General features: G+C 62.3%; 100 protein-coding genes, 1 tRNA gene and 2 pseudogenes (2 of these 103 cut by a window edge). 57 read left to right on the forward strand and 46 right to left on the reverse strand.

Features of this window, described 5'->3' with window-relative positions; translation table 11 throughout:
• The 4 genes in view from urtB to urtE are tightly spaced (at most 10 nt apart) and all read left to right on the forward strand, a layout consistent with a single transcriptional unit that may run on beyond the window.
• On the forward strand, nucleotides 1-213 hold the final stretch of the coding sequence (gene urtB / locus C0058_RS11920; RefSeq protein WP_003218261.1) for an urea ABC transporter permease subunit UrtB. It extends 705 nt beyond the left edge of the window; 213 of the gene's 918 nt are visible here — the last part of the coding sequence; the start codon falls outside the window, past its left edge; the stop codon is at nucleotides 211-213.
• Between the two features lie 10 nt (nucleotides 214-223).
• A complete protein-coding gene (gene urtC / locus C0058_RS11925) occupies nucleotides 224-1,384 on the forward strand; it encodes an urea ABC transporter permease subunit UrtC (protein WP_003218260.1) in 1,161 nt (386 codons plus the stop codon).
• Entirely contained in the window at nucleotides 1,381-2,139 is a 759-nt protein-coding gene (urtD, locus tag C0058_RS11930; protein ID WP_003218258.1) for an urea ABC transporter ATP-binding protein UrtD, read from the forward strand. The genes urtC and urtD overlap by 4 nt, the downstream gene beginning before the upstream one ends.
• A 10-nt stretch (nucleotides 2,140-2,149) precedes the next feature.
• Complete coding sequence (gene urtE, locus C0058_RS11935) at nucleotides 2,150-2,839, forward strand: urea ABC transporter ATP-binding subunit UrtE (RefSeq protein ID WP_102368654.1); 690 nt, start codon at nucleotides 2,150-2,152, stop codon at nucleotides 2,837-2,839.
• A 46-nt stretch (nucleotides 2,840-2,885) separates the two neighbouring features.
• Here urtE and C0058_RS32625 read toward each other — a convergent pair whose 3' ends face one another.
• The 3 genes from C0058_RS32625 to C0058_RS11950 all read right to left on the reverse strand — a co-directional run bounded on the left by C0058_RS32625 (nucleotide 2,886) and on the right by C0058_RS11950 (nucleotide 5,511).
• Nucleotides 2,886-3,053 carry a hypothetical protein gene (locus tag C0058_RS32625; protein ID WP_158660284.1) on the reverse strand — a complete coding sequence of 56 codons (168 nt, stop codon included), beginning with the start codon at nucleotides 3,051-3,053 and terminating at the stop codon, nucleotides 2,886-2,888.
• Nucleotides 3,054-3,469: 416 nt separating this feature from the next.
• Nucleotides 3,470-4,774 (reverse strand): ATP-binding protein, encoded by a 1,305-nt coding sequence (locus tag C0058_RS11945; RefSeq protein WP_102368655.1) that lies wholly within the window; start codon nucleotides 4,772-4,774, stop codon nucleotides 3,470-3,472.
• Nucleotides 4,771-5,511: a response regulator gene (locus C0058_RS11950; protein ID WP_003212510.1), complete on the reverse strand. Its 741-nt coding sequence runs from the start codon at nucleotides 5,509-5,511 to the stop codon at nucleotides 4,771-4,773. Before C0058_RS11950 ends, C0058_RS11945 begins: the two co-directional genes overlap by 4 nt.
• A gap of 216 nt (nucleotides 5,512-5,727) precedes the next feature.
• On the opposite strand from C0058_RS11950, the gene C0058_RS11955 reads away from it, so the two are divergent.
• From C0058_RS11955 to C0058_RS11990, 8 genes and pseudogenes are all read left to right on the forward strand, one after another.
• Entirely contained in the window at nucleotides 5,728-5,970 is a 243-nt protein-coding gene (locus tag C0058_RS11955) for a DUF2790 domain-containing protein (protein ID WP_003212513.1), read from the forward strand.
• Nucleotides 5,971-5,981: 11 nt separating this feature from the next.
• On the forward strand, nucleotides 5,982-6,161 hold the full coding sequence (locus C0058_RS11960) for a hypothetical protein (RefSeq protein WP_087695230.1): 180 nt from the start codon (nucleotides 5,982-5,984) through the stop codon (nucleotides 6,159-6,161).
• 77 nt (nucleotides 6,162-6,238) lie between these two features.
• Nucleotides 6,239-6,757 (forward strand): annotated as a pseudogene (locus C0058_RS11965) (thioredoxin family protein); the annotation flags it as partial.
• 86 nt (nucleotides 6,758-6,843) lie between these two features.
• Entirely contained in the window at nucleotides 6,844-7,881 is a 1,038-nt protein-coding gene (locus tag C0058_RS11970; protein ID WP_008430201.1) for an isopenicillin N synthase family oxygenase, read from the forward strand.
• Nucleotides 7,882-7,895: 14 nt separating this feature from the next.
• Nucleotides 7,896-8,690 carry a MetQ/NlpA family ABC transporter substrate-binding protein gene (locus C0058_RS11975; protein WP_102368656.1) on the forward strand — a complete coding sequence of 265 codons (795 nt, stop codon included), beginning with the start codon at nucleotides 7,896-7,898 and terminating at the stop codon, nucleotides 8,688-8,690.
• Entirely contained in the window at nucleotides 8,687-9,433 is a 747-nt protein-coding gene (locus tag C0058_RS11980; RefSeq protein WP_003212524.1) for a methionine ABC transporter ATP-binding protein, read from the forward strand. The genes C0058_RS11975 and C0058_RS11980 overlap by 4 nt, the downstream gene beginning before the upstream one ends.
• Nucleotides 9,430-10,095 (forward strand): methionine ABC transporter permease, encoded by a 666-nt coding sequence (locus C0058_RS11985; protein WP_003212526.1) that lies wholly within the window; start codon nucleotides 9,430-9,432, stop codon nucleotides 10,093-10,095. The genes C0058_RS11980 and C0058_RS11985 overlap by 4 nt, the downstream gene beginning before the upstream one ends.
• A 99-nt stretch (nucleotides 10,096-10,194) precedes the next feature.
• Nucleotides 10,195-11,274, forward strand: a complete 1,080-nt coding sequence (locus C0058_RS11990) for a sigma-54-dependent Fis family transcriptional regulator (protein ID WP_003212528.1) — start codon at nucleotides 10,195-10,197, stop codon at nucleotides 11,272-11,274.
• Between the two features lie 811 nt (nucleotides 11,275-12,085).
• Here the strand turns inward: C0058_RS11990 and C0058_RS11995 are convergent.
• From C0058_RS11995 to C0058_RS12025, 7 genes are all read right to left on the reverse strand, one after another.
• Entirely contained in the window at nucleotides 12,086-13,228 is a 1,143-nt protein-coding gene (locus C0058_RS11995; RefSeq protein WP_087695233.1) for an LLM class flavin-dependent oxidoreductase, read from the reverse strand.
• On the reverse strand, nucleotides 13,218-14,210 hold the full coding sequence (locus C0058_RS12000) for an LLM class flavin-dependent oxidoreductase (RefSeq protein ID WP_102368657.1): 993 nt from the start codon (nucleotides 14,208-14,210) through the stop codon (nucleotides 13,218-13,220). The genes C0058_RS11995 and C0058_RS12000 overlap by 11 nt, the downstream gene beginning before the upstream one ends.
• Before the next feature lie 159 nt (nucleotides 14,211-14,369).
• The gene (locus C0058_RS12005) at nucleotides 14,370-15,356 is read right to left on the reverse strand and encodes an LLM class flavin-dependent oxidoreductase (protein ID WP_102368658.1); all 987 of its coding nucleotides are present in this window, start codon (nucleotides 15,354-15,356) and stop codon (nucleotides 14,370-14,372) included.
• Complete coding sequence (locus C0058_RS12010; RefSeq protein ID WP_102368659.1) at nucleotides 15,353-16,342, reverse strand: LLM class flavin-dependent oxidoreductase; 990 nt, start codon at nucleotides 16,340-16,342, stop codon at nucleotides 15,353-15,355. Before C0058_RS12010 ends, C0058_RS12005 begins: the two co-directional genes overlap by 4 nt.
• Nucleotides 16,339-17,256 (reverse strand): 5'/3'-nucleotidase SurE, encoded by a 918-nt coding sequence (locus C0058_RS12015; RefSeq protein WP_102368660.1) that lies wholly within the window; start codon nucleotides 17,254-17,256, stop codon nucleotides 16,339-16,341. The genes C0058_RS12010 and C0058_RS12015 overlap by 4 nt, the downstream gene beginning before the upstream one ends.
• The gene (locus tag C0058_RS12020) at nucleotides 17,253-18,590 is read right to left on the reverse strand and encodes an LLM class flavin-dependent oxidoreductase (RefSeq protein WP_102368661.1); all 1,338 of its coding nucleotides are present in this window, start codon (nucleotides 18,588-18,590) and stop codon (nucleotides 17,253-17,255) included. Before C0058_RS12020 ends, C0058_RS12015 begins: the two co-directional genes overlap by 4 nt.
• Nucleotides 18,591-18,648: 58 nt before the next feature.
• Nucleotides 18,649-21,087, reverse strand: coding sequence for a TonB-dependent siderophore receptor (locus tag C0058_RS12025; protein ID WP_003218616.1), 2,439 nt, complete (start codon nucleotides 21,085-21,087; stop codon nucleotides 18,649-18,651).
• A gap of 306 nt (nucleotides 21,088-21,393) precedes the next feature.
• Between C0058_RS12025 and C0058_RS12030 the strand changes: the two genes are divergently transcribed.
• Nucleotides 21,394-22,386, forward strand: a complete 993-nt coding sequence (locus C0058_RS12030) for a P1 family peptidase (protein WP_003218615.1) — start codon at nucleotides 21,394-21,396, stop codon at nucleotides 22,384-22,386.
• 497 nt (nucleotides 22,387-22,883) lie between these two features.
• Here C0058_RS12030 and C0058_RS12040 read toward each other — a convergent pair whose 3' ends face one another.
• The gene (locus tag C0058_RS12040) at nucleotides 22,884-24,236 is read right to left on the reverse strand and encodes a tetratricopeptide repeat protein (protein ID WP_102368662.1); all 1,353 of its coding nucleotides are present in this window, start codon (nucleotides 24,234-24,236) and stop codon (nucleotides 22,884-22,886) included.
• 339 nt (nucleotides 24,237-24,575) lie between these two features.
• On the opposite strand from C0058_RS12040, the gene C0058_RS12045 reads away from it, so the two are divergent.
• The 5 genes from C0058_RS12045 (at nucleotide 24,576) to C0058_RS12065 (ending at nucleotide 30,703) form a co-directional block, all read left to right on the forward strand.
• On the forward strand, nucleotides 24,576-26,159 hold the full coding sequence (locus C0058_RS12045; RefSeq protein ID WP_102368663.1) for an ABC transporter substrate-binding protein: 1,584 nt from the start codon (nucleotides 24,576-24,578) through the stop codon (nucleotides 26,157-26,159).
• Nucleotides 26,156-27,133, forward strand: a complete 978-nt coding sequence (locus tag C0058_RS12050) for an ABC transporter permease (protein ID WP_087693384.1) — start codon at nucleotides 26,156-26,158, stop codon at nucleotides 27,131-27,133. The genes C0058_RS12045 and C0058_RS12050 overlap by 4 nt, the downstream gene beginning before the upstream one ends.
• Nucleotides 27,133-27,960 (forward strand): ABC transporter permease, encoded by an 828-nt coding sequence (locus tag C0058_RS12055; RefSeq protein WP_102368664.1) that lies wholly within the window; start codon nucleotides 27,133-27,135, stop codon nucleotides 27,958-27,960. Before C0058_RS12050 ends, C0058_RS12055 begins: the two co-directional genes overlap by 1 nt.
• The gene (locus tag C0058_RS12060; protein WP_102368665.1) at nucleotides 27,957-29,537 is read left to right on the forward strand and encodes an ABC transporter ATP-binding protein; all 1,581 of its coding nucleotides are present in this window, start codon (nucleotides 27,957-27,959) and stop codon (nucleotides 29,535-29,537) included. The genes C0058_RS12055 and C0058_RS12060 overlap by 4 nt, the downstream gene beginning before the upstream one ends.
• Nucleotides 29,538-29,842: 305 nt before the next feature.
• Nucleotides 29,843-30,703, forward strand: a complete 861-nt coding sequence (locus tag C0058_RS12065) for an alpha/beta fold hydrolase (RefSeq protein WP_102368666.1) — start codon at nucleotides 29,843-29,845, stop codon at nucleotides 30,701-30,703.
• On the opposite strand, the gene C0058_RS12070 is transcribed toward C0058_RS12065, so the two are convergent.
• From C0058_RS12070 to C0058_RS12090, 5 genes are all read right to left on the reverse strand, one after another.
• The gene (locus tag C0058_RS12070; RefSeq protein ID WP_003210282.1) at nucleotides 30,670-31,392 is read right to left on the reverse strand and encodes a L,D-transpeptidase; all 723 of its coding nucleotides are present in this window, start codon (nucleotides 31,390-31,392) and stop codon (nucleotides 30,670-30,672) included. The genes C0058_RS12065 and C0058_RS12070 overlap by 34 nt on opposite strands.
• An 83-nt stretch (nucleotides 31,393-31,475) precedes the next feature.
• Nucleotides 31,476-32,237 carry a M15 family metallopeptidase gene (locus tag C0058_RS12075; RefSeq protein ID WP_168197504.1) on the reverse strand — a complete coding sequence of 254 codons (762 nt, stop codon included), beginning with the start codon at nucleotides 32,235-32,237 and terminating at the stop codon, nucleotides 31,476-31,478.
• Nucleotides 32,238-32,304: 67 nt separating this feature from the next.
• Nucleotides 32,305-33,825 (reverse strand): glycosyltransferase family 39 protein, encoded by a 1,521-nt coding sequence (locus C0058_RS12080; protein WP_102368667.1) that lies wholly within the window; start codon nucleotides 33,823-33,825, stop codon nucleotides 32,305-32,307.
• Between the two features lie 60 nt (nucleotides 33,826-33,885).
• Nucleotides 33,886-35,541: a lipid IV(A) 4-amino-4-deoxy-L-arabinosyltransferase gene (gene arnT, locus C0058_RS12085; protein ID WP_102368668.1), complete on the reverse strand. Its 1,656-nt coding sequence runs from the start codon at nucleotides 35,539-35,541 to the stop codon at nucleotides 33,886-33,888.
• Nucleotides 35,542-35,889: 348 nt separating this feature from the next.
• The gene (locus C0058_RS12090) at nucleotides 35,890-36,573 is read right to left on the reverse strand and encodes a histidine phosphatase family protein (RefSeq protein WP_003210274.1); all 684 of its coding nucleotides are present in this window, start codon (nucleotides 36,571-36,573) and stop codon (nucleotides 35,890-35,892) included.
• Between the two features lie 346 nt (nucleotides 36,574-36,919).
• On the opposite strand from C0058_RS12090, the gene C0058_RS12095 reads away from it, so the two are divergent.
• The 5 genes from C0058_RS12095 to C0058_RS12115 all read left to right on the forward strand — a co-directional run bounded on the left by C0058_RS12095 (nucleotide 36,920) and on the right by C0058_RS12115 (nucleotide 42,610).
• Nucleotides 36,920-37,588 (forward strand): ABC transporter ATP-binding protein, encoded by a 669-nt coding sequence (locus tag C0058_RS12095; protein ID WP_008431380.1) that lies wholly within the window; start codon nucleotides 36,920-36,922, stop codon nucleotides 37,586-37,588.
• A gap of 1 nt (nucleotide 37,589) precedes the next feature.
• A complete protein-coding gene (locus C0058_RS12100) occupies nucleotides 37,590-40,064 on the forward strand; it encodes an FtsX-like permease family protein (protein WP_102368669.1) in 2,475 nt (824 codons plus the stop codon).
• Nucleotides 40,054-41,118 carry a lipocalin-like domain-containing protein gene (locus C0058_RS12105; RefSeq protein WP_102368670.1) on the forward strand — a complete coding sequence of 355 codons (1,065 nt, stop codon included), beginning with the start codon at nucleotides 40,054-40,056 and terminating at the stop codon, nucleotides 41,116-41,118. The genes C0058_RS12100 and C0058_RS12105 overlap by 11 nt, the downstream gene beginning before the upstream one ends.
• A 143-nt stretch (nucleotides 41,119-41,261) precedes the next feature.
• Nucleotides 41,262-42,245 carry a hypothetical protein gene (locus tag C0058_RS12110; protein ID WP_102368671.1) on the forward strand — a complete coding sequence of 328 codons (984 nt, stop codon included), beginning with the start codon at nucleotides 41,262-41,264 and terminating at the stop codon, nucleotides 42,243-42,245.
• A gap of 2 nt (nucleotides 42,246-42,247) precedes the next feature.
• A complete protein-coding gene (locus C0058_RS12115) occupies nucleotides 42,248-42,610 on the forward strand; it encodes a hypothetical protein (RefSeq protein WP_003210265.1) in 363 nt (120 codons plus the stop codon).
• 18 nt (nucleotides 42,611-42,628) lie between these two features.
• Here C0058_RS12115 and C0058_RS12120 read toward each other — a convergent pair whose 3' ends face one another.
• Nucleotides 42,629-43,726, reverse strand: a complete 1,098-nt coding sequence (locus C0058_RS12120) for an SMP-30/gluconolactonase/LRE family protein (RefSeq protein WP_087693371.1) — start codon at nucleotides 43,724-43,726, stop codon at nucleotides 42,629-42,631.
• Complete coding sequence (locus C0058_RS12125) at nucleotides 43,723-44,400, reverse strand: sterol desaturase family protein (RefSeq protein WP_102368672.1); 678 nt, start codon at nucleotides 44,398-44,400, stop codon at nucleotides 43,723-43,725. The genes C0058_RS12120 and C0058_RS12125 overlap by 4 nt, the downstream gene beginning before the upstream one ends.
• A gap of 174 nt (nucleotides 44,401-44,574) precedes the next feature.
• Here C0058_RS12125 and C0058_RS12130 point away from each other — a divergent pair, with 174 nt between their 5' ends.
• Nucleotides 44,575-46,041 (forward strand): hypothetical protein, encoded by a 1,467-nt coding sequence (locus tag C0058_RS12130; RefSeq protein WP_003210259.1) that lies wholly within the window; start codon nucleotides 44,575-44,577, stop codon nucleotides 46,039-46,041.
• On the opposite strand, the gene C0058_RS12135 is transcribed toward C0058_RS12130, so the two are convergent.
• On the reverse strand, nucleotides 46,042-47,484 hold the full coding sequence (locus tag C0058_RS12135) for a PLP-dependent aminotransferase family protein (RefSeq protein WP_008431368.1): 1,443 nt from the start codon (nucleotides 47,482-47,484) through the stop codon (nucleotides 46,042-46,044).
• A 130-nt stretch (nucleotides 47,485-47,614) separates the two neighbouring features.
• Between C0058_RS12135 and C0058_RS12140 the strand changes: the two genes are divergently transcribed.
• The 3 genes from C0058_RS12140 (at nucleotide 47,615) to C0058_RS12150 (ending at nucleotide 50,685) form a co-directional block, all read left to right on the forward strand.
• Nucleotides 47,615-48,250, forward strand: a complete 636-nt coding sequence (locus C0058_RS12140) for a LysE family translocator (RefSeq protein ID WP_102368673.1) — start codon at nucleotides 47,615-47,617, stop codon at nucleotides 48,248-48,250.
• Between the two features lie 78 nt (nucleotides 48,251-48,328).
• A complete protein-coding gene (locus C0058_RS12145) occupies nucleotides 48,329-49,387 on the forward strand; it encodes a diguanylate cyclase (RefSeq protein WP_102368674.1) in 1,059 nt (352 codons plus the stop codon).
• A 68-nt stretch (nucleotides 49,388-49,455) separates the two neighbouring features.
• Nucleotides 49,456-50,685, forward strand: coding sequence for a M20/M25/M40 family metallo-hydrolase (locus tag C0058_RS12150; RefSeq protein WP_003210251.1), 1,230 nt, complete (start codon nucleotides 49,456-49,458; stop codon nucleotides 50,683-50,685).
• Between the two features lie 150 nt (nucleotides 50,686-50,835).
• On the opposite strand, the gene C0058_RS12155 is transcribed toward C0058_RS12150, so the two are convergent.
• Together C0058_RS12155 and C0058_RS12160 are read right to left on the reverse strand one after the other, a co-directional pair.
• On the reverse strand, nucleotides 50,836-53,907 hold the full coding sequence (locus tag C0058_RS12155; protein ID WP_102368675.1) for an efflux RND transporter permease subunit: 3,072 nt from the start codon (nucleotides 53,905-53,907) through the stop codon (nucleotides 50,836-50,838).
• Between the two features lie 2 nt (nucleotides 53,908-53,909).
• Nucleotides 53,910-55,016: an efflux RND transporter periplasmic adaptor subunit gene (locus tag C0058_RS12160; protein ID WP_003210248.1), complete on the reverse strand. Its 1,107-nt coding sequence runs from the start codon at nucleotides 55,014-55,016 to the stop codon at nucleotides 53,910-53,912.
• Between the two features lie 186 nt (nucleotides 55,017-55,202).
• Between C0058_RS12160 and C0058_RS12165 the strand changes: the two genes are divergently transcribed.
• The 8 genes from C0058_RS12165 to C0058_RS12200 all read left to right on the forward strand — a co-directional run bounded on the left by C0058_RS12165 (nucleotide 55,203) and on the right by C0058_RS12200 (nucleotide 65,542).
• A complete protein-coding gene (locus tag C0058_RS12165; protein WP_102368676.1) occupies nucleotides 55,203-56,069 on the forward strand; it encodes a pirin family protein in 867 nt (288 codons plus the stop codon).
• A 63-nt stretch (nucleotides 56,070-56,132) separates the two neighbouring features.
• Nucleotides 56,133-57,575, forward strand: a complete 1,443-nt coding sequence (locus tag C0058_RS12170; RefSeq protein ID WP_102368677.1) for a mechanosensitive ion channel domain-containing protein — start codon at nucleotides 56,133-56,135, stop codon at nucleotides 57,573-57,575.
• A 963-nt stretch (nucleotides 57,576-58,538) separates the two neighbouring features.
• A complete protein-coding gene (locus tag C0058_RS12175) occupies nucleotides 58,539-59,465 on the forward strand; it encodes a substrate-binding domain-containing protein (RefSeq protein WP_102368678.1) in 927 nt (308 codons plus the stop codon).
• Between the two features lie 63 nt (nucleotides 59,466-59,528).
• Entirely contained in the window at nucleotides 59,529-61,037 is a 1,509-nt protein-coding gene (locus C0058_RS12180; RefSeq protein ID WP_008430598.1) for a sugar ABC transporter ATP-binding protein, read from the forward strand.
• Entirely contained in the window at nucleotides 61,003-61,995 is a 993-nt protein-coding gene (locus C0058_RS12185) for an ABC transporter permease (RefSeq protein WP_003215773.1), read from the forward strand. Before C0058_RS12180 ends, C0058_RS12185 begins: the two co-directional genes overlap by 35 nt.
• Nucleotides 61,996-62,064: 69 nt before the next feature.
• Nucleotides 62,065-63,144: an alcohol dehydrogenase catalytic domain-containing protein gene (locus tag C0058_RS12190; RefSeq protein WP_102370245.1), complete on the forward strand. Its 1,080-nt coding sequence runs from the start codon at nucleotides 62,065-62,067 to the stop codon at nucleotides 63,142-63,144.
• 1 nt (nucleotide 63,145) lies between these two features.
• Complete coding sequence (locus C0058_RS12195) at nucleotides 63,146-64,678, forward strand: FGGY-family carbohydrate kinase (RefSeq protein WP_102368679.1); 1,533 nt, start codon at nucleotides 63,146-63,148, stop codon at nucleotides 64,676-64,678.
• A gap of 138 nt (nucleotides 64,679-64,816) precedes the next feature.
• Nucleotides 64,817-65,542 (forward strand): SDR family oxidoreductase, encoded by a 726-nt coding sequence (locus tag C0058_RS12200; protein WP_102368680.1) that lies wholly within the window; start codon nucleotides 64,817-64,819, stop codon nucleotides 65,540-65,542.
• Here the strand turns inward: C0058_RS12200 and C0058_RS12205 are convergent.
• The 10 genes from C0058_RS12205 to C0058_RS12250 form a co-directional block, all read right to left on the reverse strand.
• Nucleotides 65,539-66,543, reverse strand: coding sequence for a LacI family DNA-binding transcriptional regulator (locus C0058_RS12205; protein ID WP_003215765.1), 1,005 nt, complete (start codon nucleotides 66,541-66,543; stop codon nucleotides 65,539-65,541). The genes C0058_RS12200 and C0058_RS12205 overlap by 4 nt on opposite strands.
• A 51-nt stretch (nucleotides 66,544-66,594) precedes the next feature.
• Entirely contained in the window at nucleotides 66,595-67,458 is an 864-nt protein-coding gene (locus C0058_RS12210; protein WP_003215763.1) for a LysR family transcriptional regulator, read from the reverse strand.
• Nucleotides 67,459-67,621: 163 nt separating this feature from the next.
• The gene (locus C0058_RS12215) at nucleotides 67,622-69,025 is read right to left on the reverse strand and encodes an amidase (protein ID WP_102368681.1); all 1,404 of its coding nucleotides are present in this window, start codon (nucleotides 69,023-69,025) and stop codon (nucleotides 67,622-67,624) included.
• On the reverse strand, nucleotides 69,022-70,293 hold the full coding sequence (locus C0058_RS12220; protein ID WP_102368682.1) for a Zn-dependent hydrolase: 1,272 nt from the start codon (nucleotides 70,291-70,293) through the stop codon (nucleotides 69,022-69,024). Before C0058_RS12220 ends, C0058_RS12215 begins: the two co-directional genes overlap by 4 nt.
• A gap of 13 nt (nucleotides 70,294-70,306) precedes the next feature.
• Nucleotides 70,307-71,002 (reverse strand): ABC transporter ATP-binding protein, encoded by a 696-nt coding sequence (locus C0058_RS12225; protein ID WP_003215757.1) that lies wholly within the window; start codon nucleotides 71,000-71,002, stop codon nucleotides 70,307-70,309.
• Complete coding sequence (locus C0058_RS12230) at nucleotides 71,002-71,751, reverse strand: ABC transporter ATP-binding protein (RefSeq protein WP_102368683.1); 750 nt, start codon at nucleotides 71,749-71,751, stop codon at nucleotides 71,002-71,004. The genes C0058_RS12225 and C0058_RS12230 overlap by 1 nt, the downstream gene beginning before the upstream one ends.
• Nucleotides 71,748-72,758, reverse strand: a complete 1,011-nt coding sequence (locus C0058_RS12235) for a branched-chain amino acid ABC transporter permease (RefSeq protein ID WP_102368684.1) — start codon at nucleotides 72,756-72,758, stop codon at nucleotides 71,748-71,750. The genes C0058_RS12230 and C0058_RS12235 overlap by 4 nt, the downstream gene beginning before the upstream one ends.
• Before the next feature lies 1 nt (nucleotide 72,759).
• Nucleotides 72,760-73,620, reverse strand: coding sequence for a branched-chain amino acid ABC transporter permease (locus tag C0058_RS12240; RefSeq protein WP_003215751.1), 861 nt, complete (start codon nucleotides 73,618-73,620; stop codon nucleotides 72,760-72,762).
• Between the two features lie 67 nt (nucleotides 73,621-73,687).
• On the reverse strand, nucleotides 73,688-74,890 hold the full coding sequence (locus tag C0058_RS12245; protein WP_102368685.1) for an ABC transporter substrate-binding protein: 1,203 nt from the start codon (nucleotides 74,888-74,890) through the stop codon (nucleotides 73,688-73,690).
• Nucleotides 74,891-74,986: 96 nt separating this feature from the next.
• Entirely contained in the window at nucleotides 74,987-75,757 is a 771-nt protein-coding gene (locus C0058_RS12250; protein WP_102368686.1) for a FadR/GntR family transcriptional regulator, read from the reverse strand.
• A 713-nt stretch (nucleotides 75,758-76,470) separates the two neighbouring features.
• Between C0058_RS12250 and C0058_RS12265 the strand changes: the two genes are divergently transcribed.
• Nucleotides 76,471-77,373 carry a LysR family transcriptional regulator gene (locus C0058_RS12265; protein ID WP_003208975.1) on the forward strand — a complete coding sequence of 301 codons (903 nt, stop codon included), beginning with the start codon at nucleotides 76,471-76,473 and terminating at the stop codon, nucleotides 77,371-77,373.
• Between the two features lie 9 nt (nucleotides 77,374-77,382).
• Here C0058_RS12265 and C0058_RS12270 read toward each other — a convergent pair whose 3' ends face one another.
• The 7 genes from C0058_RS12270 to C0058_RS12300 form a co-directional block, all read right to left on the reverse strand.
• A complete protein-coding gene (locus C0058_RS12270; RefSeq protein ID WP_102368688.1) occupies nucleotides 77,383-78,729 on the reverse strand; it encodes an OprD family outer membrane porin in 1,347 nt (448 codons plus the stop codon).
• Nucleotides 78,730-78,830: 101 nt separating this feature from the next.
• Entirely contained in the window at nucleotides 78,831-80,183 is a 1,353-nt protein-coding gene (locus tag C0058_RS12275; RefSeq protein ID WP_008436037.1) for a citrate-proton symporter, read from the reverse strand.
• Between the two features lie 95 nt (nucleotides 80,184-80,278).
• Complete coding sequence (locus tag C0058_RS12280; protein ID WP_102368689.1) at nucleotides 80,279-81,667, reverse strand: amidase; 1,389 nt, start codon at nucleotides 81,665-81,667, stop codon at nucleotides 80,279-80,281.
• A gap of 181 nt (nucleotides 81,668-81,848) precedes the next feature.
• The gene (locus C0058_RS12285) at nucleotides 81,849-82,676 is read right to left on the reverse strand and encodes a hypothetical protein (RefSeq protein ID WP_087694888.1); all 828 of its coding nucleotides are present in this window, start codon (nucleotides 82,674-82,676) and stop codon (nucleotides 81,849-81,851) included.
• A 3-nt stretch (nucleotides 82,677-82,679) separates the two neighbouring features.
• A complete protein-coding gene (locus tag C0058_RS12290; protein ID WP_003208968.1) occupies nucleotides 82,680-82,868 on the reverse strand; it encodes a hypothetical protein in 189 nt (62 codons plus the stop codon).
• Nucleotides 82,869-82,990: 122 nt separating this feature from the next.
• The gene (locus C0058_RS12295; RefSeq protein ID WP_023658720.1) at nucleotides 82,991-83,569 is read right to left on the reverse strand and encodes a helix-turn-helix domain-containing protein; all 579 of its coding nucleotides are present in this window, start codon (nucleotides 83,567-83,569) and stop codon (nucleotides 82,991-82,993) included.
• Entirely contained in the window at nucleotides 83,557-85,512 is a 1,956-nt protein-coding gene (locus C0058_RS12300) for an FAD-dependent oxidoreductase (protein WP_102368690.1), read from the reverse strand. The genes C0058_RS12295 and C0058_RS12300 overlap by 13 nt, the downstream gene beginning before the upstream one ends.
• Before the next feature lie 131 nt (nucleotides 85,513-85,643).
• Here C0058_RS12300 and C0058_RS12305 point away from each other — a divergent pair, with 131 nt between their 5' ends.
• From C0058_RS12305 to C0058_RS12355, 11 genes are all read left to right on the forward strand, one after another.
• A complete protein-coding gene (locus C0058_RS12305; protein ID WP_087694886.1) occupies nucleotides 85,644-86,402 on the forward strand; it encodes a class II aldolase/adducin family protein in 759 nt (252 codons plus the stop codon).
• Between the two features lie 41 nt (nucleotides 86,403-86,443).
• Entirely contained in the window at nucleotides 86,444-87,082 is a 639-nt protein-coding gene (locus C0058_RS12310) for a TetR family transcriptional regulator C-terminal domain-containing protein (protein ID WP_003208961.1), read from the forward strand.
• A 154-nt stretch (nucleotides 87,083-87,236) separates the two neighbouring features.
• Nucleotides 87,237-88,028: an enoyl-CoA hydratase/isomerase family protein gene (locus C0058_RS12315; protein WP_023658721.1), complete on the forward strand. Its 792-nt coding sequence runs from the start codon at nucleotides 87,237-87,239 to the stop codon at nucleotides 88,026-88,028.
• Between the two features lie 41 nt (nucleotides 88,029-88,069).
• Entirely contained in the window at nucleotides 88,070-89,230 is a 1,161-nt protein-coding gene (locus C0058_RS12320; RefSeq protein ID WP_008436052.1) for an acyl-CoA dehydrogenase family protein, read from the forward strand.
• 18 nt (nucleotides 89,231-89,248) lie between these two features.
• Nucleotides 89,249-91,348 (forward strand): acetate--CoA ligase family protein, encoded by a 2,100-nt coding sequence (locus C0058_RS12325; RefSeq protein WP_102368691.1) that lies wholly within the window; start codon nucleotides 89,249-89,251, stop codon nucleotides 91,346-91,348.
• Between the two features lie 11 nt (nucleotides 91,349-91,359).
• Nucleotides 91,360-92,970, forward strand: coding sequence for a 5-guanidino-2-oxopentanoate decarboxylase (locus C0058_RS12330; RefSeq protein ID WP_102368692.1), 1,611 nt, complete (start codon nucleotides 91,360-91,362; stop codon nucleotides 92,968-92,970).
• A gap of 12 nt (nucleotides 92,971-92,982) precedes the next feature.
• A complete protein-coding gene (locus tag C0058_RS12335; protein WP_087694882.1) occupies nucleotides 92,983-94,569 on the forward strand; it encodes an ABC transporter substrate-binding protein in 1,587 nt (528 codons plus the stop codon).
• A 165-nt stretch (nucleotides 94,570-94,734) separates the two neighbouring features.
• The gene (locus tag C0058_RS12340) at nucleotides 94,735-95,694 is read left to right on the forward strand and encodes an ABC transporter permease (protein ID WP_003208950.1); all 960 of its coding nucleotides are present in this window, start codon (nucleotides 94,735-94,737) and stop codon (nucleotides 95,692-95,694) included.
• 3 nt (nucleotides 95,695-95,697) lie between these two features.
• Nucleotides 95,698-96,525 (forward strand): ABC transporter permease, encoded by an 828-nt coding sequence (locus tag C0058_RS12345; RefSeq protein WP_102368693.1) that lies wholly within the window; start codon nucleotides 95,698-95,700, stop codon nucleotides 96,523-96,525.
• 2 nt (nucleotides 96,526-96,527) lie between these two features.
• Complete coding sequence (locus C0058_RS12350; RefSeq protein WP_102368694.1) at nucleotides 96,528-98,147, forward strand: ABC transporter ATP-binding protein; 1,620 nt, start codon at nucleotides 96,528-96,530, stop codon at nucleotides 98,145-98,147.
• 9 nt (nucleotides 98,148-98,156) lie between these two features.
• Entirely contained in the window at nucleotides 98,157-98,855 is a 699-nt protein-coding gene (locus C0058_RS12355) for an NAD(P)H-dependent oxidoreductase (protein WP_003208945.1), read from the forward strand.
• 124 nt (nucleotides 98,856-98,979) lie between these two features.
• Here C0058_RS12355 and C0058_RS12360 read toward each other — a convergent pair whose 3' ends face one another.
• Both C0058_RS12360 and C0058_RS33020 read right to left on the reverse strand, forming a co-directional pair.
• The gene (locus tag C0058_RS12360) at nucleotides 98,980-100,056 is read right to left on the reverse strand and encodes a 3-deoxy-7-phosphoheptulonate synthase (RefSeq protein ID WP_102368695.1); all 1,077 of its coding nucleotides are present in this window, start codon (nucleotides 100,054-100,056) and stop codon (nucleotides 98,980-98,982) included.
• Nucleotides 100,057-100,394: 338 nt separating this feature from the next.
• Nucleotides 100,395-100,529, reverse strand: coding sequence for a hypothetical protein (locus tag C0058_RS33020; protein ID WP_256344006.1), 135 nt, complete (start codon nucleotides 100,527-100,529; stop codon nucleotides 100,395-100,397).
• Nucleotides 100,530-100,674: 145 nt separating this feature from the next.
• On the opposite strand from C0058_RS33020, the gene C0058_RS12365 reads away from it, so the two are divergent.
• Complete coding sequence (locus tag C0058_RS12365) at nucleotides 100,675-101,427, forward strand: carbon-nitrogen hydrolase family protein (protein ID WP_102370246.1); 753 nt, start codon at nucleotides 100,675-100,677, stop codon at nucleotides 101,425-101,427.
• 13 nt (nucleotides 101,428-101,440) lie between these two features.
• Nucleotides 101,441-101,875 carry a GNAT family N-acetyltransferase gene (locus C0058_RS12370; protein WP_102368696.1) on the forward strand — a complete coding sequence of 145 codons (435 nt, stop codon included), beginning with the start codon at nucleotides 101,441-101,443 and terminating at the stop codon, nucleotides 101,873-101,875.
• Between the two features lie 64 nt (nucleotides 101,876-101,939).
• Here C0058_RS12370 and C0058_RS12375 read toward each other — a convergent pair whose 3' ends face one another.
• On the reverse strand, nucleotides 101,940-102,179 hold the full coding sequence (locus tag C0058_RS12375; RefSeq protein ID WP_003208935.1) for a DNA-binding protein: 240 nt from the start codon (nucleotides 102,177-102,179) through the stop codon (nucleotides 101,940-101,942).
• Between the two features lie 81 nt (nucleotides 102,180-102,260).
• Here C0058_RS12375 and C0058_RS12380 point away from each other — a divergent pair, with 81 nt between their 5' ends.
• The 5 genes from C0058_RS12380 to C0058_RS12400 all read left to right on the forward strand — a co-directional run bounded on the left by C0058_RS12380 (nucleotide 102,261) and on the right by C0058_RS12400 (nucleotide 105,991).
• On the forward strand, nucleotides 102,261-102,626 hold the full coding sequence (locus C0058_RS12380) for a helix-turn-helix domain-containing protein (protein WP_023658724.1): 366 nt from the start codon (nucleotides 102,261-102,263) through the stop codon (nucleotides 102,624-102,626).
• A gap of 151 nt (nucleotides 102,627-102,777) precedes the next feature.
• Nucleotides 102,778-103,419 carry a UvrY/SirA/GacA family response regulator transcription factor gene (gene uvrY, locus C0058_RS12385; protein WP_008436066.1) on the forward strand — a complete coding sequence of 214 codons (642 nt, stop codon included), beginning with the start codon at nucleotides 102,778-102,780 and terminating at the stop codon, nucleotides 103,417-103,419.
• A gap of 1 nt (nucleotide 103,420) precedes the next feature.
• Nucleotides 103,421-105,259: an excinuclease ABC subunit UvrC gene (uvrC, locus tag C0058_RS12390; RefSeq protein WP_218173688.1), complete on the forward strand. Its 1,839-nt coding sequence runs from the start codon at nucleotides 103,421-103,423 to the stop codon at nucleotides 105,257-105,259.
• A gap of 32 nt (nucleotides 105,260-105,291) precedes the next feature.
• A complete protein-coding gene (gene pgsA, locus C0058_RS12395) occupies nucleotides 105,292-105,852 on the forward strand; it encodes a CDP-diacylglycerol--glycerol-3-phosphate 3-phosphatidyltransferase (protein WP_003208929.1) in 561 nt (186 codons plus the stop codon).
• Between the two features lie 63 nt (nucleotides 105,853-105,915).
• A tRNA-Gly gene (locus tag C0058_RS12400) sits at nucleotides 105,916-105,991 on the forward strand.
• Nucleotides 105,992-106,288: 297 nt separating this feature from the next.
• Here C0058_RS12400 and C0058_RS12405 read toward each other — a convergent pair.
• Nucleotides 106,289-107,332 (reverse strand): LLM class flavin-dependent oxidoreductase, encoded by a 1,044-nt coding sequence (locus tag C0058_RS12405; protein WP_102368697.1) that lies wholly within the window; start codon nucleotides 107,330-107,332, stop codon nucleotides 106,289-106,291.
• A gap of 344 nt (nucleotides 107,333-107,676) precedes the next feature.
• Here C0058_RS12405 and C0058_RS33225 point away from each other — a divergent pair.
• Together C0058_RS33225 and C0058_RS33230 are read left to right on the forward strand one after the other, a co-directional pair.
• Nucleotides 107,677-108,609: pseudogene (locus C0058_RS33225) on the forward strand (cache domain-containing protein); the annotation flags it as partial.
• Between the two features lie 129 nt (nucleotides 108,610-108,738).
• Entirely contained in the window at nucleotides 108,739-109,467 is a 729-nt protein-coding gene (locus tag C0058_RS33230; RefSeq protein ID WP_371132431.1) for a methyl-accepting chemotaxis protein, read from the forward strand.
• Nucleotides 109,468-109,509: 42 nt separating this feature from the next.
• Here the strand turns inward: C0058_RS33230 and C0058_RS12415 are convergent, their stop codons facing one another.
• Nucleotides 109,510-109,995, reverse strand: coding sequence for a flavin reductase family protein (locus tag C0058_RS12415; protein ID WP_087694309.1), 486 nt, complete (start codon nucleotides 109,993-109,995; stop codon nucleotides 109,510-109,512).
• Nucleotides 109,996-110,316: 321 nt separating this feature from the next.
• Between C0058_RS12415 and C0058_RS12420 the strand changes: the two genes are divergently transcribed.
• A complete protein-coding gene (locus tag C0058_RS12420; protein ID WP_087694308.1) occupies nucleotides 110,317-111,723 on the forward strand; it encodes a cytosine permease in 1,407 nt (468 codons plus the stop codon).
• Between the two features lie 183 nt (nucleotides 111,724-111,906).
• On the opposite strand, the gene C0058_RS12425 is transcribed toward C0058_RS12420, so the two are convergent.
• The 3 genes in view from C0058_RS12425 to C0058_RS12435 are tightly spaced (at most 17 nt apart) and all read right to left on the reverse strand, a layout consistent with a single transcriptional unit that may run on beyond the window.
• Nucleotides 111,907-113,061, reverse strand: coding sequence for an ABC transporter ATP-binding protein (locus tag C0058_RS12425; protein ID WP_102368698.1), 1,155 nt, complete (start codon nucleotides 113,059-113,061; stop codon nucleotides 111,907-111,909).
• A gap of 17 nt (nucleotides 113,062-113,078) precedes the next feature.
• A complete protein-coding gene (locus C0058_RS12430) occupies nucleotides 113,079-113,888 on the reverse strand; it encodes an ABC transporter permease (RefSeq protein WP_087694306.1) in 810 nt (269 codons plus the stop codon).
• 6 nt (nucleotides 113,889-113,894) lie between these two features.
• Nucleotides 113,895-114,393: the 3' portion of an ABC transporter permease gene (locus C0058_RS12435; RefSeq protein WP_168197505.1), read on the reverse strand. 419 nt of this gene lie beyond the right edge of the window; 499 of the gene's 918 nt are visible here — the last part of the coding sequence; its start codon lies off the right edge, out of view; its stop codon occupies nucleotides 113,895-113,897.

Here is a 114,393-nt window from a genome sequence, read left to right on the forward strand (position 1 = left end):
CAGTACATCGTCGACACCTTCCTGGTCGTCGTATTCGGCGGCGCGCAAAGCCTGTTCGGCACCATTGCCTCGGCGTTCGTGATTGCCCAGACCCAATCGCTGTCGGAGTTTTTCCTCAGTGGCTCGATGGCCAAGGTGCTGACGCTGTCGTCGGTGATCCTGATCCTGATGCTGCGCCCGCAAGGGTTGTTCTCCATCAAAGTGCGCAAGTAGAGGCGAACCGATGAAGGCTCTAGACAAACTGCTGGGCGGCCAGCAAAACCTGATCGGCATCGTGCTGTTGGCGCTGTTGATCCTCGTGGTGTTCCCGCTGACCCTGGACGCCTTCCGGCTGAACATGGTCGGCAAGTACCTGACCTACGCGTTCGTCGCGGTGGGCCTGGTGCTGTGCTGGGGCTATGGCGGGATTCTCAGCTTGGGGCAAGGCGTGTTTTTCGGGGTCGGCGGCTACTGCATGGCGATGTTCCTGAAGCTTGAGGCCTCGGACCCGATCAGCACCAAGATCCAGTCCACCCCGGGCATCCCGGACTTCATGGACTGGAACCAGATCACCGAATTGCCGTGGCTCTGGCAGCCGTTCCACAGCTTCACGTTTACCTTGTTCGCGGTGATTGCGGTGCCGGTGCTGCTGGCGTTCATCATTGGCATGGCGCTGTTCAAGCGGCGGGTGGGCGATGTGTATTTCTCCATCGTCACCCAGGCGATTGCGCTGATCCTCACGGTGCTGATCGTCGGCCAGCAAGGCCTTACCGGTGGTGTCAATGGCATTACTGACCTCAAGACCCTGCTGGGCTGGGACCTGCGCGGTGACGGCGCGAAGATGATCCTGTATTTCATCAACGCCGGGCTGTTGTTCGGCTGCATCTTCATTGGCCGTTTCATCCTCGCCTCGAAGCTGGGCCGGCTGTTGATGGCCATGCGTGACAAGGAAGAGCGGGTACGGTTTTCCGGGTATGACGTGGCCAGTTTCAAGATTTTCGTGTTCTGCGTGGCGGCGGCGTTCTCGGCGATTGGCGGGGCGATGTTTGCCTTGCAGGTGGGCTTTATGTCGCCGTCGTTCGTGGGCATCGTGCCGTCCATCGAGATGGTGATCTTTGCCGCGGTGGGCGGGCGCATGTCGTTGCTGGGCGCGGTGTATGGCGCGTTGCTGGTGAACTATGGCAAGACCTACTTTTCCGAATCCTTCCCTGAGCTGTGGCTGTACCTGATGGGCGGGTTGTTTATCGCCGTGGTCATGTACTTCCCCAACGGCCTGGCGGGGTTGTGGGACAGCCATGGTCGCCAGGCCCTGGCCCGAGTGTTGCGGCGCAAGCCGGTGGTCAAGGCCGAGCCCGCGAAGATCAAGCCCAAGGCTGAAGCCAAGATCCTGGAGACACAGCCATGACCGCCGTCGGTTTTGAAATGAAGAAACCGGTGTTGGCTATCGAAGGCCTCACCGTGTCATTCGATGGCTTCAAGGCTGTCGACAACCTCAACCTGTATATCGACCGCAATGAAGTGCGGGTGGTGATCGGGCCCAACGGCGCCGGCAAAACCACGGTGCTGGATTTGATCTGCGGCAAGACCCGCGCCACCAGTGGCAGCATCCAGTTCGACGGCCAGGAACTGACCAAAATGCGCGAATACAACATCGTGCGCGCCGGGGTAGGGCGCAAGTTCCAGAACCCATCGATCTACGAAAACCTCACGGTGTTTGAAAACCTCGAGATGTCGTATCCGGCCGGGCGCAAGGTGTGGGGCGCGCTGTTTTTCAAGCGTAATGCCCAGGTGATTGCGCGGGTCGAGGAGGTGGCGCGGGAAATCTTCCTCGGCGACTTGTTGCAGCAGCAGGCGGACCTGCTGTCCCACGGGCAAAAGCAGTGGCTGGAGATTGGCATGCTGCTGATGCAAGACCCTGAATTGCTGATGCTCGACGAGCCGGTGGCCGGGATGAGCGTCAACGAGCGGGCGCAAACGGCCGAGTTGCTCAAGCGCATCAGCCAGGGGCGCTCGGTGTTGGTGATCGAGCATGACATGGAGTTCGTCAAGAGCATTGCCCACAAGGTCACGGTGTTGCATCAGGGCAAGGTGCTGGCCGAGGGCAGCATGGAGTCGGTGCAGAGCAATCCGAAAGTCATTGAAGTGTATTTGGGCCACTGAGGAGTCGGGCATGTTCAAGATCGACAAACTGTCGTGTGGGTACGGGCAGAGCCAGATTCTTCACGACCTGGAGTTGGATGTGGCGAAGCGTGAGATCGTCGCGGTGATGGGGCGCAACGGGATGGGCAAGACCACGTTGTTCAAGAGCCTGATGGGTATTTTGCCGCAGTGGCAGGGGCAGGTGAGTGTGGATGGGCATGATGTGTCTGCGCTTGAAACCCATGAGCGGGTGAAGCGGGGGATTGCCTATGTGCCGCAGGGGCGGATGATTTTTCCCAGCATGAGTGTGTTGGAGAATATTCAGACTGGGTTGCCGGCGGCGGCCCGGGGCAGGGTGCCTGAGGATTTGTATGCGCTGTTTCCGGTGCTGTATGACATGCGTTCGCGCAAGGGTGGGAATTTGTCTGGGGGGCAGCAACAGCAGTTGGCGATTGCCCGGGCGTTGGCGACGAATCCCAAGGTGTTGTTGCTCGATGAGCCGACTGAGGGGATTCAGCCTTCGATCATCAAGGACATTGCTCGTACGCTTAAGGAGATTCGCAATTTGCGGGATTTGACGATTGTTGTTTCTGAGCAGGTGTTGTCGTTTACTTTGGAAATTGCTGATCGGTTTTTGGTGATTGAGAAGGGGCGGTTTGTGATTGAGGAAACTCGGGATCGGGTGGATGAGGCGACTATCAGTCGGTATTTGTCGGTTTGATCTGGCTGCGCAATACCTGCGTTCGGCCTCGGGCTTATTAGGGCAGTCAGATCAAAATCAAAATCAAAAGCAAGAGCACGGCGGCCTTAGAGCCGACCTGAGTGTTAAAAGCCAGATCAAAAGCCAGAGCGAAAACAGATCTGCTTTTCTGTGGGAGCGGGCTTGCTCGCGAAAAACCTGAGAGCGCCGCGTTCATCCAGAATGCCAGCGTCATCGTTAACGACCTTCGCGAGCAAGCCCGCTCCCACATTTGGACCGTGCCCGCTTTAGCTTTTGATTTGGCTTTTAAACACTCAAGCCGGCCGGGAGGCCGCTGTGCTCTTGATCTGTTTTTGATCTTGATCTTAGGCGCCCCGTTAAACCACGCTTGCCGAACGCAGGCTTTGGAGCGTGGGTAACCCGGCAGGACGCCGGGTTAGCCGTCCTGGGCCAGGGATGGCCCATGACGGCGGCCCACGGTCCAAAGCCGGAGTTAGGGCACTCCTCGCCTAGGCGAGGAGCCGAGTGGTGGGGCAAGAGCGTTTTGCTTACTTTTGACTGGGCCGGCATTCCGGCTGTTCAAAAGTGAGCCGCTGTAAGAGCGGAACCGATACAAGCCATCACCCAAATAATGGATATACACACCGCCCGTCACAGCTCCAGCCGAACCTGCGCACACAACCCCCCGCCGTCCCGGTTGCTCAGGGTCAACTCCCCACCAATCGCCACCGCCAGTTGCTGGGCAATCGCCAACCCCAGCCCTGTACCACCAGTGCCACGATTACGCGAACTCTCCACCCGGTAAAACGGCTGCATCACCTGCACCAGTTCATCCTCGGCAATCCCCGGCCCCCGGTCCAGCACCTTGATCGAAAGCTCACCCGCCGCCGTCGACCCCACCTCCAACTGCGCCTCCCCGGCAAATTTCAGCGCGTTGTCCACCAGGTTCACCAGCACCCGACGCAACGCATGGGGCCGCGTATCCAAAACCACCGCGCTTTTACCGGTCAAACTCACTTGCTTGTTCATGTCCTGGTAATCAAACACCAGGCTGTCGAGAAACGCATCCAGGTCGATCCGGCAACTGGCCTCGGTCGACCCATGCACACTGCGAGCGTAAGCCACACCCTCGCGCACCAGATGCTCCATTTCCCCCAGGTCACTCCAGAGCTTTTCCCGGTCCACCGAGTCCTCCATGAACTCGGCACGCAATTTCATGCGGGTGATCGGCGTCTGCAAGTCATGGGAGATCGCCGCCAGAATCTGCATGCGCTCCTTGAGGTACTCGGCAATCCGTTTCTGCATTTCGTTGAACGCCGCCGCCGCATGCGCCACCTCGGTGGGGCCGGTTTCGTCCAGCGGCGTCGGGCGGGCATTCGGGTCGAGGGTTTCCACTGCCCGTGCCAGGCGTGTCAGCGGGCGGATGGCGATGCGCACGGCGATCCAGGTGCACACCAGCAACACCATCAGTTGCAGCACCAGTACCACCGGCAGCCAGAACGCAAACGGGATCGGCTTGGGATAGACATCAATCGTGACCGGGCTGCCATCGGCCAGGGTCAGGTGCGCCTGGAAGTGTTTTTGCAGGCCCGGGATGTCGCGGAACGTCAGCGGGTAGTGCTCGCCCAACGCATCGGAAATCGACGTCGCGGCCATGGGCACGTTGTCGCTGGCCATCGGCTCGCCGGGTTCGCCGGCATTCAGCAGGTAGCGGTAGGCGTTGCGGTCGAGGCGCGGCAGCCAGCTGGCACGCTCGGCGGCGGGCAGGCGGTCGAGGATCGCGATCGACGTCGATACGTCGTTTTCCAGGTTGCCCAGCATTACGCTGCGGGCACTCATGTAGCGCTCATAGAACTGCGCACTGAACGACAGGGCGTTGGCGCACAGCAGGCTGACGATGAAAATTACCGTCAGTTGCGCCGCGAGGGTGCGCGGCCAGCGGAACGTGAGGGTCATGCCGGGTCCCCAAGGATTTCCACGGCCAGGGAGAACACATAGCCTTCGCTGCGCACGGTCTTGATGTAGGCCGGTTCGCGGGCGTCGTCCAAAAGGCGCTGGCGCAGGCGGCTGACCAGCAGGTCGATGGAGCGGTCGAACAGGTCCGCGTCCCGGCCCTGTGTCAGGTTCAGCAACTGGTCACGGTTGAGCACCCGTTGCGGATGGTCGAGGAAGACGCGCAGCAAACGGTATTCGGCACCGCTCAAGGCCACCAGGGTGTTGTCTTCGTCCAGCAGATGGCGGGCGGTGGTGTCCAGGCGCCAGCGGCCAAAGCGGATCAGCCGGCCGCTTTCGGTCACCACCAGGTTTGGCGGCAGCATCCGTGTGCGCCGCAGCACGGCGTTGATGCGGGCCAGCAGTTCACGGGCGGCGAAGGGCTTGACCAGGTAATCGTCGGCGCCCATTTCCAGGCCGATGATGCGGTCGGTTTCATCGTTGCGCGCGGTGAGCATCAGGATCGGCGTGGCCTTGTGCTTGCCCACCCGCAGTTCGCGGCACAGCTGCAAGCCGTCGTCGCCGGGCATCATGATGTCCAGCACGATCAGGTCCACGGGCGTGGTGTCGAGGAAGCTGCGCATCTGCCGGCCGTCAGCCACCACGGTGGTGCGCAGGCCGTTCTTTTTCAGGTAGTTGCCCACCAGTTCGCGGATCTCCCGATCGTCATCGACAATCAGAATGTGATCGACGTGATCCATGCTGCCTTCCTCGTTGATTAGTCATTGATGCGCAGTCTAGCCACTGGCGGCGGGCTTGCCTTGTGCCCTTTGTATTGCAGTGTATCTGGCGGTGACGAGATACACATCGACGCAAAAATCCGGGCCTGGCCGACACAATCCGGATACCTCGCAAGGTTCAAATGAGCCCATCGAGGTAATCCGCCTCGGCCCACTTGAACCCCCGGGGAACCACCCATGACTATCAAAGCTGCCTATGCCAGTTGCCTGTTTGCCTTACTCACTGGCCTGAGTGTTGCCGCCCATGCCGAAACCACCGCCAGCCAGCCGGATATCCACCAGGTGCTGTCGATCTCCGAAGAGTCCGGTGGCGCGCTGTGCGGCATCGTCAACTCGAAACTGACCTACCTCGATTCCGAGGGCCAGCGCCACGTCCTCGACTACCGCAAATTTTCCAGCAATTGCCTTGAAGGCAGCTGAGGAGACCGGCCATGACCCCACTCAACAGCTTTCTCAGCGCCCTGGCGTTTTCCCTGGCGGGTGTGGCGGCGGATGTGAATGCCGCCACCGCGAAAAAACTCACTGGCAGTGAAACCTGCTTCCAGAACACGCCGCTGGCGCAAAACGGCGCGGCTCGCAAACGCGCTGAAACACCCCCGGCCACGAGGTGACACCCATGAACTTCATCCGATACCTGCGCCGCTCAAAAGGCCTGCTGCTGTTGGCACTGGTGGTTGCCTTGGTCGGCGTGCCCAAGGCGGTGAACTACCTGATCAACAACGTCGATGCCGAAAGTTTCAGCCAGTCCGATGAGCGCATGCCGTCCCTCGACGGCGCGGTGGCCTGGCTCAACTCGCCGCCGCTGACGGCCGAGGGCCTGAAGGGCAAGGTGGTGCTGGTGGATTTCTGGACCTACGACTGCGTCAACTGCCAGCGCAGCCTGCCGTACGTCAATCAGTGGGCGAAGAAGTACGCCAGGGACGGGTTGGTGGTGATCGGTGTGCACACGCCGGAAAACGCCTATGAGAAAGTCCTGGATAACGTACGCAGCCAGGTCAAGAAGCTGGACATCCATTACCCGGTGGCCATCGACAACGACTACCGCATCTGGCGCGCCTTCGATAACCAGTACTGGCCGGCCCATTACTTCTTCGATGCCACCGGCAAAGTGCGCTACAGCCATTTCGGCGAGGGCCGCTACGACAATCAGGAGAAAGTCATCCAGGCCCTGCTGGAAGAAGCCAGGGCGGCGAACGCGCCAACCTAAGCTAATGCCAAAAAGGTATTTATTGCGGGGTTTTTAGATCGTTTAGCTTCACCACTCCACGTACCTGTTCATGGAGTGAGCACCCAATGTCGCACCCGCTGGCAATCAACACCTTGCCCCTGCTGGACCTGGCGCTGCTCGACGGCAGCCCGGCCCAGCGTGGGCAGTTTCTCGATGACCTGCGCCACGCTGCGCGGCATATCGGTTTTTTCTACCTCACCGGCCACGGCATCGACGCCGGGTTGCTCACCCAGGTGCAGCAGCAGGCGCGCCAATTTTTCGCCTTGCCGGAGGCCGACAAGCTTGCTGTCGGCATGATCAACTCCCCGCACTTTCGCGGCTACAACCGCGCCGCGTCGGAGATCACCCGGGGGCAGCCGGATCTGCGTGAACAGTTCGACCTCGGCGCCGAGCGCGAGCCGCTGCAGCAAGGCCCGGATTCACCGGCCTGGTCGCGCCTGCAAGGCCCCAACCAGTGGCCTGCCGCGTTGCCTGAACTCAAGCCCTTGTTACTGGCCTGGCAGCAGGCGATGACGCAGATGTCCCTGCGCTTGTTGCGCGCCTTTGCCCAGGCCTTGTCGCTGCCGGAAAATGCTTTCGACCCGCTGTATGGCGCCAAGCCCAACGAACACATCAAGCTGATCCGCTACCCCGGCCGCCACGCCCAGCAGAGTCGCCAGGGTGTCGGTGCCCACAAGGATTCCGGCTTTCTCAGCTTCCTCCTGCAAGACCAGCAGGCCGGCCTGCAAGTGGAAGTGGAGGAGGGCCGCTGGATCGACGCTTCGCCGCGCCCCGACACCCTGGTGGTGAACATCGGCGAGTTGCTGGAACTGGCCACCAACGGCTACCTGCGTGCCACGGTGCACCGGGTCGAATCGCCGCCCCTGGGCAGCGAGCGTTTGTCCCTGGCGTTTTTCCTCGGTGCGCAACTGGACGCGGTGGTGCCGGTGTATCAGTTGCCGCCCGAGTTGCTGCGCGATGCCCACGGCCCCACCAGTGACCCGCGTAACCCGTTGCTGCGGGACGTCGGCTGGAACTACCTCAAGGGCCGCCTGCGTTCCCATCCGGATGTCGCCCAACGGTTTTACGCCGATGCCACGATTCCCCAAGCCCTGTCCGCCTGATAAGGAACATCACCATGCTCAAGAAAACAGCCCTGGCCCTGGCCGTCCTGATTGCCTCCTTCGACGCCCAGGCCGCCGAGGCCCTGCGTGTGGCGGCGGACCCGATTCCCCACGCGCAAATCCTCGAATACGTGCAGAAGCTCGACCCGCAGCTGCAGCTGAAAATCATCGAAATCCCCAACGGCGTGAACTCCAATGAACTGCTGGCCCACGGTGATGTGGACGCCAACTACTTCCAGCACTTGCCGTACCTGCACTCCCAGGAACAGGCTCTCGGCCAGAAATTCACAGTGGCGGCCACCGTGCATATCGAGCCGCTGGGTATCTATTCCCATCGCCACACCAGCTTTGCCCAGGTGCCGGATAAAGGCACCGTGGCCGTGCCCAACAACGTCACCAACCTGAGCCGTGCGCTGTACCTGCTGCAAGCCAACGGCCTGATCACGCTCAAGCCCGGTTTCAACGACCCGGCCAAGGACCAGGCAACGCCCAAGGACATTGCCGAGAACCCCAGGCACCTGAAGATCCTCGAGATCGAATCACCACAGATTCCTCGTGCCCTGGATGATGTCGACCTCGCCGTGATCAATGGCAACTACGCCCTCGAGGCCGGCCTGTCACCGGCCAAGGATGCCCTTGGGCTGGAAAAAGCCCAGGGCAATCCCTACGCGAATATCCTCGTGACCACCCCGAAATTGCAGGACGACCCACGGATCAAACAGCTGGCCAAGGATCTGAATTCGCCGGAGGTGGCCAAGTTCATCACCGAGAAATATGCAGGCTCGGTGATTCCGGTAGCTATCGAATGATCGTCGTCGAGCAGGTCAGCAAAACCTACGCCGATGGCCAGCCGCCGGCGCTGGATAACGTGTCGTTGCAGATTGCCGACGGTTCGATCTTCGGGATCGTGGGGCGGAGCGGGGCGGGCAAGAGTACTTTGCTGCGTTGCCTGAACCTGCTGGAGCGCCCGACCTCCGGGCGTATCCTCATGGACGGCCAGGACCTGACGCTGCTCAGTGACAAGCAACTGCGCCAGCAACGCCAGCGTATCGGCATGATCTTCCAGGGTTTCAACCTGCTGCATTCACGCAACGTCGCCGACAATGTGGCGGTGCCCCTGGAAATCGCCGGCCAGCCCAAGGCCGAGCGCGTTGCCCGGGTCAAGGAGTTGCTGGAACTGGTCGGCCTGAGTGACAAGGCGCTGGCGTTTCCGTCGCAACTGTCCGGCGGCCAGAAGCAGCGCGTCGGCATCGCCCGGGCACTGGCGGCGCGCCCGGATTATTTGCTGTCGGACGAAGCCACCAGCGCCCTCGACCCGGAAACCACCGCGTCGATCCTGGAACTGCTGCGCAGTATCAATCGGCAACTGGGGGTGACCATCGTGTTGATCACCCACGAGCTGGATGTGGTCAAGGCTATCTGCGACAGCGCGGTGTCCCTGGCCAATGGGCGTGTGGTGGAAAGCGGCAGCCTGATTCAATTGCAGGCCGATCCCGCCTCAAGCCTGGGCCGCTCACTGGCCCCCAGCCTGCCAGCGGTGAGGGCAGTATGAAAACGGACTGGAACGACATCCTGCAACTGCTGCTCACGGCCACTGGCGAAACCCTGTACATGGTGCTGCTGGCGGCGGTCTTTACCTTGCTGATCGGCCTGCCCCTGGGGGTGCTGCTGTTTGTCAGTCGCCGCGGCGGGCTGTTCCCCTTGCCACGGGTGAACCGTGTGCTGGGTGCGGTGATCAACCTGGGCCGCTCATTGCCCTTTGTGGTGATGCTGATTGCCTTGATTCCACTGACCCGGCTGATCGTCGGCACCACCCTGGGCAGCACCGCCGCCGTGGTGCCGATCACCATTGGCGCCTTTCCGTTCTTTGCGCGGATTGTCGAGAACGCGCTGGACGAAGTGGACAAGGGGCGTATCGAAGCCATCGTTGCCATGGGCGGGGATATTCGGCACGTGATCTTCAAGGTGCTGCTGCCGGAGGCGCTGCCTGCGTTGCTTGCGGGGTTGACCCTGACCCTGGTGATGCTGATCGGCTTTTCGTCCATGGCCGGGGTGATTGGCGGTGGCGGCCTGGGGGACCTGGCGATTCGTTATGGGTACCAGCGTTTCAATAACCAGATCATGGTGGTGACGGTGATTGTGTTGGTGGTGCTGGTCCAGGGCGTGCAAAGCCTGGGGGATCGTTGCGTGAGGTCGCTGGCGCATCGTCGATAAACGGTTATGTACTAATGAATTTTTAATATTTCTAGTTATATGCGTGACTGAGTAAAGTTCCCTTACGTACCTTCACCTCGTCGCCGGGAAATACTCTTCATGAACCGTCCCCACGGGCATCCCACGCCGATCCTGACTTTGCCCCAGGGCGAAAAAGACCCGTTGTCGATTCGCGCCAAGGCACTGGTTTTTGCCGACCCGCGTTCCCTGCAACTGCTCGAATATTTGCAACGTGTCGGCCCCAGTGAAGCGCCGGTGTTGATCAATGGCGAGACCGGCACCGGCAAGGAGCTGGTGGCGCGCTATATCCACAGCGCCAGCGGCCGCACCGGTGCGTTTGTGCCGGTGAACTGTGGGGCCATCAGCGAGAACCTTGCGGAAAGCGAATTTTTTGGGCATGAGGCCGGCTCGTTTTCCGGGGCCTCGGGGCGGCGGATCGGCTGGTTTGAAGAAGCCGATGGCGGGACCCTGTTCCTCGATGAGATCGGTGACTTGCCGCTGCCGTTGCAGGTGAAGCTGCTGCGGGTATTGCAGGAGCAGGAAGTGGTGCGAGTGGGGTCGCGCAAGCCGATCAAGATCAATATCCGGCTGGTGACGGCCACCAACATCGACCTGGAGCAGGCGGTGGAGGCGGGCAACTTTCGTCTTGACCTGTTCTATCGCATCAACGTGGCGCAGGTGCAGGTGTTGCCGTTGCGTGAGCGGCCGCTGGATATCCTGCCGTTGGTTGAGCATTTTCGGCGGCTCTACAGTGCCAGGCTGAAAATCGCTGAGCCGATGTTGTCGGAGTCGGCGACCCAGGCGTTGCTGGATTATCCGTGGCCGGGGAATATTCGTGAGCTGGAGAATGTGGTGCACCTGGCGCTTTTGGTGGCTGGGGACAGGCCGATCATGCCGTCGCACTTGAAGTTTTCTGCGGGGCTGAGTGCGATGCATGCCAGCGTTAACAGCGGGGCGCCGAGGATTCCGCAGGAGGTGGTGCGGGAGCAGTTGCTGCGGTTGTTCGAGGTGCCGGGGGATTCGTTGTTGCACGATATCGAGGATTTGATCGTGCGGGAGGCGTTTGCGTTTTGTGGGTTTAATCAGTTGCGTACGGCGGAGTTGTTGGGGGTGACGCGCAATGCCATGCGGACGCTTTTGGTGAATCATGGGATGCTCAAGGGGCGGGTTAAACCCTGATTTTTTGGTGTACATATCCGTTATTTGGGTAACGGCTGCTTATGGTTTCGCTCTTACAGCGAGTCACTTTGCAAAAGCGGCAAAGTAACCAAAGCGCTCTGCCCCGCCTGTCGGCGCCTCGCTAGGGCTCGGCGTTCCCTCACTCCGGCATTGCTCCGCGGGCCGCCGCGATGGGCCATCCTTGGCCCAGCGCGGCTAAACCGGCGTCCTGCCGGTTTACCCGCTCCGCAATACCTGCGTTCGGCCTCGGGCTTATTGGGGCAGTCAGATCAAAAGCAAAAGCACAGCGGCCTCCCGGCCGGCTTGAGTGTTAAAAGCATAAGCAAAGACCAGAGCGAAAACAGATCTGCTTTTCTGTGGGAGCGGGCTTGCTCGCGAAAAACCTGAGGTCGCCGCGTTCATCCAGAATGCCCGCGTCATCGTTAAAGACCTTCGCGAGCAAGCCCGCTCCCACATTTTGGACCGTGCCCGCTTTAGATTTTGATCTGGCTTTTAACACTCAAGCCGGCCGGGAGGCCGCTGTGCTCTTGCTTTTGATCTTGATCTTGGGCGCCCCGTTAAACCACGCTGGCCGAACGCAGGCTTTGGAGCGTGGGTAACCCGGCAGGACGCCGGGTTAGCCGTCCTGGGCCAGGGATGGCCCATGACGGCGGCCCACGGTCCAAAGCCTGCGTGAGGGCACTCCGAGCCTAAGCGAGGAGCCGAGTGGTGGGGCAAGAGCGTTTTGCTTACTTTTGCGCTGTTCAAAAGTGAGCCGCTGTAAGAGCGGAACCAATATCAGCCATAACCGAAGAAACGGATATGTACTCAATCAACCCCGACCCACCTCTACATCCCTCCCCGAAGCCCCAATCCTGCGTAACAAAGGCAACACCTCCGCCCCCACATGAATCGACTCTTCCAGATGCGGAAACCCCGAGAGAATAAAGCTGTCCACCCCAAGCTGGTGATACTCCTCGATCCGCTCCGCCACCCGCTCATAACTCCCCACCAGCGCCGTCCCGGCCCCGCCCCGTACCAGGCCCACACCGGCCCAGAGGTTGGCCGAAACCTCCAGCTCCCGCGCCCCACGCCCACGGCCTTTCATCAACTCGGTCTGGCGACTCTGCCCCACCGATTCATACTTGGCCATCTGCCGCTGCGCCTGGTCAATGGCGTCCTTGGGTATCTCCTCCAACAGCCGCTCCACATGCGCCCAGGCCGCCTCGTCAGTGCGATCGGCAAAGATGTGCAAGCGCAACCCAAAGCGCAACGTCCGCCCCTGCATCGCGGCCAACTCACGCATCCGCAGCACCCGCTCGGCAATCATCGCCGGCGGCTCACACCACATCAGGTACGTCTGCCCATGGGCAGCCCCCACCTGCTCGGCAGCCTCGGAGGCACCCCCAAAATAGATCGCCGGCACCTCGGCCCCAGGCGCCACCGGCGTGTTGATCCCACTGCGGTAGTAGCGCCCCGGATGCGCCGCCTGCTTGCCAGCCCACACCGCCTGGAACACCTGCAAAAACTCCGCAGTACGCGCATAACGCTCATCGTGTTCGAGAAAGTCCCCCAACGAACGCTGCTCAAAACGGCTGGACCCTGTCACCACATGCAACGCCAGGCGATTCTCGCTGAGCAATTGCAAGGTCGCCGCGCGGTGGGCGGTATAGGCCGGCAGCTCCATGCCTGGTCGCAACGTCAGGAGGAATTTAAGCCGTCGCACCTCCTGGGCCAGCACCGCGGTAATCAGCCACGGATCCTCGAAACCGCTGGCGGTGGGCACCATGATTCCGTCGAACCCGGCCTGTTCGGTAGCCCGCACGATCTGGCGCAGGTAATCGAGGGTGGGGGCACGTTCGCCTTGCTGGAACAGCCCGACCTTGGGCAGGCCGCTGCTGGTGAGGTGGCGACCGTCGCCATTGGTGGGCAGGAACCAGTCGAGCTGGATCGGGGGGCGAACCTCAGTGTTCATGGTGCAGGTGCTCCTTGCGCAGGCCGTGTTGAAAAAGCAGCGGCAGGATCTGTTCACCAAAGCGCAGCACTTCGCCGACCGCCGGGCCGCCTTGCAGGATGATGTGGCCAAGGCCCAGGCCGTGCAGTTCCTGCAGGCGCGTGGCGATTTGGCGGGGCGTGCCCACCAGGATCAACGGTTGGCCAGGGTGCAGTTGCAGCAGGTTCGGGTGGATCTCCCACTGGCGCAACGGGTGACGGTCGCGGGGCACGGTGGCGATGCGGTGGTTGGGCAGGTCCTGGGTCGGCAGCAGGGCGGCGGCGGTTTCCCAGGCCAGGTCCTCGCTGTCGCCGATGACCAGGCCGAAGGTACAGGCAAAGGCCAGGCCCGGCTGAAGCTGGCGCCAGCGTTGTATTTCCTGGTCCAGCCACTGCGGATGCCCAGGCCGCAACAAGCAGACCTGGGCGTGGCCAGCCACCAGCGCGTGGCTTTGGCTGTCGTCCAGCACCAGTGGCGGCGCGGGCAGTTCGCGGCGGGCGACGCCGGCGTTTTCCAGTTGGAAATAGCGGCCTTGATAATCCAGGCCGCCGTCATTCGGTGCCAGCAGTTGTTGGAGAATCTCCAGGTATTCGCCGATGCGTTCGCTGCGCTGGTCGCGGTTCAGCCATTCGCCAAACGCACTGCGCAGGCTGCCTTGTTCGCCGTCGGGCAAGTGCAGGCGCACCCGGTGGCTGCTGATCGATTGCAGGCTTTGCAGGGTGGTGGCCAGGGCCGCCGGCAGCATGACTTCCGGCGGTACGCTCACCGACAATTGCACCCGTCGGGTGTGGGCGCACAACGCCGCCGCCACCCCGAGGCTGTCGGCACACAGCGCGCCGCCGGGGATCCACAGGCCGTCGATGCCGGCGTATTCCACCGCCTGGGCCAGCTGGATCCACTGCCCCGGCCGCGCCGCCCAGTCGGGGGTACAGAGGGGCATCAACCAACTGAATTCAAGGGGCATACACGGGCTCCATAGTTTGGCATCAGCATCACGCGTCGTCGTAGCAGCTGTCGAGCCCCGGCGAGGCTGCGTTCGCGGTGTATCTGACACACCGCTACGCAGCCTCGTTTCACTCGACAGCTGCTACGGGAGCTGACGCTTTCAGGGCGTTTGATCATCCTACTCTCGTCCTCGCCATCCGAGGGCCGGGGCGATGTCCCGGGCGATGATTTCCAGGCGCTTGAGGATCTGCGCCTGGGTCGAGCTTTCGGCCTGGACCACGGCGATCACGTAGTCAGCATAGGGCAGCAGGGACGGGTCCTGTTGCAGGCTGGCGATCACTTCGTCGGGATGGCCGTGGTGCACGTTCATCAGGCGCAGGTGCTCCTGCAGGTCCACGGCTTGATCGATCAGGCCTTCGCGTTGCAGGCGCGGGATGTGGCGCTCGATATCCACCGCCAGTTCCGCTTGGGCACCGGCGCGATCCGCTGCCGGGAAAATTGCCCGCACCACGCCGATTCTCGGTGGGCGATCGGTGCGGGTCCAGGCATTCAAGTAGGCATCGGCCAGGGGTTTTTGCACCGTCAGCGGATCGTGGGTGGCGGTGCCCAGCAGCAAGCCGTTGCCCTGGCTGGCGGTGTATGCCGCGCCTTCGAGGCTGCCGTGAGAGTGCCACAAGCGGCTGCTCAAGCCGGTTGCTGGCGGTTGCAGGGTCAGCGCGCTGTGGGGCGTCAATGCCTCGCCGTCGAGTAACTGCTGGACCTGCTGCTGGTGTTCGCTGAAATCGACCTGGCGTTGCATGGCATCACGGCCAAACGCGCTGAAATTGTCGAGGTTGGCGCCGCCGCTGCCCAGGCCCAATTGCACCCGGCCGCCGCTCAGGGCATCGAGCACACTGGCGTCTTCCGCCAGGCGGATCGGGTCTTCGAAAGGCAGCACGATCACCCCGGTGCCCAGTTCGATATGCCGGGTTCGCTCGGCCACCGCCGCCAGCAATACCAGCGGCGAGGGCAGCCGGCCAAAGCCGTTGCTCAGGTGGTGCTGGGCAATCCAGCCACCGTCGAAACCGAGGGCCTCGGCGACTTCGAATTGTTCGATCAGGTCGCGGTAGACCTGCTGTGGATCGTCGCCAAAGGCGTGGCTGAGAAAGCCCAGTTTGAAGCTCATGTCAGGGTTCCTTGGGGCAGTGTCGGTTGCCAGCCCAGGGCCGGGGCGATCTGTTCGCGGATGATTTCCAGCGCGCGGATCGCCTCCCGCAGCGGGGTGCTGGCGGTCTGTACTTGCAGCACCAGGTGGTCGTTGGCCGTCAGGCTCGGGCCTTGCTGCAACTGCTCGATGATCTGCTCGACCGGGCCGTGCAGGATGCCGAGGCGCCTGAGGGTGGCGTCGAAATCATCATCCATCGGCGCCTTGTACACGCCGATGCTCTGTTGGCGTTGCACGTAGGCCTGGATATCGTTGCGCGTGGCGGCGTCCGGGTTCGGGATCAGCGCCTGTACCCGTGTGACACGGGGCGGGGTGCCGTTGTCACCGGTCCAGGCGTTGCGATAGCGCTTGACCAGTTCTACCCCGGCTTCGGGCGGCAGGTGCGGGTTGGGCGCCATGATCAGGCCGTGGCCGCGCTCGGCCACCCGTTCCACCCGTGAGGTGGCTTCCCAGATTCGCTGCCCAAGGCCGGCTGCCCGTGGCAACAGGCGCGAGCCGCTGTCGGTCAGGGGGGCGTTGCCCAGGGCATGGATCAACTGTTGCAGGTGCTGCTCATAATCGCGGTGGCGCGCCTCAGGCTCACGACCGAATGCGGTGAACGTGTCGGGATCAAAACCCGCACCCAGGCCCAGCTCCAGCCGGCCATTGCTCAACAGGTCCAGCACCGAGGCGTCTTCCGCCAGGCGCAGCGGCGCTTCCTGGGGCAACACGATAATCCCGGTGCCCAGGCTGATCCGCCGGGTGCGCTGGGCGATGGCGGCAAGCAATACCAGGGGCGAGGGCAGGCGGCCGTTTTCGCTGGCGAAGTGGTGCTGCGCCACCCAGCCACTGTCAAAGCCCAACTCTTCGGCGACCTTGAACAACTCCACGGTGTCGCGGTAGACCTTGGGCTCGAAGCCGGGGCTGTAGACGCGGCTGAGAAACCCCAGGGAAAAACGCGAACTCATGGCTGCACCTCGCGGGCCAGTTGTTTTTGCAGGGCGGGGCCGGCGTTGATCGACTCCGGCAGGCCGCTGAACGGGCTGATGGTCAAGTAACCCTTGTTGAGCCATACCGCCTCATCCTGCTTCTGCTGCTCGGCGGTGGCGGCGGGGCTGTACTGGAAGCCGATGCCGGGTTTGCCCGGCAGTTTGAATTGCTTGAGGTCGTCGGTGTACACCGCTTCAAAACCCACGTAGCTGCCGATGCGGGTGAGTTTCACGCCCTTGATCCGTGGGTCTTTTGGCAGGTTGATATTCAGGCCCAGGCCCTTGGGCAAGAGCGCGCCGTCGGGCTGGCGATGCTGGTCCAGGGCATTGACCAGCTTCGCCACCAGTTGCGCCGCGCGTTGTGGGCCTGCCTCCTTCAAATCGGTGCTGACTGCCAGCGCCGGAATGCCCGCCTGCACCGCGACACTGGCGACGTTGAACGTGCCGGAAGCGCTGTTGATCGCCCCCAGGTTATTCCCGGGGTTGGGGCCGACGATCACCAGGTCGGGGTGGGGCATGACTTTTTTCAGGCCCATCAGCAGGGCCATTACCGGCGTACCGCTGATTTCGATCTGCACGTCTTTGCCGGCGCATTCGGGGCTCTGGCACACGCCGTTTTCAGTGGTGCTGATGTAGTAACTGTCGGGGTAGGCCGGGTCGTCGTCATGGCCAACGGTGACTTCGCGACCAAAGAAAAACGCACCGCCCCGTGCGCTCTGGTCGGCCTGCGGTGCGGCAATCCGCACCGTATGCCCCTGGGCCTTGAGCTCGGTGTACAGGGCGCGAATATTGGGGTGCTGATAACCGTCGTCGTTGCTCAGCAAAATGTTCAGGGCAAAGGCCTTCGAGACGAACAGGCTGCCGACTGCCAGCATCCATGCGCTGCGCTTCATGGTGTGACTCCCTGGGTAAAGCGATTGGCCGGGCGCGGCAGGCCGAGGTTTTCCCGCAGGGTGGTGCCTTCGTATTCGGTGCGGAACAGCCCGCGTTGCTGCAGCAGTGGAATCACCTGCTCGACGAACAGGTCGATGCCGCCCGGGAAGTACGGGAAGAACACGTTAAACCCGTCACAGGCACGGGCTTCGAACCACTGCTCGAAGAAGTCGGCAATGTCTTCGGCGGTGCCGATTATCGGGTTGCCGGCGGTCAGGTGCAGGTACAGCTGGCGGATGCTCAGGTTCTGGCTGCGGGCCAGTTCCAGCAGTTTGTCGCGACGGCTGCCGCGCTGGCCTACCGGGGTTTCCGGCAGCAGGCCGTCGAGGTCGTAGCCCGACAGGTCGATGTCATCGCCCAGGGTGTCGGCCAGGAAACGCAGGCCCAGCACCGGGTCCACCAGGGCCTGGAACTCTTCGAACAGCGCCTGGGCCTGTTCGCGGGTTTCGCCGATAAACGGGGTGACACCGGGCAGGATCTTGATGTGGTCGGGGTCACGGCCAAAGGCGGCGGCGCGTTGCTTGATGTCTTGATAGAAAGCCTGGGCGCCGGCCAGGTCATGGTTGACCGCAAAAATCAGCTCGGCAACGCGGGCGGCGAGGGCCTTGCCGGGTTCCGACGCACCGGCCTGCACCAGCACCGGATGGCCCTGTGGAGGGCGGGCGACGTTGAGTGGGCCACGTACGGAAAAATGTTCGCCGCGATGATTCAGGGTGTGCAGTTTGGCCGGGTCGAAATACTCCCCGCTGGCCTTGTCGCGGGTGAAGGCGTCGTCGTCCCAGCTGTCCCACAGGCCCTTGACCACATCGTGGAATTCTTCGGCGCGCTGGTAGCGGTCGCCATGGTCGATATGGGTTTCGCGGCCGAAGTTCCAGGCCTCATCCGAGACCACCGAGGTCACCAGGTTCCAGGCGGCGCGCCCCTTGGACAGATGATCGAGGGAGGCAAACTTGCGGGCGATATGGTACGGCTCGTTGTAGCTGGTGGTGGCGGTGGCGATCAGGCCGATGTTGCTGGTGACGGCTGCCAAAGCGGCCATCAGGGTCAAGGGTTCGAAGTGTTCGGCGCGGGCAGTGCGGCTGAGGGCGTCATGATGATGGCCCCACAGGGCGACCACGTCGGCGACGAACAAGGCGTCGAATTTGCCGCGTTCGGCGGTTTGCGCGATGTGTTTGAAGTGCTCGAAATCCAGGCTGGCATCCGCCTGGGCCAGGGGATGGCGCCAGGCCGATACATGGTGGCCGCTGTTGGCCAGGAAGGCCCCCAGCTTGAGTTGATCGGTACGTCGGGTCATGGGCAGGCTCCCGCAAAAGGTCAGGCGCAGGGCCGGCGAACCGGCCCCGCGGGCTGGGTCAGAAGGCGTACGTCACGCCGGTGTACCAATAGCCACCGGTGGTGCCGTAAGGCGAAAAGGTACCGTACGGGAAGCCGCCGGAACTGCTTACCAGGTCGGTGCGTTTCGGGTACTTGTTGAACAGGTTGTTGGCCCCCGCATTCAGGGTCACGGCCTTGGTCAGGTGGTAGTCGATGTTCAGGTCGGTGATCCAGGTCGGCGCGAAGTTGCGGTCGTAGATCTCGGCGGTGCCGTACTCGGTGTAGGAGCCGTAGCGGGTCAGGTTGAGGCTGGTTTCAACCTTGTCGTAGGTCCAGGTGGTGCCCAGCAGCAGCTTGGATTGCGGCAAGCCGTACTTGAGGTTGCCCTGGCGCTGGCGGTCATAGCCACCGTCCGGGCCGAGGGCCTGGGCAGCCACGGTCGAGGCGTGGATCGAGTCGATCTGGGTGGTGTTCCAGTTGAAGCCGGCGCTGTATTTCAGGCTGCCATAGGCACCGATGTCCTGGCGGTAGTCGCCCACCAGGTCGACGCCGCGGGTGGTGGTGTCGAGGGCGTTGGTGAAGTAGGTCACCGCCTGGTTCGGGTTGAGCCCGGCGGCGGCGAGGATCGCGCTGATTTGCGGCGTGCCGCCCAGGTAACCGGTCTGGGCGATGCGGTCCTTGATCACGATCTGGTAGGCATCCAGGGTGATGTTGGTGTTGTCAGTGGGTTGCAGGGTCAGCCCGATGCTGTAGTTGGTCGACTTTTCAGGCTTGAGGGTGGTCGCGCCCAGGGCCTTGGCCACATCGGAGTTCACCGCCACGTTGCGGTAGTCGAACAGTTGCCCGTTGACGCTGGTTTGCGAGGTGGAGCTGTAGATCTGCTGGGCCAGGGACGGTGCGCGGAACCCGGTGCTGACGGTGCCGCGCAAGGCCAGGATCGGGGTCAGCTGGTAGCGGGTGGAGAACTTGCCGTTGGTGGTGGTGCCCGAGCCGTCGTTGTAGTGCTCGTAGCGCCCGGCCAGGTCCACGTGCCATTTGTCGGTGAGGTCCTGGCCGATCTCGCCGTAGCCCGCGAGGCTGATGCGGCTTTTTTCGGCGGCGTCGGCCGGGGTGGTACCGGCACCGGAAATGGTCCCGGGTGGAATGATCGCGCCGTTGGCACCGGTGTCGAACGGCCCGCTGGCGTAGGAGGCGAGGTCACCCTTGCCGATCTTGTAGTCTTCGTAGCGCTGTTCCAGGCCCCAGGAAATCTGCGTCGGCTTGTACAGGCCGAGGTCGAAGGCGCGGGTCAGGTCGAGGTTGTTGGTCCATTGGCTGAAGGTTTTTACGCCGGTGTCGACCGAGGTCGGTGAGTTCGGGCCGTAGCTCAGGTTGTAGGTGTCGGTGAGGGTGGCCCGGGCATGGTCCTGGCCGTAGGTGCTCGACAGGTCATAGTCCCAGCCGGCGGCCTGGCCCTTGCCGCCAAACGCCACCTGGAAGTCGTCTTCGATGAAGCGCAGGTTGTCTTCGATACCTTCCGGGTACGGGGTCTGGATGCCGTTGAACGACGGCGGCTGGTGGAATGCCAGGGGCTTTTCCGAGTTGCGGTGGGTGTAGGTTGAGAACGAGTACAGGGTCAGCGCGTCGGCGACCGGCAGCTCGGCGTTGTAGCCGAGGCTGAAGTTCTTCGCCTCGGGCAAGCCGGTGCCGTAGTAGGTGTGGCGTTGGCTGGTGTTGCCGGCACTGTCGGTGTACGGCGCCGCATCGGAACGGTCCGAGACGTCCTGTTTCTTCACGTCCAGGGCGAGGTTGATGAAACCGTCGTTGGGCAGGGCCAGGCCGACATTGCCGGTTTGACGCACGGTTTCGCCGTCGCCGTTTTCATAGTTCTGGCCGTAGGTGGTGGACAAGCTGCCGCCGTGGTCGGTTTGCTTGAGCACGATGTTGATCACGCCGCCGATGGCGTCCGACCCGTATTGCGCCGAGGCGCCGTCACGCAGGACTTCGATGTGATCCACCAGGGCGGTGGGGATCATGTCCAGGTCCACCGGTTGCGAGCCGGAGTTGAGGGAGGTGGCGTTGTTCAGCAGCGCGCTGTTGTGGCGGCGCTTGCCGTTGACCAGCACCAGCACCTGGTCGCCGTTCAAGCCGCGCAGGCTGATGGGGCGCACGATCGAGGTCGAACCGAAGCCCGACGAGGCCGGCTGGTTGAGGGACGGCAGCACCTTGCTCAAGGCACGGGTCAGGTCGCCCTGGCCGGTGGCGAGCAACTGCTTGGAAGAAATCACGTCCACCGGCGCCGGGCTGTCGGCCAGGGTGCGGGCCTGGCCACGGTTGCCGATGACCACGACGGTGTCCAGGGGGTTGTCGCTGGCCGGGGCGTCGGCGGCGAGGGTCAGGCTGCTGTAGCTGACGGCCTCGCACACGGCGAGGAACAACAGGGTATGGGCGAAAGCCTTGCCGGGTTGGCGGCGGCCTGCGGCGCGTGATGGATTCATGATGTGCAACACTCCAGTGTGGTTAGGCAACGGGCCTTGTTCGAGGACGGCTTGTTAAGTTCAAGCTCTGGTGGAGGCAGGAGAGCAAAGGCTGTGCCATCGCTGAAAAGTCTTGGATAACAAGGAGTTGTTGGAGGGTTTGCGGGGCGGGTGGTGTTTTTCTAACAGGCGGGAGGGCAGGGTGTTGGTTTTTGTGCAGGGGATTTTTTCGCGAAGCTGCTAGCGTACGCTGGGCCGGGGGAGCGCCTCCTTGGCACACCCCTTGCTCTCCCCACGCCATACCTAAACCCAAGGAAGCTTTTCTGTATGCCTAGACCTGGCCCGCGCAACGCCCTCACTGATATTCCCGGCCTGGAGGTTGGCCACGCCACAGACCTGTACGCCGACACCGGCGTCACGGTGATCCGCCCGGATGGTTTCTGGACTGCCAGTATCGACATTCGCGGTGGAGGCCCAGGTGGTCGCGAAACCGCGGCGCTGGAGCCGGAGAACATGGTGGGCCAGCTGCACGCGCTGGTGTTTGCCGGTGGCTCGGTGTTTGGCCTGGCGGCGGCGGATGCGGTGGCGGCGAAGTTGTCCCAGGACCAGGTGGGGTTGCATTTGAAGCCGGGTGCGCCGGCGATTCCTATCGTGCCGGCGGCGGTGTTGCATGATTTGGCCAATGGCGGGGACAAGGATTGGGGCCTGGAGCCACCTTACCGGCGGCTGGGGTTCGAGGCGCTGGCCAATGCCGGTCCGGAGTTTGAGCTGGGCTCTGTCGGGGCCGGGCGTGGGGCCATGGCCGGGGTGTTGAAAGGCGGGCTGGGGACGGCGTCCCTGGATTTGGGCGATGGGTTGGTGGTTGCCGCGTTGGTGGTGGCTAACCCGATTGGTTCGGTCTACATGCCGGATGGCGAGACGTTCTGGGCGTGGCCCTGGGAGGTGGCGGGGGAGTTTGGCGGGGCGCGGCCGGTGACGGAGATGGATTGCAGTGATCCGATGCCGGAGTTGTCGCGGCTGGATTCCATGGGGCGTCTGCAAGCGGGGGCCAATACCACGCTGGTGGTGGTGGCGAGTACGGCGCGGTTGACGGTGGCGGAGTGCAAGCGGGTGGCGATCATGGCGCAGGACGGGATTGCCCGGGCGGTGCGGCCGGCGCATTTGCCGTTTGATGGGGATACGGTTTTTGCGTTGGCTTCGGGGGCAGTGGAGGTGGCGGATGGGCCTCGGCGGCAGGTGGAGATTGGGCGGATTGGGTCGGCGGCGGCTGATTGTGTGGCTCGGTCGATTGCTCGGGGGGTGTTTGCTGCGCGGGGTTAGGGTGGGGTGTATATCCGTTACTCCGCGGGCCGCCGCGACGGGCCATCCATGGCCCGGCGCGGCTAAACCGGCGTCCTGCCGGTTTACCCGCTCCGCAATACCTGCGTTCGGCCTCGGGCTTATTGGGGCAGTCAGATCAAGATCAAAAGCAAGAGCACAGCGGCCTACCGGCCGGCTTGAGTGTTAAAAGCCAGATCAAAAGCCAGAGCGAAAACCGATCTGCTTTTCTGTGGGAGCGGGCTTGCTCGCGAAAAACCTGAGAGCGCCGCGTTCATCCAGAATGCCCGCGTCATCGTTAACGACCTTCGCGAGCAAGCCCGCTCCCACATTTGGACCGTGCCCGCTTTAGCTTTTGATTTACAACACTCAAGCCGGCCGGGAGGCCGCTGTGCTGTTGATCTGCTTTTGATCTTGATCTTAGGCGCCCCGTTAAACCACGCTGGCCGAAGCGAGGTGCCGAGTGGTGGGGCAAAAGCGGAACCAATACAAGCCATCACCTAAATAACGGATATCCCCCCAATCCGCGCCCGCGCCCGCAGCGCCTCCCCAGGCAACCCCAAAGCCTCATACACCACCACCAAAGCTCGGTTCGTCGGCACATCCAGCCCGTCATACCGCCGGCGCAATTCCAGCGTCTGCTGCGCCCCAAGCCAATCCCCAACCCGCAACCGTGCGTCCAGCTCCACCTGCGCAAACAAATCCCGCTGCGCATGACTCCCGCCAATCTCATTCAGCCGCGGCAACGCTATCCCCAGCTGTTCCAACGCCCGCCGGGCATCCCCCCGGGCATGCGCCAACAACCCCTCAGCCAACGGCAACGTCACTTCCCCCCAAACCGGCCGCGCTTCCACACTGTGCCTGCGCAAAGCCGCCAACAACTGATCCGCCTCAGGCTTGCCCGCCCGGGCCAACCCATACAAATATTGCACACTCAAAAACGGCTGTACCGCATCCCCAACCCGACGCTGCAGGTAGGGCGCCAACGCCTGCCACCGCTCACCCACATCAATCCCGGCCAGCTCCAGCCGCGCCAGCAATGACACCGCGCCCACCTGATCCTGGGAGTACTCCGGCAAGATCCCCCACACATGCCGGTCATAAATCTCCAGCACCTGCTGATCCTCTCCGCGCCCCAGATAAAACAACGCGAGATGCCACCAGTTATGGGTGTACATGAACGAGTTAAGCCCGTCCCAGTGCTGCTTCACGCCCTCCAGAAACCCGATGCCTTCCTCGATACGCCCCTGGGTCAGCATCACATGGGCCAATGCGTGATGGGCCCATGGCTCGGACGCCTGCAACCGCAACGCTTCAAGCGCACTGGCCTCGGCTTCCTCCAGCAAATGACACTGCTCATACGCAAACGCCAGTAGCCCGTGACTGTGGGCGATATCCGGCGCGCCGGCGGTGGCCTTCAACCCGATCCGCAACAGCGCCGGCCAGTTGCCCCGGTTGAATTCCAGGTACTGGTTGAGCTTGGCCGCAAGCAGGTCCCGCGGATAAAGATCCAGCAGATGCTCGCTGAGGCGCAGCACTTCATCCAGCTCGTCGTTGATCCAGGCTTGCAGTACTTGCAGATACACGAGCGCCCGTGGATGCCGGGAATTCACCGCCGCCGCCCGCTGGCGGTACTTCTCGGCCAGCACAGGGCCCTCGGGCGACTCGATAAACATCAGCAGCAGGCCGGCAAATCCGTTGGCCAATGCTGAGTCGGGGTCGGCATCGGCGACCGCGAGGATGCCCTCGGCACGGGGCTGATAGCCGAGAAAACCGCCGACGAAATCATCCAGGCCCTGACGGGTGGCGGGGTTGCGGGTGTCGATGGGGTTGCCCAGGTAGTCCAGTGACATGCGCTTCAAACTCATGAATTCAGATAGCGGTTAGAAGGGCAAACCTTGTGCCAGTGATGGGTCCCTCAAACTTCAAACCTTACCGTAGCAGCTGCCGAGCCTTGTCGAGGCTGCGTTGGCGGCATACCTGACACACCGCAGACGCAGCCTCGCCAAGGCTCGGCAGCTGCTACGCACAACCATTCCTCAAGAGGGCGGGCTGTTGCTTTTTCCACACTCGTCCCGGCCACTGTGGTTTTTTCATCACTGCCAAGGTCTACGACGCCCGCAAACGCGGCCCGTCGCCCCATGGCACAGCCCTTGCTAAATCCCTGACAAAACCTTAGTCAAGGAGTCTCCATGCGCCCTTTATCTTTTCGCCGTGTCCTTTCATACCTGGGACTTGGCGCCGTGCTGCTGGCCGGCACCGCTCAGGCGCAACCCCATGACGGCGGGGTGCTGAACCTGGTGGCCCAACCCGAACCGCCGTCGCTGATGCACGGCGTGGTCAGCCACGTGTCCACCCAGTACGTCAGCGGCAAGATCCTCCAGGGCCTGCTGACCTTCGACACCGACCTGAAACCCAAACCGGTATTGGCCAAGGCCTGGACCGTTTCTCCCGATGGCCTGACCTACACCTTCGATTTGCAGGACAACGTGCGCTGGCATGACGGCCACGCGTTCACCGCCGATGACGTGGTGTTCAGCTTCCAGACCTTCTACCCCGAAGTGGACAAGCGCCTGGGCGGGGTCTTCACCGAGTACGTCGACAGCATCACCGCCAAGGACCCGCTGCAGGTGGTGTTCCAGCTCAAGAAACCCTTCGCGCCGTTGCTCTCGGCCCTGGGCAGCGGGCTGCGGCCTGTGGTGCCCAAGCACCTCTACGAGAACACTGACTTTCGCAACAACCCCTATAACCTCAAGCCTGTCGGCACCGGCCCGTTTGTGTTTGTGGAGTGGAAACGCGGCGCCTATATCAAGCTGGCAAAGAACCCCGACTACTGGAAAAAGGGCCTGCCACACCTGGATGCGATCATCTTCCACGTGATCCCGGACGGCTCGTCCCGCGCTGCGGCGTTCGAGCGCAACGACGTGCAGGTGCTGCGCAGCGGTGATGCCGACTATTCCGACCTCAAGCGCCTGACCGCCTTGCCGGACGTGCAGTCGTCGGAAAAAGGCTGGGAGCTGTATTCCGGCCTGGCCTTCCTGCAGATCAATACGCGCAAGCCGCCGCTGAACAACCCCAAGGTGCGCCAGGCGATCCTGTATGCGCTGAACCGCCAGTTCATCGTCGACAACATCTTCTTCGGTTCGGGCAAGGTTGCCCCCGGCCAGTTCGTGTCCACCTCGCCGTACCACGACCCGCAATTGCCGCAGTACACCTATGACGTGAAAAAAGCCAAGGCGCTGATTGCCGAGTCCGGCGTGGACGTGGGCGCCGTGCGGATTCGTCTGCTCAACGGCGAGAAGGGCGGTGCCTGGGAGCGCCTGGCCGAATACACCAAGCAAGCCCTGCAGCCGCTGGGCTTCAAGGTACAAGTGGTGACGTCCGACGCCGCCACCTGGTTCCAGCGCGTCAGCGACTGGGACTTCGACCTGACCTACAACTTCATCTTCCAGATCGGCGACCCGTACCTGACCAACGCCTACCTGTACCGCTCCGACTACATCCTCAAGACTTCGCCGTTTGCCAACGTCAGCGGCTACAACAGCCCCGAGGCCGATGCCCTGTGGACTCAGGTCGCCAACACCCCGGAAGGCCCGGAACGCACCAGGCTCTATAGCCAGTTGGAAAACGTGCTGAACACCGACCTGCCGATCGCGCCGATCTTCGAAATGCGCTACCCGACACTGTTCCACAAAGAGGTGAAGAACCTGCTGCAAACCGCCACCAGCCTTAACGAAGACTACGAAAGCGTCTACCTCGACGCGCCTGCACCATGAACGGGTTGCTGTATTTCAGCGGTCGCCTGCTCAAGGCACTGTTGATGATTGTGGCGGTGCTGGTGCTGGGCTTTTTACTGATCCGCCTGGCGCCGGGTGACCCGGCGCTGCTGTTGGCCGGCGAGGCGGGGGTGGACGATGTGCAGTTCATCGAACACCTGCGCCAGACCATGGGCCTGGACAAGCCGTTGCTCACGCAGTTGCTGATCTACCTGGGCAATATCGCCCATCTGGACCTGGGTTATTCCTACCGCAACCAGACCTCGGTGTGGTCGCTGATTGCCGAGCGCTTGCCGGCAACACTGGCCCTGATGGGCTCGGCATTTTTGCTCTCGTCGGTGCTTGGCGTCACCCTGGGGACGTTGGCCGCCCGGGCCCGACAGAAGCGTCACTGGCTGGATGGCGTGATCTCCCACGGCGCATTGCTGCTGTATGCGATGCCGCCATTCTGGCTGGCGATGCTGCTGATCCTGTTGTTCTCCGTCAGCCTCGATTGGTTGCCGGCGTTTGGCATGGAAACGGTGGCACAGGACTTTTCCCTGCTCGACCGGCTCAAGCACCTGCTGCTGCCGTGCGTGTCGTTGAGCGTGCTGTTCCTCGCCTTGTATATCCACCTGACCCGCGCCGCCGTGCTCGACGCCCTTGGCCAGGAATACGTGCGCACCGCCCACGCCAAGGGCCTGCACCCGCGGCGGATTTTGTACGTGCATGTGTTGCGCAATGCGCTGTTGCCGGTGGTGACCTTTGCCGGTTTGCAACTGGGCCAGTTGGCCAGCGGCGCGTTACTGGTGGAGGTGGTGTATTCCTGGCCGGGGATTGGTCGCTTGATGTACGACTCGCTGGCCCAGCGTGACTACGGCGTGTTGATGGGCGGTTTCCTGGTGATCTCGATTCTGGTGGTGGGCTTTAACGTGTTGACCGATGTGATCTGTCGTTTTCTCGACCCGCGTATCGGTGCAGGAGTGCAAGGCTGATGCTGGTTTTCCGACGTTTTGTGCGCCAGCCTGCGGCGTTGATCGGTGCGCTGTTTTTGCTGCTGCTGACGCTGTTGGCGATCGCCGCCCCCTGGCTGACCAGCAGCTCGTCATGGGAGATGAACAGCCCGCCGATGCTCGCGCCATTCCACGACCCGGCCCATTGGCTGGGCAGTGACCTGCTCGGTCGCGACCTCGCCAGTGGCCTGCTGTACGGCGCGCGGGTGTCCCTGGCCGTGGGGGCGCTGGCCAGCCTGGCGACCCTGGTGGTGGGCCTGCTGGTCGGCGCGGTCGCCGGCTATTTCGGTGGCTGGCTCGACGGTGTGCTGATGCGCATTGCCGAGTTCTTCCAGATCATTCCGCAACTGGTACTGGCGGTGATCCTGGTGGCGATCCTTGAGCCGTCCCTGTTCTCCATCGTGCTGGCCATCGCACTCGTAGCGTGGCCGGCGGTGGCGCGGTTGGTGCGCAGTGAGTTCCTGACCCTGCGCCAGCGCGAATTCGTGCAGGCCGCGCGGGTGCTGGGGCAGTCGCCGCTGGGGATCATCGCCCAGCAGATCCTGCCCAACGCCCTGGCGCCGCTGCTGGTGACCATGACCTTTGTCATGGCCACGGCGATCCTCACCGAAGCGGCCCTGGCGTTTCTCGGCTTGAGCGACCCGGAAGCCATGAGCTGGGGCTACATGATCAATGCCTCCCGTGGCTTGCTGCGGGACGCCTGGTGGATGAGCTTTCTGCCGGGGTTGGCGATTGTGCTGTGCGTGCTGGCGGTCAATCGAGTCGGTGAAGGTTTGCGTGTGGCCTTTGAGCCCGGGAGGTCGCTATGACGTTGTTGAGTGTTGAACATTTGCGTATCGCCTTGCCGGCCGGTGCGGACCGCAGCCATGCGCTGTATGACCTGTCGCTGCAACTGAACCGTGGCGAATGCTTGTGTGTGGTGGGTGAATCCGGTTCCGGCAAGTCAATGCTGGCCAAGGCTTTGCTGCGCCAGTTGCCGGCCCCGCTGAAGGTGGAAAGCGGGCGCCTGGTGTTTCGCGACGAAGACCTGGCCGACCGCAGCGAAGAGGCCATGCGCCAACTGCGCGGGCGGGATATCAGCATGGTATTCCAGGAACCCATGAGCGCCCTCAACCCACTGTTGCGGGTGGGCGAACAGATCGATGAAACCCTGCGCGCCCATGGCGTGGCGGCGGCACGGGTGCGGCGTCAGCGGGTGGTGGATTTGCTCGGTTATGTCGGCTTGCCCGACCCTGAGCGCTTGCGACTGGCGTATCCGTTTGAACTGTCTGGCGGGCAGCGTCAGCGGGTGGTGATCGCCATGGCCCTGGCGTTTGATCCGGCGCTGTTGATTGCCGATGAGCCGACCTCGGCGCTGGACGTGACCACCCAGGCGCAGATTCTCGACCTGCTGCGCAAGATCCAGCAGGACAAGGGCATGGCACTGTTGTTTATCACCCACGACTTTGCCGTGGTCGAGGCGATTGCCGACCGGGTGCTGGTGCTGGAAAAGGGCCGGGTGGTGGAGCAGGGCACGGCCCCGGCGGTGTTGCGTGTGCCCCGGGAAGATTACACCCGGCAGTTGTTGGCGGCGGTGTCGGCGCAACCGCTGGTGCCGCGTACGCAGGTGGCTGGCCCTGTGGTGCTGAAGGCCGAAGCGCTGGGCAAGGTGTTCCGCAGCCGCAGCGGTTGGTGGGGGCGGCGTACGACTCAGGCGTTGGATGCGGTTCAGCTGCAATTACGTGAAGGCGAGACGTTGGGGATTGTGGGAGAGTCGGGGTCGGGCAAGTCGACCCTGGGTCGGTGCCTGGTGCGTTTGCTGCGTGCTGACAGCGGGCGGATCGAGTGGTTGGGGCGGGAGGTCGCGGGGTTGTCTGAAGGGCGGCTGCGAGCGTTGCGCAGTGATGTGCAGATGATTTTCCAGGATCCGTTTGCCTCGCTCAATCCGCGGCAGACGGTGGGGCAGATTGTTATGACTGGGCCTTTGGTGCAGGGGGTTTCCAAGGCGGATGCCGAGCGGCGGGCCCGTGAGTTGCTGGGGTTGGTGGGGTTGCCGGCAGCGGCGTTTGAGCGGTTTCCTCATGAGTTTTCCGGGGGGCAACGGCAGCGCATAGGGATCGCCCGGGCGTTGGCGGTGGAGCCTAAGGTGTTGATCGCTGATGAGTGTGTGTCGGCGCTTGATGCGCTGATCCAGGTGCAGATTCTGGAGTTGCTGGAGTCGCTGCAGCGGCGGTTCAGGTTGAGCATTGTGTTTATTACTCATGACTTGCGGGTGGCTGCGCGGTTGTGTGACCGGATTGCGGTGATGCGTCAGGGGAGGGTGGTGGAGCAGGGGGAGACGGCGGCGCTGTTTGCTGATGCGCGGCATCCGTATACGCGGGAGTTGTTGATGGCTGAGGCCATCTGACTTGGGTTGTTGGGGTTGGGGGCATATCCGTTATTCAGGTAACGGCCACCTATGGTTTCGCTCTTACAGCGAGTCACGTTGCAAAAGCGGCAAAGGCGACCTGAGTGTTAGAGCAAAAGCAGAGCCGCTTTATGTGGGAGCGGGCTTGCTCGCGAAGAACCTGAGAGCGCCGCGTTGAATCAGGATGTTCGCGTTATCGTTAACGACCTTCGCGAGCAAGCCCGTTCCCACATTTGGATCGTGTCCACCTTTGATTTTGCTGTTGCTTCACCACACTCAACCCTTTCACTTATTGAGAAACCTCCATGCCGACCTCTTTCACCGAACTGCCAGTGATCCAGGGCCAACCACTGGAAATCCGCCCCAACCGTCACCTGAGCATCACCCATCATGCGGGCACCACCCAACCCGACACGGTAGTGTTCTTCTGCCACGGCGCCGGCGGCAACAAGGACCAGTGGCGCCACCAATGGCAATCCCTGAAAACCCAAGGCTACAGTCTGGTCGCCTGGGACCTGCTCGGCCACGGCGCCAGCGCAAAACCCCGCAACCCCGAGGCCTACACCTGGCCCGAACTGGTCGCCGATTACCTGGAAATCCTCAGGCGCTACGGCGGCTCCCGCAACCTCATCGTCGCCCACTCCTTCGGCACTGGCCTGACCCTGAGCGCCTTGCTGGCCAAACCCGCGATCCCCATCGAAGCCGTATTGCTGCTGGGCACCCGACTCCACAGCATCAGCCGGAGCGGCGGCCTGATGCGTCTACCCGCATGGCTCCTGGAATGGCTGCGCCCACTGCTGGCCAAAGGTTTCCGCCAGGCGGCATGGAACGCCAAGGCCGACCCCGCACTGGTCGCCTACGAAGAAAAACTCACCGAGCGCAACCCGCTGTACATGTTCAAGGCCCTGATGAAAAACGTCCAATGGCCAGACGCCAATGCACTGCTCACCCTGACCCTGCCCGTGAGTGTGCTGGCCGGCGACACCGACGGCCTGACCCCGGCCAGCGGCGGCGAAGCACTCGCCCGGCATTTGCCCAATGCCGAGTATCAGTTGCTGCCCGAATGCGGCCACCAACTCATGCTGGAAAAACCCGGCGAGGTATTGGCCGCATTTCAACGCCTGTTGTCAGCTCAGCGGGACGGCAGTTTCCAGCGCTCACGGTAGAGGTCGTACTGCGCGGCGGGCAGTTGCACCAGCAGCGGGTTTTCTCGCGGGTCCAGCCAGGCAAACAACGCCTGGATATTCACCGGGTCCATCGCCGTGCAGCCCAATGTTCCCGAACTGACGCTGCGCCAGATATGCAGGAAAATACACGAGCCGCCGTTGGCCAAAGCCGGTGTGTTGTGCTCGACAAAAATCCCCTGGCGGTACAGCTGGTCCTTGCGCAGCATCCGCTCGGAACTGGTCCAGTCCTTGTTCACCGCCGAGCTGTCCACCAGGGTGTTGTAATGGCTGGACTGGCTGTCATCCACGCATTCGCGGGTGGCGGTACTGGCCGCGTAAGGCAAGCGGGTGTCAGCGGTGGGGGCGTAGCCGAAGGCACCGCCGAGTTTGAAGATGCCGGCCGGGGCCTTGCCATCGCCTTCATGCTTGAGGGGCTGCTGGTCGGGGGTGGGCGTCGTAAGGCCGGTGCCCCACGCCATGCCGTTTTTACCGACCACGATGGCAAAGGGTTCGCCGACTTTCTGAAAGCCTTGCCCGTGCCGCTCATAGCGTTGTGCGGTGCCCTGGAGGGCGTTCCAGCCCGGGGTGGTGACCACGATCAGTTGCCGGCTGGTCTCGGGGATTTGCGCGAGTGCCACGTTTGAAAGCAGCGTCAGCAGCGCCGCGCAGGTTTTGATGAGCGTGTTCAACGGCGTTCAGTCCTTGAAAAGAGGGAAACCTCAAACGCTAGTTTTTGCCCCGGGCTTTATCAAGCTGAAGCTGTGTTGTGATGTTACCGCAGCGGTTCGATAGCGAAGTCCATCGGCTCGGCCCGCACCGGGTTTCGGCTATAGGTGAAGTGCCACCATTCGCCGGCATAACCGGTAAAGCCTTCCTTGGCCATCGCAGCGCTCAACCGTTGGCGATTCTGGCGTGCCGCCTGGCTGATGTGGGAGCTGTTGGTGTGGGCCATTTCGTCGAAGCAATCAAAACCGGTGCCCATGTCCAGGCCGCCATCGGGCAGGCGTCGACCGTAACCGGCGGCGCAATCCACCGCCGCGGTGTCGGCGTTCCAGGCCTGGGCTGGCAGTGCATCGGGGCCGGTCAGGGTCACGTCCACTGCCGCCCCCCGGGAGTGGTTGGAAACCTTGGCCACATAGCCCAGGCGCCAGAAATCCTGCTTGTTCACCCGGGGGTAGAACTCGGCCTTGGCCGGATCCCCCGGCAGGCTGGCGAAGCGGCCCATGTTCGCCACGGCACGGCTGGGACGATAGCAGTCGAAGACCTTCAAGCCGTAACCCTGCCTGGCCAACTCGGCCTGGACCCGTACCAGTGCCTTTGCCGCGTCGGCAGACAGCACGCATTCGGCTGCTTTGTAGCCGTCCAGCGGCGCTCCGGTGAAGTTGTGGGGGCTGGCGTAGCGAATGTCCTGGGCGATGCTCGGGTCGAGGCTGCGCAGGTAAACCATGTTGGCCGGCATCGGCGTGTCTGCCGCTACCGGCGTGGCGAGCACGATCAGGCTCAGGGCGGCAAGGGAAAGGGAAGAGTAGGGCATGGCGGGCCGGGCTCGGACGGTGGCTTAAGCGCGCCACACTAGCAATGCCCGCCCCATGCCGCCAGTGCTACGGCGCGGCGTTGGGCACAAATGCCACGCTGCCACCGTCACGCTTGTGGAACAACCGTTCACCATTGTCCGGCTGGGTCGTGATGACCTGATGATCGTTGCCCAGGTAGGCCAGCGGCGTCGGGTCATCCTTGGTGGACTGCGCGACAATAATTGTGCGCTTGGGATCAAAGGGGCGGCCGCTGGTTTTTTCCAGCCAGGCCATGAACGCCGCACTGTCGCCCTGGCGCGGGAAGTCCTGGGTTTCGGCAACGTAGTAGAACGGCGTCCCGTGATTTTGCAGGTACATCGGTACCTTGTTGTCGACTTCCACCATCACCATCTGCCACTCGTTCCATGGCGCGCTTTTCACTGCTTGCGCTTGAACGTCCTCGGCGAAACGGGTCACGCCGCCATTGCCATTGGTCCACGGATACACCACCCCGAGTACCAACAGCATCACCCCGGCAGCGATGCCGAACCCACGGTACCAACCCCGGCCGACCGTGCCTTTGCGGGCGATACGCTCACTGACCCACCACGCCGCCAGCAACTGCGCGAACGGCACCAGCGGCAGCACGTAGTAACTGCGCCGGCTGCCACTGGCGGTGAAGAACACAAACAGCAGGCCCAGCCCCCACACCAGCCAACGGGTGTTGGGCGGGGTGTCGCGCCAATGCCGCACGGCGAGCCACAGGCCCAGCACCCAGCACGGCGCCCAGGGCAAGGTGTAGGCCGGCAGGTAGATCAGGTAGGTGTAGATCGGACCCATATGGTCGAACGGGTCGAAGAAGCGCACCACGTTTTCCCGGAACACCAGTTCCAGGCCGCTTGCACCGTAGGTCGGTGCGCCGTAGAGGTGGGACAGCACAAACGGGATCGCGTAGAACGCCCCGGCAATGATCACGGCCAGCACCAGCCGCAGGTTGAGGTGGCGTTTGTAGCGCTGTTCGCTGAGCAAGTGCGGCAACAGCACCAGGCCCGGCAGTACAAAGCCGATCAAACCCTTGAACAGTGATGTCGCCGCCAGTAACAGGAAGAACACCGTGTAGCGCCCCAGCCGCGTATCGTCCGGCCCGCGCCAATACCACCAGACGGCGGCGAGCACGCCGCATACGGTCAGCACGTCCGCCGTGGCCACCCGGGCCCAGAAGAGGAAGTAGAAGGTGGTCGCGAGCATCCAGCCGGCAATCAGGCCGGTGCCTTTGCGGAACAGTTGCTCGCCGATCAGGTACACCAGCCAGATGCTCAGCCACGCCGAGATCACCGATGACAAGCGCAACGACCACGGCCCCAGGCCGCCCATCAGGTTGGCAAACCCGGTGATCAGCCAATACGACGGCAAGGGTTTGTCGTAGTACGGGGTGCCCTTGAGGTACGGGTCGAAGTAGTCGCCGCTTTGCAGCATCTGCAGGGTGATGTTCGCCCAGCGGGTTTCCGGGCCCCACAGGTCGCGGGCGCCCAGGCCCAGCAGCAGGATCAGGGCCGACACGCCCAGGAGCAGCAGCAGGGCGCCGCGTTCGGTTTTCCAGAAGTTCATGGAGCGGTTCCGATGTGGGATGAGTGTTGAATGGGGTCACCCCACATTAGGGCGCCTGTGTTACGGCAATTGCGGGTAGATGATGATCTCCAGGTCACCCTTGTAATAACGCTTGCCCCCCAACGGCAGCTGGCCGGCTTCGCGCATTTCGCTGGTGCTCCTGACCCGCATCAGCACGCCCACCGAACCTTGCTGGCGCGCCTGCTTGAGCCAGGCTTGAACGCTGTCGAGATCCACCTTGCGGTGCATCGAGTCGGCGTATTGCAGGCCGTAGCGCAGTTCGCCTTCAGTGTTGTAGAGCGTCACTTCGGGCCGGCGCAGGCGCCATGCCAGGGCCGACGCCGATTCCAGTTCGTTGCTCAGCAGCGCTTGCGTCTTTTGGAGCTCGTCCAGGTGCTGGAGCACGAACTGGTCAGGCATCTGGTTATCTTCGACCACCGCCGGCATGCCGGCGGGCAACAGCGCCACCAGCAGGCCAATGCCCAACGCCGGCATCGCCCACAGCGCCAATGGGCGGAAGGCTTGAAGCAGGTTGGCGAGCATCCAGCCCATCAGCACGATGAACGTCAGGGACAGGTTGAACATCTCGCTGTGGCTGTTGCCGTACAACGGCCGGTCGATTTGCAGGTAGATCAGCGTCACCATCGCCGCGAGGCCGATGCCCAGGTTGAGCAGGCCATTGACGCGCAGCGCGCGGGTGCGGGCGTTGGCCAGCAGGTCGATCAACGCATGGCCCATCAGCAGCGCCAGCGGCAGCAGGCACGGCATGATGTAGGTCGGCAGCTTGCCGTTGCTCAGGCTGAAAAAGCCCAGGGGCAGCAGCAACCACAGCGCCAGGAAGACGATGGCCGGTTGGCGCTTTTCCTTCCAGGCCTTGCACAGTGTCGCCGGCAGCAGCGCCGCCCACGGCAGGCACGACACCACCATCAGCGGCAGGTAGAACCACCAGGGTCGTGCATGCTGGGCATTGTCGGAGGCAAACCGGCGGATGTGCTCGTGCCAGAAGAAGAAACGCCAGTAGTCCGGTTCCTGCAGGTGGATCGTCAGTGCCCAGGGCAGGCACACCACGGCCGCCACCAGAATCGCCAGCGGCCCGTAGCGCAGCAGTTCCCCCAGGCGACGCTGCCAGAGCATGTAAGGCAGGGCGATCAACACCGGCAGCAACCACGCCAGGAAACCCTTGGTCATGAAACCCATGCCGCAGGCCACACCCAACAACGTCCAGCTGGCGAGGCGCGCACGGGGGGTGGAGCTGTCGAGGGCAAACCACAGCGCCGCCAGGCTCAGGTTGACCCAAAAGGTGAATTGCGGATCCAGGTTGGAATAACCGGCTTGCCCGGCCACCAGGCCGAAACTCATGTAGAGCAGCGCGCAGGCGAAGCTCTTGCGCGGGTCGTTCCATAGCCGGCGGGCGATCAGGTAGGCGAGCACGACGCTCAGGCCGGTGGTCAGGGCGGAAGCGATGCGCACGCCGAACAGGTTTTCACCGAACAACGCCTGGCCCAGTGCGATGAGCCAGTAGCCGGCGGCGGGTTTTTCGAAATAGCGCACGCCCATGAAGTGCGGTGCCACCCAGTTGCCGCTGATGAGCATTTCCTGGCTGATCTGGGCGTAGCGGGTTTCGTCAGGGATCCATAGGCCATGCAGGCCCAGTGGCAACAGATAGAACATCACGAATGCCAGTAGCAATACGGGCAATGGTTTAAGGCGGGTCATGGCTATTGCACTCTCAAGCGGTATTGACGGTGAATCAGCGCGAGCGCTGGATCAGCCATGCGCGAGGGGTAGAAGGTAGTCGTGGTCGGGTAGAAATGCGGCACAGAACGTTATTCCTTAAACAGTCTGTTAGTGGGGGGGCGAAACTGAATATCCCTGTGCCCCAGTCAAGCTCGTTAAACGTGTGGCGTCCAATAAGTCATCGAAGGTCATCGTCATGTTGTTAACTTGTGAAAAGTTAGTGAGCTAATAATTTTTCTAAAAAAATCAATTAAAACCATAGACGATGCCACGGTCTGGCTGTCTTTTTGCTGAACGAACTTGAATGATTAAATGTTAAGAAGTGTTCTAAAGTTGTTTAAGCACGGCGGCCCAGTCCTTACTGTTCAAAATACCCAGCGCCTTGAACTTGCCATCGGGCAGCAGCTTTACAAACAATGCACTGCCGTATTCAGCATGGGCAGCGTGTGAGTAGCCCAATGCCTCCTCGAAGTCGCTGATGCAGGCGCTGTGGGTGACCACCAGCAGGTTGCGGTCCGCGTGTTTATGCGGGCGCAGTTCCTCGCCGATAGCAGGGCCGCAGATGGCCAGGGGCCCGGGTGACAATTCGGCCTTGCCGAACATGAAAAGCGAGGTCTGCGCGGTACGGGTAGTGGGGCTGCTCAGTACGTCGGTGTTTTCCATGCCCAGGGTCTGGAAGGCCTTGCCCACGGCACTGGCAGACAACGAGCCGAGCGTGGTCAGGCCGTCTGCCGGGCCCAGGCAAGGGTTGTTGGAGCGGTCACAGCGTTCCTCATGGCGGACCAGCACCACCAGGTCTCCGTTACGCCAGGCTTCCAGGGTTCCGGAGGTGAGCAGGCGGTGGCCCACGCCCAGGTCCAGCGGCGATCTTGGCCACCAGATGAACGCCGTTACTGCCAGGCTGATCATCACGATACCTGCCACGCCAAGCCACAGTTTGTTCAGCTGTTTTACAAATGCCCAGCGCGAGCGAGACTTGCTCAGGGTCAGGTCAACCACACTATTCACCATTGGTAACTTCCAGGCGTTAATCCGGTAACTGGCAGCGGCAAGTTAGGCAGGCGCCAAGTGAGTAGCGCTGATGCAGGAATATGCAAAAGCGTGTCACAGGGGCGCTGTCTTTTTGCTGAACATACCGATATAAAAAATTGTTCACTTGCACTAACGGGCGTTTGAAATAACCAGCCTGTTATCTGCCCATGGACGGCAATTTAAAGTGCAGCAGGTGGCGGCCGGGTGAAATCGATGTGAAAAATTTGCAGGGGTCATGGGGCGCTCCTTTTTCCCATGGTTGTGACATAAAAATGTGACAACCGTTATTCTCCGGCTTAAGTCCAGAAGCTTGTGGGGAGGGGTGATGCTGCAGGTACAAGGGGTATTCAAGAGTTATGGCACGCCGCAGGGGCCGTTGACCGTGCTGGCGGGTGTCGACCTGTACCTGGGAGCGCGCAGCAGCCTGGCGTTGATGGGTGAGTCGGGCAGTGGCAAAAGCACGCTGCTGCATTTGGTGGCCGGGCTCGACCAGGTCGACCGTGGCAGCATCCAGGTCGGCGACCAGCGCCTGGACCAGATGAGTGAGGCGCAACTGGCCCACTGGCGTCGCACCGAGATCGGCCTGGTGTTCCAGCAGTTCAACCTGATCGGCAGCCTGCGGGTCGAAGACAACCTGGCCTTCCAGGCGCGCCTGGCCGGGCGCCTCGATCCGGCGTGGCAAGCGCAGCTTGTGGAGCGACTCGGCCTGGGTGACTTGCTCAGGCGTTACCCCGAACAACTGTCCGGCGGCCAGCAGCAACGGGTAGCGGTAGGACGAGCCCTGGCGTCGCGCCCCGGCTTGCTGCTGGCGGACGAACCCACCGGTAACCTCGACGAAGGCACCAGTGACGAAGTGCTGCAACTGCTGCTGGACCTGCTGCGGGACAGCCCCACCAGCTTGCTGATGGTCACCCACAGCCCGCGCATCGCGGCGCGCCTTGACCAGCAGGTGGTGTTGCATCGCGGCCAGGTACTCGCTGCGGACGCCCGCTGACATGCGCGTCTTCCACTGGACACTGCGCGCGCTGCTCAGCCATTGGCGGCGCCACCCTGTGCAATTCTTCAGTGTGCTCACTGGCCTGTGGCTGGCCACCGCGCTGTTGACCGGCGTGCAAGCCCTCAACAGCCAGGCGCGGGACAGCTACGCGCGGGCCAGCCAGCTGATCGGCGGCGAACCCCAGGCCAGCCTCAGTGCGCCGGACGGTGCCAGCTTCCCCCAGGCGCTGTTTGCCGACCTGCGCCGCGCCGGGTGGCCGGTGTCGCCGGTGGTGCAGGGCCGCGTGCAGCTCAAGGGCCATGAAGACCAGCGCCTGCAAGTGATGGGCATCGACCCGGTGTCGTTGCCCGGCGGTGGCGCGCTGGCCGGGCAGACCCTGGACCGGGCGCAGATGGTCGCGTTCTTCAACCCGCCGGGACGCACCTGGATCGCGCCGCAGACCTTGCAGTCTCTGGGCCTGAAAGAGGGCGACCAGCCGCTGACAGCTGCCGGGCTGGCGCTGCCGCCGCTGCATGTTCAAGCGGACATGGCCCCCGGCGTCTTACTGACCGATATCGGCTTCGCCCAACCGCTGCTGGACATGCCCCAACGCCTGTCGCGGTTGCTGCTGGACAAGGCCTTTGCCGCCGCGCATCCCGCTCTGCCGCCGGAACTGGGCGCGCAACTGCAGCTCAAGCAGGCCGAGGAAAACAACCTCGCGCGCCTCACTGAAAGCTTCCATCTGAACCTCGATGCGCTGGGCTTTCTGTCCTTTGTGGTGGGCCTGTTTATCGTGCATGCCGCCATCGGCCTGGCGCTGGAGCAGCGGCGCGGCCTGCTGCGAACCTTGCGGGCGTGCGGGGTCAGTGCGCGGATGCTGATCCTCAGCCTGGCGGTGGAACTCGGTGGCCTGGCCGTGCTGGGTGGCCTGGCGGGCGTGGCCAGCGGGTACTTGCTGGCCAGCCTGTTGCTGCCGGATGTAGCCGCCAGCTTGCGCGGCCTGTATGGCGCCGAGTTGCCCGGCCAACTGAGCCTCAGCCCGCTGTGGTGGCTCAGTGGCCTGGGCCTGGGTTTGCTCGGCGCGTTGCTCGCCGGGGCCAGCAGCCTGTGGCGGGCGGCGCGTTTGCCGTTGTTGGCGCTGGCCAATGCCCAGGCCTGGCACCAGGCCCATGGGCGCTGGCTGCGACGCCAGGGCTGGGTGGCGGGTTCGGCCTTACTGGTTGCGCTGTTGGCACTGGTATTTGGCGACAGCCTGGCCAGTGGTTTTGTATTGATGGCGGCCTTGTTGCTGGGCGCTGCGCTGGGCTTGCCGGTGGTGCTCAATGGCGTGCTCAAGGCGGTATTGGGGCGCAGCCGTTCGGTGCTGGGGCAATGGTTTCTCGCCGATTGCCGCCAGCAGTTGCCGGCCCTGAGCCTGGCGCTGATGGCCTTGCTGCTGGCGTTGGCCGCCAATATCGGCGCGGGCTCGATGACCTCGGGCTTTCGCCAGACCTTCAACAACTGGCTGGAACAACGCCTGACCGCCGAGTTGTACCTCAACCCGCAAAACCCGGCCCAGGCCGAGGCGCTGCAAACCTGGCTGGTACAGCAGCCCCTGGTGCAGACAGTGCTGCCGACCTGGCAGGTTGCGGTGCAGTTGCAGGGGTGGCCGGCTGACCTGTTCGGCGTGGTCGACGACCCTACTTATCGCCAGCATTGGCCGCTGCTGGAAGCGGCGGCGAACCCATGGAGCCAGTTGTTGCAGGACGACAGCCTGATGCTCAGTGAGCAAATGGCACGCCGGCTCAAGGTGCGGCTGGGCGATGTGGTCAGCATCCCCACGCCCCAAGGTCCATGGTCGCCGAAGGTCGTGGGGATTTATGCCGACTACGGCAACCCCAAGGGCCACTTGCTGGTGAATTCGCGGCACCTGTTGCAGCACTGGCCGGGATTGTCGCCGGCGCGTTTCAACCTGCGGGTTTTGCCGGGCAACGTGCCGCCGCTGGTGCGTGCAGTACAGGAACGGTTTGCCCTCGAAGACAGCCGCATCGTCGACCAGCAGCAGCTCAAGGGCTGGTCGAGCCAGGTATTCGAACGAACTTTTGCCGCCACCGCCGCCCTTAACAGCCTGACCCTGGGCGTCGCCGGCGTGGCGTTGTTCATCAGCCTGCTGACCCAGAGCCAAAGCCGTCTTGGCCAGTTGGCCCCGCTGTGGGCGCTGGGCGTGACACGACGCCAATTGATGCTGCTCAACCTCGGCCAGACCTGGCTGCTGGCGGTGCTGACCCTGGTGCTGGCGTTGCCGCTGGGCTTGCTGCTGGCGTGGTGCCTGGACGTGGTGATCAACGTCCAGGCCTTCGGCTGGCGCCTGCCGTTGCAGGTGTTCCCGGGGCAACTGGCGCAACTGCTGGGCCTGGCGATGCTGGCCACCTTGCTGGCTTCGGCCTGGCCGTTGTGGCAGCTGTACCGCAGTCGCCCGGCGGATTTGCTGAGGACCTTTGCCAATGAAGATTAAGTACCTGTTATGGGCGACGTTCCTGCTGCTGGGCGCCTGCGACAAACCACCTGCACCTGAAGAAAGCTTCGCCGGACTGGGCAGCCAGGCCGCGGACTTTGCCCAGGTGGTGCCCGGCAAGGTCTTCAGCTTTCCCCAGGACCATGGCCCCCATGACGGCTATCGCATCGAATGGTGGTACCTCACCGCCAACCTGAAGGATGCCGAGGGCAATGCCTACGGCGTGCAATGGACGCTGTTTCGCAACGCACTCAAGGCCGGCCCGACACAACCCGGCTGGCACGACTCGACGATCTGGCTCGGCCACGCCGCCGTCACCTCGGCCACCCGCCATTACGCCAGCGAACGCTACGCCCGCGGCGGCGTGGGGCAGGCGGGGGCCCAGGCGGTGCCGTTCAATGCCTGGATCGATGACTGGAATTTCGCCACCCGCCCCGGTGCAGCCAGCCCCCTGGCGGACATGCAACTCAAGGCTGCAGGCGAGCATTTCAACTACGACCTGCACCTGACCTCCAGCCGCCCATTGGTGCTCCAGGGCGACAACGGCTACAGCCGTAAGTCCGACCAGGGCCAGGCGTCGTACTACTACAGCCAGCCGTTTTTCCAGGCAGATGGCCGCGTGACGATCGACGGAAAAAACTACCCGGTGACCGGCACCGCGTGGCTCGACCGCGAGTGGAGCAGCCAGCCCCTGACCGCCAGCCAGACCGGCTGGGACTGGTTCTCCCTGCACCTGGACAGTGGCGAGCAATTGATGCTGTTTCGGGTGCGGCAGAAAGACGGACCGTCCTACCTGACCGGCACCTGGATCGACAAAGAGGGCCACACACAGACCCTGCACAACCAGGATATTCAACTGACGCCGCTGGGCACGACCGCGATCGATGGGCGCAGCATTCCCACCCAGTGGTCATTGAAGATCCCGGGCAAACATCTGGATATCACCACGGAAGCGGTCAACCCAAAAGCCTGGATGAACCTGAGCATTCCTTACTGGGAAGGGCCGGTGAAATTTCAGGGTGGGGTGGGGTATCTGGAGATGACGGGGTATTGAGTCCGACGATTTTTTGTAGGCCTTGATTACCTGCCAGGTAGGTGATTTCCCAAATGTAATTTCAGCTGTTCCAACCTTGTGTCCGGGCCGTGTTCGCCTGCCTATATTCCTGCGCCATATCCATTACATCAGGGATGTAAGTGATGGCGCAGGGATACATCAATGACCGCACCACGGACTACCTCAGTTTGAAATCCCGGTTACTGACCGGGGCCAGTGGGCAACTCTCCGATCAATTCGACGCGTTGAACCTGCATTTGCGTCAGGCAAGCCTGGTGACGCCGGGGCAGATGTTGATCGTTCCCGATGCCTACGCTGTGGCTTGCACTACTGATGATGCATGGTTGATGCGCCATGCCCAGGAGATTCAGCGCAATCTGGAGTTGGATGCCTCGGCTGGGGCGGCGGTGATCAATAACTATGATCTATTCCAGAGTTTATTGGCTTATAGCTCGGTGGGAGTCGGCAGTTCGACGGCGGCCTGGGGGCGACACCTGGACGAGGTTCAGCGCACTCTGGAAGAAATTGAGCGTTTGCATCAACAACTCAAGGATGGAGCCTTGAATAAGAAAGCGTTTATCCAGAAGCGGCAGATGTTGTTCCGGCGCTTGGATACTCAACTTCAAGGTGCGGCGCGATTTGGCACGAGCCTGAAAACCAATAAGTCACTGAAAAAAGTACTGGGTATTTCCACCAAGAGTTATCTGCACAAGAGTGAAATCGTGGGCTACACGCAGCGGATTCGCAGCATTGCCGAGACGTCGAGGTTTTTGGGCAAGGGGACGTATGTGGGGTTGGCGTTGGATGTGGGTGTGGCGGGGTTGGAGATCAAGGAAGCATGTATGGAGGGGCGGGAGGCGATGTGTAGGCGGGCGAAGTATGTGGAGGGTGGGAAGTTGGTGGGCGGGGTGGGCGGGGCCGCTATTGGAGGGACTCTGGGGGCTGCGCTCGGGAGACGTTTATGCGGGATAGTCATGGGGGTTGCGGTGAAAGGGCAGGGTGCGCTGGTCTGCGGGATCATCGGCGGTGCTGCCGGAGGTTATGCCGCCGGGAGTACGTTTGGGCGTGCCGGTGAATGGGGTGGAGAAATGATGGGTGACCTGATGTATGAGCCTGATGGGGCTTGATCATGTCTTATTATGATTTTTTCACTGTTACGTTGCTTTTATGGATGCTTATCAACTTGGGACTATTGCTCTTCGTCGCGTACAGAAAACTCGATGAGTTGGAAAGCTATTTCACCGAAAACGAGGCCGTTCAACGCACCAAGCGTTTTTGGCGCAGGAATCTGCCGATCGACAAAACCATGCGAATGGTTGTGATCGTCGAGCTGCTGTCCATGCCAAAACGCCATTTGAAAAAGGGCGAGGTAACTGAGGCAGAGTTGACGTCCGTCCCCGTGGCCCTGAAGCGATGGGCAGTATGGCCCTATTACGGCGGAATGGTTTTGATGGTCCTGGCAATCATTTGGGAGGTCTGGTCCAAGCCATAGCCGAGGGGCTTTTTTTCGTTATTGCGCCAACGCCACCTTGAGTGGCAAGCGCGCCATACCGGTGTTTTTAAGCGAACCCAGATACAACCAGTCACCGTACTCACGTGCCGTGGTGACGGGCGAGTAGTTACCGCTGCTGCCATCCTGCAGGTTTGCGATGACCTTGCCGTTCACGTCCAGCCCGAGCACAAAGGCCTTACGCTCGATGGGCTTGGGCACCACCATCAGTGCCCGTACCATGATCTTGCGCATCAGCGGGTAGCCGGCAAAACCGTCGAGCAGCGGGTTGCGCGGTGAATACAAGGCAACCCAGAACCGGTCCTTGCCGTTGAAGCTGAGGTTGTCCGGCAGGCCCGGCAGGTTGTCGATAAACAGGTCGTGGACGCCGGCCTTGTCGCCCTTGAGCCAGTAGCGGCTGATGCGATAGGCGCCGGTTTCGTTGACCAGCACATAGTCTTCGTTCGGCCCCAGGGCCACGCCATTGGCGAATTGCAACTGGTCCAGCAATACCTCGGTGTGGCCGGTGCTGAAGTCATACCGTAGCAAACGGCCGTCACCGCCGTGCTCGATCACCGCCTCGCCGTCTTCCCCATAACCCCATCGGCTTGATGCATCGCTGAAGTACGCATAACGCCCGGCGGCGTCGACGGTGATGTCATCGACAAAGCCAAACGGCAGGCCGGCGGCGCTGGTGGCCAGGGTGGTGAGATTGTGCTGGGTGTCGAGGGCGAGCAGGCCCTTGATCCCATCGGCAATGATCAACCGCCCGTCCGGATGCAGGGCCAGGCCCAGGGGGCGACCCTGGGTGTTGGTCAGCTCTTCGAGAACGTGGCTTTCGGGGGCCGTGCGGATGATGCGCCCGTCATGCAGGCCGGTGATGAGGAACCCTTTGCCATCCAGCAACAAGGCTTCGGGCCCGGCGATGTCCTGGGCGCCGGTTCTTTTCACGTCCTTGAGGCGCTGGTTTTCGGCGTAGGGCCCGTCCTTCAGGGATGGCGCCTTGGGCGGCGACCAGTTGACCGGTTGCACTTTGGTGGGCATCAGCAGCAGGAAGGCGACGATGGCGGTCAGGATCAGCAGGACCAGACGACCAACGTTGCTTGGACGGGTACTCATGACGATTCCTGGTGATCAGTGGTGGGCGGTTCCCAATGCAGGGTGCCGAACAGGTAGTCCATCAGCGGCAGGACGATGTTGAAGTTGCGTCCCTGCATCAGTTCGCGCCGGTGATGCAGGGCGTGCAGGTGGTGCATCTGGCGGATCCACGGCAGGCGGGCCACGGGGTGGTCGGGGGGCAGGTGTTCGCAGGCGTGGAAAAACTCGTAGAGCAGGTAGCCGAGGATCATGCAGCCGGCGAACAGGCCGGCGACGTTGGGGTTGAGGTGTTTGAGCAGCCACCAGGCGGGGAGGGTGATGACCAGGCTGTGGACCAGGATGAGCCAGGCGGGGAACAGGATGACACGCCAGTCTCGAGGGCTGTCGTAGGTCATGTGGGCGGGGGTGAAGAAGCTGTGGTGGTCGCCGGTGTGGCGGGCGTAGAACAGGCGGGCGAAGGTGTGTTTGTGATGGCCCAGGTGACGGTGGACGAGATAGATACACAGGTTGAAGAAAATTAGGGTGAGGGGGATGGCCAGCCATTCCAATAGCTTGATTTGCCGGGTGGTGGACCAGAACAGGCTGATGCAGAGCAGGCCGTAGCCGAAAACGAAACCAGCGTGGAGCCACGGGTTGTAGCAGGGGTGGATGCTGGCGCGGTAGGTGGTGCGGAAAGCCTCGGTGGGGTGAGTCATTGGGAGCGCTCGGTGTCGTTTTTGTTGGGGATGAGCGTAGTCGGGATTGGCGCATCTATCCTGCCGCCATAAAAATACTGTACATGCATACAGTTATGTCCTACATTCCATCCCAGGTGACCGGATGTCGCCGATCACCTGAGCTTCAATTTTTTAACTATGGATGGATAAAAAATGAAATCGAAAAAAGCGTTCATGCTCGGAGCCGCCATCGCGGCGTCCTGCTTCGTTTCGGCCTGCGCCCTGGCCGAACAATCTCCTGCACACTTGACGCCGCAACCGTTGCAGCAAGCCGTGCAACAAGCCCTCAAGAGTGGCGGCAACGTCACGGCGCAGAAGGCGTCGGCTGCCTTCCTGGACAAAATCAAAACCTCGCAGCAGCTGAAAAAGCCGGTGCAGGCTGCCAAGGCCTTGAGCGGGGTTGTGGTCGCCGAGCCTGTACAGGCAGATAGCGCCAAGGTGGATGCCCAGGCCGTGGCGGCCCAGGCGTTCACGCCGCTGTGCCAGACCCTCGGTATCAACCAGATGTATAACCTGGACGGTGTGCAAACCGGCAACGACGTCTGCTACCACTTCAACGTGCCCCAAAAGGCACGGGCGACAGTGATGCTGGTAGGGCAGAGTGCTGCCACCAACATGTCCCTGACCCTGTTCCAGGACGACGGCCAGAACAACATCACTTCTCTCGGCACGTCGGATAACCCGGGCAATGCCAACGAGGTGTTGGCTGGCGTACTGCCACCTGGCGACTACTACTGGTTCATGCATGCCAATTCCGCTGACGGTTCGCCGTTCAGTTTCGGCGTGGATATCAACATGACGATTGACGATTTCGAGCCTAACGACAGTTTCGAAACGGCTTATCAACTGCCGGATACCCTGAACTACGTCACGGGTAACTCCGACACGGCGACCGATGAAGACTACTTCTCCTTCAAGGCCCTGCGCGGGCAGAAGGTCAGTGCCTATTTCGACGGTGTGAACGAGAGCGATCGGGGTCAGTGGATTTCCGAGTATTTTGACGGCGTCAAATGGATCCCGATCAGCCCCAAGGCGAAAATCACCTGGCCAACGCCATCGGTTAATGGCGTGGTGAACGTACGGGTGCGGCCTAACCCGGCCGCAACCTGGAAGGCTACGGCGCGCTACAAGCTGTCGCTGGGCTCCACACCCGAGGTGTTGAGCCACAGTGTGCAAGGTGACAACGTGGTGCGGATCCCGGCTTCGGCCAATGACTACGACCCGTTCATGACCACCCAGGCGGCACGTGACTTGAGCTGGGCCGTGACCTGGGCCGACAGCACCGGTAAACGCCTGCAGGGATTGACCCCGTATCTGCAACTCGACAAGCACGTCAACCGTAATACCTACCTGCCGGTGTACATCCCTTACTACGGTTCGGTAACCGGCGTGTCGGGCGCGGCATCCGGTACGGTCAACCTGGGCAACTGCGCGGGTGAGGCGACTGTCAGGTATGTGTCCTACGACTCGGGTTACAAAAATACCTGGGAGACCAACTACAACTTCGCCGTCTGGCGCCTGCGCATCGAGGAGTACCCGGATGTCGGCGTGGGTGGCGACGCTACCCCGGTCAGCATGGCTCATATCTGCAGCCAGCGCGTGATCTCCAGTGAACGGTGATCAACCCTCCGCTTGATCCGTAACCCCGGCGCCAACTCTTCGGGTTGGCGCCCTCAGCAACCCTTCAAACTGCGCCTGAACCCGCCCTTCGTCGCAATGCGCCACATTAAACCGCATGAAATCCCGCAACCCCGGCTCATACCCGAACAACGCCCCCGGCGCCAACACCATCCCGCGTTTCAACCCGGCTTCAGCCAGCCGCTCACCATTTACCCCCGCCGGCAACCGCGCCCAGATAAACATCCCGCCCTCAAATCCCATCGGCAATTCACACCCGCAACGCCGCAGCCACTGCTCAACCCGCCCACCGGCCTCCAGCAGCCGCTGAACCATGCGCTTGCGATGCCGGGCATACCCACCCTCACTCAGCAGCCGATACACAATCTGTTCGAACAGCTCGGACGTTATGCCGCCGCTCATCAACTTCATATTGGTCAGATTCGCGGCCAATTGCGGCGCCGCCACCACATAACTGACCCGCGCATTCGCCGTCAGCACCTTCGAAAACCCCGACAGGTACGTCACCTGCTCCAATCCCGCCAAAGTCGCCAGGCGCGGCGGCGGGTTAGGGTGCAAATCCCCGTAAAGATCATCCTCAACGATATGGCAGCGATACTCCCGGGCCAGTTGCAACAACCGAAACGCCTGGCTCGGACTGAATGAATGCCCGGTGGGGTTATGCAACACGCTGGTGGTCAGGTACAGGCTCGGACGATGCTCCGCCAACAACTGCTCCAGCGCGACAAAATCAAAACCATCAGGCCGCCGGGCGATCGTCACCACCTTGACCCCATGCAACGCCAGGTTCGCGTGGAAGTTGAAATAACACGGTGCATCCAGCAGCACCGTGTCCCCGGGCCGCGCCAGCAGGCGCATGAGCATGTCCAGGCCTTGCACCGTGTTGGGCGTGGTGATGATTTGTTCCACCGGCACCGACAACCCTTCACCGTGCAGTTTCTGTTGCAGCGCCTGGCGCAACGGCAGCAGGCCCGCCGGGGTGCCCAGCCCGGCGATGCGCAGGGTAGGGGCGCGGACTGCGCTGCGCATGGCCTGGCGCAGGGCTTCGGAATCCAGCCAGTCTTCCGGCAGATGGCCGCCGCCGGGGCGCAGGTCGCCCTGGGCCATGGCCAGGGGGCGGCGCAGTACGCTGAGCAAGTCCTGGGGCAGCAAGTCGACCCAGGTGCTGGACGACGGCTGTGCCAGGCTGCTGGCGACAAAGTGCCCGCGGCCCTGGCTGGAGGTCAGGAGGTGACGCCCGCGCAGGCGATCCAGCGCTTCATTCATGGTGAATTTTCCGACGCCCAGCAAGGCTCCCAACTCACGCACCGAAGGCAGTTTGCTGCCAGCGGCCAATTCGCCTTGCTCGATCGCATGGGCCAGGGCATCGACGATCTGCTGCACCTTCGGTGCTCGGTCATGAAAGTGAATCGCAGGAATGGGCATCACACTGTCCTTAAGTTTGCCGCCAACTTCACCGGTAAAGTCTGCGCGTATATCCGTAGAGTTTACCTGCCTGTGGCGGCACGTGCGCCCTAGACTGCAAGCCCTCTTTCCTGCTGTGAAATTCCACGCCATGGCCACCGCGCTGACGCTGTCTTCGTTTTTGTATTTCCTGCTGCTGTGCACCACCCTGGCCTTCAGCCCCGGGCCCATGACCTTGTTGTTGCTCAGCCTCGGCCTGAAGGACGGCCTGCGCCGCTCCCTGCCGGCGCAGTTCGGGGCGAGTGTTTCCTACCTGGTGTCGATCCTGATCTTTGCCGTGGGTTTTTCCGAGCTGATCAAGGATTACCCGCTGATCACCCGGATCATCCAGGTGGTAGGCGTGGCCTACATCCTTTACCTGGCCTACAAGCAATGGACCAGCAGCGGAGTGACCATCAAGACCAACGATGCAACTACGGAAAATGCCCGCAGTCTTTTCGGCAAGGGCCTGCTGACCGGGTTGTCGAATCCCAAGGCGATCATTCTGTTCAGCGCGGTATTCCCGCAGTTCGCCGCCATCGGCCAGGGCAGTGCCGCCGCCGACATCGCGATCCTCGGCCTGACCTTCCTGCTGCTGCAATTTGCCAGCGGCTGCCTGTATTGCTACTTCGGCCAGCGCATCAAGCACGTGCTGGAAAACCCCAAGCGCCGGGTGTTGCTGCAACGGGCCACGGCGGTGTTGCTGCTGGGGGTGGCGCTGATGCTGGCCAGGGGCTTTTCCAGCTGAAGGCCAGCTTATGAGCGGTAGTGGCGATCTGCCGGTGCCCTGATAGACTTCGGGCATTCATCCAGGATCAAGCCAGACATGCCAGCCGCAGGAGGAAACGGACTTTCGCTCGCTTCACGCTTGTACAAGTCGCGCACCCTGGGATTGACCCTCGGGTTTGTCTGTGTGGCCGCCGCCATCTACCCGCTGGATAAATCCGCTTGGGTCTGGGGAGTGATGATCGCCAATGCCTTCATCTGGCCGCATGTGGCCTACCAATGGTCGCGGCACTCGAAAAACTCCCTGCGCTCGGAACACCGCAACCTGCTGTTCGACTCGTTTTGCGGCGGGTTCTGGGTTGGCGCCATGCAGTTCAACCCGCTGCCCAGCGTGACCACCTTGTCGATGATGACCATGAACAACGTCGCCATCGGCGGCCCGCGCTTCATGCTCGCCGGTTGGGTGGCCCAGGCGCTGGGCATCGGCGCCTCGATGCTGGTGTTCACTCCGGCGGTGACCGCCCTCACCAGTGAAGTGCAGCTCTACGCCTGCCTGCCGATCCTGATGCTGTATCCCCTGGCGCTGGGCTGGATCTGTTACCGGCAAGCGATCACCCTGGCCCGGCACAAGCGCGAGTTGCTGGCCCTGAGCCGCACCGACAGCCTGTCGGGCCTGCTCAACCACGGCGCCTGGAAAGACCACCTGGAAATCGAGTTCCAGCGCTGCCGCCGCGACCAGCAGGGCGCCGCCATCGCGCTGATCGACATCGACCACTTCAAGACCATCAACGACACCTACGGCCATGTCACCGGCGATATCGTGCTGCGTCAATTGAGCAAAGTGCTGCGCCAGAACCTGCGGGCCACTGACCTGGCCGGGCGCTACGGTGGCGACGAATTCTGCGTGATCCTGCCGGGCATGCCCCTGAACCGCGCCACCGAGGTGATGGACGCCCTGCGTGATCGCTTCAACTCTCTGGCCTACGCACAGGACCCGACCTTGCGCGCCAGCCTGAGCATCGGCCTGGCGCCATACCGGCCGGCACACGCCGACGCCACCAGTTGGCTGAACGATGCCGACCAGGCCTTGTACGAGGCCAAGAGCAGCGGGCGCAACCGGGTCAGTTCGGTGCAGGGAAGTTGGTTGAGGTCGATCTGAGGATCAACAAATCGGTGTTTGTCAGGTAGGGTGGAGCGCTACCTTCCAACAAAAACAAGGATCGGTTCATGCTCTTCAACTTCCCGCGTACCTTGCTGGCGGCCACCCTGGCGCTGTCTTTCGCCATGCCGGCCTTCAGCGCCGAACCCCACAAACAGATCCAGGCCGATTCCGAGCAGTACAAGGCCGACGCCTTGAAACTGCTGGAGCGCCTGGTGAATATCGATTCGGGCTCCGGCTACGAGCCCGGCCTGACCCAAGTGCGTGACATCGCCGTCGACGAGCTCAAGCAACTGGGTTTCAGCATCCAGCTGGTGCCGGATGCCGCCGCTCATAACAGCCATGTCATCGCCACCCTCAAGGGCACCGGCAAGGCCAGGATCCTGCTGATGGCCCACATGGACACGGTGTTCAAGGAAGGCTCGGCGGCTGCCCGGCCGTTCCACATCAAGGACGGCCGCGCCTATGGCCCGGGCGTAATGGATGACAAGGGCGGCATCGTCGCCGGCATCTACGCCTTGAAAGTCCTGAAAAACCAGGGCTTCAAGGACTACGCACAAATCACCTTCCTGCTGGACGCCAGCGAAGAAACCGGCACCGACGGCGCGTCCGAGCTGATCCGCAACACCGCCAAGGGCCACGACGTGACGCTCAACCTGGAACCAGGTCGCCCGGCCGATGGCCTGGTGGTATGGCGCAAAGGCAGCGCCACCGCCGTGGTCGAGGTCAAGGGCAAGGCCGCCCACGCCGGCGTCGCCCCGGAATTGGGGCGCAACGCGGCGATGGAAGCGGCGCACCAGATTCTGCAACTGGGCAAGCTGGGGGATGCCGAGAAGAAAACCACCATCAACTTCACCGTGATCAACTCCGGCGACCGGGTCAACGTGATCCCCGACCAGGCCACCGCCAAGGCGGATGTACGGGCGGCGTTGCCGGAAGAGTTTGACCGGATCGAGAAAGACCTGGCACGGGTCTCGGCCAACAAGCTGATCCCCGAGACTGAAGTGACCACCAGTTTGCACCGTGGCCTGCCGCCGATGCCGCAGACGCCGGAGTCGGACAAGCTGGTGGCGATTGCCCAGGGGATTTATGGCGAGTTGGGGCGCAAGCTGACCATTGAGGGCAGCGGCGGGGCGGCGGATGCGAGCTTGTCGGCTGGCGTGGGTACGCCGACCCTGGACGGGTTCGGGATTGTCGGGGGCAATATCCATACGCCGGAGGAATATGCCGAGGTGGAGAGCGTGGCGCCGCGGATTTATCTGCTGAGCCGGATGATCATGGAGCTCTCCAAGCGCTGACTTAAAAACGCCACACCTCTAAATGTGGGAGCGGGCTTGTGTGGGAGCGGGCTTGCTCGCGAATGCGGTCTATCAGTCGACATCTGCTTATCTGGTACACCGCTTTCGCGAGCAAGCCCGCTCCCACATTGGTTTGTGGTGTTGGTTGGATCAGGTTGCAGGCACCACTTCCCGGGTCTTCTCCCGCCCCAGCACCAGACTGCACAGCGCCGGCAAGAACAGCAACGTCAACACCGTCCCGACCAGCACCCCGCCAATCAACACATACGCCAGCGACGACCAGAACACCGACAGTGTCAGCGGAATAAACGCCAGCGCCGCCGCCAGCGCGGTCAGGATCACCGGGCGTGCCCGGCGCACCGTGGCCTCGATGATCGCCTCGCGAATCACCATGCCCTGGTCCTGGTTCTGCCGAATCTGGTCGGTAAAGATCAGCGTATTGCGCATCAGAATCCCGCCAATCCCGATCAACCCCAATATCGCGTTGAACCCGAACGGCTGGTTGAACAGCAACAACGTCGGCACCGCTCCGATCAGCCCCAGCGGCGCGGTGGCGAACACCATGAACATCACCCCGAACGAACGCACCTGGAACATGATCACCGTCAACGTCAGCAGGATCATGATCGGGAACAGTGCCGCCAGCGCCACGTTGGCCTTGGCGCTTTCTTCCACCGGGCCGCCGATGACGATCTGATACCCGGCCGGCAGCTTGGCGATCAGGGGTTGCAGGTCCTTGTACACCGCCATTTCCACATCTGGCGGCTGGGTGCCGTCGACGATGTCGGCGCGCACTTCCACGGTCAGTGCGCGGTTGCGGCGCTTGAGGATCGGTTCTTCCATCACCGCCTGGAAATGCCCGACCTGGGCCAATGGCACCGAGACGCCGGCACTGTTGGTCAGGGTCATATTGTCGAGGTTGCCGAGGTCTTCGCGCTGGCTGCCCTGGGAGCGGGCAACCACTGAAACGGTGCGATTGCCTTCGCGCACTTCGGTGATCGGGTTGCCGCTGAGCAACGCGTTGAGCTGGGATTTCACCCCGTCGGGGGTAAAGCCCAGCAGGCGCAGGCGGTCCTGGTCGAGTACCAGGCGGTAACTGCTGGCGCGCTCGCCCCAGTCGAGGAAGCTGTCCCGCGTGAGTGTGTTGGCCGCGACCACTTGGCGCACGTCTTCAGCCAGGCCGCGCAGCACATTCAGGTCGGGGCCGGACACGCGAAACACCACCGGGAAGGGCACCGGCGGGCCGAACACCAACTGGGTGACGCGCACCCGCGCCGATGGAAACTCGCCGGCAGCGATGCGTTCAGCCATGCGTTTTTTCAGGTTGTCCCGGGCATGGGCGTCGGCGGTCTGCACGATCAACTTGGCGAAGGCGGGGTCTGGCAGCTCAGGGTTCAGCGACAGGAAAAACCGCGGTGCACCACCGCCGACATAGGTGTCGACCATGACGGTTTGCGGCTCCTCCATCAACGCCTTTTCCACCTGCGCCGCTACCGCCTCGGTGCTTTTGAAGGCGCTGCCCGGTGGCATGTACACCTCCAGAATCAGCTCGGAACGGTCGGAGTTGGGAAAGAACTGCTTCTTCACCACGCCCATGCCCAGGCCACACAGCACAAAGGCCGCCACCACCAACCCGGTGACCAGCCAGCGTCTGCGCACGCAAGCGTCCACCAGGCGCCGCAGTTTCTGGTAATAGCGCCCGGCGTAAATTGCATCGTGGCCGCCGACAACCGGCTCGATGTGCGGCAACAGCTTGACCCCCAGGTACGGGGTGAACACCACCGCCACCAGCCACGAGGCGATCAGCGCAAAACCGACGATCCAGAAAATATTCCCGGCATACTCACCGGCCCCCGAGCGGGCAAAACCCACCGGCAGGAAGCCGATAATCGTCACCAGCGTGCCCGTGAGCATCGGCGCGGCGGTGGAACTCCAGGCGAAGGTGGCCGCGTGGATCCGGTCAAAACCCTCTTCGAGTTTGACCACCATCATTTCGATCGCAATGATCGCGTCGTCCACCAGCAGGCCCAGGGAAATGATCAACGCGCCCAGGGTCACCCGGTCGAATTCGCGGCCGGTCATCAGCATGATCACAAACACGATCGACAAGGTCAGCGGCACCGCAGCGGCCACCACCAGCCCGACCCGGAACCCCAGGGCCAGCAGGCTGATGACCATTACCACCGCGAGGGCGACGAAGAACTTCAGCATGAACTCGTTGACCGCCAGGCTGATGTTTTTCGCCTGGTCGGAGACCTTGGCGAAGTTGACCCCCAGCGGCAGGTCGGCCTGGATTTTCGCTTCCTGAGCCTTGAGAGCCTTGTCCAGTTCCAGGCCGTTCCAGTGCTTCTCCATGATCACCCCGAGCATCAGCGAGGGGTCGCCCTGATGACGGATACGGTAGCTGGGCGGGTCTTCATAACCCCGGCTGACGGTGGCCACATCGGCGATGCGCAGCAGCTTGCCGTTGGCTTCCAGCGGGACGTTTTCGATCAGCGCCAGGCTGTCGAAGGCCCCGTCGATGCGGATATAGGCGCGTGCCCCGGCGGTCTCGACAAAGCCTGAAGGCGCCACGGCATTCTGGGCGGCGAGGGCGGCGAAGATCTGCTCGGGCTTGATGCCCAAGGTGGCCAGGCGCTCATAGGAAAACTCGACGAAGATCCGCTGCGCCTGTTCGCCGAGGATATTGACCTTCTTCACTCCCGGCAGATTGAGCAGGCCCTGGCGCATGTCCTCGGCCATTTGCACCAGTTGCCGGTGGGGCAGGTGTTCGGCCTCCAGCGCGTACAGGGAAAAGTACACGTCGGAGTATTCATCGTTGAAGAACGGCCCGATCACCCCCTTGGGCAACTTCGCGGCTTCGTCGCTGAGCTTTTTGCGGGTCTGGTAGAACAGGTCCTGGATCTCGCTGGGACGGGTGGACTCCAGGTACGTCATGCGCATCGAGACGAAGCCCGGTTGGGCGATGGTTTCGACGCGGTCGTAATAGTCCAGCTCCTGCAGGCGTTTTTCCAGGCGGTCGGCCACTTGCTCCTGCATCTCTTGCGCGGTGGCGCCGGGCCAGGCGGCGGTGATGGTCATGACCTTGACGGTGAACGAAGGGTCTTCGGCGCGTCCCAGTTTGCCAAAGGCAAAGACCCCGGCGGCGAGGATCGCGATGATCAGGAACAGCGTGACCGCGCGATGCTTGACCGCCAGTTCGGAGAGGTTGATCCCGCGCATTATCAGTGTTCCTGCTGACGGTTGAGGGCCAATACCTGGGCCGGCAACAGGCGTACCGCGTCACCGCTGTGCAGCAGGTGCGCGCCGAGGGCGACGACTACTTGGCCTGGGTCCACGCCACTGTCCAGCAACGCGTCCTCCTGGCCGAGGCTGGCGACGTTGACCGGGGCGAAGCTGACCTTGTCATCGGCGCCAATCACCCACACACCGGTGCCTTTGCCGGCATCCTGCAGCGCCCCGATGGGCACGCGGGTCTGTTGCGCCTGGCCGTTACCTTGCAGGCGCACGGTGATGGTCGAGCCGAGAGCGAAGCGGTCGACGGGGCCATGCAATACATAGCGGGCCCGGTAGGTGCGGGTGGTCGGGTCGGCGCTGGCAGACAGCTCGCGCAACGTGGCGGTCACTGCCTGCTCAGGGGCGCCGAAGGGGAACGCCAGGGCTTTTTGCGAAGCCTGGTCACGCTGGTTTTCCGGCAGGTTGACGATGGCTTCCCGGGCGCCGTCGTGGGCCAGGCGCGCCACCACTTGCCCCTCGGCGACCACTTGGCCGCGGTCCACCCGCACGTCGGTGATGATGCCGTCGCTGTCGGCCCTGAGCACCGAGTAGGTGCGGCGGTTTTCGATCTGGCTGGCGTCGGATTGCGCGGAGGCTAGCTCGGCTTCGGCCACCCGCAGGTTGGTGGCGGACTGGTCGAAAATCTGCCGCGACACGGCGCCGGTATTGGCCAGGCGTTGGTAGCGGGATTCATCGTCCCGGCGTTGGCGCAGTTGCGCCTGGGCCGCATTGACGCGGTTTTTGGCCGAACGCAGGGCCAGTTCGAAGTCGCCGATATCCAGCACCAGCAAGGTGTCGCCACGGTTGACGTGCTGGCCGGGATCAACCTTGCGCTCGATCACCTTGCCGCTGACGCGAAACCCCAGGTCACTTTCCGTGCGCGCGGCCACTACGCCGGTGTAGGCGCTTTGCTGGCTGCCGGCGGCTTCGACCTTGGCGGCCAGCACCGGGCGGGGCAGGGGCGCTTCGGCGACGGGGTCGGCCTTGTTGTTGCAACCACTGAGTACCGCCAGCAGGGCCAGGGGGGTGAGAAGACGCAGGGGGAGAGGGTTCATGTCGGGCTCCGTGGGGCGGGGTGAGCTAAAAATTACGCTTGTAATATTTGTCGCCATATTATGGTCGAAATATAAAATAATCCAGCCCCGAGTCTTTGTTCCACTGGTGGGACGATCAGGGCCGGTTTTGCCGTCTAGCGCGGAATTGGTATCGGATTTAAGGTGTATCCATTACTGGAGACACATATGAAAAAGATCATCGGCATCTACACCAGCCCACGCGGCCATTGGGTCGGCGACGGCTTTCCGGTTCGCACGCTGTTTTCCTACGACACCATGGGCAAGCAGATCAGCCCGTTCCTGTTGCTGGATCACGCCGGTCCTGCGGCATTCACCCCGACCGAGCAACGTCGTGGCGTGGGCCAGCATCCTCATCGCGGTTTTGAAACCGTGACCATCGTCTACAAGGGCGAAGTCGAGCACCGCGATTCCACCGGCGCCGGCGGCACCATCGGCCCGGGCGATGTGCAATGGATGACTGCGGCAAAGGGCATCATCCACGAGGAGTTTCATTCCGAGGCCTTTGCCCGCAGCGGCGGCGCCCTGGAAATGGTCCAGTTGTGGGTCAACCTGCCGGCCAGGGACAAAATGACCGATGCCGGTTACCAGACCATCCTCGATGGCGATATTCCGACGCTGCCCCTGGCCGACCACGCCGGCAGCCTGCGCTTGATCGCGGGCGAGTTCGACGGGGTCAAAGGCCCGGCTCGCACCTTCACACCGATCGACGTGTGGGACATGCGCCTCAAAGCCGGCCGCTCTGTGACGCTGGACCTGCACGCCGGGCGCAACACCGCGCTGGTGGTGTTGCGCGGCACGGTGCGGATCAACGGCACTGAAGTGGCGCGGGAAGGGCAGTTGGCACTGTTCGAGCGCGATGGCACGCAACTGCGCCTCGAGTCCAGCGACGACGCCATGGTGCTGTTGCTCAGCGGCGAGCCGATCGACGAACCCATCGTCGGCCACGGCCCGTTCGTGATGAACACCGAGCAGGAAATCCACCAGGCGTTTGCCGACTATCAGTCCGGGCAATTCGGGCAGATGCAGCGCTAGGGCGCTATACCCTCCAAAGGCATTTCATGCGATCTTCATGGCATTCGCCCTGGAGTCGCCTGAATGCCCTCATTTATCTCCGATCACCCGATGTTCTGTGCCTTGGCGCTGGTGCTGATCGACATTGCCGTATGGCGCCTGATCTCCGCCGATTTCGCCAATTGGAAGCTGGCGGCGCGGCTGGTGATCTTTGCGGTGTTCAGCGCCGTGCTGTTCAACGAAGGCATGAACCCGATGCAGGTCGCGCCGTTCGGCGACAACGTGGCGCTGCATTTGGCGGCAACGGCGTTCCAGATCGGCTGGTGGCTGTTTGCGGCGCGCACCCTCACGGTATTGCTCGGCGCGGTGATGATGCAGCGGGTCGGCCACACCGGGCGGCTGTTGCAGGATCTGGTGGGCGCGGTGATCTTCCTGATCGCGATCATCGCCGCCATGGCCTACGTGCTCGACCTGCCGGTCAAGGGCGTGCTGGCCACTTCCGGCGCGGTGGCAATCATCGTCGGCCTGGCGTTGCAAAGCACCTTGAGCGACGTGTTTTCCGGCATCGTGCTCAATACCACCAAACCCTACCAACTGGATGACTGGATCTCCATCGACGGCACCGAAGGCCGGGTGATCGACATCGACTGGCGCGCCACCCAACTGCAAACCTCCCAGGGCAGCCTGGCGGTGGTGCCCAACTCGTTGGCGGCCAAGGCCAAGATCATCAACTTCTCACGTCCCGCAGATATGTTTGGCTTGGCGGTCAGCCTGCAAGTCAGCCCCCATGCGCGGCCCCAAACCGTGCTGGATGCGCTGGAGCGGGCGATGCAGGGGTGTCGGCCGTTGTTGGCCAAGCCGGCGCCGAGTGTGGCGTTCAAGACGTCGGCCAGTGGTGGCGTGGAGTATGAGATCAGCGGGTTTGTGCCGGCCATGGCGCTTAAGCGTGAGGTGCGCAATCAGCTTTATGATTTGGCGTTTCGGCATTTGCAGGCGGCGGGGGTGAGCTTGTTGTCGGCTGCCGAGAGTAATGCGCCGGTGACGGTTTCCCGGGCTCGGGCGTTGTTGGAGAGCTCGTCTATTTTCTCGACGTTGAGGCAGGAGGAGAAGGAGACATTCAGCCAGAACATGACGCTGCAGACCTTTCGCCCCGGGGAGATGATTTTGCCGGCGGGGGAGGTGAGTGATCACCTGTTTATCATCGAGTCCGGGGTGATTTCGGTGATGTTGACCAAGGCCGGGCACAAGTTTGAAGCGGGGCGGATGGGGCCTGGGGAGGTGATTGGTGAGGCCGGGATTCTTTCGGAGCAGGGTGTGCCTGCGGACTTTTCGGCGAAGACGTTTTGTACGTTGTATAGGATTGAGAAGGAGTATCTGAAGCCTTGTCTGGATGCTCGGCATGACATCAGTGAGGCTATGAAAAGCCTGCTGGATTTCAGGTTGCATGCGGCTCAGAGTTTGACGCAGGAGGCGCCTGTGGTGCCGGTTAAGAAGGGGTTTATGCAGTGGCTGCGGAGTCGGGCCTGAAGGTGTACATATCCGTTGCTGCGGTAACGGCCACTTAGGGTTCCGCTCTTACAGCGGGTCACTTTTGGCAAACGCCCGGAATGCCGGCCCAGCCAAAAGTAACCAAAAGGTCTTTGCCCCACCACTCGGTGCCTCGCCTAGGCTCGGCATGCCCGCACTCCGGCACGCTTGCGCGGGTCGCCGCGACGGGCCATCCATGGCCCGGCGCGGCTAAATCGGCATCCCTGCCGATTTACCCGCTCCACCGTGCCTACTTGCGGCCATCGTGGTTGACGGGGCCCGCAGATCAAAATCAAAAGCAAGAGCACAGCGGCCTACCGGCCGGCTTGAGTGTTAAAAGCAAAAGCAAAGACCAGAGCGAAAACAAATCTGCTTTTCTGTGGGAGCGGGCTTGCTCGCGAAAAACCTGAGACCGCCGCGTTGAATCAGGATACCCACGTCATCGTTAACGACCTTCGCGAGCAAGCCCGCTCCCACATTTTTGACCGTGCCCGCTTTAGATTTTGATTTGGCTTTTGCTCTTCAACACTCAAGCCGGCCGGGAGGCCGCTGTGCTCTTGATCTGCTTTTGATCTTGATCTTAGGCGCCCCGTTAAACCACGCTGGCCGAACGCAGGCAGTACGGAGCGGGTAAACCGGCAGGACGCCGGTTTAGCCGCGACGGGGCAGGGACGCCCCGTCGCGGCGGCCCACGGTCCAAAGCCGGAGTGAGGGCACTCCGAGCCTAAGCGAGGAGCCGAGTGGTGGGGCAAGAGCGTTTTGCTTACTTTTGCGCTTTTCAAAAGTGAGCCGCTGTAAGAGCGGAACCATAAGCGGCCGTTACCGCAGCAACAGATATGTCCACCACACCCGCCACCACCGATCAAACACCCCTTGCGACCCCCCAATTTCTTTGCTAGCTTCTTACAAAATGTTAACGATAACATTTGCTCTAAAAATAAAAACAAAACAGAGATCCCCACCATGAAAATGCTTCCGAAAACCCTGTGTTTGTTGGCTCTGAGCATCAATCTTGGCACCGCTGGCCTGGCACTGGCCGACACCAAACCCGCCCCCATCCGCATCGGCGCGTCCTTCCAGGAAATCAACAACCCTTACTTCGTCACCATGAAAGGCGCCCTGCAGGAAGCCGGGGCGACCATCGGTGCGCAGTTGATCATCACCGACGCCCGCCACGACGTGTCCAAACAGGTCAGCGACGTCGAAGACATGCTGCAAAAAGGCATCGACATCCTGCTGATCAACCCCACCGATTCCGTCGGCGTGCAATCAGCCGTCAAATCCGCCCACGCCGCCGGCGTAGTCGTGGTCGCCGTCGACGCCCAGGCCGAAGGCCCACTGGACTCCTTCGTCGGCTCGAAGAACTTCGACGCCGGCTTCCAGGCCTGCGAATACCTGGCCAAGAACATCGGGGACAAGGGCAATATCGCCATCCTCGACGGCATCGCCGTGGTACCGATCCTGGAGCGCGTGCGCGGTTGCAAGGAGGCCGTGGCCAAGCACCCGGACATCAAGATCGTGAGCATCCAGAACGGCAAGCAGGAACGTGACCAGGCGCTGACCGTCACCGAAAACATGCTGCAGGCCCAGCCCACCCTCAAGGGCATTTTCAGCGTCAACGACAACGGTTCCCTCGGCGCACTCTCGGCCATCGAAGCCAGTGGCCTGGATGTCAAGCTGGTGAGCGTCGACGGCGCGCCGGAAGCGATCAAGGCCATCCAGAAACCCGGCAGCAAATTCATCGCCACCTCCGCGCAATACCCCCGTGACCAGATCCGCCTCGCCCTGGGCATCGCCCTGGCCAAGAAGTGGGGCTCGCAAGTGCCGGCCACGATCCCGGTGGACATCACCCTGATCGACCAGGCCAAGGCCAAGGATTTCAGTTGGTAAAACACCCAGGCCCCACGCCAGGCGTGGGGCACAGGTCATCCATCTGAATGCGAGGTCGGCGGTATGAGCAGTCTTCTGAAGCTGGAAAATATCTGTAAGCGCTACCCGGGGGTGCAAGCCCTCAAGGCGATCAACCTGGAAGTGCAGCGCGGCGAGATTCATGCCTTGCTCGGGGAAAACGGTGCAGGCAAATCGACCTTGATGAAGATCCTTGGCGGGGTCGAGCACCAGGACGAAGGGCAGATCCTGATCGACGGTGAGGCTCGGCAGTTCGCGACGTATCGTGATGCGATTGCCGCCGGCATCGGCATTGTGTTCCAGGAATTCAGCCTGATTCCCTACCTCACGGCGGTGGAAAATATTTTCCTCGGCCATGAGCTGAGCAACCGTTTTGGCCTGTTGCGCAAGCGCGAAATGGTCGAGGCCAGCGAGGCGTTGTTCAAGCGCCTCGGTGTCAGTATTGACCTGCAATGCGCGGTCAGGCACCTGAGCGTGGCCGAGCAGCAATTCGTCGAGATCGCCAAGGCCCTGGCCCTGGACGCTCGGCTGCTGGTGCTCGACGAACCCACCGCCACCCTCACGCCGAGCGAAGCCGAGCTGCTGTTCGAAATCATGCGTGAACTCAAGCGCCAGGGTGTGGCGGTGATTTTTATCTCCCACCACCTGGAGGAGATTTTCCAGGTCTGCGACCGCATCAGCGTGCTGCGCGACGGCGGCAATGTGGGCGTCACCGATGTGGCCGACAGCGATATCGACCGCTTGGTGGAAATGATGGTCGGGCGGCGCCTGGAGTGCAGTTTTCCGCCCAAGCCCACCGCCGCACGCGGGCCGCTGCTGCTGGAGGTCAAGGACATCCAGTTGGTGCGCAACGGCCCCCATAACCACTTTGAATTGCACAAGGGCGAGATTCTCGGCTTTGCCGGCCTGGTGGGTTCCGGGCGTACCGAATTGGCGCTGGGCATGATGGGCGCGCTGCCGTCGGTGAGCAAAGACGTGTGGCTGCGGGGTGAACAAATCACCCTCGACGACCCGGCCCAGGCCTTGGCCCATGGCATCGGCCTGCTGCCGGAAAGCCGCAAGACCGAAGGGCTGATCACCGATTTCAGCATTCGCGAAAACATCTCCCTCAACAACCTGCCCAAATACCAGAACGCCAGCGGCCTGATCGACAAGGACAAGGAATGCGCCAGCGTTGAAGCGCTGATGCGCCAGCTGTCGATCAAGGCCCCCAGCGGCGAGAGCCGGGTGTTCAACCTCAGCGGCGGCAACCAGCAGAAAGTCGTGATTGCCCGCTGGATCAACCATCACTGCGACGTGCTGGTGTTCGACGAACCCACCCGTGGCATCGACGTCGGTGCCAAGGCACAGATCTACGCACTGATGCGCAGCCTCACCGAACAGGGCTACGCAATCATCATGATTTCCTCGGAACTGCCGGAAGTCATCGGCATGTGCGACCGCGTCGCGGTGTTCCACAAGGGCGCCATCGTCAAGGTACTGGAAGCGTCTGCCGTCAATCCTCAAGAGGTCATGCGCCATGCAACAGGGGGCTCAAGTGAATACGTCCATTAATGCCGTGGGGCCTGGCCGGCTGCGCCTGAACCTGGCGCGGCTGATTCGCTCACCGGCGTTCTATCCCTTTGTCGGGCTGCTGGTGGTGACGTTGGTGATGATCTTCGCCAGCGATAACTTCCTGACGGCCAACAACCTGTCGAACATCGCGCGCCAGGTGTCGATCAACGCGATTATCGCGGTGGGCATGACCTGCGTGATTCTCACCGGCGGCATCGATTTGTCGGTGGGGCCGGTGATGGCGTTGTCCGGCACCTTGACCGCCGGCTTGATGGTCGCAGGCTTGCCGCCGGGCCTGGCGATTGGCGCCGGGATGCTGGTCGGCGTGGCGTTCGGCATCGGCAATGGCCTGTTCGTCGCCTACCTGCACATGCCGCCGATCATCGTCACCCTGGCGACCATGGGCATCGCCCGCGGGTTCGGCCTGATGTACACCGACGGCTATCCGATTTCCGGTTTGCCGGAGTGGTTCGGCTTCTTTGGCCGCGAAAGCCTGTTCGGCATTTCGGTGCCGATCCTGATCATGTTGGTGACGTACCTGGCGGCCTATGTGCTGCTGCAACACACCCGCATCGGCCGCTATATCTACGCGATCGGCGGCAACGAGGAAGCGGTGCGCCTGTCCGGCGTGCGGGCGGCGCGCTTCAAATTGCTGGTGTATGGCATCAGCGGTTTGACCGCCGCGATTGCCGGGCTGGTGCTGACCTCACGCTTGATGAGCGGCCAGCCGAATGCCGGGGTGTCGTTTGAACTCGACGCGATTGCCGCGGTGGTCCTGGGCGGCGCCTCGATTGCCGGCGGGCGCGGGGTGATTGTCGGCACCTTGCTCGGCGCCATGCTGCTGGGGGTGTTGAACAACGGCTTGAACATGCTCGGGGTCTCGCCCTATGTCCAGAGCGTGATCAAGGGCGGGATCATTTTGCTGGCGATCTTTATCAGCCGTCAGCGCCACAAGTAAACCGGTTATCTCCACGCGGCCATGGTGGCCGCGATGGGTTCTCTCATGCTCAAGAAAGGTCCGCACATCATGGAAAAGCACAACCAAATGCAAGCCGTCGTCTGCCACGGCCCGAAAGACTACCGCCTGGAACGCATCAGCAAACCCCAGGCGCGGGTCAATGAACTGGTGATTCGCATCGCCGCCTGCGGCATCTGCGCCAGTGACTGCAAATGCCACTCCGGCGCTGCGATGTTCTGGGGCGGCGACAACCCGTGGGTCAAGGCGCCGGTGGTGCCGGGGCATGAGTTCTTTGGCTACGTGGTGGAAGCGGGCGAGGGCGCCGAGGAGCACTTTGAGGTGGAGGTTGGCGACAAGGTGATCGCCGAGCAGATCGTGCCATGTGGCAAGTGCCGCTTCTGCAAGTCCGGCAAGTACTGGATGTGCGAGGTGCACAACATCTTCGGCTTCCAGCGTGAAGTCGCCGAGGGTGGCATGGCCCAGTACATGCGTATTCCCAAGACTGCCATCGTGCACAAGATTCCGGAGTCGGTGTCCCTGGAAGATTCGGCGCTGATCGAGCCGATGTCCTGCGCGATTCACACCGTCAACCGCGGTGAGATCCAGCTGGATGACGTGCTGGTTATTGCTGGTGCCGGCACCCTGGGCCTGTGCATGGTGCAGGTGGCAGCGCTAAAAACGCCGAAGAAACTGGTGGTGATCGACATGGTCGACGAGCGCCTGGAACTGGCGAAGCAGTACGGTGCCGACGTGGTGATCAACCCGTCCCGGGATAACGCCCGGGAGATCATCAATAGCCTGACCGACAACTACGGCTGCGACGTGTACATCGAAACCACCGGCGTACCGGCGGGCGTTACCCAGGGCCTGGATCTGATTCGCAAGCTCGGGCGGTTTGTCGAGTTCAGCGTGTTTGGCGCCGAGACCAGCGCCGACTGGTCGATCATCGGCGACCGCAAGGAGCTGGACGTACGCGGTGCGCACCTGGGGCCGTATTGCTACCCGGTGGCCATCGACTTGTTCGAGCGTGGCCTGGTGACGTCCAAGGGCATCGTGACCCATGACTTCGGGCTGGACAGCTGGGCCGAAGCGTTTGAGCTGGCCAACTCGACCAAGTCGATCAAGGTGCTGCTGAAGCCGGTGCTTTGACATGAACTACGTAATGGGTGTGGACATCGGCACGCAAAGCACCAAGGCGCTGCTGGTGGATGCGGACGGCCTGATCATCGCCCAGCACAGCCAGGGGTATCGCGTGGATACCCCGAAAGTACGCTGGGCCGAGCAGTGGCCGCAGGTCTGGCTGGATGCGGTGGAGGCCTGCGTCGCCCAGTGCATGGCGAAGGCCGGCGTGGCGAAAGAGCAGGTCAAGGCGCTGTGCATCAGCAGCCTGTACGGCGGCTCGGGGATTGCCGTGGACGCGCAGATCACGCCGCTGCACCCATGCCTGATCTGGATGGACCGGCGCGCGGGCGAGCAGGTGGAGTGGGTGCGCGAGCATGTGGACCTGGAGCGGCTGTTCACGATCACCGGCAACTCGGTGGACAGCTACTACGGTTTCACCAAGATGCTCTGGCTCAAGCAGCACCAGCCGCAGGTGTGGGCCAACACCCGCTACCTGCTGCCGCCCAACAGCTACATCAACTGGTGCCTGACCGGGGAGTTGGCGGTGGACCACAGCAGCGCCGGCAATATCGGTGGCGTCTACGATGTGGCCCGGCGCGGCTGGTCGGCCGAGATGCTGGCGGCGCTTGGGATTCCGTTGGCGATGATGCCGGAGCGCTTGCTGTATTCCGGTGAAGTGGTCGGCGGGTTGCTCGAGGAATGGGCACAGCGATTGGGCTTGCAGGCGGGCACGCCGATTTTGGCCGGGGGGGTGGACGCGGCCATGGCCACATTGGCGGCCGGAGTGACGCGGCCGGGCAATCACGTGGCGATGATCGGCACCAGCATGTGCTGGGGTTATCTCAATCAGCAGGTGGATGCGCGCCATGGCCTGGTGAGCATGCCCCACGTCTATAACGGCCATCAGGACCTGTACATCTTCGGTGGTGCGATCACCGCCGGGGCGTCGGTGAGCTGGTTTCGCGAACAGTTCTGCCAGGCAGAGGAGCAGCAGGCGAAAGAGACTGGCCAGGACAGTTTGTGGCTGCTGGAGCAGAGCGCCGCGAAGATCCCGGCGGGCAGCGAAGGGCTGTTGTTCCTGCCGTATCTCATGGGCGAACGCAGCCCGGTGTGGGATGACCGCGCCAGCGGCAGCTTTGTCGGGCTGAACCTGTATCACAGCCGGATCCACCTGTACCGCGCGGTGCTCGAAGGGGTGAGTTTTGCCCTGCGGCACAATATCGAAGCGGGCACCCGTGGGGCGCATTCCCTTGATCCACGGCTGATTGTGGTGGGTGGGGCGAGCCATTCGGATTTGTGGATGCAGATTATTGCGGACATCACCCACTTCCCGGTCTACACCATTGTGCAAGAGGTGGAGGCGGCCTTGGGCGCGGCGTTGTTGGCGGCCCATGCGGTGGGGTTGGTGGATGACCGGCAGATGGAGAAAGGTTGGGTGCAGTTGGAGCTGCGGGCGGAGCCGGAGGCGGGGAATGTCGGGGTGTATGACCGGGCGTTTGCCAGCTATCTGGAGCTGTATCCGGCCTTGAAACCGGTGATGCACAGCTTGCAATTGAATTAAGCGAACACTGATCCAAATGTGGGAGCGGGCTTGCTCGCGAATACGGTGTATCAGTGCCGGATTTATTGCCTGACCCACCGCATTCGCGAGCAAGCCCGCTCCCACATGGGATCTCCATCGTTTTAGAGATCGTGAACCATGAACGCTATTTTTGACTTCACCAAGCAGCGCATTCTCGTCACCGGCGCCAGCAGCGGCATCGGCCGGGAAATTGCCCTCCAACTGATCGCCAGCGGCGCCCAGGTGTTTGCCCTGGGCCGCGACGCTCAGGCCCTGGCCCAGCTCGGTTGCGAAACCCTGTGCCTGGACATCGCCAACAGCGACGCCCTGGACCTGGCCCTGCAAGGCCTGCCGCCGATGCATGGACTGGTCAACTGCGCCGGCATTTCCCGCCTGGAACCCGCCGCGGCCATCAGCGCCGAAGCCTTCGACCAGGTGATGAACGTCAACGCCCGCGCCGCGGCCCAGGTCGCCAGCCGTATCGCTGCGGCGATGATTGAAGCGAAGATCCCCGGCAGCATCGTCAACGTCTCAAGCCAGGCCTCACTCGTAGCGCTGGACGATCACCTCGGCTACTGCGCCTCAAAGGCCGCACTGGACGCCATCACCCGCGTGCAATGCGCCGAATGGGGCCGCTTTGGAATTCGCGTCAACAGCGTCAACCCCACCGTCACCCTCACGCCCATGGCACAGATGGCCTGGTCGGCGCCCGCCAAACGTGATCCGGCATTGGCGGCGATTCCCCTGGGGCGATTTGCCGAAACGGCGGAAGTGGCCCTGCCGGTGTTGTTCCTGCTGAGCGATGCCGCCAGCATGATCAGCGGCGTCAGCCTGCCGATCGACGGCGGCTACACCAGCCGCTAGCCGTTCTCCAGCTTGCCGGCGATCACCACCTTGTCCCGCGGTTTGTGCGGGTCTTCGAGACGATCCAGCAGCAGCCGCACCGCGCTGCTGCCGGCCAGTGACGCGTCGTGGGCCACGCAGGCAATCGGCACGCCGAAGATATCGGCGAAGGGCAGGCGGTCGATGCCGCAGATGGTCAGGCTGTCGTGGGGGATGTTGTGCATGCGCAGCGCACGCAGCGCGCCGAGGGTGATCAACTGGTTGAAGCCCATGATCGCGTCCGGCGCCGAGTGCTCGGCCAGGTAGTCGAGGGTGTGCAGGTAGGAGGGCATCAGCGTGTAGTCACCGGCACACACTTCAACGTGCACCTGAGGGTGCTCGGCAAGGACTTCTTTCAGGCCCTTGAGGCGTTCCATGGTGATGCGCGAATGCTCGGGCCCGGTCAGCACCAGCAGGCGCTTGAGGTTCGGGGTTTGCCGCACCAGGTACTGCGCCGCCTCGATGCCGCTGTGATAGTTGTCCAGCACCACGCGGCTGAAGGGGCTGTCGTGGATCGTGCGATCGAGCAGCACCACCGGCGTCTTGCCGTTACCCAGGCGCTCCAGATAGTCCGGCTGGTAGCTGGGCTCGTCGGAGACCGGCGACAGGATGATCCCCGCCACGCGGTAGCCCAGCAGCGTGTCGACTGCCTTGCTTTCCAGTTCTTCCAGTTCGTCGGTGTCCACCAGCATGATGGTGTAGCCGTGCTTTTTCGCCTCGCGGGAAATCGCCTTGATCATCTCGCTGTAGAAGGGGTTGTCGACCGAAGCGGTGATCACGCCGATGATCAGGCTTTCACTGCGCTTGAGCCCGCGGGCAAAGGCGTTGGGCACATAGTCCAGCTCCCGCGCCACTTCGAGAATCCGCGCCAGGGTGGCGGGCTTGACCAGGTCGGGTTTGCTCAGCGCCCGGGACACCGTGATGGTGGTCATGTTGACCCGTTTGGCGATGTCGCTGATGGTGACGGACTTTTTCTTGTTCATCGGCAGGGGGGAACCAGGAGAAAACAACCTGAGGCTACCATGGGCACGGCTTCAAATCACCGGATCCCAGCGCTGAGACCAATCCTTTTCCGCCTCCACCACCGCCCGCAGCAAGGCCAGTGCCTGCTGCAAAACCGCCGAGTCGCGCTCGCGGGAATACACCAGGTACGTCGGGAAGCTGAACTCCGGCGCCTTGGGCACCCGTTCCATCACACCGCTGTCGAGGTAGCTCTGTACGACCCGCGTGCGGAAATACCCGGCACCGCCGTTTTCCAGGATGTACTGCAACGCCAGTGGCCCCAGATTGAAACTCAGGGCTGCGCGGGCCTTGTCCGGCAGTGCGGCGTCGTGCTGCTGGCGAAAGCCCTGGCCCCAGTCGATATACACGTAGGGCTCGGGCCGGGCGGCCAGTTGCACCAGGATCAGTTTTTCTTCCAGCACCTGCTCCACCTGCAACCCCGGCCAGTATTGCGGCTGGAACACCAGCGCGGCGTCCAGCACCCCCAGTTCCAGCTGGCGCAACAAGTACTCGCCTTCGCGAATCTCGGTGCGCAGGGCATGGCCGGGAATGTGTTCCCGCAAGGCCTGGGCCCAGCCGAGCATCAGCGGGTTGCACAGGCTGACTTCGCCACCGATGTGCAGCACGTTGCGGTAGCCATCGGGTAATGGCAGGTCGCGGCGTGCGGCTTCCCAGGTCTGGACAAGCTGGTTGGCGTAGACCACGAACGCCTCGCCGTCCGGGGTAAGGCGGGCACCGGCGCGGTTGCGCACGAACAGGGTACTGTTGAGCTGGCTTTCGAGGTTTTTGACCCGGGCGGTGATTGCCGTCTGGGTGACGTGCAGTTTCTCGGCCGCCGCGGCGAGGCTGCCGCAGCGGGTGATTTCGAGGAAGGTGCGTGCCAGTTCGATGTCCATGAAACCCCCTTGGATGATAGGAGGCATTGTAGGGGCTGATGATTGGAATACGGACAAAAATGTGGGAGCGGGCTTGCTCGCGAAGGCGGTGTGTCAGTCAAGATATCCGGTGACTGACACACCGCCTTCGCGAGCAAGCCCGCTCCCACAGTTTGATTGCATTTCAAGTTGGGGTTTTGGGGGCTTGCAGGTGCTCAGTTGGAAAAGCCTTGGCATACGCCTGGCAAACTCTCAGCACCTGCTCATCCGCAAACCGCGCCCCCACCACATGCAGCCCCACCGGTAACCCATTGGCCGCCAACCCGCACGGCACCGACGCCGCCGGTTGCTGGGTCAGGTTGAAGGGATAGGTAAACGGCGTCCACTCCATCCATTCCCCTAGTCCCGAACCCGGCGGCACATTGTGCCCGGCCTCGAACGCGGTGATCGGCATCATCGGCGAAACCAGCACATCGTAATGCTCATGGAATGCCGCCATGCGCGCCACGAGCGCTGCCCGTGCTTCCAGAGCGGCGCTGTAATCGCTGAGGCTGATCTGCTCGCCCAGTCGGGCAATGCGCAGCAACCCCGGGTCCATCAATTGCCGCTGCGCATCGCTCAACGGCCCGGCCAGACGTGCTGCACCGGCAAACCATAAAGTATTGAACACTTCCAGCGGATCACTGAACCCCGGATCAATCTGCTCAACATGGGCACCCAGCTGCACCAGGCCTTCTACCGCCTGGGCGACCACCCTGGCGACTTGCGGGTCCACGTCGACATAACCGAAGTTCGGGCTATAGGCGATACGCAGCCCCTTCAAATCAGCCCCGGCGTGCAACCATGGCGTGGTCCGGGGCGCGCCGATCAAACCATCCCGCGCATCCGGCTGGGCGATGGTTTGCAGCATCAGCACCGAGTCTTCCACGGTGCGGGTCATCGGCCCCAGGTGCGACAGAATCGTCATCGAACTAGCCGGCCATTGCGGCACATAACCGAAGGTCGGCTTGATGCCGAAGGTGCCGGTGAAGGCACAGGGGATCCGGATCGAGCCGCCGGCATCGCTGCCCTGGTGCAGCACGCCGAGGTTCAAGGCCGCCGCCGCACCGGCACCACCGGACGAACCGCCCGCCGTCATGCGCGTGTCCCACGGGTTGCGGGTAATGCCATACAGCGGGTTATCGGTGACGCCTTTCCAGCCGAATTCCGGTGTGGTGGTCTTGCCCAGCAATACCGCGCCGGCCTTGCGCATGAAGGCCGAGAAGGGCGCATCCACATCCCATCGACCCTCGGCGGATGTGGTACGCGAACCCTTGCGCGTCGGCATGCCGATGGTCTGCGTCAGGTCCTTGATGGAGGAGGGCACACCGTCCAGGGCCCCGCACGGCTGGCCCTTGAGCCAGCGCTGTTCCGAATCCCGCGCCGCCTTCAAGGCGCCTTCCGGGTCGACGTGGCAGTAAGCGTTGACCGCCGGGTTGTAGCGTTCGATCCGCAGCAATGCGTCTTCGGTGACCTCCACTGGCGACAGGCTTTTATCCCGATAGCGGGCCAGCAGCTCAACTGCGGTCAGGTTGGCGATATCCGTCATGCCGCTTTACCTCCTTGCGCCGTGTTGACCATGGCCCGCAGCAACACCGCGCAGCCCGCCGCCAGGTCATCCGGCGCGGCGTTCTCGATTTCGTTATGGCTGATGCCGCCTTCGCACGGCACAAAGATCATTCCGGCCGGGCCCAGTTCGGCGACGAAGATCGCGTCATGCCCGGCGCCGCTGACGATGTCCATATGGCTCAGGCCCAGGCTGCTCGCGCCATCACGCACGGCGTTGACACAGGCAGGGTTGAAATCCAGCGGCGGGAAGTCGGCAGTGGGTGTCAGCTCAAAGCTCAAGCCGTGTTGCTCGGCGGTGGCTTCGATCACCTGGCGCACTTCGTCGACCATCGCTTGCAGCTTGTCGGCGTGCAGGTGGCGCAGGTCGATGGTCATGTGCACCTGGCCGGGAATCACGTTGCGTGAGCCGGGATGCAGGCTCAGGCAACCGACGGTGCCGCAGGCGTGGGGTTGTTGTTCGTGGGCGATGCGATTCACCGCGCTGACCACTTGCGCCGCGCCTACCAGTGCGTCCTTGCGCAGGTGCATTGGCGTCGGGCCCGCGTGGGCTTCGACGCCGGTGAGGGTCAGGTCGAACCACTTCTGGCCCAGGCAGCCCATGACCACGCCGATGGTGGTGGCCTGGTCTTCCAGCACCGGACCCTGCTCGATATGCGCCTCGAAATAGGCGCCCACCGGGTGGCCCAGCACGGCGCGGGAACCGGCATAGCCGATGCGCTGCAATTCAGCGCCCACCGACAGCCCTTGCTCGTCCTGCTTGTCGAGGGTTTCCTGCAGGTCGAACTTACCGGCGAACACCCCGGAACCCATCATGCACGGCGGGAATCGCGAGCCTTCTTCGTTGGTCCACACCACCACTTCAATTGGCGCTTCGGTCTCGATGTTCAAGTCATTGAGGGTGCGGATCACCTCCAGGCCAGCCATCACGCCGTAGCAACCGTCGAACTTGCCGCCGGTAGGCTGGGTGTCGATATGGCTGCCGGTCATCACCGGCGCCAGTGCCGGATTACGCCCGGCGCGGCGGGCAAAGATATTGCCGATGGCGTCGACGCTGACGCTGCAGCCGGCCGCCTCGCACCATTGCACAAACAGGTCGCGGGCCTGGCGGTCGAGGTCGGTGAGGGCCAGGCGGCATACGCCGCCCTTGGGTGTGGCGCCGAGGCGGGCGAGGTCCATCAGCGATTGCCACAGGCGCTCGCGGTTGATCAGCGGGGCGTTGCTCTGGAGCGGTTGCGCAAAACTATTCATCAGCAGTCTCCGGTCAGGCACTCAGGGCCAGGTAACGGTTCTTGATCGTCGGGTCGGCGCGGAAGGCTTCGGCACTGCCTTCGTACACCACGCGGCCCTGTTCGAGGACGTAATGGCGGTCGGCGAGCTTGTCGCAGACCATCAGGTTCTGTTCCACCAGCAGCACCGGCAGGCCGTCTTCCTTGACCTTGCGCAGGATCTTCACCAGCTCGTCGACGATCACCGGCGCGAGTCCTTCGGTGGGCTCATCGAGAATAAGCAGCTTGGGATCGTTGAGCAGCGCGCGGGCGATGGCGAGCATCTGTTGCTCACCGCCGGACAGCGCGTGGCCGGCGTTTTTACGGCGCTCCCTGAGGCGCGGGAACATGCCGTACACGTCTTCCATCTGCCAGCGGCTGGTCTTGCGCACGGCAATGCGCAGGTTTTCCTCCACCGTGAGCAGGCGGAAAATCCCGCGGTTCTCCGGCACCAGCGCCAGGCCCTGGCGGGCGATTTCGAAGATTTTCTGCCCCACCAGCGGCTGGCCGTTGAAGTGAATCTGGCCCTGGCGCGGGCAGATAATCCCGAGGATGCTGCGCAGGGTGGTGGTCTTGCCGGCGCCGTTGCGCCCCAGCAGGGTCACCAGTTCGCCAGGGTTGACGGTCAGGGACACGCCTTCAAGGACGTGGCTCTTGTCGTAGTAGGAATGGATATTGTCGACGGTCAGCATCAGGCGGCTTCTCCCAAATAGGCGGTGCGCACGCGCTCGTCGGCGCGCACGAATTCCGGTGTGCCTTCCACCAGGATCTGGCCGTGGCTCATCACGGTGATGCGTTGGCTGATGGACATGACGATGCTCATGTTGTGCTCGATCAGCAGCACGGTATGGTCGCGGCCGAGGTCGCTGATCAGTTGGGTCATGATCGGGATGTCGTCGATGCCCATGCCCGAGGTGGGTTCGTCGAGCATCAGCAGCTTGGGTCTGGAGCAGATCGACATGCCGACTTCCAATACCCGCTGCTGGCCGTGGGACAACTCGCCGGCCAGGATGTCGGCGCGGGCGGTGAGTTGCAGGCGTTCCAGCACCTGGTCGGCCATTTCCAGGTGTTCGCGCTTGCTGTCGACCCGGCGCCAGAAGTTCAGCGCGCGGGCGCCGTCGCGACCCTGGGCGGCCAGGCGCAGGTTTTCGCGCACGCTGAGGTTCTGGAACAGGCTGGTGAGCTGGAACGAGCGGGCCATGCCCAGGCCGACGCGGCCGTGGGCCGGTTTGCGCATCAGGTTCTTGCCGTCGAAATGAATTGCCCCGGCGGTGGCCTGGCGTTCGCCGGTCAGGCAGTGGAACAGGCTGGTCTTGCCCGCGCCATTGGGACCGATGATGGTGTGGATGGTGCCGGCTTCGACCTTGAGGTTGACGCCGTTCACCGCGTGGAACGCACCGTAGGCCAGTTCCAGGTTCTTGGTTTCCAGCAGGATGCTCATGACAGCTTCTCCTTGGTCACAACGTCGGCCTTGCGGCTGCCGCGCACACGGTCGAACAGGGTCGACAGGCCGCCCCACAAACCGCCGCGCATGAAGATCACCACCAGGATCAGGATCACCCCCAGCAGCATCAGCCAGCGCGGCCACAGATCGGAAAGGAAGTCCCCCAGCAGCACGATGGAACCGGCGCCCAGCAACGAGCCGAACAGCGAGCCGGTGCCGCCGACGATGGTCATGATCAGGATGTTTTCGGACATCGCCAGGTCGATGTTCGACAGCGGCACAAAGTGCAGCAGCATCGCGTACAGCGCCCCGGCAATCCCGGTGACGGCGCCGGACAACACGAACACTAGGATCTTGAAGTGGCGGGTGTCATAGCCGATGGCCGAAGCGCGGGTTTCGTTTTCGCGAATCGCCATCAGCGTGCTGCCGAATGGAGAGGCGATCACCCGGCGGGCGCCGATGAAGATCAGCAGGAACAGCACCGCGACAAACCCGTAGAACGCACGGGCATCGGTGAGGGACAACAGCACCGTGTCACCGACGCGGATTTCCGGGCGCGGCACGCTGAGCAGGCCGTTGTCACCGCCGGTCCAGTCGCTCAGGGTGTAGGCGACGAAGTAGGCCATCTGGCTGAAGGCCAGGGTCAGCATCACGAAGTAAATGCCGGTGCGGCGGATCGCCAGGGCGCCCACCAGGAAAGCCAGGAAACCACCGGCGACGGCGGCACCCAGCAGTGCGCTGAACAGCCCCAGTTGTAGGTGAATCATCAACAGCGCCGCGCAGTAGGCGCCGGCCCCGAAGAAGATGCCTTGGCCGAACGACAGCAGCCCGGTGTAACCCAGCAGCAGGTTGCAGGCGAGGGCGGCCATGGCAAAGATCAGGATCTCGGTGGCCAGGGTCGCCGAGGGCAGAATCAACGGCAGGCCGATCAACACCGCGAGCACCAACAGCAGCATGTAGCGCGACTGGGTCTTGGCGAACGGCAGGGGATTTTTCTCGCTCATGTCAGGCTCTCCCGAACAGGCCGTAAGGACGCACCAGGATCACCACGGCCATCGCACCGTAGATCATCAGGCTCGCGCCCTGGGGCCAGAGTGTGGTCATCAGGCTTTGCACCACGCCGACCAGCAGGCCGCCCACCAGTGCACCGCTGAAGGAACCCATGCCGCCAATCACCACCACCACGAACGCCACGCCGAGGATTTCCGGGCCGACAAAGGGCTGGGCGCCGCGCAACGGGGCGAACAGCACACCGGCGACGCCGGCGAGGGCCACGCCGAGGGCGAAGGTCATGGAGAACAGGCGGAAAATGTTGGTGCCCAGCAGGGACACGGTTTCCGTGCTTTCACTGCCGGCCCGCACCAGGGCGCCGAAGCGCGTGCGTTCCAGCAACAGCCACAGGCCCAGGCCGACGAGACCGGAGAACACGATCAGGAACAGGCGGTAGTAGGGGTAGACAAAATCGCCCACCACCAGCACCCCGCGCAGCAATTCCGGTACGGCGACGCTCTTGCCCACCGGGCCCCAGATCATCACGCTGGCTTCCTGGATGATCAGGGCAATCCCCAGGGTCACCAGAATCTGGAACATGTGCGGCAAGTGATAAATCCGCTGGATCAATAATCGCTCGATTACCCAGGCCAGCGCGGCCACCACCAGCGGCGCGATCAGCAGTGCCAGCCAGAAGCTGCCGGTGAGGCTGACGGCGGTGTAGCAGATGTAGGCGCCCAGCAAAAAGAACGCACCGTGGGCGAAGTTGACGAAGTTCAGCAGGCCGAAAATGATCGTCAAGCCGACCGCGATCAGGAAGTAGATCATCCCAAGGCCCAGGCCGTTGAGAATCTGGAACAGGTAAAGATTAAGCATGCAGGAACCCTCGGCAGGCGGCCGCATGAGCGGCCCTGCGCTGTGTCACCAGTAGATTTTCAGCGGATTAGCCGAGCACGCAGCCCGTGGCTTCCACCGGCGGGAACGACTGGCCGGAGCTGAGCACCTTGGCCAGATCGTCCTTGTCGGCCATGTCGCCTGCGGCCTTGCCCACCAGCAGGTAGTAGTCCTTGATCACCTGATGGTCGCCGGCGCGGATCGACTCCTTGCCGGTGGGGCCTTCGTAGCTCAGGCCCTGCATGGCCTTGGCCACGGTCGGCCCGTCGAAACTGCCGGTGGAGATGATGGTTTCGAGCATGACCTTGGTGCTGATGTAGTCGGCGGCCAGCGGGTAGGTGGGGTTGATGCCGTATTTGGCCTTGGTGAGTTTCACCAGGTCACGGTTGAGCGGGGTGTCGACCTGATGCCAGTACTGAGCGCCGAGGTACACACCTTCCAGTACGTCACTGCCCAGCTCCTGGAACTGGTCGAGGCCGGCGGACCACACCAGCAGCACTTTCATGCGCTCCTTGATACCGAAGTTCACCGCCTGGCGCAGGGTGTTGGACGACTGGCTGCCGAAGTTCAGCAGTACCAGCACATCGGGTTTGGCGGCGATGGCATTGGTCAGGTAGCCGGAGAACTCCTGCTCCTGCAGCGAGTGGTAGCTGTTGCCGGCGTGTTCCAGGCCATGCTCGGCCAGCACCGATTTGGCGCCTTCGAGCAGGGCTTCGCCGAACACGTATTGCGGGGTGATGGTGTACCAGCGCTTGGCTTCGGGCAGCAGCTTGATCAGCGGCACGAGGGTCTCGCGGATTGCGCCGTAGGTCGGCACCGACCAGCGGAACGTGGCGCTGTTGCAGTCCTTGCCGGTGACTTCATCGGCGCCCACCGGGGTCATGAACACGCCACCGGCCTTGCTCACTTCCTTGGCCACCGCGAGTGCCGAAGACGACAGGGTACAGCCCTGGAAAAAGCGTGCGCCGTCCTGCTGGATCGCTTCCTGGACTTTACGCACGGCCTTGCCGGCGTTGCCTTCGGTGTCGATCACTTTGTAGACCAGCGGGCGGCCGAGCAACTCGGGATGCTGTTCCACCGCGAGGCGTGAACCCATGTCGGCAAATTTGCCATAACTGGCAAAGGCGCCAGACATGGACTTGAGGCCGTAAAAGGTAAAAGGCTCGGCGGCGAATGCAGAACGCACGCTCAGCGGGAGGCTGAGGGCGGCGGCTGCGGTGAGACTGGCTTTCAACAACGTACGACGCTGCATGGGGTGACTCCCTGGATTAGTTATTGGCAGGAGTGGCAATGGCGATACGGTGGAGCACGGCCTGTGGGCAGGCCTTTTATTGGTGGAGGGTGCGGCTTAGTGGTTGTGGTCGAACTCCAGCAGAAAGTGCGGGCTGACTTCACCTTCAAGGGCGGTCATGTGGTGTTCGGCGTCGCACATGTGTTCGTGCATCAGGCTGCGTACGGTGGCTTCGTCTTCGGCCCGGAAGGCGATCAGCAGTTGTTTGTGGTAGTCGAGGTTGGCGGCGTCGAATTGCTTGCGCTTGGGTTTGTAGGCTTTTTTCAGCACGACCAGGTCACGCAGCAGGTCGTTGAGGAATTGCGCCATGAAGCTCAGCAGCGGGTTGGGGCAGGCCTTGGCCAGCAGGTTGTGGAATTCCAGTTCGGCGATGCGTTGTTCGCGTTGGCCGGCTTCGCTGTCTTCGGGGGCGCTGCAGAAATCGACGTTGTCCTGAAGGGCGCGGTAGTCGTCTTCGCTCAGGCGGCCCAGGACCGAGACGGCGAGTTCGACTTCGATGACTTTGCGCAGCTGGTAGACCTGCTCGCCGTCCAGGTGCTGGAAGTGCAGGTAGTTGCGCAGGGCGCGGCTGGCGGGTTCGGTGCCGGCCTGGTTGAGATAGGCGCCGCCGCTGGGGCCGGTGCGGGTGTTGACCAGGCCTTCGACTTCCAGCGCCTTGAGGGCTTCGCGGGCGGAGCCTTTGGAGCACAGGAAGCTTTCCATCAGTTCGCGTTCGGTGGGCAAGCGGTCGCCGGGCTTCAGGGCGTCGGTGACGATGGAGCGTTTGACCGACTCGACGATCACGTCGGAGAGCTTCTGGCGTTTGCGGCGCAGCGGGCGGCTTAGCATGGTGTTTGATTGATCCTATTAATGCGGATTAATAGTACTTAATAGGGGTTTGGGGTGGGGCGTCAACGGAGGGGGTCGCTTTTGGTTTGGATGGGTCGTAAATGGTGGGGGTGTGCATATCCGTTGCTGCGGTAACGGCCGTCTATGGTTCCGCTCTTACAGTGGCTCACTTTTGAACAGCGCAAAAGTAAGCAAAACGCTCTTGCCCCACCACTCGGCTCCTCGCCTAGGCTCGGAGTGCCCTCACTCCGGCTTTGGACCGTGGGCCGCCGTCATGGGCCATCCTTGGCCCAGGACGGCTAACCCGGCGTCCTGCCGGGTTACCCACGCTCCAAAGCCTGCGTTCGGCCAGCGTGGTTTAACGGGGCGCCCAAGATCAAGATCAAAAGCAGATCAAGAGCACAGCGGCCTACCGGCCGGCTTGAGTGTTTAAAAGCCAAATCAAAAGCTAAAGCGGGCACGGTCAAATGTGGGAGCTGGCTTGCCTGCGATGGCATCAACTGGGTGTACCTGATGCACCGAGTTGTCTGCATCGCAGGCAAGCCACCCACAGAAAAGCAGATCTGCTTTTGATCTTGATCTGAGCGAACGCGGGTAGTGCAGAGCGGGTAAACCGGCAGGACGCCGTGACCGAAGAAACGGATATGTACACCCGCATGGCGCAGTAATTGCGTACCCCCCAACCCCAACCCCCAAAAAAAGGAGCACCCGCCATGCAACTACGCGCCTTGCGATATTTCCACGAGGTCGCCCGCTGCGCCTCCCTGCGTAAGGCCGCCGAACGTCTTTACGTCACCCCCACCGCCGTCAGCCGCCAGATCGAACACCTGGAACACTTCTTCGGCGCCGCCCTGATTGAGCGCGGCCCCCGCGGCATCCGCCTCACCGCCGAGGGCGAATGCCTGGCCGAACAAGTCACCTCAACCCTGCGCGGCCTCGACCAGGTACGCGAAGTCATCGCCAGCCGCCAAAGCCAGGTGGCCGGTAACATCAGCATCCATGTGTCAGAAAGTATCGTTTCCACCGTGCTCGCCCCGGTGCTCGCCACCTTCTACCGCGCCCACCCCAAGGTCACCTTCAACATCGTGATCGCCAGCGCCTCGGCCACCCTCGACGCCCTGTGCAGCGGCGAGGCGGACCTGGGCCTGGCGTTCTACCTGCAAGAGCGCGCCGACGTCGAAGTCACCGCCCACTGCCAGTTATGGCACCGGGTGCTGGTCAGCGCCGAACACCCCTTCGCCCAGCGCGACAGCATCGAATTGAGCGAACTGCAAGGCCAGCCCCTGGCGATTCCCGACTCGGCCTACGGCGTGCGCCAGGCCCTGGAAGTGGCGGCAAAAAAACGCGGCGTCACCCTCGAACCGGTGTTCACCACCAGCTCCCTGGAAGTGCAGAAGAGCCTGGCCCGGCAACGGGCAGCGGTGCTGATTTTGCCCCAGGTCGAGGCAGACGTGCGGGACCTGGGCGACGGCCTGGTCGCCGTGCCGATCGCCGATGAAGACCTCGGCCGCATCCGCATCGACCTCTGCGTGTACCGCAACCGCCCCCGCTCGGTGGCGGTGCTCAAGTGCCAGGAAATGCTGGCGGGGGCGATGCAGCGTTGTTCGCTGAACTGAGCCTGAGCCTCAGAAGATGTTGATCGGCACATTGGCGACGAGGCGGAACTCATCGTAGCTGCCGTCAATCTGCCCGCCGCTGGCGCGATGGTTGTAAACGATGGTGCGCAGTACGGTGTTCTTGAGTGTTCCGGACTGAATCACATAGGCCAGCATCAAGCCGTTTTCGTTGTGCTTGGCGCCATCCAGGCTGCGCACGTTGTAGCCGGTGTTGTGGCCGTTGCGGTCGCCATCGTAATGGGTGCCGTCGATGTCCCAACCCTTGGCGTGCCACAGGCTGGCGGTGAGGCCGGGCACACCGTAGGCGGCGAAGTCCAGGTCGTAGCGCAACTGCCAGGACTTTTCGTTGGGGCCGTTGTAGTCCGAGTACAGCGAGTTGGCCATGTAGTTGCCGGTGGACTCCCACACGTAGTCGAAGTATTCGTTGCCGAATACCTGCTGCCAGGCCAGGGTCAGGCTGTGGGCCAGGTGCGTGGCGGTGAAGGCCAGGCTGGCGGCGTTATTGTCGATGTAGCCGAGGTTTTTGTCGCCCGAGTCGCTGGTGTGGTAGTAGTTGAAGGCGGTCTTCAAGGCGATGTCGCTTTTGTCACCGATGCGGTGGGTCAGGCCGACGTAGGTCTGGTCCCACATGTCTTCGAAACGCGACGCGTAGACGCTGGCTTCCAGCCCGTAACCCGGTTTTACCGTGGCTCCCAGGTAGCTGATGCGTGCGCCGCTGTAGGCGCGGTTGCCGAAGGTAGTGGTGAGCTTTTCGGCGCCGGTGCCGGTGCGTGGAATCGCCCGCTCGAAGCTGCCGCCCTGCACCGACAGCCAGTCGAATTCGTTGCTGAACAAGCCCACGCCCTGGAAGCTGGAGGGCAGGGCGCGGTTGTCCTTGTAACGCAGGATCGGATTGTCGGTCATCAGCCGGCCAGCCTTGATCTCGGTGCTCGACAGGCGAAAACGCACGTCGCCCACCCCCAGGCGGCTCCAAGTGGGAATCGCATCGCCGTCGCCGTCCACCAGCACCCGGTCGCCGCCATTGGCCACCTTGCCGTGGCCTCGTTCCAGGTTGACCGCGCTGAAGATCCCCGCGTCCACACCCACGCCAATCAGGCCCTGGGTGTAGCCGGAGCTGTACTTGAGCATGCTGGTCTGCACCCAGGTTTCCCGTACACGCGTGGGCTCGACGCCGCCGGCTTTCTTGATGCTCAAGTGGGTGGTGCGTTGGGTGTGCTGGTTGGAATAGTAGTGACGCAGGTTCAGGTCCAGGGTGCTGCCTTCGAGGAAGCCCGGTGCGCTGGCCTGGGCGTTTTCCTGGGCGAAAGCCTGGGTGCTGGACGCCAGGGTGACGGCCAGCAAAAGACGTGGATACATGGTAAATCCCCATACAAATCAGACGTAAGGCGACCGTCCCGGCAGGCCTTCAGGTGCTGCTGGTCGGTGGCGAAAAGACGCGGGACAGTGGGAAAAGGTATTCAGCGAACCGAAGCTTCTGTGAGCCGGGTTTCGCGGGCCGGGCTGCCGGGCAGCGGCGGACGGGTTTCCTTGGCGAACCAGGCGGCGGTGAGGCACACCAGGTTGGCGATCAGCAGGTACCAGACCGGTGACATCGGATCGCCGGTGGTGCCGATCAGCCAGGTGATGATGATCTGCGCGGTGCCGCCAAACGCCGCCACACCGAAGGCGTAGACGATGGAGAAACCGGTGGAGCGCACGGATTTCGGGAAGCTTTCCACCAGCAACACGATCAGCGCCGCGCCACTCATGCCGTGCAGGCCCGAGAGTACCGCCAGGGTCAGCAGGAAGGTCGCCGGGCTTGGGTGCTCGGTCATCAGTTGCAGGGCCGGGAACAAAATCAACAGCAACACCACCCGCGGTGTCATCAGGATCGTACGGCGCCCGAAGCGGTCGCAGAGCATGCCGCCGGCCACCGCGCACACGGCCATCGCTGCGCCGGCCACCAGGGTCGAGAGCATCGAGATGCTGGTGGGCAGCTTCAGTTCGGTGAGGGCGAAGGTGGTCATGTAGTTGAGGAAGTACTGGGTGATGGTGCTGCCGGAAAGGATCAGCAACCCCAGCACCAGTGCGCGCCGGTGCTTGCCGCAGACTTCCCGTACCAGGTCGCCGGTGCTGGTCTGCTCGCCGTGGCCGTGGAAGGTTTCGGCGAGGTTGCGGCGGATGTAGATGCCGATCGGCAACACCAGCAGGCCGAACACGAACGGCACGCGCCAGCCCCAGCTGTTGAGGTCTTCCGGGGACATGACCTTGGTCAGGGTGAACCCTACCAGCCCGGCCACCATGGCTGCGACGCCCTGGGCGACTACTTGCCAGCAGGCGTAGGTCCCGCGTTTGTGGGGTGGCGCCGCTTCGAGGATGTAGGTGGTGGCGGGGCCGGCTTCACCGCCCCAGGCCAGGCCCTGGATCATGCGGGTGAGCACCAGCAGGATCGGCGCCGCGATACCGATGGTCTCGTAACCGGGCAATATCGCGATGCTGCCGGTGCCCACGGCCATCATTACCAGGGTCAACAGCATCGCCGGTTTGCGCCCGACGCGGTCGGCGTAGGCGCCGATCAGTACTGCGCCCAGGGGCCGGACGATAAAGCCGATACCGAACGCCGTGACCGACAGCATCAGGCTGACGAAGGCGCTGTCGGACGGGAAGAACGTGTGGCCGATCATCACCGCAAAGGTTGCGTACACACCAAAGTCGAAAAACTCCACGGCGTTGCCCAGGACCACGGCGAAGATGCTCTTTTTGCCGGCGTCCGGGGACGGTGTTTCGGGTGCGTGATCAGGATCGGATCGTGTCAATTGCTCAGTGTGCATACCAGCCCCTCGATTTTAGTTATAGGTCGTCCGAGCTCCAGGCCAAGAGGGCCCGGAGCTGGCGTGTGGGTGGGCAGTTCTTACAGCGTCAAAAGTCAGGAAGGATTCGGCCAGTGGTGGATTGCGCCACGCCAGCTCTCGTAGGTTTTAGCGATTTGCAGCAGCCATTGATCGGCAAAACGCGGGGCGATCATCTGCAGGCCGATGGGCATGCCATCGGCGGCGAAACCGCAGTTGATCGACAACGCCGGTTGCTCGCCCATGTTCCACGGCACCGTGAACACGATGTGTTCGAACGGCAGTTGCGGGTTGTTGCTCGGTGATGGCCACTCGGCCGGGAACGCATTGACCTGGTTGGTGGGGGACAGCACCAGGTCGAGTTCGGTGAACACCTGCGCGGCGCGGCGGCGCATTTCAAAGGTCTGGTTGAAACCCTTTACGGCTTGTACGCCGCTGATCTCGGCGCCCGGCGCGGCCCAGTCGCGGATGTACGGCAAGACCTTGTCGAACTGCTCGCTGCTCAGGGCCGACAAATCGCCCCACTGGCGGGCGCGCCAGAAATGGTCGAGGCCATCGAGTTGTGCGCGGTCCATGATTGGCGGGATCAGCGTGACCTTGGCGCCGTGGGCTTCGAACAGCCGCGCGGCTTGCTCCACGGCTTCACAGACGAAGCCTTCAGGCTGCATGCCTGCGCCGGGTTCAAGCATCAGGCCGACGCGCAGGCCCTTGACCGAGAGCGGCTGGTTACTCCACTGGGTGGTGAGCGGCGGCAGGCTGGTGGCATCGCGGGCATCGGGGCGGGCCAGGTGTTGCATCAACAGCACGCAATCATCGACGGTGCGGGTCATGGGTCCGGCGGCGCGGCCGGTGTAGTACGGGTCGATGGGAATGCGGCCCAGGGTCGGCTTGAATCCCACCAGGCCGCACCAGGCGGCGGGCAGGCGCACCGAGCCACCGATGTCGGTGCCCACGTGCAGCGGGCCGTAACCGGCGGCGGCCGCTGCGGCGGCACCGGAGCTGGAACCGCCGGTGTTGTTGGCGGTGTTCCACGGGTTGCGGGTGATGCCGTGGAAGCTCGACAGGCCGGAAGACAGCATGCCGAAGTCCGGGTTGGTGGTCTTGGCCAGGATTATCGCGCCCGCTTCACGCATGCGGGCTGCGGGCGGTGCGTCCCTGAGGGCCGGGGTCAGGCGGGTGGCCGCGCTGCCGAGGGGAATGGGCACGCCTTCGGTGGCGATCAATTCCTTGAGAGTCACCGGTACGCCATCAAGGGCGCCGTTGGGTTGGCCCTTGTTCCAGCGCTCGGTGGAGGCCTGGGCCTGCTGGCGCACCTGTTGCGGGTCGAAGGCATAGAGCGCGTTGATCTGCGGCTCCCAGCGGTCGATGTGGGCCAGGAGCTGGTCGTAGTAGTCGATGGGCGCGAGTTGCCGGCTGGCAAATTGCGCCAACAGTTCGGCGGCCGTAAAGGTATGCAGGTCAGTCATCGAACGCTTCCTTGTGATGGGCCGGCTGGCTCATGGCGGGTTGCAGTAGGAACGACTATATAAACCCCGGTGTGAAGCGGCCATCACAATCGGTGCAGTTCAGTGTTGCGTTTTTGTGTGCACTGAAACCGGCGGGTAGATGTGGGAATGGCTGGAAGGTTTACTGTTTGGCGGGAGGACCTCAGGCGCAGGCACCTGGCGTCTTTTTCCTGCGTGCCGACTCACGACGATAGCTCCGGATAGGCTGGGGTTTTGCCCGTATGCGGGATTGGAAAGACATCCATGTCGCAGGGTCAAAGCGGGTGGCTGATACCACCGCTTCCTGGAGCAGCATGATGGAAATAGCGTCTGACGCATCCGGGTATTCAGTATCGAGGATGATTTCCAAGGTGTCCTTGTCGCGATAGCCGCTGCAGGTTGGAATCAGACTGAAGGCGTGATCTATACCTTCGGACTCATTCGGCTCGCAGATGGATGAAACAACGCCCACATAAACATTCCGATCGTTCAGCGTGAACATGCATTGAGAGCCGCGCGCAATGGATTCCCTGAGCAGGGTCCTGAGGGGGCGCCCCGTTAGAAGCTCGAGCATCAATTGCTGGTTCAGTTCCTCCTCTGAAGCAAGTTGCAGTCTTCGTCGACGCCAACGCACAAATAATCGCGCCCAGCAGTAGGGAATGATCATGGCTGTCAGGCCGACCTGGAGCAAAAATACCCAGAGGCCATGATTTCTCTCGGTGGCAATATCCAGCTCTATCAGCAGCTTGCCCAGATAAGCACTGTAATCAATGGGGATTGTCTGGCCAGCCAGTTGCAGCGGCTGTTTGGACAGGCAAAGAATCAAAGTGGTCAGTACGAACGACAGTACGAGGCAGGTCCAGCCTAATCTTGCGACCTGTAGATAGAGTAACTGGCCCTCAAAGCGGTGCAGGCGGCAGTAATGGCCGGGGTGTTTCAAACACACCAAATAGCCACTCACCAGTAACGGCAGTATCAGTAGTAGCCCCATGGGTTATTTGAATATCAGTTCACGTATCTTGCGCTTGTGCTCCTTGAACTCGGGTGAGTTGGCGATTTCCGCCGGGTCGACAGAAATACCCCACTCACCCACTATCCTCATGGTTTTGTACCGCTTGATAGCCCTGATATTTTCCAGATCTTCCTCAGTGGGTTTCTTGAACCACGCAAACGACTCAAACATGACCGGCACCCTCATAAAAAAGTAGTCGGTTTTATAGCAAGAGCCGTTTTTACCGACTACTGATGGCCCCCATCCAGAACTCCCCGCGTATCGTAGGAAACGTCCTTAGTTGCCCCAACGGTCTAAAACGTCGGCGGCGTAATCACCCAAATCACCACCGCATCCACCTTTCCGGGGTTGCCATAGCGATGGGGCTCACTGCTGGGGAAGCTGAAACTGTCGCCTTCAGCCAGCTGAAAATGCCGCTCGCCCACCCATAACTCAAACGTTCCGCTCAACACATAACCCGCCTCTTCACCCTCATGGCTATAGCTCTGCTGGCTATAGGTGCCCGGTGGAAAGCGCGAGTGCAGCATCTCCAATTGATGATTGGGCAGGGGCGTCAGCAACTGGTCGACGATCCCGTCCTCATAGTGAATGCTCTGGCGATTGTTCCTGCGCACCACAAAACCTTCATCCTCCGCTGCCGGCGTGGTCTCACTGGCAAAAAACCACTGGATCGTCACCCCCAGGCTGCGGGCGATGTTGAACAAGGCCGGGATCGACGGGTAGGCGAGGTTGCGTTCCAGTTGGCTGATATAGCCGGCCGTCAATTCGCTCATCTGCGCCAATTCGGTAAGCGTCATGCCCCGGGCCTTGCGCAAGCCGCGGATGCGGGTGCCGAGAAACAGCTGTGGCGGTTGGTCGTTCAAATGTCCCACGCTACTTTCAATCCTTCATAAATCGCCTCTTCGGCGGTACGCGGCGCCAGGCAATCGCCGATCCGTGTGAACGCCATCAGGCCTTCCAGTTCTGCGCCCAGAGTGTCCACCGGCTGGTGGCCCTGGCACAACACCAGGGTGTCGATATTTTCCAGCAGCATCGGCTCGCCGCTGGCGGTGTGTTGCAGGTAGACGGTAGTGTCGTCGCAGCCGTACAAACGGGCGTAAGGGATGATCGGAATGCCCAGCCGATGCAGTTCGCCGGCCAGTTGGTCACGCACGTACAACGGCAGGTTTTCCCCGCAATGGGTGCCGTTCACCGCCAGTTGCACCTGATGGCCGGCACGGGTGAGGCGCTCGGCAATGCCCGGGCCGATCCAGTCGCAACGCCAGTCCACCACGACCACCGAACGGCCCAGTTGCACCTCATCGCGCAGCACTTGCCAGGCATCCACCACCTGTAGCTCGCCGCCGCGTTCGAAGGCCGGCCAGTAGGGCTCGGCGCCGGTGGCGATGATCACCCTGTCAGGTTGTTCGCGTTCCACCAATGCGCGGTCGACGCGGGTGTTGCGCACCACGCGGACCCCGGCCAGTTCCATCTCGCGCTGCAGGTTGGTACTGGCGCCGCCGAACTCGCTGCGTCGGGGCAGTAACTGCGCCAGAAGCACCTGGCCGCCCAATTGGGCACTGGCTTCATACAAGGTCACCTCATGTCCGCGCTGCGCCGCCACCGCTGCCGCTTTCATCCCTGCCGGGCCGCCACCGGCGACCATGATCCGCTGGCGTCGCAGTGCCGGTTGCAGTTGGCCAAACTGCAATTCGCGGCCGGTCTCGGGATGCTGGATGCAGGAGATCGGCAGGCCTTTGTGGAAGTGGCCGATGCACGCCTGATTGCAGGCGATGCACGCCCGTACATCCTCGGCATGGCCGCTTGAGGTCTTGGCCGGCATGCGCGGGTCGCAGATCAGTGCGCGGGTCATGCCGCACACATCGGCCTGGCCGCGTTGCAGCATCAATTCGGCCTCCTGGGGCTGGTTGATGCGCCCGGTGACGAACAGCGGAATCGACAGGTGCGTCTTGAACGTCGCCGCTTCTGCCGCCAGGTACGCCGGGGCAATCGCCATGGGCGGCACGATATGGATCGCGCCGCCGAGGGAGGCCGAGGTGCCGGCGACGATGTGCACGTAATCCAGGTGTGATTGCAGCTGTTGCACGGCGGCCAGGGAATCCTCTTCGGTCAGGCCTTCGGGGTCGCGTTCATCGGCAGAAATGCGCAGGCCGATGATGAAGTGCTCGTCGGTTTCGGCACGCACCGTGGCGATGATTTCCCGCAGGAAACGCAGGCGTTGTTCCAGCTCGCCGTTGTAGCCGTCGGTGCGGCGATTCACCCGCGGGTTGAGAAATTGCGCGGGCAGGTAACCATGGCTGGCGACCACTTCCACACCGTCAATCCCGGCCTGATACAGGCGCCTTGCCGCAGCGCCGTAGCCGGCGACGATCTCGTCGATCATTGTCTGGTCAAGGGCGCGCGGCATCACCCGGAAGCGTTCGTTGGGCACCCCGGAAGCCGAGTAAGCCACCGCCAGCAAACCGTCTGCCGACTCCATGATTTCCCGCCCCGGATGGAAAATCTGCGACAGCACCACGGTGCCGTGGGCGTGGCAGGTTTCGGCCAGTCGGCGATAGCCGTCGATGCAGCTGTCATCGGTGGCCATCAGCACATGGGAGGTGTAGCGGGCGCTGTCGTGCACCCCGGCCACTTGCAACACAATCAACCCCACGCCGCCTTCGGCGCGTGCCCGGTGGTAGGCGATCAACTGCTTGTTGACCTGGTTGTCGGTGGGCATCGAGGTGTCGTGCCCGCTGGACATGATGCGATTTTTCAGGCGTTTGCCGCGCAGTACCAGCGGTTCAAAAAGATGCGGAAAGGCATGGGGCGACATGGTGCGGATACTCCAGGCGCTGTTGTTATTATTTTTCTATAGGAGGTCAGCCTCAGTAAAAAATCAACTTGTTTTTTTACTGGCGACTGGATTAGCGTCAGCCACATCACCCACCCGCCTGGAGAATAAAAATGCCTGGGGCCACCGAACGACAGCTGCGCGAAGAGCTTGCCGCCTGCTACCGGCTGATCGCGCACTTTCGCATGAGCGATTTGATTTTCACCCATATCTCGGTGCGTATCCCGGGGCCCGAGCATCACTTTTTGATCAACCCCTATGGGCTGATGTTCGAGGAGATCACCGCCTCCAGCCTGGTGAAGATCGGCCTGGACGGACGTGCGGTCGAGGCTTCGGCCCATGGCGTCAACCCGGCGGGGTTTGTGATTCACAGCGCGATTCACGGCGCCCGCGAAGATGCGCAGTGCGTGCTGCACACCCACACCCGCGCCGGCTGTGCGGTGGCGGCCCTGGAATGCGGGCTGTTGCCGGTGAACCAGATTTCCATGGAGTTCTACGGCAAGGTCGCCTACCACGACTACGAAGGCGTGGCGCTGGACATGGACGAGCAACAGCGACTGGTGCACGACCTCGGCGACAAGCCGGTGTTGATGCTGCGCAACCATGGTTTGTTGACGGTAGGGGAGACGGTCAGCCAGGCGTTCCTGCGCATGTATTACCTGGAGAAGGCCTGCGATATCCAGATCGCCGCCCAGGCGTGCGGCAAGCTGATCCTGCCGCCTGCGCACGTGTGTGAATACACCGAGCGGCAGTTCAATGAGCCAGGCCGGCCACTGGAAGAGGGCGAACTGGCAGACCCGGACGCCATGCAACTGGCATGGGCGGCATTGCTGCGGTTACTGGATCGGGTGTCGCCGGGGTTCCGGGAGTGAGGTAGAGTCGTCCAGCCGACTCAACCCAAGGACACCGCCTCATGACCCAGGAATCCCGTTTCTCCCGCATGGAACCGGAGTTGCGCAAGGCCAATCTGGTGCAGGCGACGTTGGCCTGCCTCAAGCGCGACGGCTTCCAGGGCGCGTCGATCCGCAAGATCAGCGCCGAGGCCGGGGTGTCGGTGGGGCTGATCAGTCATCACTACTCGGGCAAGGATGAGCTGGTGGCCGAGGCCTATCGGTCAATCACCCGGCAGGTCATGGACCTGCTGCGGGATGCGATGGCCAAGGCGCCGCCCAGTCCGCGGGAGCGGCTGTCGGCGTTCTTCCGCGGCTCGTTCTCCCCCGAATTGCTCGACCCGCAACTGCTGGATGCCTGGCTGGTGTTCTGGGGGGCGGTCAAGACGGCCCCGGCGATCAACCAGGCCCACGAACACTCCTATGGCGAGTACCGCACCATCATGCGTTCGGCCTTGGTGGACATGGCCGGGGAGGAGGGCTGGAAGCAGTTCGATGCCGATTTGGCGGCCATCGCCTTGAGCGCCTTGCTCGACGGCTTGTGGCTGGAATCGGGGCTCAATCCCGGCACCTTCACCCCGGAGCAGGGCATCCAGATCTGCGAAGCCTGGGTCGATGGCTTGCAGTCGGGCGGGCGCAAGCGCTTCCAGATCAAACCCTGAACTGACGATTCCGCGCCGCCTGGACGCAATGTCCGGGCCGGCATTTTCCCCTCGAAAAATATTTGCAGTTACCCGATTGCCTCCTTACTGAACACTCGTTTAGTATCGCCCCATGTCGCACCCCTCAAGCCAATTAAAATAATTCGAGGATTCCATGACTACAGATCCGTCCGTGCTCACTCAGGTGCAGGCAGGCGTTGCCTGGATCACCCTCAATCGCGGCCCCCAGCGCAATGCCCTGGACATCCCGACCCTCAAGCACCTGCATGCCTTGCTGGACGGTTTCAACCGCGACCCGGCTGTGCGCGTGGTGGTACTGACCGGCAGCGGTCGCAGCTTCTGCGCCGGTGCCGACCTTGCCGAATGGGCCGATGCCGAAGCCCGTGGCGCCCTCGAAACCTACGGCTGGACCGAAACCGCCCACGCCCTGATGACCCGCCTGCACACCCTCGACAAACCTACCCTCGCCGCCATCAACGGCACGGCGGTCGGTGCCGGCATGGACCTCACCCTGTGCTGCGACCTGCGCGTCGCCGCGCAATCGGCACGCTTCAAGGCCGGCTACACCAGCATGGCCTACTCGCCGGACGCCGGCGCCAGCTGGCATCTGCCGCGCCTGATCGGCAGCGAGCAAGCCAAGCGCCTGCTGTTCCTCGATGAATTGTGGAGCGCCGACCGCGCCCTGGCCGCCGGGCTGGTGGGCGAAGTCGTTGCCGACGAGCAACTGCATACCCACGTCGCCGAGCTGGCCACGCGCCTGGCCAACGGCCCGACCTTTGCGTTTGCCCAGACCAAAACCCTCATCCGCGAAGGCGCCGGGCGCAGCCTGCCCGAGCAGCTTCAGGCGGAACTCGCCGCCGGTTTGCTGTGTGGACGCAGCGCCGACGGTGCTGAAGCCCTGCGCGCCTCGATGGAAAAGCGCCCACCGAACTTCTCCGGCAACTGATTCCCCTTCAAAACACCCTCGAACGATCGACAGGTAGCGCCATGAATTTCCAGCCCAGCCAAGAACAAGACATGTTGGTGGACGCGGTACGCAGTTTTGTTGCCAAGGAGTTGTTGCCCCACGAGGAGGCGGTGGACCGCGCCGATGAAGTTTCGCCGGAGCTTGCCGCGCAGATTCGTGACAAGGCCATCGCTGCCGGTTTCTATGCCTTCAACATGCCGGAAGACGTCGGCGGTGGCGGCCTGGATTACCTGTCACAGGCGTTGATCGAGCGCGAGTTGTCGAAAGTCTCCTGGGCGCTGCATGTGTTTGTCGCCCGGCCGTCGAAAATCCTCATGGCCTGCACCGGCGCGCAGATTGGCGAGTACCTGTTGCCGTGCGTGCAGGGCAAGAAGATCGACTGCTTTGCCCTGACCGAACCGGGTGCCGGTTCCGACGCCAATGCGATCAAGACCCGCGCCGTGCGCAGCGGTGATGACTTTGTGCTCAATGGCAGCAAGCACTTCATCAGCCACGCCGGCCACGCGGATTTCGCCATCGTGTTTGCCGTTACCGACACCTACGAACACAACGGTCGCCAACGCAATGCGGTGACCTCGTTCCTGGTGGACCGTGGCACGCCGGGCATGACCATTCGCCGGGGCCCCAAGTGCGTCAGCAACCGCGGCTACCACACTTATGAAATGTTCTTCGACGACTGCCGCGTACCAGCCTCCAAAGTCCTCGGCGAAGTCGGCAAAGGTTGGGAAGTCGCCAATGCCTGGCTGACCGCAGGCCGGGTGATGGTGGCTGCCAACTGCGTCGGCCAGGCCCAGCGTGCGCTGGACGTTTCCCTGCAATGGGCGGCCGACCGCAAGCAGTTCGGCCAGCCCATCGGCACCTATCAAGGCATCTCGTTCAAGCTCGCCGACATGGCCACGCAAATCCGTGCGGCCGAACTGCTGACCCTGAACACCGCCTGGAAAATGGACCAGGGCACCATGACCGACGGCGAGGCCGGCATGGCCAAGCTGTTTGCCAGCGAAGTACTGGGCAAGGTTGCCGATGAAGCGGTGCAGATCTACGGCGGCATGGGTTTGATGGACGAAGGCCCGGTGGAGCGCATCTGGCGCAACGCGCGGATCGAGCGGATCTGGGAAGGCACTTCGGAAATCCAGCGCCACATTATTGCCCGCGAACTGTTGCGGCCACTGTTGCGTTGATCGGGTCGGAGAACGCTTATGTCCCAGGCTATTCGCGACAATCTCAAGCGCCTGCTGGCGCCCCGTCACCTGGCGTTTGTCGGTGGGCGCAGCATGGCCCGTGCCCTCAAGCGCTGCGCCGACGGTGGTTTTGCCGGCCAGATGTGGCTGGTCAACCCGCAACATGACAGCCTCGATGGCGTTCCCTGCGTGCGTCGCGTGGCCGATTTGCCGTGCGGTCCGGATGCGGTGTTTATCGCTACCAATCGCGAGCTGACCCTGACCTGTGTCGCCGAACTGGCGGCCATTGGCACCGGTGGCGCCATCTGCTACGCCTCCGGGTTTGCCGAAACCGGCGCCGAGGGCCAAGCCTTGCAGCAACAACTGCTCAAGGCCGCTGGCGAGATGGCACTGCTGGGCCCCAATTGCTATGGCCTGCTGGATTACCTGCACAGCTCGGCGTTGTGGCCGGTGGCCCATGGCGGCAAGCCGGTCGAGAAGGGCGTTGCGGTGCTGACCCAGAGCGGCAACTTTGCCTACAACCTGTCCATGAGCGACCGTTCGCTGCCGGTGGCCTATATGGCATCGGTGGGCAACCAGGCGCAGTTGGGGGTTGCCGAGTTGATGGACGTGCTGCTCGACGAGCCGCGCGTTACAGCGATTGGCTTGCACCTGGAAGGCTTGAAGAATGTGCCGGGGTTCGCCCGTGCGGCCCACAAGGCCCTGGAAAAAGGCATTCCGATCATCGCCCTGAAAACCGGGGTGTCACAGATCGGCGCCGAGTTGGCTTTGAGTCATACCAGTTCGTTGTCGGGTTCTGATGCGCTGTACGACAGTCTGTTCGCGCGCCTGGGTGTGATCCGGGTCAGCGGGCCGGTGAGTTTTGTCGAGACCCTGAAAGCGGCGGCCTGCGGTAATCTGCCGGCGGGCAACAGCCTGATCGCCCTGGCCTGTTCCGGTGGTGATGCCGGGTTGATTGCCGACTACGCCGAGCGCAACGATTTGAGCCTGCCGAAGCTCGACGAAGGCCAGCGTGAAGAGTTGGCGCAGGTGCTGCCCAGCTACGCCAATCTGGTCAACCCGCTGGATTTCACCACGGCCATCTGGGGCAACAGCGACGCGCTTAATACGATGCTCGACACGGCACTGCGCACCGAAGCGGATGCGGCAATGCTGGTGCTCGACTACCCGGCGGAATTTACCGGTGAGCGCAAGGAGTGCGACCTGCTGCTGGAGCTGTTTTGCAGCGCACTGGCTCGTCACGGCAAGACTGGCTTTGTCACCTCTGCATTTCCCGAATTGCTCCCGGCCCACGCTCGCGAGCGCCTGCATGCCCAGGGCGTTGCCGCGTTGCAAGGCGTGGAAGATGCGCTGGCGGCCTGGGGCCGGATTGCTGACTATCAAAACAATCGCCGGGCGTTGTTGGCGCGGGGTGAGTCGATACTGGTGCCGCTGTGCCCGCAAGCGCTTGAGCAACACGGACAGTCGCTTGATGAGTGGGATTCCAAGCAGGCTTTACGGGCTTTCGGCCTGACCACGCCAGCCGGTGTCTTGAGCACTCCCGAGCGGGCCATCGCCGATGCCAAAGTGCTGGGTTACCCGCTGGTACTCAAGGCCGTCAGTGCCGACTTGCCGCATAAAACCGAAGCCGGCGCCGTGGCGCTCAACCTGCAGGACGGTTTCGCCTTGACTGCCGCCCTGGCCCATATGCGTGAGCGGATCGCGGCCTATGCGCCGGATGTACCTTTCGATCATCTGCTGCTGGAATCCATGGCTACGCCGCCGTTGGCCGAGCTGATTGTCGGCATCAAGCGCGAAAACGACTTCGGCCTTGCGCTGGTGATCGGCGCTGGTGGAATCCTTGTGGAGTTGCTCAAGGACAGCCGCAGCCTGCTGTTGCCGACCACCGACGACGCAATCCGCAACGCCTTGCTCAGCCTGCGCAGCGCCGCATTGCTGCAAGGCTTTCGCGGACGCGAAGTGGCCGACATGGAAGCTCTGGTGGCGGCGATTCGTGCGGTGGCCGACTACGCCTGCGCCAACGCCGGGCAGTTGCTGGAACTCGATGTAAACCCATTGCTGGTCAATGCCCGGGGCGCCACGGCGGTCGATGCATTGATCCGTCTCGCCCAGGCGTGAAGGAGATGACAATGCAAAGCAAAACCTTGACGGGCGGCCAGGCCCTGGTGCGATTGCTGGCCAACTATGGTGTCGACACGGTGTTCGGGATTCCCGGCGTGCACACGCTGGAGCTGTATCGCGGCTTGCCGGGCAGCGGCATTCGCCACGTACTGACGCGCCACGAGCAGGGCGCCGGCTTTATGGCCGACGGTTATGCGCGGGTCAGCGGCAAGCCGGGGGTGTGTTTCATCATCACCGGGCCGGGGGTGACCAACGCCGCGACGGCGATCGGCCAGGCGTATGCCGACTCGATTCCGTTGCTGGTGATTTCCAGCGTCAACCACACCGCCAGCCTCGGCAAAGGCTGGGGCTGCCTGCATGAAACCCAGGACCAGCGGGCGATGACCGCGCCCATCACTGCGTTTTCGGCAGTAGCGTTGAGTGCCGAGGATTTGCCGGAGTTGATCGCGCGGGCCTACGCGGTGTTCGACAGTGAGCGACCGCGCCCGGTGCATATTTCGGTGCCGCTGGATGTACTGTCGGCGCCGATCAAACGGGACTGGAGCAATGAGGTGGTGCGCCGTCCCGGACGCGGTTTGCCATCGGCTGAAAGCCTTGATCAGGCAGTGGCAAAACTGGCCGCGGCCAAGCGCCCGATGATCATTGCCGGTGGTGGTGCACTGTTGGCGGCCGATGCCTTGCAGCGCTTGAGTACGCAGTTGGCGGCGCCGTTTTTCAGCAGTGTCGCCGGCAAGGGATTGTTGCCGGTGGAGCATCCGCTGAATGCCGGTTCGACCCTGTGTGTCGAGCCCGGCTGGCAGCTCATCGCCGAGGCGGATGTGGTGTTGGCCATCGGCACCGAAATGGCCGATACCGACTTCTGGCGTGAACGCCTGCCGATTAATGGCGAGCTGCTGCGGGTGGATATCGACCCGCGCAAGTTCAACGATTTCTATCCTTGCGCCGTCGCGTTGCGCGGTGATGCCCAGCAAACGACGCTGGCTTTGCTGGAACGCTTGCCAGCCACGCCGCGCAACGCGGATGCCGCCACCGCTGCGGTCGCGACGTTACGCCAGGCAGTCAGCAGCGGCCATGGTCCGTTGCAACGCATTCACCAGGCGATTCTCGACCGCGTGGCCGCCGAGTTGCCCGCCAATGCCTTCATCAGCAGCGACATGACCCAACTGGCTTACACCGGCAACTACGCCTTTCCCAGCAACGCCACCCGCAGTTGGCTGCATCCCACCGGCTACGGCACCCTGGGCTATGGCCTGCCGGCCGGTATCGGCGCCAAGTTCGGCGCACCGCAACGGCCCGGCCTGGTGCTGGTGGGCGACGGGGGCTTTCTCTACACCGCCCAGGAACTGGCCACGGCCGTGGAAGAACTGGACAGCCCGCTGGTGGTGTTGCTCTGGAACAACGACGCCCTGGGGCAGATTCGCGACGACATGCTGAACCTGGACATCGAACCCATCGGCGTACTGCCGCGCAACCCGGACTTTGCCGCCCTGGCGCGGGCGTTCGGCTGCACGGTCAGCGAGCCACAGAACCTGGATGAGCTGCAGACGGATTTGCGTAACGGTTTCAAGCGCAACGGCGTGACCTTGATCGAGTTGAAGCATGCCTGTGTGAACCTTTAGAGGAGCAACACCATGAGCGAAAACAACAACAAAATGACTCAAGCGATGCACCGGCGGGACTTCCTCAAGCACAGCGCCGTAGCCGGTGCCGTGGCCGCCGCGTTTTCCATGGGCCTGCCGCTGCAGGCCTTTGCCGAGGAGGCCACGCCCAAGCCGGGCGGCGTGCTGCGCATGGGCCTGGCCGGCGGCAGCACCACCGACTCCCGCGACCCGGGATCCTGGGTAGACACCTTCACCTTCGTCGGCTTTTCGGCGGTGTACAACACCCTCACGGAAATCGCGGTGGACGGCAGCGCCATCCCCGAATTGGCCGAAAGCTTCGAGTCGACGCCCGACGCGCGCACCTGGACCTTCAAGCTGCGCCAGGGCGTGACCTTCCATAACGGCAAAAGCCTGACCGCTGACGACGTGGTGGCCTCGATCAACCATCACCTGGCAGCCAACTCCACCTCGGCGGCCAAGACGGTGATCGGCGATGTGGCCAGTGTCAGCGCCAAGGGCAGCGATGCAGTGGTGTTCGAATTGCACTCGGGCAATGCCGATTTCGCCTATGTGGTCGCCGATTACCACCTGGTGATCATGCCCGCCAAGGACGGCGCCGCCGACTGGCAGGCCGGGATCGGCACCAGCGGTTATCGCCTGAAAAGCTTCGAGCCGGGCGTACGCATGGACCTGGAGCGCAACCCGGATTACTGGAAGCCGGGCAGGGCACACTTCGCCAGCGCCGAGCTGTTGGCGATTGCCGACGGCGCAGCGCGGGTCAATGCGCTGGTCACCGGGCAAGTCGACGTGATCAACAAGGTCGACCTGAAAACCGTAGCCCTGCTCAAGCGCAATCCCACGCTGGTCATCGAAGAAACCAAGGGCGCCCAGCACTACACCTTCCCGATGTTGTGCGACAGCAACGAGTTCAAGAACAACGACATCCGCATGGCGATGAAGCATGCGATCAACCGCGAAACCCTGCTGGCCTCGGTGCTGCATGGCTATGGCCTGGTGGGCAACGACCATCCGATCCAGCCGGGCAGCCGCTTCATCAACGCCGCCCTGGAGCAGCGCACCTACGACCCGGACAAGTCGCGATTCTACCTGCGCAAGGCCGGTGTGGAGTCGCTGAAGGTGCGCCTGCAAGCTTCCGATGCCGCCTACACCGGCGCGGTGGATGCTTCGGTGCTGTTCAAGGAGCAGGCGCGCCAGGCCGGGATTGATATCGACGTGGTGCGCGAGCCGGCGGATGGCTATTTCTCCAATATCTGGATGAAGCAGCCGTTCACCACCTCGTTCTGGTACAGCAGCCTGACTGCCGACCGCATGTTCAGCATCGGCTACGCCAAGGGCGCGGCGTGGAACGAAACCCATTGGGATAACGACCGCTTCAACCAGTTGCTCAACGCAGCGCGGGGCGAGATGAACGCGCCGCTGCGCCAGGAGATGTACAACGAAATGCAGAGCCTGTGCCGGGACGACGGCGGGGCGATTGTGCCGTTGTTCGCCAGCTCCGTGGCGGCCCGCTCGAACCGCGTCAGCCATGGACCGCTGACGGCGCCGTATGGGGAACTGGATGGGTTGCGGTTGATCGAGCGGTGGTGGCAGGCGTGAAGATTTCAGATACGCCACAAATCAAATGTGGGAGCGGGCTTGCTCGCGAATGCGGTGGGTCAGTCTCTATCTGTATTGGCTGACACACCGCTTTCGCGAGCAAGCCCGCTGCCACATTGAACATTTGTCGCCTTCGAGAACATGCCCCACTCATGAGAACCGAACATGAATAGCCTATTCAAACTGGTACTCCAACGCCTCGCCCTTGGCCTGCTGTCGTTGTTCGCCGTCTCGGTGATCATCTTCCTGGCGGTCGGCATGCTCCCCGGTGATATCGCCCAGGCCATGCTCGGCCAGTCCGCCACGCCGGAAACCGTCGCCGCCTTTCGCGCCCAACTGGGCCTGGACCTGCCGCCCCTGAGCCGGTTCGTGCAATGGCTGCTGCGCCTCCTGCACGGCGACCTCGGCGCTTCCCTGGCCAACCAGCGGCCCATCGCCGAACTGATCGGCGCACGCCTGGGCAACACCTTGCGCCTGGCGGCACTGGCGGCGTTGGTCTCGGTGCCCCTGGCGCTGGTGCTGGGGATGCTCGCCGCGCTGTACCGCAACAGCTGGTTCGACCGCCTGCTCAACACCTCGGCCCTGAGTGCGGTGTCGTTCCCGGAGTTCTTCGTCGCCTACCTGCTGATCCTGGTGTTTTCGGTCAAGCTGGGCTGGTTTCCCAGCCTGTCCAACCTGGCGCCGGATGCCTCATTCGCCACCATTCTCGAACGTTCGGTGTTGCCGGTGGCCACCCTGAGCCTGGTGGTGATCGCGCAGATGATGCGCATGACCCGCGCCTCGCTGATCAACCTGCTGGCCAGCCCGTATATTGAAATGGCCCGGCTCAAGGGCATCAGCCAGTCGCGGATTATCTGGCGCCACGCGTTGCCCAATGCCCTGGCGCCCATCGTCAACGTGATCGCGCTCAACCTCGCGTACCTGGTGGTGGGCGTAGTGGTGGTGGAAGTAGTGTTTGTCTACCCGGGCCTCGGCCAGTTGCTGGTGGACTCGGTGTCCAAGCGCGATATCCCGGTGGTGCAGGCGTGCAGCCTGATCTTTGCCGCCACCTACATCCTGCTCAATACCGGCGCCGATGTGCTGTCCATCGCCACCAACCCACGCCTGATGCATCCCAAGGGGTAGACCATGAGCCTTCTCACACAAGTGGCCCGGGCGCCGTTGAGCGCGAAGTTCGGCCTGCTGGTCATCGTGCTGTACGTGCTGGTGGCGTTATTTGCGCCGGTGCTCGCACCTTACGGGGAAACCCAGGTGGTGGGTGACGGGTTTGCGCCCTGGAGCGGCCAATTCCTGCTGGGCACCGATAACCTCGGGCGGGACATGTTCAGCCGCCTGGTGTATGGCGCGCGCAACACCCTGGGCATCGCTTTTTTGACCACGGTGCTGGCGTTTTTGCTGGGCGGTTTGAGCGGCTTGATAGCCGCGATCAAGGGCGGCTGGGTCGACCAGGGATTGTCGCGGGTGGTGGATATCCTGATGGCGATCCCGCAACTGATCTTCGCCTTGCTGATCCTCAGCGTGGTGGGCACCAATGCCACCTCGCTGGTGCTGGTGATTGCACTGCTGGATTCGACCCGGGTGTTTCGCCTGTCCCGGGCCGTGGCGATGACCGTGGTGGTGCAGGACTTCGTCGAAGCCGCACGGCTGCGTGGGGAAGGGCTGTGGTGGCTGGTCACCCGCGAAGTGCTGCCCAATGCCGCGGCGCCATTGATTGCCGAGTTCGGCCTGCGGTTCTGTTTCGTGTTCCTGTTTATCAGCGCGCTGTCGTTCCTTGGCCTGGGCATTCAACCACCCACCGCCGATTGGGGCAGCATGGTCCGCGACAATGCGGTGCTGATTACCTTCGGCGACATCAGCCCGTTGCTGCCGGCCCTGGCGGTGGCGTTGATCACCGTCAGCGTGAATTTTGTCGTCGACTGGATGCTGCATAAATCCAGCGGCCTGAAGGAGTGTTGAGGATGGACAAGCCACTGCTGGAAATCCGCAACCTGCAGATCGAAGGGCATTACGAGGATGCCTGGCATCCGTTGATCAAGGGTATCGACCTGACGTTGCAACGGGGTGAGGTACTGGGGCTGATTGGCGAGTCCGGCGCGGGTAAATCAACCCTGGGCCTGGCGGCCATGGGCTTTGCCCGCGACGGTTGCCGCATCACCGGTGGCTCGGTGTGCTTTGACGGCATTCAGCTGCTGCAGGCCAAACCCGAAGCCTTGCGCAAGCTTCGAGGACTGCGGATTGCCTACGTTGCGCAGAGCGCCGCCGCGTCGTTCAACCCGGCCCACCGGCTGATTGACCAGCATGTGGAAACCGCCGTGATCAATGGCGGTATCAGTCGCGCCCAGGCTGAACGGGATGCGGTGGAGTTGTACCGCGTGCTGCGCCTGCCCAATCCGGAAACCATCGGTCAACGGTATCCGCATCAGGTGTCCGGCGGGCAACTGCAACGGGTGATGACCGCCATGGCGATGGCCTGCCACCCCGACCTGATCATCTTCGACGAACCCACCACCGCCCTCGACGTCACCACCCAGATCGAAGTGCTGGCGGCGATTCGCGATGCGGTGAAAACCTTCGGCAGTGCCGCGCTGTATATCAGCCATGACCTGGCGGTGGTCGCGCAGATGGCCGACCGCATCATGGTGCTGCGCCACGGCAAGCTGGTGGAGGAGGCCGAGACCCGCACCATGCTCAGCGCCCCGCAGCAGGACTACACCAAGTCCCTGTGGGCGGTGCGCAGCTTTCGCACCGAGCCCAAGGCCTGTCCCCAGCAGCAGATGCCGTTGCTGGAAGTGCGTCAGGTGTGCGCCAGCTACGGGCATCAGCCGGTGCTGCATGACGTGTCGATGAGCTTGCATCGCGGCCAGACGTTGGCGGTGATCGGTGAGTCCGGCAGCGGCAAAAGCTCCACCGCACGCTTGATTACCGGGTTGCTGCCGGCTACGGCGGGGCAGGTGCTGTATGACGGTGAAGCGTTGCCGGCGGACTTTCGTCGGCGCAGCAAGGAGCAGTTGCGACGGATCCAGATGATCTACCAGATCCCCGATACCGCGCTGAACCCGCGCCAGCGCATCGTCGACATCATTGGCCGGCCACTGACCTTCTACCTCGGCCTCAAGGGCAAGGCCATGCGCGCCCGAGTCGCCGAGTTGCTGGAGATGATCGAGCTGGACCCGGCCACCTTCATGGAGCGTCAGCCCCGTGAGCTGTCCGGCGGCCAGAAGCAACGTATCTGCATCGCTCGCGCCCTGGCGGCCGACCCACAATTGATCATCTGCGACGAAGTGACCTCGGCCCTGGATCAGTTAGTGGCCGAGGGCGTGCTGAAACTGCTCAACCGCATTCAGCAGCAGTTGGGCGTGGGCTACCTGTTTATCACCCATGACGTGGCCACGGTGCGCGCCATTGCCGACGAAGTGGTGGTGATGCAGCGGGGCAGGGTGGTGGACCAGGGCAGCCGCAGCGCGATCTTCACCCCGCCGTATCAGGACTACACCGGCCTGCTGTTTTCATCGGAGCCGGAAATGGACCCCGACTGGCTCGACCATTTGCTGGCCGAACGGGCCGCGCTTACTTCTTGAGGAGTTTTTATGAAGGTGTTGATTGTCCACGCCCATCCCGAGCCGCAGTCGTTTACCGCGGCCTTGCGTGACCAGGCCACGGCTACCCTGCAAGCGCAGGGGCATGAGGTACAGGTCAGTGATTTGTACGCGATGCACTGGAATCCCGTAGCCAGCGCCTCGGACTTCACCTCTCGGGAGAACCCCGACTACCTGGTGTATGCCCTGGAGCAGCGCCTGGGGGTGAAAAGCCAATCCATCGCGGCGGATATCCGGCAGGAGTTGGACAAGCTGCTGTGGGCCGATCTGCTGATCCTCAACTTCCCGATCTTCTGGTTCTCGGCGCCCGCGATGCTCAAGGGCTGGATTGACCGGGTGCTTGTGTCGGGCGTGTGCTACGGCGGCAAGCGGTTTTATGATCAGGGCGGGCTCGCCGGCAAGAAAGCGCTGGTCACGGTGACCCTCGGCGGGCGCGAGCATATGTTTGGCGAGGGTGCGATTCACGGGCCGTTGGAGGACATGCTGCGGCCGATCCTGCGTGGCACGCTGGCGTATGTCGGGTTTGAGGTGCTGGAGCCGTTTGTGGCGTGGCATGTGCCGTATATCAGCGCCGAGGCCCGGCAGACTTTCCTGCACAGTTACCAGCAGCGATTGGAAGGGCTGGCGGATGACCAGCCGTTGGTGTTTCCGAAGTTGGCGCAGTTTGATGAGGCTCTTTATCCACTTTAGTCAAGTGAATGAAGATCCAGTGTGGGAGCGGGCTTGCTCGCGAAAGCGGCGCGCCAGTTGATGCATGTGCTGGCTGAACCACCGCATTCGCGAGCAAGCCCGCTCCCACATTTGATCTTCATTGTCAGGCGCGATTGTGTGCCCGCAACCGCTCGGCAGCGCTGCGCAGCAGCTGTTCCGTGCCGTCCCAGCCCAGGCAGCCATCGGTGATCGAAACGCCGTATTTCATCGACGGGCTCAATGGTTGGCAGCCTTCAAACAGGTGGCTTTCGATCATCATGCCGATCAGCGAGGTGTCGCCCTGCAGGCGCTGTTCCAGCACGTCGTTGAACACCGCCGGTTGGCGCAGCGGGTCTTTGCCGCTGTTGGCGTGGCTGCAGTCGACCATGATCCGCGGCGCGACTTTGCTCTTGGCAAGGTCGGCGTGAACCTGGGCCACGCTCTGGCGATCGTAGTTCGGCCCACGATGGCCGCCGCGCAACACGAGGTGAGTGTCGGGGTTGCCCGGGGTCTGGATGATCGCCGGATGGCCCTGGCTGTCGACACCGAAGTGACGGTGCGGGTGAGCGGCGGAGCGCATGGCGTCACACGCGATGGCCACGCCGCCGTCGGTGCCGTTCTTGAAGCCGACGGGCATGCCGAGGCCGCTGGCCATTTCGCGATGAATCTGCGATTCGGTGGTGCGCGCGCCAATGGCGACCCAGCTCAGCAGGTCATCGAAGTAGCCGGCAGCCATCGGTTGCAGCAGCTCGGTGGCCACCGGCAGGCCCAGGCGCAGCATTTCACGCATCAGTTCCCGGGACAGGGTCAGGCCTGCGGCCATGTCGTCGCTGCCATCCAGGCGCGGGTCGTAGGCCAGGCCTTTCCAGCCGATGGTGGTGCGGGGTTTTTCGACGTAGGCGCGGATCACCAGCAGCATCTGGTCACTGACTTCATGGGCCAGTTTTTTCAGGTTGCGCGCGTATTCCATGGCCGATTCCGGGTCGTGGATCGAGCACGGGCCGACAATCACCAGCAGGCGTGAGTCTTCACCCTTGAGGATGGCGCGCACGGCTTGGCGATGGGCGTGGATCTGTTCGTTGAGGAATGGGCTCAGGGGCAGTTGGTGCTTGAGCTCAAGGGCACTGGGCAAACGCTGGGTCAGCGCTTCATTGGCGCAGGACAGGGTGGAAACAGGCAGAGCGGCGATCGAGGCGTTCATATTCGGGCTTCCTGGGCAAGCGGCGGGCTGTTCCCGCACGCTCTGCCCTACTGGGGTGTTCGACAATTGGCCGTATTGGCTACGTGTGTTGGCTTGCCACCAATAGGTGACCGATCGGAGGCGGCAGGCTGTCCCGAACGGAGCTTGCTAAATCGCCAGGCGGTGGAGGTGTCGTAGCGGTAATAGGTGGCGTAGTTCATGGCGTGAGTCCTTTAAGTGTTCGGTGTGTGGCAAAAATAATAAGGGCTGAAAAAACAAAACCCCCGGTCGGGGAGCCGACCGGGGGTTAGATTTCTCTGGTAGGCGACCCCTTGAGTAGTGGGCGCCGATTTCAGGTATCAGGCGCGCCAGTGGCTAAACCAATACCCAAAATAAAAGCTGACCAGTGCGCTCAAACCGCTCACACGGGCAGCCACAACCGAGCGCTGGACGCTGGCAGCAGGGCAAACCTGAATGTGGGTGAGTTGCAACATGGTGTGTCTCCAAATGATGGGGGGAGCTTAACTGAGGCGAGCGGGTGGATTCAATCAGTAATTTCTATTGAGTGTGGGTACTTACGGCTATGACCCAAGTGTCGATATGCTGCACGGACTTCACGATGATTGCCTGGATGCGACCATGACGGCCTTGACGATTGCTGCTGCCCAATCCATTTCCGTTGCAGGCGATGTGCCCGGCAATATCGCTCGTCACTTGGCTTTCATGCGCGTGGCGGCGGAGCACGGCGTGCAGTTGCTGGTGTTTCCGGAACTGTCCCTGACCGGCTATGAACCGTCACTGGCCGCCGGGCTGGCGATCGCGCCCGGCGATGAAGCGCTGGCGCCGCTGCGGGAGATGGCCCGTGAATTGCGCATTACCGCGGTGGTGGGCATGCCGATTCGCCTGGGGGGCGCCAGTGAGGTGTTGATCGGTGCGCTGGTGCTGGGGCCGGATGGCTCGGTGGCGGTCTATACCAAGCAGCATCTGCATTCCGGTGAAGACGTGGCGTTTGCTGCGGGGCAGGGCGGGGCGGCCCTTGAATGGGGGGACGACCGGATCGCCCTGGCGGTATGCGCGGATTTTTCCCACGCCAGCCACCCTCGACAGGCTGCCGAGGACGGGGCGAACATCTACGCTGCGGGTGTGCTGATCAGCGAAGGCGGCTACGCGCCGGACACCGCCTTGCTACAGGGCTATGCCGCCGAGCACCGGATGCTGGTGCTGATGGCCAACCACGGCGGTCCATCCGGTGGCTGGGCCTGCGCCGGGCGCAGCGCAATCTGGGGCGCCGACGGTGGTTTGATCGCGGCTAGCCCGGGTGTAGGCGATACGCTGGTGATTGCACGACGCGACACCGGCGGCCAGTGGCAGGGAGAACAGGTGGCAATCTAGGGAGTTCAGGCACATGGCGTTTCAACTGCAGGCCGCGACCAGCCAACACCTGGCCTTCGCCCGGACCCTGACCCACCAGGCCATGGGTAATTATTATCGCCAATACGACTTGTCGTGGTCCGATGCCGGTTTCGATACCGCCTGGGCCGGACGAGAAAACTGGCTGATCTGTCGCGATAACGAGGTGCTGGGTTTCATCAGCATCAGTCGTGACCCCAAGGCACTGTATATCCGCGAACTGCACATCCTTGAGGCGTTTCGTCATCAAGGGGCTGGCGGCTGGGTTATCGAGCAGATGGTGTACAAGGCGCGCGCGGAAGGGCTGGGTCTTTTACGGTTGACCGTTTTCAAGACCAACCCGGCGCGACGGCTGTATCAACGCAAGGGCCTGGAAATCGTAGATGCGGAGGATTGCTTCTGGCGCATGGAGCGCAATTGCCGGCCGTGATCAGGTGTGAGTACTGCCAATTTTGGGAAAACAGGCACTTGGTTTTAATAAGCGCATACTGACTTCAAGAAATGACTTCCTGATCTTGCCTTACGGTTTCGTCCTCAACCGGGATGATCCCGTCCTTCATGCCTAACAGGACCGCGACCTTGTGGGCTTCTCCCCGCCGTCCCTTTTTGCGCCCAGCGAGCACTTGATAAGTGGTTGCCGGGTCCACGCCATGTTCCCGGGCGAACGCTTGAACAGACTTACCTTGATGTTCCAGCCAAGCCTTGGCTTGTGCAGCAGTGCGAATACCGGGCATAGTTCAAAACCGTTCAAGTTTGTGTAAAACGAGATGAGTGTGTCACCTCTTGGGGTGTGCCAAATAGGATCATACATCCAAATGAGTGGAATCGGTTTCCGGTTAAGGCAAGAAAGAGAGCGACTTGGCCTGTCGCAGAAAACTTTTGGTGAAATAGGAGGTGTAGAAGCTAACGCACAGGGGAAATACGAAAATGGCGGCCGTGCGCCCAAGGCCGATTACTTGTCCCGCGTGGCAGAAAAAGGTGTCGATATCCTGTACGTGTTGACCGGCACGCCGACGCCGACCCAACTGGAAAATCTGAGCCAAATCGAAGAAAAAGTGCTGGGCAACTACCGTGCGATGTTCAAGGAAGACCAGGATGCAATCCATCGCCTGACCTCTACCCTGGCCGAGCATTCACTCTCCACCAATGGAAAAAACCGGTCATCGGCCCCGGATTCCTGACCTTTTACCCAGGAAATTGAGCCGCCCGCCACTCGGCGGCGGCCCGTTGTGCATTGAAACTCTATATATATGACGCTTGCAGCTAGGTCTGCGCCGTGGTTTTTTGCTAAGGTGTTCAGCAACCTATAAGACCATATCGCGAGGTGTCTGCTTGATTAGGGTGCTAGTAGTCGATGACCATGATCTCGTTCGTACAGGCATTACACGAATGCTGGCTGACATCGATGGCCTGCAAGTAGTCGGCCAGGCCGAGTCAGGGGAGGAATCCCTGATCAAGGCCCGGGAGTTGAAGCCCGATGTGGTTTTGATGGACGTCAAGATGCCCGGGATCGGCGGTCTTGGCGCCACTACAAAGTTATTGCGCAGCCATCCGGATATCAAAGTCGTGGTAGTGACCGTGTGTGAGGAAGATCCTTTTCCTACACGGCTGCTACAAGCGGGCGCGGCTGGCTATCTGACAAAAGGCGCGGGATTGGCGGAAATGGTCCAGGCCATTCGCCTGGTATTTGCCGGCCAACGCTACATCAGCCCGCAGATTGCCCAGCAGCTGGCGATCAAGTCGTTCCAGCCCACCAGCGACTCGCCGTTCGATGCGCTGTCGGAGCGGGAAATCCAGATCGCCCTGATGATTGTCGGCTGTCAGAAAGTCCAGTCGATCTCCGACAAGCTGTGCCTGTCGCCGAAAACCGTGAACACCTACCGTTATCGGATTTTCGAAAAGCTTTCCATCAGCAGTGATGTTGAATTGACCCTGCTGGCGGTACGCCACGGCATGGTAGATGCCAGCGCCTGAAATGACAGCTCCTGAAATAAAGGTCCAATTCGATCCGAGTGCGTTCCTTGCAACCTGCAGTGGCCGTCCCGGCGTGTATCGCATGTTCGACAGCGAAGCGCGCCTGCTCTACGTCGGTAAAGCCAAGAACCTGAAGAGCCGCCTGGCGAGTTACTTCCGCAAGACGGGCCTGGCAACGAAGACGGCGGCACTGGTGGCGCGTATCGCCCAGGTGGAAACCACCATCACCGCCAATGAAACCGAGGCGCTGCTGCTTGAGCAGACGCTGATCAAGGAATGGCGGCCGCCCTACAACATCCTGCTGCGTGACGATAAGTCCTACCCGTACGTGTTTCTCTCGGACGGCGACTTTCCGCGCCTGAGCATCCATCGTGGCGCCAAGAAGCAGAAGGGCAAGTACTTCGGGCCTTACCCCAGCGCTGGCGCCATCCGCGAAAGCCTGAGCCTGCTGCAAAAGGCGTTTTTCGTGCGCCAGTGCGAAGACAGTTTCTACAAGAACCGCAACCGCCCGTGCCTGCAGTACCAGATCAAGCGCTGCAAGGCGCCGTGCGTGGGCCTGGTTGAGCCTGCGGAATATGCCGAGGACGTGCGTCACTCGGTGATGTTCCTCGAAGGCCGCAGCAATGCCCTGGCCGATGAACTGTCCGGCGCCATGGAGCAAGCGGCCAGCACCCTGGATTTCGAGCGCGCCGCAGAGCTACGCGACCAGATCTCCCTGCTGCGTCGCGTGCAGGACCAGCAGAGCATGGAGGGCGGCACCGGTGACGTCGACGTCATCGCCGCCTTCGTCAACCCGGGCGGCGCCTGTGTGCACCTGATCAGCGTGCGCGGCGGCCGGGTGCTGGGCAGCAAGAACTTCTTCCCCCAGACCGGTATAGAAGAGGAGGTCGCCGAAGTCATGGCGGCGTTCCTCGGCCAGTACTACGTCAGCAGCCCCGAGCGCGACCTGCCGAGCGAACTGATCGTCAACGTGGTGCACGAGGACTTCCCGGCGCTGATCGAAGCGATTCACGAACTGCGTGGCCGCGAGCTGGACATCAGCCACCGCGTGCGCGGCACCCGTGCGCGCTGGCAGCAGTTGGCCGTAACCAACGCCGAACAGGCCCTGGGCGCACGTCTGGCCAACCGCCAGCACGTCGCCGCGCGGTTTGACGCCCTGGCCGAAGTGCTCAAGCTCGACGAGCCGCCCCAGCGCCTGGAGTGCTACGACATCAGCCACTCCAGCGGCGAGGCTACCGTGGCTTCCTGCGTGGTGTTCGGGCCGGAAGGGCCGATCAAGTCCGATTACCGGCGCTACAACATCGAAGGCGTCACCCCGGGCGATGACTACGCCGCCATGCACCAGGCCCTGACCCGCCGCTTCAGCAAACTGAAGGACGGCGAGGGCAAGCTGCCGGACATCCTGTTGGTGGACGGTGGCAAGGGTCAGCTATCCATGGCCCGCGACGTGCTCAATGAACTGGCGGTGCCCGACCTGATCCTGCTCGGCGTGGCCAAGGGGGCCACCCGCAAGGCCGGTTTTGAAACCTTGTACTTGAATGATGCCGCCCATGAGTTCACTTTGAAGGGCGACTCCCCGGCGCTGCATCTTATCCAGCAGATCCGCGATGAAGCCCACCGTTTCGCCATCACCGGCCACCGCGCCCGACGTGGCAAGACCCGGCGTACCTCAACCCTGGAAGGGGTGGCGGGGGTCGGGCCAACGCGGCGGCGGGACTTGTTAAAACATTTTGGTGGCTTGCAGGAGCTGTCCCGTGCCAGCATCGAAGAAATAGCCAAAGCTCCCGGTATCAGTAAAAAGCTCGCAGAGTTGATTTATGCAAATCTGCACAGCGAGTAGAATGCCTTCTCACCTCGTAGCCAGTTGTGCCGATGAATATCCCTAATCTGATCACCGTACTACGCGTCCTGCTCATACCGATTTTCATATTGCTGTTTTACCTGCCGTACGAATGGAGCTACATGGCATCCAGTTCGGTGTTTGCCTTCGCAGCCGCCACCGACTGGCTGGACGGTTACCTGGCCCGTCGCCTGGAACAGAGCACGCCGTTTGGCGCGTTCCTGGACCCGGTGGCCGACAAACTGATGGTAGCGGTCGCCCTGGTGCTGCTGGTGCAGGAACACGGCAACCTCTGGCTGACGTTGCCGGCGGCCGTGATCATCGGTCGGGAGATCGTGGTCTCCGCCCTGCGGGAGTGGATGGCCGAAATCGGCGCCCGAGCCCACGTGGCCGTGTCCAACATGGGCAAATGGAAAACCGCGGCGCAGATGCTCGCCCTGGTGATCCTGCTGGCCAACCCGTCGGATTTCTCCTTCTGGGTATTGCTGGGCTACGCCTTGCTGCTGATCGCTGCGGGCCTGACCTTGTGGTCCATGCTGCAATATTTGCGCGCCGCCTGGCCGCATCTGCGCACCGAGGTTGAAAAGAAATAAAACTTTTTTGAATCAAGGGGTTGACGGGTGATGAGGATTCTATAGAATGCGCATCACCAAGACGCGGGAATAGCTCAGTTGGTAGAGCACGACCTTGCCAAGGTCGGGGTCGCGAGTTCGAGTCTCGTTTCCCGCTCCAAACACAAAGAAAAAGCCACTCAATAGAGTGGCTTTTTTTTGCCTGTAATTTAAGGAATAGACGCTTCGGCGTCTTTTTTCGTTTCTACGCAAAACTACTGAAATCCGTCTCCAGCCACTTTTTTAAGTACATTTTTGAGTACATGGAATACGGGCAGTGGGCACAGCGGTTTTTGGGCGGAGCACCCCGGTCCGGCATCGTATACATCTCCTCGACCCGAAGCACATGCCGCATTCCCGCCACCCGAAACAACAACGCCGGCAAGTGCCGGCGCTGTGTGCGGTTCAGGCATTACCCTCAGCGAAATGCCGGCACCACGTGCTTGATAAACAGCTCAAGGGATTTTTTCTTCTCCGCGTGGGGCAAGCTGTTATCACACCAGAAGCTGAACTCGTCCACACCCAGCTCCTGGTAGTACTGGATGCGCGGGATGATTTCTTCAGGCGTGCCAATCATTGCGGTCTTGTGCAGGCTTTCCAGTTCAAACTCCGGACGCCCGGCGAATTTTTCTTCCGGGCTCGGGTCAAGGAAGCCGTTGACCGGCACGGTCTTGTTGCCGAACCAGGCATCAAAGGTGCGATAGAATCGGGCGATTGCCTTGGCCCCGACTTTCCAGCCGTCAGGGTCGTCTACCGCGTGCACGTGGGTGTGACGCAACACCATCAGTTGTGGGCGTGGCACATCCGGGTTGTTGTCCAGGGCAGCCTGGAATTTATTTTTCAGGTCGAGGACTTCTTCGTCGCCCTTCATCAACGGCGTGACCATCACGTTGCAGCCATTAGCTACCGCAAAGTTATGCGAGTCCGGGTCGCGTGCGGCAATCCACATCGGCGGGTTGGGCTGCTGGATCGGCTTGGGCACGCTGGTGGAGGTGGGGAACTTCCAGATGTCGCCGTCATGGGCATAGTCGCCTTTCCACAACGCACGTACCACCGGCACCATCTCGCGCAGCGCCTGGCCGCCGGATGAGGCGGGCATGCCGCCGGCCATGCGGTCGAACTCCACCTGGTAGGCACCACGGGCCAGGCCGACTTCCATGCGTCCGTTACTGATCACGTCGAGCAGCGCGCATTCGCCTGCCACCCGCAGTGGGTGCCAGAACGGCGCGATGATGGTACCGGCGCCCAGGTGAATGGTGGTGGTTTTGGCCGCGAGGTAAGCCAGCAGCGGCATCGGGCTGGGCGAGATGGTGTATTCCATGGCGTGGTGTTCGCCAATCCAGACGGTGCTGAAACCACCGGCTTCCGCCATCAGGGTCAGTTCGGTCAAGTCTTCGAACAACTGGCGATGGCTGACACTTTCATCCCAGCGTTCCATGTGCACGAACAGGGAAAATTTCATGACGCTTACCTCGGATCTATTGTGATCGGCCTGTCGACTGCGGGCCCTTAGGTGCTCTCGCCAATGTGAAGCTTGCCAGTGATGAAGGCTATTCGGCGGATTGATTGTTGGTATACCATAATACGGAATATCTGCAAAACTTTTCTCTCCAGCGGTCGCACATTCACTTCACAAGGAAGGCGAGCTAGATGAACATAAAACAAAAATTGATCCTGGCCTTTGCGGTGATCGCCAGCCTGCCAGTCATTCTGGTGGCAGTGATGATCATCCTCAACGTGCGCCATGAGGCACGGGACGGCTTTATCGACGGCAGCGAACGCGAGATTCGCCAGGTCGACAATGCCATGCAATTGTTTTTTGAAGGTATCAGTCAGAACGTCGCCTACCTGGCGGCGCATCCGCAGTTGCAAAGTATCAACGGCGATGTGAAACGCTATCTGGCCAGCGACGCCGCCCAAGTCGCACTCGGCGAGCGCGATCAGCAGTTGTTCAAGCTGTTCGAGGGCCTGGCCAAGAGTCATTCGGCCTACACCTACCTGTCACTGGGTACTGAAGATGGCGGCTATGTATTCTGGCCGGGTGACCCGAAGCTGGCGAGCTACGACCCGCGCACCCGGCCCTGGTACAAGACGGCCATGGCGCAACCGGGCAAGACCCTGCGCACCGAGGCGTATTACTGGGCCGCCGATGACGTGGTGCTGGTCAGTACGGTGCGAAGCTTCAATGACCGCCAGGGCAACGCGAGCGGGGTGGTGAACATCGATGTTTCCCTCAAGCAACTGACCGACCTGGTCAAACAGATCAAGCTGGGTGACAGCGGCTACCTGATGTTGATGGAAGCCAATAACACCGTGTTGGTGGACCCGAATGACCCGTCTCACAACTTCAAGAAACTTAGTGAGTTGGGCGAGGGTTACCGGCAGTTGAGCGAGGCTGGGCAGGGCCTGGTGCAGGTCGAGTTGGCAGGCGAGCGCTACATGGCGTTTGTCTGGCCGTCCAGGGCATTGGGCTGGCGGTTTGTCGGGGTGGTGCGGGAAAGTGAAGTGATGGCCGGCGCGGCGCGCCTGACCTGGCTGATCGCGGCGATCGCCCTGGTGTGTGCCGTGTTGTTTGCAGTGGTGGGCGCCTGGTTTGCCGGGCTGATCGTCAAGCCGATTCGTGGTGTGGCCAGCGGCCTGGAAGGCATCGCCCAGGGCGAAGGAGACCTGACGGCGCGTCTGCCGGTAAAAGGGCGAGACGAGACGGCACAACTGGCCGGCTGGTTCAACCAGTTCCTCGAAGCGATCCGCACGCTGATCCAGCGCATCGGCCAGGCGGCCGGGCAGATCCACAGCAGTTCGGGGAGTGCCATGGAGGTCTCGGTGGAAATGGCTGAGGTCGCCTCACGCCAACGGGAGGCCGTGGACATGGTGTCCACCGCGTTTCATGAGATGGTCGCCACCTCCAATGAAGTCGCGCGCTCCTGCAGCCAGGCCGCCGACTCTGCCGACAACGGACAGCGCCAGGCGCACACCGGCCAGCAGCAGATCGACGCAGCAGTGAGCAGCGTAGGGCGCCTGAGTGAGGAAATCGGCCACTCCGCCCAGTCCATGGAGCAACTGGAAAAAGACAGCAACGACATCCAGTCGATACTCGGCACCATCCGCTCCATCGCCGAACAGACCAACCTGCTGGCGCTGAACGCTGCCATCGAAGCCGCCCGAGCCGGTGAACAGGGGCGTGGTTTTGCCGTGGTGGCAGACGAAGTGCGGGCCCTGGCCAAGCGTACGTCGGACTCCACCGGCGAGATCGACGGGCTGCTGGGCAACCTCGCCCGGCGTACCCATCAGATGGGTAAACAAATGCATGCCAGCCTGGAGGTGTCCCAGGAAACGGTGGTGTCGATCAACGACGCACGGGCCAGTTTTGGGTTGATTCGCGAGTCGGTGGACGTGATCCGCGACATGAATACGCAAATCGCAACGGCTGCCGAAGAGCAGCACCAGGTGGCTGAAGACATCAATCGGCACATCAGCCAGATTCACGGGGATGCACAGTTGGTGGCGAGCCTGGCTGATTCCACGCGCCAGGATGCGCAGCAATTGACGACGTTGTCTCAGACGTTGAATCAGTTGGTCAGCCGCTTCCGCACCTGACCGGTGGGCGCCCGGGCTGCCGGGCGCCTGCAACGCTAACGATCAGGCAATGGCGGGCAGGGCGCCCATCTTGCCGTGGCAATACACCAGTGGCCCGGCGTTCTGCCGGGGCACGATCAGGTTCTTCACCGCACCGACCATGATTGCATGGTCACCGCCTTCATACTCACGCCACAACTCGCACTCGATCACCGCCGTGGCATTGGCGAGGATCGGGTTGCCCAGTTCACTCAACGTCCATTCGATGCCCTGCGCCTTGTCTTTGCCCTTGCGCGCAAAAGCATAGGCTTCGCTTTGCTGCCCACCGGACAGCACATGAATGGCAAAGCGCTGGTTCTTGATCAGCACCGGATAGGAGTCGGAACTGTAGTTGGGGCAGAACAGCACCAGGGCCGGCTCCATGGACAACGAGCTGAACGCACTGGCGGTAAGTCCGACTATCTGCCCGTCATCATCGAGCGTGGTGATCACGGTGACTCCGGACGGAAACGAACCCATCACTTGTTTGTAGATGGCGGCATCGATCATGGGACGGTCCTCGTAGGGTGAAGCGGATTTTATAGATTTGTAGGTCTGATGGTATACCGTAATACAATCTAATCAAGGGCTTTTTCAGGCGGCCGATGAACGTTGACCTTTGGTCTTATAGCCAATGAATACGGGGGTTAGCCCGCTGAATGAAGAGGGGCCGTGTGGCACAATAGCGGATCAGATGCGTGCCAGGACTACGGATCAGTCTTGTGAAAATGTTGGAATACCATAATATGGTGTTCGTATGGGGGTGGCCAGAGAGCTCCCCCGGTTTGGCGTCAAACAACTATAAGATCAGACAAACGCGAGTTCATTTCCATGCCCCAGATGTCCCGGCAAGATCCCCTGATCGAGAATCACACGGTCGATTACGTCCCCCTCGCGGAGCGCCATGGAAAGGCCCGCGACCTGTTCACCCTATGGTTCAGCACCAACATTGCACCGCTGCCCATCGTCACCGGCGCTATGGTGACTCAGGTGTTCCATCTCAACCTGGTGTGGGGGCTGCTGGCGATTGCCCTCGGGCACATGCTCGGCGGTATTGTCATTGCCCTCGCGTCGGCCCAGGGCCCGCGCATGGGCATCCCGCAGATGGTGCAGAGCCGGGGTCAGTTCGGGCGCTACGGAGCGCTGCTGATCGTTTTCTTCGCGGCCCTGATCTACATTGGCTTTTTCATCTCCAACATTGTGCTGGCGGGCAAGTCCATCGTCGGCATCGTGCCGTCGGTACCGGTGCCGGCCAGCATCCTGATCGGCGCGCTCAGCGCCACGGCCATTGGCGTGATCGGCTATCGCTTTATCCATACCCTGAACCGCATCGGCACCTGGGTGATGGGCAGCGCATTGCTGGCGGGTTTCCTCTACATTTTTTCCCACGACCTGCCGGCAGACTTCCTCACCCGTGGCGGCTTCAATCCGGCCGGCTGGCTGGCGACGGTGTCGTTGGGAGTGATCTGGCAGATCAGCTTCTCCCCCTATACCAGCGATTATTCGCGCTACCTGCCGGCTGATATCGGCATCACCCGACCCTTTGTCGCCACCTACCTGGGGGCCACTCTCGGCACCATTTTGTCGTTCTCCTTTGGCTTGGTCGCCGCCCTGGCGACACCCGAAGGCACTGAGGCGATGGTCGCGGTCAAGCAAGCCACCGGCTGGCTGGGGTCGATCCTGATGGTGCTGTTTCTGCTCAATATCATCAGCCACAACGCCCTGAATCTGTATGGTGCGGTGCTGTCGATCATCACCTCGATCCAGACCTTCGCCAGCCAGTGGACACCCGGCATCAAAGTGCGTGTGGTGCTGTCCAGCGTGGTGCTGGCCGGATGCTGCGTGGTGGCATTGGGCGCGTCGGCGGACTTCATCTCGCAATTTATCGGCCTGATCCTTGCGCTGCTATTGGTGCTGGTGCCGTGGGCGTCGATCAACCTGATCGATTTCTACATCATCAAGCGTGGCGCCTATGACATTGCGTCGATCTTTCAGGCGGACGGCGGGGTTTACGGACGCTTTAACCTGCATGCGATCGTGGCGTATTTCATCGGCATCATCGTGCAACTGCCGTTTGCCAATACGTCGCTGTACGTGGGGCCATGGGCCAATCTGGTAGAGGGCGCAGACCTGTCGTGGCTGGTGGGGTTGGTGGTGACGTGTCCGCTGTATTACTGCCTGGCGACGCGCGAGCATAGCCGGAAGATGAGGACGGTAAAGTTGGGCTATACCGACTGATCATCGAATGAACTGAAATGCCCGGCCAATGCCGGGCATTTTTTTATCTGCAGTTAAGGCCTGCCGATGCAGCCGTATCCTTGTAGCAAGCTGGCTTGATGATCAATGACATCCGGCCAGGTCCAATGTTAGCAGGCAAAAAAAGGCCGCCACAACCCGACGTTGTGGCGGCCCAAGGGTGACTCAATGGGCGCCGGCGGCCTTGTTCAGATCGCTTTCAGCCCATGCGGTATAGACGCAAGCATCCGCCGTGGCCCAGCGCACGCGCACCGGGTCGCCGGCCTTGAGTTGCATGCCCGCAGCAGACAACGCCTTGACTGTCATCGAGGTGCCGCCAAGGGTTTTCACGGTGCAGGTCTGGCTTTCGCCGAGGAACAGCACCTCGCCTACAATCGCTGACACCTCATTCCAACCCGCCGCCAATGCCTGCTCGGTAGCTTGCTCGACACTCAGCGCCAAGGCTTTTTCCGGGCGTACCATCAACAGCACCTCCTGCTCGGTTTGCAAGCCGCTGGTCAGGCGGATCGACAGCGATTGGCCTTCAAACGATGCCACCGCATTCCCCTGCGCCTTGAGCTTGAGGAAGTTGGAGTTACCGAGGAACGAGGCTACAAACGCATTTGGCGGGTTCTGGTACAGGTCGTAGCCACTGCCCAGGCCGACAATCTTGCCGTGGCTGAAAATCGCGATGCGCTGGGACAGGCGCATGGCTTCTTCCTGGTCGTGGGTTACGTAGACGATGGTGATGCCCAGGCGCCGATGTAATTGGCGCAGTTCGTCCTGCAGGTCTTCACGCAGTTTTTTGTCGAGGGCGCCGAGGGGTTCGTCCATCAGCAGGATGCGCGGCTCGTACACCAGCGCCCGCGCGATGGCGACGCGTTGCTGCTGGCCGCCGGAGAGTTGCGAAGGGCGGCGATGGGCAAATTGCTCAAGCTGCACCAGCTTAAGCATGGCGTCGACGCGCTTCTCGCGCTCGGCGCTGGCCAGTTTGCGAATCGCCAGGGGGAAGGCGATGTTGTCGCGCACCGACAAATGCGGGAACAGCGAGTAACGTTGGAACACCATGCCGATGTCGCGTTTGTGCGGCGGCACATTGACCAGGGATTGGCCGCTCACCAGGATCTCGCCGCTGCTTGGCGTTTCAAAGCCTGCGAGCATCGACAGGGTGGTGCTTTTGCCAGAGCCGCTGGAGCCGAGGAAGGTCAGGAATTCGCCGTCCTTGATGTCCAGCGAGATGTTATCCACGGCGGCAAATTCACCGTAGTACTTGTTCAGGTTGCGCAAGCTGACCAGGGGTTGGCCATGGTTTTGCGCGGTATCTTGGATCACTGCACTCATGTCTTGCTCCTGGGCGCTCAAGCGCGGGTTTCTGTGCGCCGGCGAAGGGCGGCGGCGATGACCATGACGAGCACCGAGAGGCCGATCAGCAACGTCGAGGCGACGGCAATCACAGGCGTCAGGTCCTGGCGCAGGGTGGTCCACATTTTTACGGGAAGGGTTTGCAGGGTCGGGCTGGCCATCATCACGCTGAGCACCACTTCGTCCCATGAGACGAGAAAGGCGAACAACGCGCCGGCCACCATTCCCGGGCGAATCGCCGGGAATGTCACCTTGAATACGGCCTGCAGGCGCGATGCGCCGCAGATCACCGCCGCATCTTCAATCGATTGGTCGAACAGCTTCAGCGAGTTGATGATCGAGATAATGGTGAACGGCAGCGCGACAATCACATGGCTCACTACAAAGGCGAACATCGTGCCGGTATAGCCGAGCTTGAGGAACAGTGCGTACACCGCCACCGCGATGATCACCAACGGCACGATCATCGGCAGGGTGAACAGGCCGTAGAGCAACTCGCGGCCAGGAAATCGCCCACGCACCAGGGCAAATGCGGTGGGCAGGCCCAGCGCCACGGCGAACACGGTGGTCAGTACCGCAACCTTGAGGCTCGCTACCGCCGCGTTCATCCAGTCGGCATTGGAGAAGAACTGGCCGTACCATTTCAGCGTCCAGCCCGGTGGCGGGAACACCAGCCATTGGGACGAGCCGAACGACAGCAACACGATGAACACGATCGGCAACAGCAAGAACAGGCCAATCATGCCGGTGGTGGTGTAGAGGCCCAGGCGCATCCTGCGGCTCATGGCATTGGAAGTCAGGAGCATGACGGCTTACCTCGCGTTGCTGGCGCCAACCGGGGATTCCGGCTGAAGCTTCAGGTAGAAGTAGAACAGCACCAGCGTGATAAAGATCAGCAATGCGGCGCCGGCACTCGCCAGGCCCCAGTTGAGGAACGACTGCACCTGCTGGATGATGAACTCAGGCAGCATCATGTTCTGCGCGCCGCCGAGCAGCGCCGGGGTGACGTAGTAACCGAGGGACATCACAAACACCATCAAGCCGCCGGAAAACAACCCCGGTCGGCACAGCGGCAGGAACACCCGGAAGAAGTTGGTCCAAGGGCTGGCACCGCAGATGGAGCCGGCCTGCAGGATCATCGGGTCGATGGCCTGCATGGTTGCCTGCAATGGCAGCACAATGAACGGGATCATGATGTAGCTCATACCGATCACCACGCCGGTCAGGTTGTGCACCATCTCCAGCGGCTGGTCGATGATGCCCATCGCCATCAGTGCCTTGTTGATCACCCCGGAGGCTTGCAGCAATACC

This window comes from Pseudomonas sp. NC02 (assembly GCF_002874965.1).
Lineage (GTDB): Bacteria > Pseudomonadota > Gammaproteobacteria > Pseudomonadales > Pseudomonadaceae > Aquipseudomonas.

Coding starts and splice junctions, on each gene's coding strand:
- C0058_RS12150 (WP_003210251.1), top strand. CDS start 49,456: ATGCTCTTCAACTTCCCGCGTACCTTGCTGGCGGCCACCCTGGCGCTG.
- C0058_RS11960 (WP_087695230.1), top strand. CDS start 5,982: ATGACCCCACTCAACAGCTTTCTCAGCGCCCTGGCGTTTTCCCTGGCG.
- C0058_RS12235 (WP_102368684.1), bottom strand. CDS start 72,758: ATGAGCGAGAAAAATCCCCTGCCGTTCGCCAAGACCCAGTCGCGCTAC.
- C0058_RS12290 (WP_003208968.1), bottom strand. CDS start 82,868: ATGTTTGAGTCGTTTGCGTGGTTCAAGAAACCCACTGAGGAAGATCTG.
- C0058_RS11955 (WP_003212513.1), top strand. CDS start 5,728: ATGACTATCAAAGCTGCCTATGCCAGTTGCCTGTTTGCCTTACTCACT.
- C0058_RS12185 (WP_003215773.1), top strand. CDS start 61,003: ATGCAACAGGGGGCTCAAGTGAATACGTCCATTAATGCCGTGGGGCCT.
- C0058_RS12135 (WP_008431368.1), bottom strand. CDS start 47,484: ATGCCCATTCCTGCGATTCACTTTCATGACCGAGCACCGAAGGTGCAG.
- C0058_RS12180 (WP_008430598.1), top strand. CDS start 59,529: ATGAGCAGTCTTCTGAAGCTGGAAAATATCTGTAAGCGCTACCCGGGG.
- C0058_RS12270 (WP_102368688.1), bottom strand. CDS start 78,729: ATGTATCCACGTCTTTTGCTGGCCGTCACCCTGGCGTCCAGCACCCAG.
- C0058_RS12220 (WP_102368682.1), bottom strand. CDS start 70,293: ATGAATAGTTTTGCGCAACCGCTCCAGAGCAACGCCCCGCTGATCAAC.
- C0058_RS12245 (WP_102368685.1), bottom strand. CDS start 74,890: ATGCAGCGTCGTACGTTGTTGAAAGCCAGTCTCACCGCAGCCGCCGCC.
- C0058_RS12240 (WP_003215751.1), bottom strand. CDS start 73,620: ATGCTTAATCTTTACCTGTTCCAGATTCTCAACGGCCTGGGCCTTGGG.
- C0058_RS12080 (WP_102368667.1), bottom strand. CDS start 33,825: ATGAACTTCTGGAAAACCGAACGCGGCGCCCTGCTGCTGCTCCTGGGC.
- arnT (WP_102368668.1), bottom strand. CDS start 35,541: ATGACCCGCCTTAAACCATTGCCCGTATTGCTACTGGCATTCGTGATG.
- C0058_RS12355 (WP_003208945.1), top strand. CDS start 98,157: ATGAAGGTGTTGATTGTCCACGCCCATCCCGAGCCGCAGTCGTTTACC.
- C0058_RS12015 (WP_102368660.1), bottom strand. CDS start 17,256: ATGAAGCGCAGCGCATGGATGCTGGCAGTCGGCAGCCTGTTCGTCTCG.
- C0058_RS12165 (WP_102368676.1), top strand. CDS start 55,203: ATGAAAAAGATCATCGGCATCTACACCAGCCCACGCGGCCATTGGGTC.
- C0058_RS12075 (WP_168197504.1), bottom strand. CDS start 32,237: ATGCCCTACTCTTCCCTTTCCCTTGCCGCCCTGAGCCTGATCGTGCTC.
- C0058_RS12275 (WP_008436037.1), bottom strand. CDS start 80,183: ATGCACACTGAGCAATTGACACGATCCGATCCTGATCACGCACCCGAA.
- C0058_RS12225 (WP_003215757.1), bottom strand. CDS start 71,002: ATGCTGACCGTCGACAATATCCATTCCTACTACGACAAGAGCCACGTC.
- C0058_RS12020 (WP_102368661.1), bottom strand. CDS start 18,590: ATGACCCGACGTACCGATCAACTCAAGCTGGGGGCCTTCCTGGCCAAC.
- C0058_RS12210 (WP_003215763.1), bottom strand. CDS start 67,458: ATGGACATCGAACTGGCACGCACCTTCCTCGAAATCACCCGCTGCGGC.
- C0058_RS12170 (WP_102368677.1), top strand. CDS start 56,133: ATGCCCTCATTTATCTCCGATCACCCGATGTTCTGTGCCTTGGCGCTG.
- C0058_RS11975 (WP_102368656.1), top strand. CDS start 7,896: ATGCTCAAGAAAACAGCCCTGGCCCTGGCCGTCCTGATTGCCTCCTTC.
- C0058_RS12425 (WP_102368698.1), bottom strand. CDS start 113,061: ATGAGTGCAGTGATCCAAGATACCGCGCAAAACCATGGCCAACCCCTG.
- C0058_RS12330 (WP_102368692.1), top strand. CDS start 91,360: ATGCAAAGCAAAACCTTGACGGGCGGCCAGGCCCTGGTGCGATTGCTG.
- urtC (WP_003218260.1), top strand. CDS start 224: ATGAAGGCTCTAGACAAACTGCTGGGCGGCCAGCAAAACCTGATCGGC.
- C0058_RS12005 (WP_102368658.1), bottom strand. CDS start 15,356: ATGAGCTTCAAACTGGGCTTTCTCAGCCACGCCTTTGGCGACGATCCA.
- C0058_RS12095 (WP_008431380.1), top strand. CDS start 36,920: ATGCTGCAGGTACAAGGGGTATTCAAGAGTTATGGCACGCCGCAGGGG.
- C0058_RS12360 (WP_102368695.1), bottom strand. CDS start 100,056: ATGAACGCCTCGATCGCCGCTCTGCCTGTTTCCACCCTGTCCTGCGCC.
- C0058_RS12405 (WP_102368697.1), bottom strand. CDS start 107,332: ATGAAATTTTCCCTGTTCGTGCACATGGAACGCTGGGATGAAAGTGTC.
- C0058_RS12000 (WP_102368657.1), bottom strand. CDS start 14,210: ATGCCCCTTGAATTCAGTTGGTTGATGCCCCTCTGTACCCCCGACTGG.
- C0058_RS12050 (WP_087693384.1), top strand. CDS start 26,156: ATGAACGGGTTGCTGTATTTCAGCGGTCGCCTGCTCAAGGCACTGTTG.
- C0058_RS12110 (WP_102368671.1), top strand. CDS start 41,262: ATGGCGCAGGGATACATCAATGACCGCACCACGGACTACCTCAGTTTG.
- C0058_RS12140 (WP_102368673.1), top strand. CDS start 47,615: ATGGCCACCGCGCTGACGCTGTCTTCGTTTTTGTATTTCCTGCTGCTG.
- C0058_RS11995 (WP_087695233.1), bottom strand. CDS start 13,228: ATGAACACTGAGGTTCGCCCCCCGATCCAGCTCGACTGGTTCCTGCCC.
- C0058_RS12065 (WP_102368666.1), top strand. CDS start 29,843: ATGCCGACCTCTTTCACCGAACTGCCAGTGATCCAGGGCCAACCACTG.
- C0058_RS12310 (WP_003208961.1), top strand. CDS start 86,444: ATGACCCAGGAATCCCGTTTCTCCCGCATGGAACCGGAGTTGCGCAAG.
- C0058_RS12120 (WP_087693371.1), bottom strand. CDS start 43,726: ATGAGTACCCGTCCAAGCAACGTTGGTCGTCTGGTCCTGCTGATCCTG.
- C0058_RS33230 (WP_371132431.1), top strand. CDS start 108,739: ATGGTGTCCACCGCGTTTCATGAGATGGTCGCCACCTCCAATGAAGTC.
- uvrC (WP_218173688.1), top strand. CDS start 103,421: ATGACAGCTCCTGAAATAAAGGTCCAATTCGATCCGAGTGCGTTCCTT.
- C0058_RS11970 (WP_008430201.1), top strand. CDS start 6,844: ATGTCGCACCCGCTGGCAATCAACACCTTGCCCCTGCTGGACCTGGCG.
- C0058_RS12340 (WP_003208950.1), top strand. CDS start 94,735: ATGAATAGCCTATTCAAACTGGTACTCCAACGCCTCGCCCTTGGCCTG.
- C0058_RS12335 (WP_087694882.1), top strand. CDS start 92,983: ATGAGCGAAAACAACAACAAAATGACTCAAGCGATGCACCGGCGGGAC.
- C0058_RS12195 (WP_102368679.1), top strand. CDS start 63,146: ATGAACTACGTAATGGGTGTGGACATCGGCACGCAAAGCACCAAGGCG.
- C0058_RS12285 (WP_087694888.1), bottom strand. CDS start 82,676: ATGGGGCTACTACTGATACTGCCGTTACTGGTGAGTGGCTATTTGGTG.
- C0058_RS12365 (WP_102370246.1), top strand. CDS start 100,675: ATGACGGCCTTGACGATTGCTGCTGCCCAATCCATTTCCGTTGCAGGC.
- C0058_RS12430 (WP_087694306.1), bottom strand. CDS start 113,888: ATGCTCCTGACTTCCAATGCCATGAGCCGCAGGATGCGCCTGGGCCTC.
- C0058_RS12040 (WP_102368662.1), bottom strand. CDS start 24,236: ATGTCACTGGACTACCTGGGCAACCCCATCGACACCCGCAACCCCGCC.
- urtD (WP_003218258.1), top strand. CDS start 1,381: ATGACCGCCGTCGGTTTTGAAATGAAGAAACCGGTGTTGGCTATCGAA.
- C0058_RS12415 (WP_087694309.1), bottom strand. CDS start 109,995: ATGATCGATGCCGCCATCTACAAACAAGTGATGGGTTCGTTTCCGTCC.
- C0058_RS12215 (WP_102368681.1), bottom strand. CDS start 69,025: ATGACGGATATCGCCAACCTGACCGCAGTTGAGCTGCTGGCCCGCTAT.
- C0058_RS12090 (WP_003210274.1), bottom strand. CDS start 36,573: ATGGTGAATAGTGTGGTTGACCTGACCCTGAGCAAGTCTCGCTCGCGC.
- C0058_RS32625 (WP_158660284.1), bottom strand. CDS start 3,053: ATGACGCTGGCATTCTGGATGAACGCGGCGCTCTCAGGTTTTTCGCGA.
- C0058_RS12205 (WP_003215765.1), bottom strand. CDS start 66,543: ATGAACAAGAAAAAGTCCGTCACCATCAGCGACATCGCCAAACGGGTC.
- C0058_RS12190 (WP_102370245.1), top strand. CDS start 62,065: ATGGAAAAGCACAACCAAATGCAAGCCGTCGTCTGCCACGGCCCGAAA.
- C0058_RS11950 (WP_003212510.1), bottom strand. CDS start 5,511: ATGGATCACGTCGATCACATTCTGATTGTCGATGACGATCGGGAGATC.
- C0058_RS12315 (WP_023658721.1), top strand. CDS start 87,237: ATGACTACAGATCCGTCCGTGCTCACTCAGGTGCAGGCAGGCGTTGCC.
- C0058_RS12230 (WP_102368683.1), bottom strand. CDS start 71,751: ATGAGCATCCTGCTGGAAACCAAGAACCTGGAACTGGCCTACGGTGCG.
- C0058_RS12100 (WP_102368669.1), top strand. CDS start 37,590: ATGCGCGTCTTCCACTGGACACTGCGCGCGCTGCTCAGCCATTGGCGG.
- C0058_RS12370 (WP_102368696.1), top strand. CDS start 101,441: ATGGCGTTTCAACTGCAGGCCGCGACCAGCCAACACCTGGCCTTCGCC.
- urtE (WP_102368654.1), top strand. CDS start 2,150: ATGTTCAAGATCGACAAACTGTCGTGTGGGTACGGGCAGAGCCAGATT.
- C0058_RS12130 (WP_003210259.1), top strand. CDS start 44,575: ATGAAATCGAAAAAAGCGTTCATGCTCGGAGCCGCCATCGCGGCGTCC.
- C0058_RS12010 (WP_102368659.1), bottom strand. CDS start 16,342: ATGAGTTCGCGTTTTTCCCTGGGGTTTCTCAGCCGCGTCTACAGCCCC.
- pgsA (WP_003208929.1), top strand. CDS start 105,292: ATGAATATCCCTAATCTGATCACCGTACTACGCGTCCTGCTCATACCG.
- C0058_RS12025 (WP_003218616.1), bottom strand. CDS start 21,087: ATGAATCCATCACGCGCCGCAGGCCGCCGCCAACCCGGCAAGGCTTTC.
- C0058_RS12200 (WP_102368680.1), top strand. CDS start 64,817: ATGAACGCTATTTTTGACTTCACCAAGCAGCGCATTCTCGTCACCGGC.
- C0058_RS12300 (WP_102368690.1), bottom strand. CDS start 85,512: ATGTCGCCCCATGCCTTTCCGCATCTTTTTGAACCGCTGGTACTGCGC.
- C0058_RS12155 (WP_102368675.1), bottom strand. CDS start 53,907: ATGCGCGGGATCAACCTCTCCGAACTGGCGGTCAAGCATCGCGCGGTC.
- C0058_RS12030 (WP_003218615.1), top strand. CDS start 21,394: ATGCCTAGACCTGGCCCGCGCAACGCCCTCACTGATATTCCCGGCCTG.
- C0058_RS12420 (WP_087694308.1), top strand. CDS start 110,317: ATGCCCCAGATGTCCCGGCAAGATCCCCTGATCGAGAATCACACGGTC.
- C0058_RS12250 (WP_102368686.1), bottom strand. CDS start 75,757: ATGCTAAGCCGCCCGCTGCGCCGCAAACGCCAGAAGCTCTCCGACGTG.
- C0058_RS12305 (WP_087694886.1), top strand. CDS start 85,644: ATGCCTGGGGCCACCGAACGACAGCTGCGCGAAGAGCTTGCCGCCTGC.
- C0058_RS12345 (WP_102368693.1), top strand. CDS start 95,698: ATGAGCCTTCTCACACAAGTGGCCCGGGCGCCGTTGAGCGCGAAGTTC.
- C0058_RS11980 (WP_003212524.1), top strand. CDS start 8,687: ATGATCGTCGTCGAGCAGGTCAGCAAAACCTACGCCGATGGCCAGCCG.
- C0058_RS11990 (WP_003212528.1), top strand. CDS start 10,195: ATGAACCGTCCCCACGGGCATCCCACGCCGATCCTGACTTTGCCCCAG.
- C0058_RS12175 (WP_102368678.1), top strand. CDS start 58,539: ATGAAAATGCTTCCGAAAACCCTGTGTTTGTTGGCTCTGAGCATCAAT.
- C0058_RS12060 (WP_102368665.1), top strand. CDS start 27,957: ATGACGTTGTTGAGTGTTGAACATTTGCGTATCGCCTTGCCGGCCGGT.
- C0058_RS12160 (WP_003210248.1), bottom strand. CDS start 55,016: ATGAACCCTCTCCCCCTGCGTCTTCTCACCCCCCTGGCCCTGCTGGCG.
- C0058_RS11985 (WP_003212526.1), top strand. CDS start 9,430: ATGAAAACGGACTGGAACGACATCCTGCAACTGCTGCTCACGGCCACT.
- C0058_RS12380 (WP_023658724.1), top strand. CDS start 102,261: ATGAGTGGAATCGGTTTCCGGTTAAGGCAAGAAAGAGAGCGACTTGGC.
- C0058_RS12145 (WP_102368674.1), top strand. CDS start 48,329: ATGCCAGCCGCAGGAGGAAACGGACTTTCGCTCGCTTCACGCTTGTAC.
- C0058_RS12115 (WP_003210265.1), top strand. CDS start 42,248: ATGTCTTATTATGATTTTTTCACTGTTACGTTGCTTTTATGGATGCTT.
- C0058_RS12045 (WP_102368663.1), top strand. CDS start 24,576: ATGCGCCCTTTATCTTTTCGCCGTGTCCTTTCATACCTGGGACTTGGC.
- C0058_RS12350 (WP_102368694.1), top strand. CDS start 96,528: ATGGACAAGCCACTGCTGGAAATCCGCAACCTGCAGATCGAAGGGCAT.
- C0058_RS12125 (WP_102368672.1), bottom strand. CDS start 44,400: ATGACTCACCCCACCGAGGCTTTCCGCACCACCTACCGCGCCAGCATC.
- C0058_RS12320 (WP_008436052.1), top strand. CDS start 88,070: ATGAATTTCCAGCCCAGCCAAGAACAAGACATGTTGGTGGACGCGGTA.
- C0058_RS12265 (WP_003208975.1), top strand. CDS start 76,471: ATGCAACTACGCGCCTTGCGATATTTCCACGAGGTCGCCCGCTGCGCC.
- C0058_RS11945 (WP_102368655.1), bottom strand. CDS start 4,774: ATGACCCTCACGTTCCGCTGGCCGCGCACCCTCGCGGCGCAACTGACG.
- C0058_RS12105 (WP_102368670.1), top strand. CDS start 40,054: ATGAAGATTAAGTACCTGTTATGGGCGACGTTCCTGCTGCTGGGCGCC.
- C0058_RS33020 (WP_256344006.1), bottom strand. CDS start 100,529: ATGTTGCAACTCACCCACATTCAGGTTTGCCCTGCTGCCAGCGTCCAG.
- C0058_RS12375 (WP_003208935.1), bottom strand. CDS start 102,179: ATGCCCGGTATTCGCACTGCTGCACAAGCCAAGGCTTGGCTGGAACAT.
- C0058_RS12325 (WP_102368691.1), top strand. CDS start 89,249: ATGTCCCAGGCTATTCGCGACAATCTCAAGCGCCTGCTGGCGCCCCGT.
- C0058_RS12055 (WP_102368664.1), top strand. CDS start 27,133: ATGCTGGTTTTCCGACGTTTTGTGCGCCAGCCTGCGGCGTTGATCGGT.
- C0058_RS12280 (WP_102368689.1), bottom strand. CDS start 81,667: ATGACTGACCTGCATACCTTTACGGCCGCCGAACTGTTGGCGCAATTT.